Source organism: Edaphobacter modestus, from assembly GCF_004217555.1.
GTDB classification, from domain to species: Bacteria; Acidobacteriota; Terriglobia; order Terriglobales; family Acidobacteriaceae; genus Edaphobacter; species Edaphobacter modestus.
Genome location: NZ_SHKW01000008.1, coordinates 114367 through 229709 on the forward strand (window position 1 = coordinate 114367; position 115343 = coordinate 229709).

The following is a 115343-nucleotide window of genomic DNA, read 5'->3' on the forward strand; positions in this document are numbered from 1 at the left end:
ACTACAGAACTGCTTCCCTGATTAGCTCCAAAGTTCATGCCCGTTATCACAACGGATGTTCCAACGACGCCGGAGCCAGGCGAAAGGGAGGAAATTGCCGGTGCCCCGGCTGCAGGTTGTACGACTACTTCACTTATAGCAGAACTACCGCTTCCGGCAGTATTTGGGTCACCAGAATAACTGGCCGATATCGCGTGGGTTCCCGGCCCGAGGGCACTCGTTACAAATCTGCCCACTCCGCCGTTGCCATTGCGCGTAGACGAGTCCGTTTGGATGTAAGGCCCAAGTGTGGCTGACTGTTCAGTCTGGGCACCCCAAATGTAATATGTCCCGCCAAGGCCACGGAATTGGAGACCGCGCGGGCCGGTTGCGCACCCAGACAACCAGCTAGGAATTTCTGAGAATGTTTTCGAATATCTAGTCCATGTTGTGCTGAGTTGAATGCCAATTAGCGCGCAGTCATTGAGGCCAAGCTCCACATACTCTCCACCTGCGGCTCCTCGCATCCATGCACTCACTGTGTAAGATTGGCCTGTTGCAAGTCCGTCCGGAAACGTGCTGATTGCACCATTACTGGTTCCAGAAGGGCTTGCACAAAACCCTCCATCAACAACCCACTTTGTGGCTGTCGTTGTACCATCCGGAGCGACCAGATCGCCAGTATTGGCTGCGGCGTTCGATAGAGAGCCGCAGTAACCTCCCCACGTTGCAGGGTTACCAATTTGTTGTGAATACGGAACTAGATTCGTGGTCGAAACGACATCAACACTTCCACTGCCGATCGGTGAACCACCGTCGAGAAATGTGACCGTGCCGGTAGGATTTGCACCGCCCGTGCTGACCAGAGCGGAAAACGTTATGCTCTGGCCCACATTCGCCGGCGTTGCGTCAGTAGAGATTTGCGTAACTGTATTTGCTTTGTTAATGGTTAGCGTAGTGTTGGCGCTAACTGAATTGAAATTCCCGTCGCCGTTATAAATCGCCGTGACCGTGTGTAATCCCGAGCCATCGTAATTGAAACCTCCTGCCGAGGCTTGACCGCCACTCAGTGAAGGTGTCGACCATGTGTATCCGTTATCCTGGAATGAAACGGTGCCGGTAGCGCCACCCCCTACAGTTGCTGTGCAGTTCGACGTTTGCGGTCCGTATGTAATTGGATTTGGCGAACAGGAAACAGAAATAGGAGGAGTTGTTTTGTTTATTACTAATGTAGTTGAAGCCGAAGTTCCGTTGTAGTCGCCATCGCCTGAATAATTCGCAGAAAAGGTGTGGTTCCCTAGCGGTTGCCCGTTCCATCCAGTACAACTAACAGGACCAGGAGCGGCACCACTGCACCATGCATTTCCATCCCAATAGGTGGTGATGGTTCCAGAGCCCCCGGAAGTCCGCGCAGTACATGTAGACGTTTGGGGACCATATGAGATCGGATTCGGTGTGCACGAAACGATGATGTTCGGCGTCGATTTATTGATGGTTAAGACTGCCGAAGTTGATGCACTTCCGTAGTCGTTATCTCCTGAGTAAGTAACTCCGATCGTGTAGTTTCCTGCTCCCCAGCCCGCGAACCCACCTGCGTTGCCGTTGACACCCGTGGTCGTCCAGTATCCCCCGTTAATCGTCCACGTCAATGAGCCTGTACCTGCAGACTGCCACGCCACGCAATTCGTATTTTCACTTCCATACGAGATGGGATTGGGTGAACAACTTACCGACACTGATGGCACTGGTTTCGCTACGTGCACGTTCCAAGTAGTCGAAAACACTGCATTCGGATCCTGGGATGCCGGAATAAATGCCGTGACTACGTGATCTCCTGGAGGTAGAAGATGGTAAAAACCCGACTCGTCCCAATAGACAGAACAATAAGTGTAATAATTAACATTACCGTCCGCTGAGCAATAGGAACCTGCTGACTTGACTGTGTCGTAGCTAGAACTGGCAGGTGCCCCATCAACCGTCCAGTGGATGTTGCCATTTGGTGGGAATGTGCCTCCGGAACATGTGAGGCTGTTGTCCGGACCGCAAGGAGTCCCGTTGTCTGGAGCCCCATATCCGGAGAAGGCTGTTAGGCCTACCGGCGTGCCCGCGGAAACCCACACATCTTGCGCTAAAGCATGACTTGGCGCGACCTGAAGCAAGGCGAAAAAGAAAAAGCAGTTCAATAAGGCTTGCAAGTACCTTGGCATTGAATACTCCGCGGGACCAAGAAGATGGTTTTACTTCTGTGCTGTCGTTGCTTCTGTGCCGACACGAAACAGCGAGGCATCTGGCTCTTGCCGATGGATATCATCCAGGACGGTCACTACAGTGACTCCACTGGAGTCCGAGATGCTCGACTTTAGAGTTGCGTGCAATTCAGGGGAATACCAGAGCTCCGACGTGACTGTGCTGGCCTTCGTGTTCGGATCACTTGCAGGAACGCTGTATTGTGCGCGATGCACTAGAGCCTCAAGACCATTGAGCTTTGATATCTCACGACCTGCTGACGAGGTTGAGGCTCTCGCTGTGGAATTCTTCGAAGCCGAAATGCTTTGAAGTCTGGATGTGTCCATCGCTGTAACCGCGGCCTTCCCCTTGAAGGTCGCTTTGTTGGTCTTTGTGTCTTCGTTGAGGATCGAAACGAGTACGATTGGTCTACCGATAACACGATTAGGGCCAGATGAAGCTTCATGAATCTCTCGTCTGACGGTGCCGTCCGAACTCCTCGCGACAACGATCTGTTGCGTCGTCACATTAACAGTTCCATCAGCTGCGGTAGACGTCTTTGTAATCCACTCATTTGCAGAGAACGGAAGATCTCGAACCGTGGTTCCTCCCGATTGCGCGTAGCTAGCTTCCGAGAGGCCCAGAAAAAGTATGCCGGCGAGATAGATGGCCGTGCGCCGATGTTGTTTCACAGATTTTCCTTCCAATTCAATCGGTTGCTCATGGGTGACGACCTCGTAGGTATTCGTATGAGTTTGTTCGGACCGCTGGTAGTCACCGGTTCAAACACATCCTTGTCGACAGTGTTATGGATGTGTGACCGTCTGGCCAGTGATGCGAAGCCTATTGTCGTATGTTCTGGTCACATTGATAACAGGGCCGAGATTCATGTTTTGGATCGAACCCGCTGGACTATACGCCCCAACCGAGAGGAGAGTCGCTGGGTAGCTGGGATACTGCAGTCCATATAATGAGCTGCCGATCGACTGCAATCGACCAGCCGTATCATAAGTTTGACTCAGTTCAATAGGAGCAATTCCGTTGGAGTAATAGGTCAGATTTCCGGCAAGATCGTAGTGCATCGTGCTCGTAGTTGGAGTTCCCGACGAACACTTGCCGCGATGACATTGCTGCTCCTCTTTGATTCGACCCACAGCGTCGTACGTGACGATCGTATGCCGCGTTTCCGGGTTGTTCGGTGGCGAAGAAGGACAAGCCCCAGCTTGAGTCCATTCGGCACCGAGACGACCGGTACCATTGGTTGCTGTGTCGTATTGATAACAGGAGGAGCGCGTTGCTGCTGCGCCTCCCCCGGAATAAGTCGTGCTGATCAGCCGGTTCAGAGCATCATAGCCATAGGTGATCATTGCACCGCGCGCATCGGTCTTTGCTACGAGATTGCCGTTCGCATCATAACCGTTGATGCAGTTGCCGCCACTCCATATGCCATAACAGATGGTTCCCGTCTCGGGATTGGTAGATGTTTTGAGATGAGACAACAGATCATAAGAGAATAGACGAATCCTGCCACTTTGAGTGGCCACCACTAAATTGTCGGCAGCATTGTATGTATAGTAGGTCGTGAAACCACTCCCCGAAATGCCCATTCCGCATGGAGAATCCGAGCCACTGCCGGTCACCTCACACACTTGAACAACTTTACCCCCAAAATTTAGACGATAGAGCTTTATCTTCCCAGATTCATCTGTGAAGGAGTAGTCTCTGCCGTGATAAGAATGAAAGCTAGTGTCAGTTACACCATCGTGGATGAAGCTCTGCGTGTATGGTCTGCCATAGGAATCAAATCCATAGCTAACGCCATTACCAGAAGTCCGTTTGGGAGAGCTGAGCCCGCTGCTATAGTACGGATTTGTGACAAAGGATATGTTGCCAGCAGCATCATAAGTTGTATCTACTGTCCTCCATTGCCCGCTGCCTACTGCGCGCATTGATCTGCTCACGCGACCAAGGTCATCACTAACACTTATCTCATCTAGCCATCCGGCACCGGGTGTCGTCGTACCAGATGCGGGATCCCGCAGTCTGTTTATTTCAACGGTCCTCGCGCCATCGTCGTACGTGAAAAGAGTGGTGGCTCCATCCGCCGGACTGTAGCTCTGTGTCTCTCTACTGAAGTATGGGTCCGCATAGGTATATTGCGTAACATATCCATTCTCTGCCGTCTGCGACGCAAGCTGAGCAGTGTTGCATTCCCATGTTTGATGGGTCGAAATGCCAAGCGGCTTGTCGATCTTCGTTAAGAACGAATGATCGCAATCATCATAGGCAAATACCGTGTGGTTACTGTTTCCATCCCAAGATTCACTTACTAAACCATCGTCGTAGTATTTCTGAATCTGCTGTGTTGCCCAAGTTGATCCGCCGGACCATTTCTTTATCTGAGTAACGTTACCGCGGCGAGCAGGAACGGATGTAGTTAGACTTGCACTAGAGCTGCCGCTTGCAGCAACGCTGTAATCGTCGTGAGAGTATTGCGAGTCAGAAATAAGCGTTCCATGATCATAAAGTTTCTCCTCCGTCATGAAAATAGGCAAAGCACTCGTGTCATATGTAGCTGACCACTCACGATCGGGTGCACTTATATTGGAGTTTCCATAATTGTAAGTCTTAATATTACTTGTAAACCCGTACTCACCGCTAACGTACGAAATGGTATTCCATGAAGACCCGTCTTCTAAGTTTGTAACTTGGGATGACTTGATTACTGTCGCGATCGGCGAGATTCCATCCGATGTGCTAAACGAACTCTGAGCAGTGCAGAACGAAGGCGAATAGGCCGAACTGACGTATGCATAACAGGTTCTCGTGGATAGTCCTTTGCCTTCGCTAATGAATTCGATACCAGATTGATCAACACAATGAAGGACACTCGCACCGGTTGGATCGACGACTATCGTTTTCAAGAATCCTTTGCAAACATCGGTAGTAGTAGATGTCGTAGTTTGATACGTCCATTGACTAGTCCCGTCAACAGTGCGCGTCACGTTCGCTACCTGATATAGGTTTAATGGCAAACTCGTACTTGGCACTGAACTAGGGTCCGTGCAGTTGAAGCCTGCATTGCTGCCAGGATAGGTATAAGTGTGCGTCCCGCCTGTCGGCAGATTTACCGAATTAACCCTGCCATACACATCATAGTTAAATGTGTATGCTTTGCCGTTTGCGAGAGTGATGGAATCGACGAGGATATGGGGAAATGTCGCGCTTCCTGAAATACATGGCCACTGAAGCTGATGGTGAGAGCTCGCACTATCGAAATGTGCAGTTCCGGTGGCAGTCGGATAGGTGAACGTAGTAGTGATATGGCAGGAGGCCGTTTGCACGCAGGAAGCATCAGGATAATAAACTTCGCTAACGCTTGTAGGATCTACTGGGATATTTCCATTTCGATCATGGTTATCGCCTCCGTATACATTCCCATCCGGATCAGTGACAGTCATGCTTCCTAAGCCATACAACGTATCCGGCGCCGTGACCACGGTTAATGTCCATCCATCAGGATCTTCAGGCATGACTGTTATCGTTCGCGGTGATGTGGACGGATAACCATTGCAGACATAGCTCCTGTTGTCGTCTATACCCACTGGAAAGAAGTGCACTGTTCCGTTTAGATCTTCAAAGGAAATTGCGAAATAGAACGGATAAGAGGCAGGATTGGAATCGTCACCACATGCTACATAGGTTGCCTGGGGCTGAAGCCCATTCGGTGCCATTGGGCGCAAACCGCCGCCGGTTAGGTAGGGACACCGCCCATCAGGCGATGACTGACAAAAGACTACGTTCCACACAGGATTGTCATAGACGTACTTGACTGGGCGTTTAGGACCTCTGCCCTCTCTCGAATACAGGATTAAGGGAATGTTTATATTAAGAGTTCCGAGATTGATTTGATCAAGGCCGCCATGATCAAAGGCAGTGAGCGGCGGAAAGCCGGTCGCAGAACTCTGCGCGGACAAATGATCGAGACCAAACGTCCCAAATAGGGAGATCAGGAACAGCACGATATGTCTCGAGAGTTTGTGAGTTTCAACGTTAACGAAGTACATGATTGTATCCTGAGCAACCTATTGAATGGCCTCATTAGCCGCAGGCATATTTTCGATAATTTCGAAATTCACGATGTCAATGTGTGCGACCCGCACTCCCTGCTCCAGTCGATCTACTGAGAAGGGAATTAGGCCAAGTGATGTTTCTCGGTAATCAGCAAATCTGACTTCGGTGGGTACGAGCAACTGTCTGTGAGCAATGTCGCAATCGAGATTTGCGAGGCTTGGTTGTGCCGGATGAGCACGCAACTTCCCCGTTGAATCGCGACATACTTTCGGCACGATTGGGTTTGGACTTTCGGCTACGTGTTGATAACGGATGCCAATTAGACGCTGATTCGACATGTCCATGAACATTTCTTCTTTTTGAGATTGGTCCGAAATTTCAAGTTGAGAAACGTTGAGGGAGTTGCTTGCGGTATCATTGGATTTTCTCAAGGCATTAACCTGAATTGCAGTCGTTTCGGCAAAAGGCTGCGGACCAACGAGCTCGATAGTGAGCCTCTTATCTTGTGTGATTCGCGCTAGAGCATGAGCCGGAAAAAGCGCCGACCCGGAAAGTAAAACCGCTGAGCGCCCGCTCTCACCCGTTTTCAAATTACGCCATATATGCAAACCATTCCCATAAGTCTCACTGAAGGATTGGCCACCAACGTGTATATCCTCGCGCCAACGCATTTTGGGTGAGCTGTAGACATCGATTGTTCCAACTCGTTGCTCTCCTTGCAACAGAGTTATCTTTCCAGACAAATGAACGATACTGAGGTTTGTCTTCTCTTCCACGCCGGAAGTTAGCAACGAGATGGCTCTTGCATCCCTCGTCGCGTCAGGCAATAAACCTTGAGAAGAGAGAGCAGCATTTTGTGAATAAATATATGCTGTCGACAAAGGTAGAGATAGTAGTAAACCGACAACATTTTTAGCATTAAAATCCTGTAGCCTAGGCATAGACCCTCGTCGAATTGTTAGCCGGTTACTGCAAAGAAACTGCGCCCGTCGCCGCATGAAGGGTATAGATTGGAACGTTCTTTCTACAGTCGCACTCTCTGAAACTATGGCGGACAATGCGTCTGAGCCCAACGAAGTGTAAGCACAAGGATTTCCGACGCATTTTTGATTCAAAGGACTAACTAAGTGAGTTGAATTGATTGATCACGCCGACTTGATCGGTAGCCCTTTTTGCACAGGAGATGCTTTCGCATGACATTCCTTTGCAGCTATAGCAACACGATTGAATCGATCGGCAGAAGCACTAAAGAAAGCGTGGTCTGGTAGACGGACAGAGGGCAATGCAAAGCACGGAACGAGGGGTACAAGTCGCACGGGCATCTCCACAAGCGATTAAGTGATGAGCGCTTACCATAGCTCAGTCGGACTCTGAAGGACAAGTAAATTCAGCTGCTCATTTTTGGGGAAATTTAAAGTTCTTTCCCAAAATGGAATCGACAGGATCCAGATGGTCCGTTCGCCACTTTTGCTGGGAAACAATGGAAGCAAGGGTGTGTAGGCATCTCCCTTCTTCGGCGATACACGATCTAACTTGTTGCCTGCATACCGACTCATCGCAAAGAGAGTCGCTTTGAAGGTGTGAAATTCGCAAATAAACAACGACAAATGATCGCAGTTCAAGGTGACGTTGGAGAATTACATCTAATTTGCAGAAGTAATCATCGCTTTTGGGACTTAAGATATACTCCGGCTTGTCTAAGACGGAGCTTATGCCCACATCTCACATTTTTGTTATTGCCGTCCTCGTTCTTGCGTGTTCGACTTCTGCATCAGCGTCGGATCGACAAATTATCTTCGAGAACCCCGTCAAGGAGCAGGCGGTCAGTGCGAGGATTCGCGCTATGAGTATCTCAATTCATGCTGGCGCCCAGAATCAGGACACTTATCTCGCAGAGATCGTGAGCAAATCGGGAAAGCACCAATTCGCAAAACTCGTCGACGTGTATCCGTCGGATGAATCGCGAATCGACCTTCGCGTCCTCAAGAGTCTGCCTCTACTTAAGATGAAGGTAGTTAAAAAAAACTTCTGCGATGTCAAGGCGAACCAGATCTTCTTCTCAAACCAGAGCAGTTTCTTCGATGAGGAGATCAAGGGCGAAGTGGCTCGTGACTCATCAACCGTGCTTCCTTGCTATCAAATTGTTCGCAAGTCCATCCGGATAATCGAGAAAGGCAGTCTGCAGGCGTCTAGATAATCTCGGCGGCGATGTCGCATCACCTTCTCGATTAAGTCGGGAAGCTTTCACCGACAATTCTCGCGCAATGCAATACCTTTTTTCTTCATAGGCTGGTAAATGATGTCGATCAGAACCTTTGTCGTCGCCTAGCCCCTGAAACGGGGACTATCTGTTATGGAGCCTACGGAGCTTTCAAAAGCAGACCACGGGTGGCGTTAGTGGGCATCGTTTGACCTGTAGCTTTCAACTTTAGTTGGCGGACTGTTTCAGAGCTATTTGGCGTAATGTTTCAGGATTATTTGGCGTACACGGCGTCAGCTTGTGCCGATCACAAGACTGTCCCGCGCCGCTTCAACTACTTCATTGGAGACTAGGTCGTTAACATGGAGAACCCGTTCGATTTCGGTGAGGAGTCGAGTCAAGAGCCTGAAGTTTCCGCCGGTCATCCGTATGAGGCTGGCGACAACCTACGCGAATAGAACTGGGGAAATCGCGCTATGCGCTTCTCGATGCCGGGCATGCCGATCAGCACCATACCGGCGGTCCCCTCGTCGAAGATCGATCTCATTTGTTCGAGGCTGTTCATCTGGAGGCGATCGGCCTCGTCCACAAGGATCAAAGTAGTCGGGTCTGACACTGTTCTTTGGTGATTTCCACATTTCCATCCGCCTCGCGCGCATGTTGTTTTACCGCAGTGTTCAATGACAAACGCTGGATTTGCCGGGGCCGCAGGTCTGGGACGTTTGTTCTCCATGACGGCAGCAGAACTGACCATTGATCTTTGTTGGAGACGGCAGTAACCTCCATCCCCTTGACATTCGACCTGAGCGAGCCCTAGTCTTGGGTCGAATGACGACTCGAGAGCGAACACAACAACTGGAGCTGATGCAGGGGACGCTGGATCTGCTGATTTTGCAGACACTGGCGCCGGGACGGGCGCATGGACATGCGATTGCGCGAACAATTGAGCGGCGATCCGATGAGGTGCTGCAGGTGGGGCATGGATCACTGTATCCGGCGCTGCAGCGGCTGCTGCGGTCAGCGCTGATTGCGGCGGAGGATGGCGTCTCGGAGAACAATCGGAAAGCTCGGTTTTATCGGCTGACGGCCAAGGGGCGGAAGCAGCTGTATACGGAGACCTCAAAGTGGGAGAGGTTTTCGAGCGCGATGGCGCGTGTGCTTGCCCCTGTGGCGGAAGAGAAGTCATAGGGGTTTCGTCTCACCGAGATTCGGGTGCGGTGAGATCCTGCGAACCCACCTCAGCGCCTTCGGCGGGAAGATGGGGCGCCTGAACTGATGTTTGTGGAGGGGTTCGACGATGTTTGACTGGGGTCGGCGACGTAAGCAGTTGCTGGAGGAGATTGAAGAGCACATCGCGATGGAGACGCAGGACAACATGGATGCGGGCATGTCTGCGGACGAAGCGCGGCGTGCGGCGAGGACGAAGTTCGGCAATCCGATGACGGCAGCAGAGAACTCGCGCGAGGTTTGGGGTGGCGTGTGGATGGAGCGGCTGGCGCAGGACGTGCGTTATGCAGTTCGGCAGTTGCGGCGGAATCCGGGGTTCGCGTTGACGGCGGTTGCAGTCTTCGCGCTGGGACTGTTCGCAAGTTTATCGGCCGGAGACGGTGACGATGCGAGGCGCTAAGGGACTGGAGCAGGCTTCTGGAGCGCGGGTGAGCGATGGGTTCTTCCGTACGCTGGGCGTGGCACCGTGGCTGGGGCGGGACTTTCTGCCGGGCGAGGAAGAGGCCTCGGCGGAGCCGGTGGTGCTGCTGAGTTACGAGGCATGGCAAAAGCGGTTCGGGGGAGACAACCGAGTGGTTGGGCGTTCGACGACGATCAACGGGGAGTCATATCGGATCATCGGCGTGCTGCGGCGAAGGCACCGCGATCTATGCGTTTGTTGATGCGGCGCTGGTGAGACCTTTGCCGTATTACGATGCGGGGCGCCTGGTTGCGCTATATGACCGCATCCCGGTGGGCGATCGGTATCACCTCTCCTACCTGGATTACGAGGAGTGGAAACGGCGCAACCGGGTGTTCGGGTCTCTGGATGCCGTCCAGAAAGTACCGCACTCGGCATCTCAATACGCTTCAAATCGCGTGCGCTCATTCTTATCAAGCCCATCCCTTGACCATGACATTTCAAATGAGCGGGACCATGACATTTCTAATGGGCTCCTACACTGTCTGTTGCTGCAAAGTTCAAATGTCTATATCTCTGCAAAGTAGAAATGTCCGTCGTCGTCGTGCGGTGGGAATGTGGTAATCCCGCAGGGATTTCCAAGGACTGTGGGAAGGGTGGGAGACCGGACAGCTTCATCGTCCGGTCTTCCATGCTTTCCATCAGGCCGTCATTTCCACCGCTTCCGGGTCCGCCGGCAGCTCCGGTGGTCCGTAGATCTTCCGTCCTCGCTTACGATAGCCGATCTTCTCACTGTTGGTCTTTACCTTCGGAGCATACTTGAGATCCTGTTGCGCTTTGATGATCGCCAACGCATGCCCGAGGCGCTTGTTCTCAACGATGGCGGTATGGCTCACACGCTGATCCCTTGTCGAAGACCCGGTAGGGAAGCACCTGCCCCTTCCAGCGCACCTCCAGGCGCCCGTCGGCGAAGTCATAGAGGTCGACATACTCGCCGCCCAACTCCTCGGAAACAGCACTGCGATCCAGGATGAGCTGCTTGCGATCGTACGCCAGTGTCAACTGCTGACCAACGTGACGCTGTTCGCGGTGACAGAGGATGTCGCTCAGCCGGTCAGGACTAACGGTCAGCCGGCGATGCAGGTCGTCCGGCTTCGCGGCACGAACAGAGAACTTCTCGTTGAAGCGCTCTACAAACTCTGTCAGGAAGACGTTCCCAGCTCTCATATCGCAGATGTTGTCGAGTCGCAGCTCCTTCACCAAACGGTCCTGAAGGGTACGGTTGACTCGCTCCACGCGACCTTTAGCCTGGCTGGAGTTCGCACAAATGATCTCGATGTTCAGCTCGGCTAATGCACGGCCGAACTGCGTCATGCCGGGGCCGCCTTGCGCATCTCGGTTGATACGAAACACGGTGTGCTTGTCCGAGTAGAAGGCGACCGGGCAGCCGTGGGCGTCGAGATACCCGCGCAAGCAGTCGAAATAGGACGACGTGCTCTCACTCGGCACAAAGCGAAGCTGCATCAGCTTGCTTGTCGCATCGTCAATAAAAACCAGCAATGTGCATGGCTCGCCGCGGCCTTCAAACCAACGATGTTCGCTACCGTCGATCTGGATCAACTCGCCGTAGTTCTCACGTCGCAGGCGTGGCTGATGGAAGCTCCTGCGTTGCTTGCGCGACAGCCATAGCCCGTCCTCAACCATCCACTTGCGTAGCGTCTCACGCGAGACCTTGACGCCATCCTTCTCGAGCAGAACCTCTGTCGCCAGAGTGGGGCCAAAGTCGGCATAGCGCGACCGTACCAGTTCGATCACATACTCGCGAATCCCAGGGATAAGGTGGTTGTTCGATGTGCGACCACGAGCCTTGTGGATCAGCGCACCTCCTCCACCATCGCGATACGCTGTCAGCAGCCGCCGTGTCTGCCTGGTACTTAGTCCCAAAATTGCCGCGGCCGAAATCTCCGTGCGCCGCCGTGCCAAAACCTCAGAAAGAACCTCTATGCGTTGCAGCTCGCGTCCGCTCATCGTTACTAAGCCCAATCTCTTCCTCCCGAAGCTCACTTTCGGAAGGGTAGTTTGGACATTTCAACTTTGCAGAAACCGGACATTTCTACTTTGCGCGTACACTGTCACTATACGTAAGTTCCATTATCAGACATAGAATCAATGACTTACGGGGCTTAGCGACCAAACAACCATACCAATCAATTAACCGCAGTGCAAGCAGGCGCATATTGCGAAGATCGTAGTCCATCACACGACCGGATGATGCCTGCTTCATGCTATTCAAGAGATCGGGAGGAACGTGAAGCGCCCTTCAGTTCCTCAATGAGCCGCTCGAGCTCCTGATGCATGTGCGGACTGAGTTCCTGGAAAACAAATCCTGCTCCATGGCCGAAGCGCACCATGCGCAGACTAGCCGAGAGCCGCAGCATAACGGCGTTCGCCCGGAAGACCATCTCAACCGGAGCGCCGATCGAACATACGAATACGTGCCCTGGTCGAGATGAAACAGCCGGACAGGCTGATGTCCTGAACCCGGCCGCGAAACACCTGCGAGCCCTTCGCGACCAAGACCTCGGCATCGCCTTCAACGGCAAAGCGTTCATGACGCCGACGCTCCGCTCCCATTGCATTCGATTGGCCACAGTCCTTAGAGCCGAGGTTCAATGGGTTCTCACTATGCTCGTCCATGCTTCCTCTTCGATAGCGCCCCTCTCCTTCCAGAAGAGAAAAGGACCGCCGAATAGGTTATCGACGGTCCTTCCACATGTCTTGAGCTGCCTTTGCAACTCAGACGGTCATCACTTCTTATGTCGTGTGTCTCAAATGGCTCGCCGTGAATAGCGAAAAGGTCGTGGATCATGCAAAGCAGCGGGAAGGTTCGGAGCAGCTTAAAGGCTCCCGATGACACACTCCTCTGCGTATCGGTCAGCCGCTGAGGCCTAAAGTAGGCCCACATCAGGGTGAACTTTACCGCTGATCGGAATCTTGCATTTCGTACACTGGATCGAATAATTTCCCTCAGCGTCAATCGCGCGTGCAGGTATCTCCACCTCTGAAGGGCAAATGGGACACGTGGCTTTCTTTGTGCCAAGTCCTGGATCCGGTTCCATGATGAGCCTCCTTAGGAGGCCTACCCGCTTAGTTTCGCCGTCGTGTGTCGGGCGGTGGCACCAGCGATAGATATCTTCCGACCGGTTCCTTCTTCGGTCTCGGTGCGGGATTTCCCTCACTCAAGGTCACGCCCGCCAGCAGATCGATGTAGTCCCGTCTGATGTTGCTTGGGTCTAGAACCGCCATGCGATTCGTGGATGATGCCTTTGATTCGTGTGCACATATCGACAGCAATCAGAGCTGTCCCTGGCTTCTCTATATGCGATGATTGCGATACAGCACTCTTATCTAGGATCTTCTAATTGGGCAAGCCATTCGTAATTCGCGATCCGGTACACGGTTATCTTCGCGTAGCAGCGCATGAGCGCATCGTAGTTGACCATCCAGTTACGCAGCGACTGCGCAGAATTACTCAGACAGGGCTGGCTGAGTTGGTGTTCCCCGAGGCCCGGACGTCACGCTTCGTCCACAGTCTGGGTGCCATGCATCTGGCTTCGCGGTTCGTGATCTCTGCTCTGGAAAACGCTGATGACGATGTCGCGAAGGAATTTTTCGAAGAGCTTAAAAAAGCGATTGGCTTTGGCATAACGGTCAAAACTCAAGATCTCCTTGTTTTGCTCGAGATGGATCACTTAAAGAGCACTGGAGGATTGCTCGCAGGAAAAGGGGCTTTCAGGAATCCCTTGTTGCGCGACAATGAAACATACACCGGACTGCTCGGTTTAGCTGAGGCTGCGGTCCGTCTCGCAGCACTCTTCCATGACCTTGGTCATCTGCCATATAGCCACGATTTCGAGTTTGCTCTGAAGGCGTTTGTAGCGACCAGCGCAAGAAGTCCCGAAGCTGGTCAGCAGCCTAAGCTTTCTAAATTGACCACAGGAACTCCTCACGAGATCCTCGGCCATCGATTGGCCGACCTGGTGTTTCAGGGCTTGGCGGATCCGTCTTTGCCCGCCGGCGTGATAGCTGCATTTCAGTTGGCAAAAGATATTCTCGACGAAGAGCCTGAATACGGTTTCCCTGATCCTCAAGTTGGAGCTTTGGGATGGCTTCATTCGCTCGTTGATGGACAAGTTGATGTTGACAGGGCGGACTACCTCCTGCGCGATGCTCGCGCCTTGGGTTTCGAGTTTGCGGGCTACAATCTCGACCAGCTGATAGACAATCTCGTCCTTGTCAAACATCCGTCATTAGGTTTTATTACGGCCATCGACGAAAAGGGAATTGTTGCACTTGAGAGTTTCTGCCTCTCTCGCGCGCGAAGCAACCAGGTACTGACACGGCACCACAAGTCGGCGCAGATTGGGGCCGCTTTTCGATTGGCATCTGTGAACGCTTTGGGGACACCTGCTTCTCAATCGTTTCTCACGGAGCTGGAATCTATCCTTAACGAAACGTCTGATGGCGTGAAGGCCCGCGCTCTTCTAGAAGCCTTCTCGCGCCATGATGATCCTTGGTGGCTTGAGATCATGCGGGAGACGAAGCCATCCGAAGGTCAGGAACTGCTGGTTGCTTCACGCGCTGTGATTTTGAAACGCCAACCGAGTTTACTGAGCGTTTGGAAACGGAAGGGCGATCTGACAGACAAAGAGCGGAAAGAGATCAACGCTCTGGCTGCGCGCGAAACCGATGATCTTGAAGCATTTGAACGCGCAACCCGGAAGCTCCGAGAGGAGCAAAATATCCTCATCGCGATCCATCGTTTCAAGCCTTTTACGAAGACTGCCGATGGGTCCAGTGTTCTGATTGTTCGGACAAGGAACGGTCTCCGCCCCGCGTCCGAAATGTCCTCACTTCTACGGTCACTAGATGCCGCGTGGGTGGATGACGTGCATATGCATGCATTTACATGCGAAAAGAATAAAACGACTGCTGCCGATGTGATCTCGGCTATGAAAAAAGCTCTCGTGGGAGCCAAGAAGGGTCCTGCATCCAAGGCGAAGAGGGCGTCCGCTTCGAAAGCTAAAAAGGCGGTAGCATCCAAAAAGAGAGGTGCGCGTTCATGAGAGATTTGGGTCATAATGGAGATGTGAACATGCTTACGACGACTTCCATTTTCGAAACACTGGGCACGAAGCGTTTTGATTCGTATAAGAGCCTATTGTCGAACGTCGCCTCATTTTGGGAGATGCATGCTGGTCGGCTCCCATCTGAGATCGGTCCGAGGGATGTTGTGGCGAAAGCCGTGTCATTGCATTTGCTCAAGAAAAATGCGGACGGGTCGATTGTGATCATATCGCCGAAGCGAATGAGGAAGTCTGGTCATGGTTCGGCAAGGAAGAGAACTTCCGCCGGACGAGCAGCTGTCTAGATATTTTCTGCAGTTTCTGATTTGACGGCTTAAGCACGGCTGCCTTCTCCGTCTTCTTCCACGGAGAGGGTAAAAAAGTTTGCCCCCCGCTCATATAGGATAGAGTGCCATCCTGAGCTTCTGCTCGAACCTCCAGCTTGTGAGGCGTTAGCCGCACCCTCAGCCCTCCATACTCACCAGGCTGGTGTCACTAGCATTCATGACTGTACATAAGCTACGCTATCATACCTCGAATCAATAGCTTACGAATGATCTCACCAGTGGCGGTGGTGCTATTGTCGTTTTGAATTCCCCTAGGCGCCGATGTGTGTTGGTTCAGCGTGAAATGGAACTGATCCGCCGGAGCAAGCTTCAGTCAAGGAGCAACGCAGTTCTCCTCTTCGATTCTCTGGGTATCAGACCTGGGTGGCAGTAATGCGTAAGTATATGAATGAGCATGGGATGAATGTTCCGTAAGTAGTGAACAGGGGATTTTTGGAGCCGAAGGTCGTACTCTGCTTTTTCGCCTTATATTCGCCTACAATTTGAATATGAGCATGCACTTCACCCAGCAAGGGGCGGTCAAAAGAAAGTCCAACCGTAGCGTGCTGATGAACTATATGCTGCGTGACGGTTGGCAGATCAGCTTTCTTGAAGAGGACTGCAAGACTTCACTGCCGCGGCGGCTAGTCTTCCACGATCCCGGCAAAATCCTCGAAATGCAGATCCGATGGGGTGAGGAAAAGACCAACGAGGATGTCCAGCAAACGATGCGCGACATTGCCATCGGCCGGCCAGGAAGTATATGGCTAATTCTCACACTGGAGCAGTATTCCAAACTCACGGCTGTCAGTCCCGATGCGCCGAATCCCAGCGCGCACCCAAGCCGCGCTTTTGAACGTGTCACGAGGCCGTTCATCGAGCCTCACCTGAAAACCAATGTTGAAGTCGGCAAGGTCCTGGTCTTCGCGTTCACGGTCATCGACTGGTCCGAGATTTTCATCGATCATCGCCAACCTAGTGAACCGTTGCTCGAGACTCGACGCGGGCATAGAAAGAAATCAAATGCTCCGCAGCCTCGTTCGTTCTGCTTTCCATACCGATCCTGTAGGAGAGGTATAAAAGTAGGCTAGCGGTTAATGCGCCTATCCTAAGACCGCCAAGCGGGTGTGACGCATGTGACTTACTGTTATTCCAGGATGATCTTAGGAATTCACGAAAGCCAGCCTGGTCGGCCGGGCAGGCAAGAGTTTTTTCAACCATCCCATGAAAAAGTTCCTCTGGGGCGATTCTCTTCTTCTTTGCTAGATCCTCAAGAATATCCGCGAAATCAGGGGAGATGAGGACTGCTTCCCTGCTACGCTCTCGTGCCTTGATAGTGTTATTAGCAGCTTGCATGCTTTTGAAAATAGCACAACCTCCAGTGTGTTAATGACTTACAGAAACAACATAATGGAAGTGGGGTGGACGAACTTCACTATTCGTCCACTCCTAATACATTACGCAGCCTTCTTCTCCAACCGCGGTACTACCTCCATGTCCATCGCAATGAAGTAGAGCGTTTGGAAGGTGGGAATACTGCTTAGGTCTTTGATGTTGTAATGCTCCAAGATCGCATCCAACCGCGCAAGGTCCATGTCAGCCGAAGCTCGACGAACCTTAGCAATAAGGCCTACCGAGTAGCGAAGCTTTTCGAGCGCGACCTCCTCTTTGTTACCCTGCAATTCTCCGGTAGTGAACTTATCCGTTAAGAGTGCAATGATGTTTTCCGCCAGTGCACTACCAAGGAAGTTCTCTGCTTCCCTGTAGTCGACACGGAAGCGTCGCTCCTCATCGCTCATTTGTGTATTCTGCCTGCCCGCCGCGGGCCTCAGCACCTGGCCCTGTGCCGGGGTTGTCTTTTCACTTTGCTGGTTTGGTTGCTGTTGCGGCTGCGGTTGAGCCGAACGCTGGGCGCTGTTGGTGGATTTTGGCTGACGGTCCTCAGCCCGCAAAGCCCACGACGGAAGTACCGGGAGTTTGGTAGGTTTGTCGTATTCATCCAACGGAACCCAGAGAGCACTTCCAAGACTCTTGAGCTCGTAGAAGTATTCCCCAAGCCCAAACATTGAAGCGGCGCGCTTCTTTGCCTGTGCCTCCGCGCGGGTGTAGGCATTGTCATCGTCCGCCCACATCTCACCGATCGAGGCCTTTTTACTAATGCCGAAGATCTCAAGGGTGGCGGTCACACTGACCTTCCCTGTCGACACTGTCTGGCCAGATCGTATGCGGGTCAAACCTGTCGTCGTCTCAGTCGTGAGTAAAAACGACCAACCCGCTGGTCCGAAAACCTCATTGAGACGAGCACCGTACGCACGGGGATCGGCGTATGGAGCGACCATGCCCTTTTTGCCATCCTTCGACTTGTTTGTGACTCGCCACTGCACGTCCTTCAGGGCGAAGGGTTCTCTGAGCTTCTCGAGCAGTTGGTCAATCTTCTCCTGCGTATATTCGAATGCCATGAATTGGCTCCCTTCTCGGGTGGAAGATCAAAAGTTGATGTACGCCTCAGAACGGTATTGAATCCGCATCTGAGTCGTCGCTGTAGCTTGGCATCGAGGACTCATCGTCATGGCTTACTGCAGAATCGGGCGCTGAAGAAGCGCTGTCGTTCCGGTTGCCACTGGGGAGGAGATTGAGGCGGGATACAACGATCTGAGTCCGATATTGCTTCTGACCGGTCTGCTTGTCGTCCCAGGACCTGGTTTCGAGCTCGCCCTCCAGATAGAGAAGCGTTCCCTTCTTTACGTAGTCACGCACTAACTCCGCAACTCGTGCGAAGCCGACGATGTTGTGCCATTCGGTGCGCTCTGTGACCTTACCGTCGCGCTCTTTACGGCGCTTGCTTGTGGCCAGCGAAAAGTTCGCTGCGAGGGTGTTGCTGTTCGTGTTACGAATCTCGCGATTCTTTCCAACATATCCCATCAGAATGACTTTGTTTACGCCCTGTGCCATTGTCGGTATCTCCAGTAAGAGTGTTTGGCTCTATGGTTGTGGTCTGTAGACCGTGAAATGAAAAAGGACCGAATCTGTTCAGTCCAAGGTGGAGGATTTACTTCATTTCCTGTTAAGACCGACAGCTAAAGGAAGGGGGAACGGATGAACCGATCCCCACGGGGGCGAAACTTATGCCGCAATCGGAAGGCGTGGCTGAGCGGTAGTGTCCAGAATCTTTCGCACTTTCGATCTGAGTGATGCCTTTGGAAGGTTGTTGGGTTGGGGTTGTTTTGCTCTGGCCCCCATGGGGGCCAGAGCGAAAAGGTCAGGCGATGGCGACGATTTCGGCGAGCCGGTCCATCTGGAGGTAGCGTTTGGTTCCCCACCTGGTCGAGGCCACATGCCGGAGCCGAGCCGCCACCAGCATCAGCGCTGAGTTGCCGTCGGGGAAGGCACCGACCACGCGCGTTCTTCGCCGTATCTCGCGCATCAGCCGTTCCAATGGGTTGTTCGTGCGCAGACAGCGCCAGCGCTCCGGCGGCAGGCTGTAGTAACTCAGCGTCTCACCGATGCCGTTCTCGACGATCTCGGCGGCCTTGGCCAGCTTCATCGCAGCTTCTCAATGTCCAGTCGAGCTTTTTGCTGAGCCGCTTCCGCATCTTCCTGGGAGTGGATGGCCTTCAGCATCGAAGCCACCTCCTTGACCTTGCCAGTCGGCACCGCCGTCCAGACGTTGCGGTAGAAATGCACGACGCAGCGCTGCACTTCGCCTCGGGATAGAAGTCGCCGAGGTTCTCCACCAGCCCCAGGCACTTGTCCGACACGAACAGCTCGACGCCCTTCAGACAGCGGTAGAGCTGCTGTCTGCGCCTACATCCGGAACTCGACTTCTATCTCTATCTCGACACGCACAGGGTGATCTTTCAACAAGCCAGGCTTAAAGCGATACTGTTTCACAGTTTCAATCGCAGCTGTATCGAAAAGAGACGCGGTTTCACGATCGGTCTGTTTGGTGCGACTCTCAACCGCGGAACGAATCACACGAGCATCTCGTACGTGTCCGTCTGCGTCGACCACAATACGAAGCCTTGTCGAACCTTCAAGTCGGTGTTTGCGGGCTTCTTTCGGGTATTCAGGCTCTACAGAAAGAGTAAGCTCAGGAGCGGATACGACTCCCTTCTCAACGTGATACACACCATTGGAGTCTGGATTGGTTTTCGGAGCGTGAGCCCCTAGCGCCGGAGCTTCGGGAAGTGGCTGCGACCCTTGTTGCAGCACTAGCGAATAGGATAAAAACAGGATAGCGAGCAGAGACATCGTTCACTTCTCCAATAACAAGAGCATATCACTCGCCGCTTTCGATTCCACCCCACGAACGTCGCCAGTCCACTCGCTGAATAGGAACGTCCACGATGCTAAACACATAGAACCGTAATCGCCGCTTCCACGAAGCAGCTGAAGGAGACCTTCACCTATCTCCGGATCGGCCTCATCTTCGCGATAATGTAGCGCCCGGTGACCCGTCCTAGCTCTGCATCTATGCTGCGGGCTTCGGCCTCTTGAAGATAACGCTTATCGGAAGAGCAGACTAGCTTCACCACATTTTTGACCATGAAAGCATCACGGGAAAAGGGACCTTCTGTTGAGTTCTATATACAACCTCATCACCTTCGCATCCGAGTAGGTACAGGAAGCTACCAATCGTAGGTTCCGTCACAATGTCGTCACGGCGTGCGAGCATCGACCCAACAATGGGCTCCCAAGTCCCAGTTGCACTCTTAGCGTCTATTTGAAGTACATACAATCCTCGAGCTGCGCTTTGCCTCGGTCCAGGTCCAATTCGACTGGCGAAAACACGACCATCTTGCGTTAGGCCAAATCCAGTAAGTAGCGTGACATTATCATCTGGAGATTCCGATCTCGGTCTTATTTCCGTAGTCGTGAGAGCATTCGAGCCCAAATTGTAGCGATAAAGGTGTCCTCCAACTCCGTCGAACAAGACTATCTCATCATGGTCTCCACGCAAATAGATCTGGCTATCTCTTTTCCAAGCATTATGGAAATCGGTTTGCTGTGCTCTCTGTTTCAAATAGTTTCCGAGTAATTCGCCTTTCGCACTGTAGTGTCTTAAGACGCCAAGCTCCCGCTCTTGCATCGAGTTGGGCCGCTTGGCGGGAGCTGCTCCGGCTGCCCATATGGAGCCGTCCGGACCGAAACATATTTGCATTGCAACGTACTCTCCGGTATCAAGATACGTGAACTTACTCTGTCCGAGATCCCCGATCGCTATGAAATTGAGGACAGACTGTCCCGTGAGATGCGCCTGACCACTAGCGGCTAACCGCCGACCATCACTCACTGCAGCATATGATAGCCACACAGAGCTCGTATTCTCTGGCCATAACACAGCTTCATTGGAGACAAACTTACCGAGCGAATCATATACGAAGATATTCGAGACACCACTCTTCACGGTCACATGCTGCAGTTGAATTAGGTAACCATGATCAAAGTAGGCGGCCGATCGGGGACCAGTGATTGCGTCGGAGTATATTGCTGTCTTAGTCGGCGCGGCCAGGTTAAGATTTCCGGCCGTAGTTTGAGCCTTCGAATGTGTTGGCGACACAAATAGTGGCACGAGTAGAAGGCCCGCTCCAAAACAACGCAAAGTCCACATGTTTGTTTCTCCAATATTTAGATCAGTAGAATTTCAACGTCACCTAGCGATCGAGGTGATACATCGAGGCGCCCCTATGGAGACACATCTACTAGCGCTGGTTTGCCATTCTGGACGATGTAATAACGAAACTTCTCCTGGCCGATATAACAAAGGCCCGGCGCGGCAGCGAGCGAAGAAGGCATCCTAAAGAATTTAGGATCACCATAAGATGACGAATCGAGAAGAAGCCAAATCGATTCGACAGGAAAGGTTGTTTCGTTTTGGATCATGGGACGCTCGAAGCGCACAGCGATCCGCTTGTCTGATAGCTGAGCGCCTGACTCCACCGAGTCTGCCGAGGGCTTCACGATTCGCTCAGTCCTTTGCAGAATACCGTTTCCATCGTAAAACTGTAATCTCGAATTTGAAGCCTCGATGAAGACGTCTTGTGGACCAACCATTATCTGATCACCACGGCGATCGAGATATCTAAACTTGTTACCCTGCTGGTTACTCTTAATGGGCTTACCGCTTGAGTCTAGAAAGAAAATGAAAGGTAGGCCAGAATTATCGGCCTGCTCAATAGAGCCAGTGAACATCGATCTGCCATTCGACATTACTGCGAAAGAATCGACATGGAAAAATCCAGGCAGTTGGAGGCTGGTTTGCGCCATGTTGCCTCCCGATGGGGTGTAATGCAGCAATACATGCTTGTGCTCTTCTGAAAATAGAACAAACAAGTCGCCGTTTGAAGCAACGTAGTAGTGCCATTCGCCGTTCGCACCCAGAGTGCCCGGTAGTTCAATAGGAGTAACGTCCGATCCATCACTCGAAACGCGCAGGATGATTTGCTTCGAGTACGTTGAGCCCGTCACGTCGAAATAAACGTTGCCTTGCGAATCACATTGAGCCCCCGAAAATGAGAATGAAGGGGCCGCGATTGGGTAAGTACCCCGTACGGACAACGGCGCAGTTGGTGGAACTTGTGAAGAAACTCGCTGTGCGCTAACCTCAGAACCTATGCACACCAAGTAACCAAGAAAGCAGAACAATATGGCCGCTTTCATTCTCTCCTCCGCGGTTTCGACAGACGCGCGTTTTCCTGCCGCTTCACTAACAGTTGAACTTTCAACCAATCTTCGAATGGTTGCTTGGAACAGTCCGTTCGGGAGTCCGTATATCTGACCGACGATAAGTCGCCAGAATTGCTAATCGAAGACATATCGTGGTCGCTACGAGATCGACTTTAATTGCGGCGAGTGCTGACGCTGGTGCCAGACGTTGAGGTAACGGGCACTTGTTGAGGGCACAACCGTCGGGGACACAAGCGTCACCTGTCCATACAGAGCACCCCCCGTATGTGCCATCTAACTTGTAACAAGTCACATTGCGGCTGAGATCCTTACAACCGTTGTTGTAATTGGCAAACCCTACACATTGCGTTGTGTTTACGTATGCTCCCTCGCAACAGGTAATCGTATGTCGTGCTGCCCGATGGTTATGCGCACACTCTTGAGCGAAACAAGCTACTGCGGTTAAGAATATAGCCAGACTTAGAATCTTCTTCAATTAACGCCTCCGTTCCTAAGGGATCTAGCATTGTCGCTTACAGCACTTTGGCAATCTGAGCGATAGGCCCTTGTACACTATGAATCGATCTAACAATGTGGTCCTCCACTCTTCCGATGAGCCCCGCATCTAATAAACGATGGGCTGAGAAGATCCAGTGTCTGCAACAAGCATTTCGTCCTTCAACTGCAATGACTGTAGCTGATCGCTTTCCCGGGCGCGTTCCGATCCCGACGGCGAGATCACATCGCTTCTACCTAAATGACGAGCACCCTTTTTACTTGATCTCCCGACTAAGCCCATTTCAACCAATCTCGACCAGATGAAACGAACAGATGCCTCGACGGTCTCAGACGACGTATTCACAGTTATTTCAGGTGTATCTGGCGTCTCATATATGTCTGAGACTCCCGTGAAATTATCAATCTCCCCAATGAGCGCTTTGCGATAGAGACCCTTCACATCGCGAGCTACAAGTACATCCATCTCGCACTCGATGTATATCTCCACATATCGAGGCAGCTTCTCTCTCATTTCTTTTCTCAAGGATCTATATGGTGTGATGGCAGCTACCATGCTATCGACTCCGTGGCCGGCCATGTTGTAACAGATCTGCCCGAGGCGTCGGATGTTTTCCTCCCGATCGCGGCGAGCAAATCCGAGATCCGCGCATAAGTGCTTCCTAACCGCATCTCCGTCGAGCAAAGTAACTTTCCGACCAATCAAACTAAAGCGATTCTGAAGTATCTCGGAGATGGTCGTCTTACCTGAACCTGACATCCCAGTCAACCAAAGCGTAAATCCCCTAGCATCGGTGCGCATCGTCGTAGTTTCCCTCCACACCGTTCATCGAGGATATCGAGCGATCAAATAGCCACCGACGATAGGTCACAGCTGGGTTAATCACTTCTGCATCGGTGCGAACGTGACTTTTGTTACCAGTGCCTAACCTTTGCAAACAACAAACCACGGCAACCTTGGACGTCGACGATCTCGAGCAATGCATATCACCCCTAAAGGAGCCGATTGGAGACGTCGTATTCGAGATAGGGAGTTGGAGGATGGAATCAAACACACGCGACGGAAACGAGCAAACTATTACAAGAATGCGCGACGTTCGTGTAAGCATAACTTTCTCCCGGGACTATCCGAGCGACACGGGTTCTGATTTTGCAAAAATCAGGAGGCCGGGAGAATTTTCGCAAAGGTGACAGTGAACAAATCCTATAGGTCTAAGAGCGAGGTGAGTGTCCTACACCCTGGTTCATTCTGTCAAGTAAATTTTCATATGTCACTTTGTGAAACCGGACACATTCGGTATACCGATCCAAGCGATTCCAAGAGCGCCTAAGATTAGTAAGTTCTAATGCAAACGGTTCACATTCCCGTAAGGCTTCGGCGGAAGATCAGCTGTATGCCAGCAGTTCACTTATCAGCCTACTGCCGGGAGGAGTACTATACGCACTGTTCTTGATGAAGCTAGTTGTAGACGCAATAAGCTAGAGGGGAAATGACGAGTCTTTTTCGTGGGGACGAAAGAAAACTTCACCGACCGGACGCTGAGTTTTGGCTGCACAACCATATACCACCCTCGCCGCTGAATCCCAGACTTCGATTTCTCCGATGGATGCACACGGATTCAGAAGAAAACTTCAGATTGCGGGGTTCTGGTACATTCACCGAAGAAGATGTCGGTTATTCATTTAATGAGCTCGGTTATCGATGTGATGAGATCCTCACAAGTTCGGAAGCGAATAACGTCGTTTTCCTCGGAGATTCTCACACCTTCGGAGTCGGATTGCCTGTTGAGGTTCTTTGGACGAGCCGCGTGGCTAGGAAACTCGAGGAGCGATGGGACGTGCCTATCCGTCAAGTGAATCTCGGATGGGGAGGCACTGGCTCCGACTTCACTTCCATGTTGGTGCATCAGACTGTGGAGCTACTGAAGCCTCGTCTCGTTTGTATCCTCTGGTCATTCGTATGTAGACTGTCGTGGTTTCCTGAAGCCAACAGGCAGGTCTTCTTCCTTCCTCGACGTCTACCATTTCAAAGCATTGACGATCACAACGCCTACCTTCATCTAGCTACTGATTCCCATGGGTTCTACAACTACGTTCGCAATTTTCATTTCGTGAATGATCGTCTGCGTAGACTAGGAATTCCCTTTGTATGGGGACATTTAGAACAGTTTTCTCATGTCACACTGAGTAAATTCCTTCCCCTCGATGGTTTTGCAGGCTGCTGGCGAGCAATCGATTTGGCCCGTGACAACCTGCACGGCGGTCCTGATTCACATAGAGTATTTGCTGATCTTATTTACGAGCGGATAGCTCAGGTGGAAAACAATCGAACTTAAGTCGATCAGATCGCACGCATAAGCATTGATTCATCCAAAGCCGGCTCTGCAACTGAATTTAATGAGAAAGGTTCAACCAATATGATTGGCCCGCTGCTCTCATGGCTCCGCCGCTTTTGTCATACTTGGATTGTTAATACCAGACTTGCATGGCGGTTGCGGAAGAGGAAACGTGACGACCCTTTTATTTACTGATCACTATGACTATTTATGGAATCTCTGCAAATGAGCATGATGCCAGTCTGGCCATCATCGACGGTGAGGAAATTCTTTTTGCTGCGAATTCAGAACGCTACTCGAGGAAAAAGAATGACGCACACCTCAACGCGGGTTTGATAGCTGAGGCTCTATCGATCGCTCCTCCCGATCTTGTAGTTTGGTACGAGAAACCGTTGGCCAAGCGTATGCGAAGGATTTGGTCGGGCGAATATAGCAAGGCCATGCGAACTGATGGGAAATGTACCCTACGGCAGGTTGGCCTTGATATTGGCTTGCGGTATGTCACTCACCATGAAAGCCACGCTGCCGCGGGATATTTTACGAGCCCGTTCGATGATGCTCTGGTACTGGTCGTTGATGCGATTGGCGAGTGGGAGACGATTTCGGCTTGGGATGCCAGTGGAGATTCCATAAAGAAAATCTGGAGTCAACATTACCCACATAGTTTGGGTCTGCTTTACTCTGCCTTCACGCAACGCATCGGTCTCAAGCCAAACGAGGAAGAATACATCGTTATGGGAATGGCGGCGTACGGCACACCGATATATTCAGATCTGATATGGCGAGAATTCGTCATGGAATTCGACCCGCCTAACCTAGTTTTGTCAGAAAATGTTCATCGGGGGATTCAAGGATGGCATCCAGAATTTGAGAATCTTTTTGATATCTCGGCATCTATCCAAGCCGTCACGGAATTTGTACTGCTCTCCTTGGTTCGATATTTCTCGAGTCGGTCCACCTCCAAGAATCTAGTCTTGATGGGGGGATTGGCACTAAACTGCGTAGCCAATACGCGGATCGCCCAGAGCCGATGCTTCGAACGGATGTGGATCATGCCTAATCCTGGCGACGGAGGTTCTAGCATCGGCGCTGTGGCGGCATTCAACAAACGTCGGTTGAATTGGAGGACCCCATATCTAGGTCACGAGATTGAAGGTGATTTAGATATTGATCAGGCACTAACGGCTTTACTAAATCGAGAAATCATCGGGATCGCGAAAAGTCGTGCTGAGTTCGGACCGCGTGCACTCGGCAATCGATCTTTGTTGACCGATCCACGAGGATCTGATGCGAAAAATCGAGTGAACACCATCAAACAGAGGGAGCTCTTCCGTCCTTTCGCGCCAGTGATTATGTCGGAATTTGCAGCAGAGTATTTCGATATGCCAGTTCAGTCTAGCCCTTACATGCAATTTGTTGCTCCGGTTAAATCTCCAAACTTGATACCCGCAGTTACGCACATTGATGGGACTGCGAGAGTTCAGACTTTAAGTCGGGAGCAGAATCCATCTTTGTATGAATTACTTCACCGATTCTATAGAGTCACAGGCTGCCCACTCCTTCTGAATACCTCTCTCAATATTAGGACGGAGCCTCTTGTAAATAGCTGGATTGATGCACAGCGGTTCAGTACACGATGCGGTTGGAGTGCCCGGCTTGCTTTGTACCAGTGACTAAGAGACACACTGGAACGAGGAGAGCATATGGCACGAGGTAAGAGGTATCAGCCAGAGCAGGTGGTGAACCTGCTCCGTCAGATTGAAGTGGCAGTGGCGAACGGGAAGACGACAGCGCAGGCGTGCAAGGAAGCGGAAATCGTGGAGCAGACGTACTTCCGTTGGCGCAAGGAGTATGGCGGTCTGCAGGTGGATCAGGCGAAGCGGTTGAAGGAGCTTGAGCAGGAGAACGCGAAGCTGAAACGGTTGGTCGCTGAGTTGAGCCTGGACAAGCTTGTGTTGAAGGACATCGCCTCGGGAAACTTCTAAGCCCTGAACGACGGCGCAATGCGGTCAACCGTGCCTGCGAGCATGGAGTCAGTGAGCGGCATGCGTGCCTTCTGTTGGGGCAACCCAGGGGCACGCAGCGCTACCGGCCGACACAGCGTGAAGACGAGGATGCTCTGACTCGGGCCATTGTTACCCTTACCAGCCAGTATGGCCGCTATGGGTATCGCCGGATCACGGCGCTACTCCAGCGAGCCGGCTGGCAGGTCGGCAAGGACCGAGTCGAACGCATCTGGCGTCGTGAAGGGCTGAAGGTACCAAAGAAGCAGAAGGCGAGAGGGCGGTTATGGCTCAACGATGGCTCGTGTGTGCGGCTCAGGCCGACACACTCGAACCATGTCTGGAGCTACGACTTCGTGAGTGCGCGAACGCACGATGGCCGCAGTGTGCGCATCCTCAACCTGATCGACGAGCACAGCCGGGAGTGCCTGCTGATACGGGCCGAACGGCGCTGGAGTTCGGCCAAGGTCATCAGCGCTCTGGCTGACGTCATGGTCTGGAAAGGAGTTCCCGAGCACATACGTTCTGACAATGGGCCCGAGTTCGTGGCCAAAGACCTGCGCAAATGGCTGGCGAACACAGGAGCAAAGACACTGTATATCGAACCCGGCTCTCCCTGGGAGAACGGCTACTGTGAGAGCTTCAACTCGAAGCTGCGGGATGAGTTCCTCAACGGAGAGATCTTCTACTCCATCAAAGAGCTTCGCGTGCTGGCAGAACGCTGGCGCGTCCACTACAACACCGTCAGACCACACTCTTCGCTGGGATATACACCACCAGCTCCGGCGGCCCGGATGATCGCAACAAGCAAGGGGCATGGAGAAGTGGAAACCGCTACGCGCTTCCCACTTCTCCACACCCCAGACGGCGGCTATCTGAACTCAGAGATAAACGCGCTACACTAACTCCTCATTGGTACAAAACATCGGGCAAGCCACCCTGTCACGGGCCCCCCACGGCCTGCAATCTCTTATCGTGGGCTAGTCGCTGTCGCTGCGGCTTGCTGAAGCGTACCCCGGATAGGGGCGACGAAAGTGACGTAAAGAAGTGTGCCCGATGGGACGGTCACAACAAGACTCTGTGAAACTTGCAGCCGTTGTATTGCCTGATCCCCTGCATTTCCTATATTGCTCGCGATCTGTTCGCGCGCGAGAGTTGACTGAGTGATGGCACCGCTGTTGTTATTTCCAAAGAAACCAGCTCCCAAGGAGCCAACACTGGTAAGCGACGCCAACATAAATTGCTTCCCTGTGTTCTTGCCGGTAACATTACCCTTTATCTGGTGGAGATATTGGTCGAGGCCTACTGCATTAATCGGTGCCCGCGTCCCACTAGGTAAGTAAATCTCCGAGAAAGCCATGTTCACAAGGCCCGTCGAGCTAGCACCCATAATCTTCCCGATCACGCGACTGCCGGCAGGAATGATTACGGTTCCATTCTGCATACAGTCATATTCGATAACCGCAACTGCTGGAACTCCTCCTACCGTACTGACACTTGCTTCAAGATGAGCCGACACATGAAAGCCAGGCACGAGGCCGAAGTTCGTGATCGGCTCAATTCCTGCAGCATTGACGTTCGTCGCTGGGGACGACGTGACTTGGGCGGCGAAAATCATCGACGGCTTTGTCACTTCTTCCGCGTATGCCCTCGCCTGATCAGTTGCGGAAAGACCCGTTCCCACATATGGGGCTGGCTGATTGGACGTGGCAGACTGATACGTTGGAGGCTGAAAGGGCGGCACAGATCCGAGCTGTTGTCGGTTACCGCCCGGATAGTTGAGCGGTCCCGGTTTGCCTCTTGATTGGCTACCGTATCCAGATGCACCCGCGGCAAGGTTTCTCTGACCAGTACTACCCGTTTCAGACGGAAGTGGGTTGCCCTGGGTCTCGCCAGAACGACCCTTCGTATTTTCGATATCTGCTGCTGATGTCGTAGGCTCGGACGTAGGATCCGTAGACGTACTTGCCTTATCGCCTGGCGTGAAGCTGGCCGAACCCTTTGCGGTTGGTTTCGCAATAGCCCGACTAGGTTGTTGAGGTGGCTTTGGTCCCGGCTTGTCAGTGTGGGAGAGCATTAGCACACCGATGAGCGCAGCAGCCGCTAACGCACCTCCCATCAACAGCACGTTGTTCTTGTTTTCCCCAAGGTCCATTTTTCTCTTGGAGACAAAATACGATTGTGGCTTGCCGTCCTGACCTATACCGTCTTGGCCAATCGGAGGAACCACCTCTTCGGTAGGCATTACCTTCTGTTCTTCAATTACGGGCATTGTCATTATCCTTTTGTTCAATCAGTTCTGCGGACGACGGTGCGACGAACGGCAGAGGGTAGTAAACCGGTGTATCGATCGAGGCCGACGTTGCGATATGCAGAAGAAGGCTCTCTTTCGTTAGCTTCGAATCGGGTTTTGGGAAAGTGATCGATCCGTCGGATCTTGCACCAGGACTGAGCTTCGGGTTATCAAGCCGGTAATCGCTGCTCACGATCGGCTGAGCAAAGTTGCCCTTCTTCTTCGCTTCCTTTTTGCTGATCAATGGGTTGGTCAGCTCTATTTGTGGCGGCATAACGGTAATCCAGTGGTCGCTGATATTGAGCACAGAAAAGCTGACCGTCATGGTCTCCCCCTCCTGACGTACATCCCCGACCGCGATGGCGATGTTATTCGGCGCCAGGGCATTCGCCTTGATGAGCTTGGCGAGTTCTGGCGCAGTCATCCAATGAGGGGCACCAACCGCTCCCTGCATACCGACTGCAGTGTCCGCGTCCATAGGCTGGATCGCAGGGCGCGCACCCATAGCATTCTTCACAGTCAAATGCTGAGTTGAAGCTTCGGTAGGTGCTCCAACATCAGCGATACCTGCTGATTCAAAGAGGCTCTTAGGTCGGCGGTAATCGACGACAAAGTCGACGGGGTCAGGAGAGCCTCCATCACCCGATGAGATGAGACGAAGACTAATTGTCTCGCCGCCAACCAAGGCGATCAGAAGGTTGCTTTCAGCTGCTTGGTGCGTAGACGGTTTCACAAAGACCAGATCCGGCTCGCTATCCTTATGTTCGACCTCAAATAGCGTGGGCGCACCAACGGCCAAGGAACTGACATGTTGCGGCACATGGATCGCGGTTGTAAACAACGGTCTAAGATGAACGTCGCGAACTTCAACCTTACTTACCGGATTGAACGCGAGATGAGGCGTAACTGGCGTTTTGATCAAGGCATTCAGACCACTACCTGGAAAGGCAGTGACCAGAGCGGCGGGCGCAGTAGCCGGGGATAAGTGTAGCTCAGGCAAGACGCGAGGCGTGTTCTCTGCCAGGTTCTCGACCAACGGTTGCGGAGTTGTAGTTGCAGTCTGAGAGAGACCGCTCGAGACTGCCAGCGCAGTACCGAGAGCAATAATACTGGAACGAATCATGGGTTTACCCCTTGGGTGTTTTGGTGGCTGCTGCTCAACATCAACTCTTTGGAATAGTGCGCCTGGATCGCCCGTACGTAAGCCACGACGTCGGGATTGGCGTAGCGCAACCCTCGCTTCTGCGGATATGTTGACCCGCAGTAATAACTCGCCACTGCCAATCGCCAGTCCTTGAATGTGGCGATGAGATCCGCGAGGTAGTGAACTCCGGCTCCGATGTTCTCTGAGATATTGAACGGGTCTGTGACGCCATAGTGAGCTGCAGTAGCTGGCATCAACTGCATGAGACCCGCGGCGCCCTTAGCCGACACCGCTCTCGGTTTCCAGCCGGATTCCTGCGTAATGAACGCATACACCAACTGGCGAGGGACACCATAGTGGTCTGCATAAGCATCGGCGTAATAGACGATCTCTGCGGGATGTTCAGGTCTGCTCGTCGGTCTGCTCTCGGACACGATGGGAATGTTGACTGCATTGGGCACAACGCGGTCCGAATCCTGCGCAAACATCACACGCGAAAGGACGATACCCAGGCCAAGAATACTCAGTTGTTTCTTGGTCATGCCGCTGCTTCTCCGGCATCATCTTTGCTAATCCCTATCAGTTCTTCAGCGTTGAGGCGAGCCTTTGCGACAATGGATTTCAAGTTGTCCTTTACCATAAGTTTGTTGCGGTCCTTCATTGTTTTCCCGAAGAGTGGAAGAAGCATCTCGGTGTCTTCGGGAAGTATTGTTGTCTTACCCAACTGATAGAGCGCCATCGCTATATCGGTCATTTCAGAGATAGAGGGCGGCTTCTCGAGGGTGTAAGCGCGAAGAGCCTCTCCCAAACCCGCAATAAACGCGTGCAACTCTGGCGGAAGCGATGGCGTCTTCCGCGCCACGATCTCTGCTTCCAACACCGCTGAAGGGTGTCCGATCTCCATATAGAACGATCGGCGACGGAGTGCGAAACCCAGAGTGCGCTCGTTGTTGGAGGTTATGACCGTGAAAGGTGGTTGGGTCGCACGGATGGTTCCCATTCCGGGAATCGACATTTCCCATACCGAGAGCAATTCGAGGAGTAAAGCCTCGAAGGCGTAGTCTACTTTGTCCAGCTCGTCAACGAGAAGGACTACCCGTTCCGGGGATTCGAGGGCTTCCAGCAGAGGGCCTGCAGAAAAAAAATCCCTTCCCGAAATGGTTTGGCGAATTTCATCCCATGTGTGGGTCTGATTCTTGGCCTGGAGCAAGACGAACATCTCCTGCAGAGCGCGGTTATAGTCTCCGATAGCCTGCTTGTCCGTGATGCCTGAATAACACTGCAACCGAATGAACCGCAGCCTCTCCGCCATCGATATGCTGAGAGCCAGTTGAGTCTTGCCCGCACCTGCCGGACCTTCAAGCAGAAGCGGACGATTGAGGTTTGCCGCAAGATAAACGACTGTCGAATTCTCAGGAGTGGTCAAGTATCCGACATTCTTCAATGCGTTATGCGTCGTTTCAGGAGATTCAAAAATACTCATTTTCGGTCCTATATCAATCTGGTCGATTCGGATGTGCCTTTGTGACGATGACTACTTGATGTGGTAGGCGACCCCAACGGATATGATGTGAGGGCTCAAAGCGCCAGGAAATCCCTGAACGTGGCTTTGAAAGCCGAGCCACCGCTGATACTCATAATCGATTCTCACGTGGATCGTCGGACTCAGCAGGTAGTCTGTTCCGCCGCCAAAGGCTAGTTCATTGAACCTAAGGCTACCGATACCGTACGGGAAGGAGAATATTCCACGACCATACAGTAGCTTCCCGTACGGCACATATCGGCCAAGCTGCTTGTGAAACCGTGGGCCAACTTCGAGAGTCCTTTCATGTATGTATTGACCGAATACCTCGTGCTCCGCAAACTCGAAGCCGTACCGTACATGAGGGTCGATATCGATATATGCCCCAGCGCCCTTGTATAGCGATCCGTAGTAGATTGATGAGCCTCGGGGAATTCCGGGGTTCGCAAGCGAGAACAAGGCACCGACTTGGACATTCAGACGGCGTTCAGCCGCTGGTAATGCCGACTGAGCCGAGGCGAGCGGGGCGAGAAGCGCCAGGATAGAGGCTGCAACGAACGATTTTCCTAACAACAGATGTTCTCCTATCAACTCTGCTAATTCATCGGCAACAACAGAAAGGGTCCGATTTCTGGATTTTGGTGAACTTGCCCTGTGCGTTACTATACCTTATCGATGTTTACCCGAGACGCATTACTTTTGCTCCCCCTCCCTCCTAGCCTCCTATGGAGGTGCCGAACGGGTTCTACACCAACAGAAATGCAAAAGGGCCGAAACAGAACGATTCGCTCTATTTTGTCCGCCCCTGAGACCAGACTTTGTGGCTTTTGAAGCTGATCAGCGTTAAGGTGTGGTCGGTGAGGTAATTAATGAACTTTGAAACTCATATTGAAGCGCGAATTTCGAAGATCCAGACTGAGCTTTCTGCTTGTCATCGGGATCTCTCCTTGTGCATACAACCCGCGGAGTTCACGGAATTCACAAAGGAAGCGACTGCGAGACTGGGCGCAGCCTATGGAAAATTCTGCGCCTCGATCAAATGGAAAGTTACCCGGGACTGGGCTGCCGGCACAGACTCTCTCAAGATGGGTAACCAAACTAAGGAATACTTACGACGGAATGGTGCGTTTCGTCTAATCGCCGCTGTCGACGATGGAGCATTCGTCCGGTTTCCTGCCGAATCACGAGGTCCCAATTCTTCAATCGACTATCCCCGTCTCAAGATAGGACTCAAACGGACACGAGCAGTCCAGTCCTACCTTTCGCTCGATTTCGAAAATGAGTCACCGATTGCGATCTGCGAAGGGGATAGGGTCGAAACGATACGACAAATGGGAGCGAGGATTCCAAAATCCGGGAAGCCAGTTGAGATTACAGGGCATGTCAGAAAAGCCCTAATCGAACAAGCGACGGAACTCTCTTCCCTGCTCACCGAATTCGATAAAGTCGCTCTTGGGGTCCTACGCAGAGATCGCTTAAAGATGCAAATCGACAGCCTCCAGAAGCAAATACGCGCGTTGACGTCTACTAAGGTCGCGTTCAAGAGCGTACATCTGCCCATTTCACTTGTATCTGAGATTCTTGACCAGATCGTGCGTCTCGCTGGCCCATCCCACTCTGCGACCCCTCTTCTCGTCAAGGGACCCCCAGGCAACGGCAAGACTTTTCTCGCCCAGAAAATTGCGGAGGCTGGTTCGGTCACGTTTCATAAAGCGGGCGTAAATACTCTGAAGAAATCGAATCTCGGTGAGAGTGCCGTTGCAGTGCAGTCGCTGTGGGCGACGGTACGTGCCTCGACGCCATGCATTCTCTTCATTGACGAGTGCGACGCGATATTCGGAACGCGCGGATCCGCCAAAACCGACGCCATCTCTGAGGAGGTCACGAATGCGTTTCTAGCCGAATGGAGTGGCAAGGAGGAGGGTGTCTGGGTGGTCGGAGCCACCAATCGCCGCGACATCATTGACGACGCCATACTGTCGCGCTTCGGAATGGAACTGGAGGTGCCTAACCCGGATCACGAGTGTCGGGCAGCGATTCTTACGCAGGAACTGCGAATTGCCGGCCACCAGGGTCAGCTACCTGACAACGCCGCACGGTTGACTCAGGGAATGTCGGGTCGCGACCTTTCCACCTTGGCACACCGATTTGCCGGAAGAACACCGGCAGAGTTCCCTGCCATCATTCGACATATTCGCTCAGCAGCCAACCCAACCGTAGATGAAGATGCGACCTGGGACACCCTCGTGGTCAGTGATGACACGAAGTCCAGGCTTCAAACAACCTGCGCCCTCCTCAGAGATGCGGAAGGCTGGGCGAAGCGTGGCGTCACACTTCCTAGCGCGATTCTCTTAGAGGGTCCGGCCGGAACGGGCAAGACGCAATGCGCCCGCACAATTGCCAATGAGGGCGGTTTGGGATTTGTGAAGGCGACTCTCGCTGACCTGAAAGGTCAATTCCTTGGGCACGCTGCCGCAAACGTCCGCGATCTATTTGAAAAGGCTCGTGCTGTCTCGCCTTCGATCCTATTCATCGATGAGATCGACATTGTGACTCCGCGCCGCGATGGAGCTGGGTCTACCGATGCGCTAACACAGGAGATGGTAAGCCAGCTTCTGCAAGAGATGAACGGCATTGTCGCACAGCGCCGTCAAGTCTTCGTTTTAGCGGCGACCAACCATCCGGAAAAAATAGATCTCGCAATCCTCAGCAGGTTCACTGAACGCATCGATGTTCCGTTGCCTATTCTGGAAGACCGCATGAGGCTGATGAAATTGATGCTGGACAAGGCAAAGTCGAAGACGAATGCATCGTCTGATGACCTACTCATGCTTGGTCAGATATCCGAAGGCATGTCCCACCGTGACTTGAAGAATTGGTTTTCATTAGCTCAGCGCCGGGCTGTAGGCCGCGCCATCGCCGATCCCGACCTCTACAACCTTACGTTAGATGACCTGATGAGCACTATCCCTGAAGCCGCCAAGTGTAAGCCGCACCCGAAAAATTCCGTTCGTCCCAGTGTCCCAATTCGTTAGCACGAATTGGGACTTCACCATATCAACGCCTCATACAAGAGGCCTCACCGAAAGAAGCATTAATGACAGGGCCACTCCGCCGCGGTTCGCAACCTCAGAATAGGCAGTTTTTACACTTCGGCGTCCTCGACAATGGCAGCCAGTGTAGAGGCTCCATCTTCACCTCTGTAACCGCCAACGTAACGGTCGCCATCGCCATATGCCTGGTCAGCGCAGCCGCCAAGAAAACAATAGATACCCGGCATAAGCTTGAAGTGCTCAGCATGGCGCCACTCCCGAAGCCCATAGAGCTCATTAGGCCAAAGATCATTCCTCCCAAGCCGATAGCAACGCCCTCGGCCAAAGTGGATCCACCTCATATCAAAATACCGGAGGTCAAACTACCAGACATTCCCCAACCTCAACCATTCAAGATGGTGCAACAGCCACCCATTCTTCCAGCGCTCGCACAATTTGTTCAGCCTCCACCAGCGCCCAAGGTCGTCAATCTTTCCCAGCCCCAACCCGCTTCCGTGATAAACAACGCTCCGCATCCTACTCCCGTCTCGCTCGGCCAGCAGAATAATCCGGTCATTTCGTCAGATAATCCAGCGACAAACGCAATCAATCTCGGACAGCGCGGACTTGCAGGGATGAGTTCCAATACTGGGTTGGGCCCGAAAGCAACAGCAGTACATCTAGGCTCAGGCTCGACCTCCAGCCAGAATCTGAACGGCCACGACAAAGCCTCGAAAGCCGTCAATGGCGTCAAGCTCGGAGTTGGAATCGGTACTGGATCGACAAACGCACTCGCGCACGTCGCCGGCCCAGTCAATCTTGGCCAGTATGTTCCTCCACCCATGCCCAAATCATCCGGCCCAACCCCACAGCAAGCCAATGCTGCGCCAAAAGTGCTCTTCAAACCTCGACCCGAATACACTTCGGAGGCCATCAAGCTTCATATCGAAGGAACAATCTCCGTTCGGCTACGCGTCGCCGCTTCCGGTGCTGTTCAGGTTCTAAGCGTTATCAACGACCTCGGTCATGGTCTAGGCGATTCTGCAGTACGTGCAGTTCAGACTAGCCGCTTTCAACCTGCCCTTAACTCATCAGGCCATCCTATCGACTGGGAAGGCGTGGTAAACGTCGTATTCCAACTTGCCAACTAAAACTCTATCCAAGCAATTAACAAGTACCAGAATGACATCACGGTCATCGAAGGGGTTCTAATTATGATTCATCGGAAGCGTACCGCTACCGGATTGTTGCTGATGTTCTGCATCGCCTCCACCGTCTCATCACAGACGGTCCTTGGCTTCCCTCTGTTCGGTAAGAAGAAATCAGAAGACTATCAAACAACACGGAAACTAACTGCGAACCAGGTTGCTCTCGTGGACAAAGCGATTGCGAGCGAGAAAGCACTCGTAAAGACGGTCAGCGATCGGACGCCCCTCGTGGAGACTTACATCCAGCTCATGAAGCCCCAACCGGTCTTCGGTCAGGTTCCTAGCTCTGATCAACATTTCCTGGGGCGAGTCGACTTCGAGAAAGTCATCAGAGATGACGCGTACCAGATAAACCAGAAGACCTCCAAGGGGACCGTCAATGGAAAGGCTGGCTTCTTGAAACAGGCATTCTTCCTTCCAGCCGTCACCAGCAGCTCGCTGCACATGAATTTTAGCGAAGCCGGCTTCGTACAGATGCTTTTAATAGACTCCGCTAATTTTGACCGTCAGCACTACGTCTTTAGTTACGTACGAAATGAATTCCTCGGCAGCATTCCGACTGCGGTGTTTAGCGTAACCCCAATCCATAAGAAAAGATCAAAGGGCCGTTTTTTTGGTCGCATATGGGTGGAGAGCCATTCCGGTTCGATAGTACGTTTCAATGGGAAGTTCGACGGTTCGGAAACTGATCACCGCGATTACTATAACTTCGACAGTTGGCGTACAAACGTGCAGCCTAATCTATGGCTGCCTACGTCGATCTATGTCGAGGCGACTGATAGCCGAAGCGCAACACGAACACTTAGGTTCAAGGCGATCAGTAATGTTTGGGGTTACCAACTCATCGCTCCTTCTGGCGAAAACGAAAAAACGTCGCTTGACGTGGTTGGCGCTACAGATGTCAGTAATGATGGAATGGACCTCAGTCCACTTGGAGCGCAGAGGGAATGGGTCAATCAAGCTGAAAACAACATTATTGACCGTCTTTACCAAGCTGGACTAATTGACGCCCCCAGCGAGTTTGACAAGACACTTGAAGCGCTGGCTTCTAACATCCTGGCTTATAACGGCATTACACCTCCCCGCCCTGTTCGCTGCAGAACGCTTCTCACCGAGCCTCTCGAGTCGCTGGCTGTTGGCGACACTATTCTGATCTCCAAGGGCCTTCTCGATACGACTGGGGTCATCAGCCAAGATGGTGCGCAGCAAATGGGCAACATCAACGGAATACTCGCCTTCCAACTCGCTCATATCCTGCTATCGCATCGGCTCGACACTAAATTCGCCTTTAGCGACCGGACACTCTTTCCATCGACAGAAGTATTTAATCGGCTACCCATGCACCACACCGACGAAGATAATACGGCGGCGGCGAAGAAGGCGATGGAGCTGCAGAGCGCAAAAGAACTTGAAGGCGGGCAGCAATACTTCGGACTCTACCTCAAACAGTTGCAGCAGCAAGTGAAACAGCTGAAAGCGCTGAATGAGCCGCTGATCGGAGACGGACTCGTTAAGAGCGACCGTGATCCAACATTATGGATGGCAGCTTTAGTCACGAAGGCACCGAACCTAGACGCCAACGACCTGAAGCAGCAATCTGCAATGCCACTAAGCAGCTTCCTCCGCCACGATCCTTGGAGCGGTCAGCTTACAGTGAGGCACTCCGCCTACGAGCCTCTTCTCTCCCCTGCTGACAAGATGCCTTTTGATATCACTCCCGTTTACCTCAAACTCAACTACTACCAGGAGGCTGCACAAACGTCCGCATCAAACTGAAAAGGTTGCAGAAAAAGAGGACGGTTGGTGCATCCAACCGTCCTCTTTGCTTTTTGCTGTGTAAAGGTCAGCCTTTCTAACAACTCGAAGTGTAAGCTGGGACTGTGGAAAAGGAACTCGAAGGCACAACTGCAGCGAGCAGGTTGCAAAGCGTTTCGTTGAACGATTGGGTACGGATCCTCGAAATCCTCCGCGAAAAAATACCGCGCCAATCATTTGATACCTGGTTGAAGCCAACTCGTTTTATCGGATTCGAGGGTAAGTCTCTCCTCGTGAGGGTTCCCAGTGTAGATTTTCTCTACATAAAGGACCGCTACACAGATTTGCTACAGGAATCTCTGCTGCGCTTGAAACTTGATTGCGAAATCGTTTTTGTTCCTAGTGATAGCGAAGAAGCCAAGGAAAACGAGCGGCAGTCGCAGCCGACTCCTTCTTCGCCCAGATCTTCCAAGTCCAAACGGCCAGAGAGCGGTCCAGCAGAACTAAATCCTCAATATTCGTTTGATTCATTCGTCGTTGGCGACGGCAGTAAATTCGCTTTCACCGCTGCCCATGCCATTGTGGAGCGCCCTGGTTTAACGTACAACCCGCTATTCCTGTATGGCGGATCTGGAACCGGCAAGACCCACCTCCTTCACGCAATTGGCAACGAGTTTACGTGGAAGCATCCACGTGCCTCCGTTCTATATGCGACTGGGGAGAAGTTCGTTTCCGAGATGATTGAGTCCCTACGGGATAAGACGATGCGCGTCTTTCGGCAGAGAGTTCGTACCGTCGACGTTCTCTTGATGGACGATATCCAGTTTCTGAGTGGTAAAACTCGTTTACAAGAGGAGTTTTTGCACACGTTCGACGCACTCCTGCAACGTAAAAGGCAAGTCGTAATCGCCTGCGACCAATCACCAAGAGAATTGACTGGCCTAGATGAAAAACTCCATTCCCGTTTGGAAGCTGGGCTGGTTGCAGACCTGCAGGTTCCCAATTTTGAGACGAGAGTTGGAATACTTCACAAGAAAGCCGCGCAGGAAAAAATTACTCTCCCAACAGATGTAGCGTTGTTCATTGCGACACACGCACGCGCAAACACACGCGAGTTGGAGGGCGCCCTGACACGATTGATTGCCTGGTCGTCTTCGCAGGGCCTATCAGTAAACATTGAGACGGCACAAACCTGCCTCAAGCACCTGCTTGGTACAAGGGCTAAGATGCTCAAGATTGGTACGGTGGCGACCGCCGTGGCCAAACACTACCATCTCCCTGTGACAGCTCTGAAACAGGAGAAGTCTCGTTCTTTGGCCGAACCTCGTCATTTAGCTATGTACTTGGCACAGCAATTGACTCACGCCTCACTGTCGGAGATCGGCCGCTATTTCGGCGGCCGACATCACACGACAGTTCTGTACTCGATTCATAAAATTGAGAAGCTAATTAAGGTCGATCCAATTATGCGCGATACGGTAGAAGTACTGAGTACGTCACTCGGCCACAACTGAATCAGCGCTATCGTTTGTTGCATTGCTCATCACTGTGCGAGAACCATTGATTGATGGCAGATTTGCAGTCAACTCGTCGAACGCATCAGCGACTGAAATATCGTTCAGTTCGCAGTACTGCTGGAAACGATTCCATGCATTGACCCTTACCCGCATCGTGATCGGCAGAGATTTTGGGGCCCGCGGACCGCGGCGAGTCCTAAATACGTTCCGCTTTTCCTCGAAATTCTTGATGGAGAACCCGTGATCAGCGCTGACTTTCTCCATGTCTTGCAATGTGGCGCCATTGACCTCTCCCTTCATCGGCTCCTTCGGCTGAAATTCGCTGAGGCTCCCGAACGGATCTGTTTTATTCATGCTGCATCCTCCTTCTTCCCGAGAAGAACTTCAATGATCTCAGCTGTGAGGCTTTCAGCATTTTCCAACGCAGCAGGAAGACCATTCGTGTCTGAACTCGACAACTCGGGTAGCGAGAGCTTATATGCAAACATGTGGGAGAATGCGGTTCTTTCATTCAGGCTTGCCGAAAGCCCGGGAATTCCAGCGTTGGCAATGCTCTGTCGAATGTCCTTTTCTTCTCTCGTGACAATGATCGGACTTGTCCGGATAAAGAGAATGAAATGGGGAATAGTCCGCTTAAACAGTTTTTCTTGTGATCGGAGCAACGCAATGGCGCGCGTCGCAACTTCAGCATCGGCTGTCTTAGCTTGCATGGGAATCAGAACGAGATCAGCTCGTGACATCGCAGCAGCCATCTCTTGATTTGCTGTTCCTTGAACGTCAATGATGACAAATTGAACCTGCGTAGCCAGCCGATCAATTAGGTCAGTGAGATCCTCGCCCGGAGTAGGCGTCACCACCAAGTCCTTGTATTGACTTGCGCCCTGACCCCAACGGCCCAACGTCCTCTGAGGGTCTGCATCTATAATCCGCACGCTTGCCCCGCGGCTCGCGAGGGTCGTACCCACCACAATACAGCTTGTTGACTTGCCACTGCCGCCCTTTGGGTTTGCTGCGACTACTATTGGCATCCTGGTTACCTTTCTACCTGTGTTTACCCGTCGTTATGTACGACACAGTTATGTACTCCTCGCGGTGTACGACACTAATACGAACACGTGGTTGTATACGACACCACTATGTACACATAGCTGAGTACTACACGTTTAGGCGGACTTATTTGTGTCGTACTCCGCTTAGCACACGGTAAGTGTACGGCACAGTGGCGCACACTAGACGGTATACGACACAACGGGTACACCAAAAGTAACACCTACTCGTCCACATTCGTGTACTACACAGTGGCGCACACTGAGCCGTACACGACACAATAGATACACCTGGTTGTGCACTTACTGGTGCACTACGCGCGTACGACACGGTGTCGTACACGACACTTTCTAGAACACGGAAGTGCACAAGTAGGTGTCGGGCTCGTGCACCTATGTACACGATGCGTGTACTAGCCGAGACACTTCCAATTGCCAGCTCAGGGGGACTGGCAAAGTGAGAATAGGCAAGCGGCCGCCACCTCACTAAACAGATTGTTATCTGCCAGCCAAGCACACGCTGGGGCGCCAACTTTGCCAGTTGCTGTGAGGCTTTGTCTCACCATACTGCGCGAGTTCGACAATGAAAGGTCTCGCCCTTGTAGAGACGTGGACCTTCCGGCGACCTAAACGTACATAAATTTTCTTTGTTGAGAGGACCTCGGGGTAGAACATCACGGAGACTACAGAAGGGAAGGGAAGTGACTTGGCAGAAGGCAGAGCAATTCTACGAGCCGTCTAGACCGCTGCAGATCCCCTTGAGCCTGATAGTCCTTATTTGGATATTGAAAGGCCGTGCTCTAGGCCGGTACAGCCGCGCTGCGAACCGACTGTGCACCCCGGAGTCCAGACTTTCGGCGTGCGGGGCTTGTACAGGCCCTTCCCGGCCCACACACACGGGGACACTTCAAGAAACGGAACGCAACGTACGCGCCTCTCGGGAGTTTGCATTTGCAGCAGGGTCTACTGGCAAATGGGAGGCACGCGGGCGCGCGGTCACAATGGCAGAATTTTGGACGTGCGGATGTGCGGGAGTAGCGGCTGGCTGCCCGGGCAGTCCAACCTGCGACCCGCAACCCGAACCTAACGGCGACGATCGAGCAGAGCTACAACGAGCTGCGCGGCGGTGAGCAGTACTCCAACGGCGCTGACCAGTACTCCAACGGCGCTGAGCAAAACGGCAACAATCTCCATGACCTCGGCCCCCCCTTTCAAATGGCCTTACTAAGGGGGGCCAAAGTCCGACTTTGGTTCGTTGCCGAGGTCGCCCGGACTCGCTAGCGGAACACCGCTGCATAGTCCGCAGGGTTTTCGAGCATCATTTCACCTCAGTGAGGCCGTACTTCTGCATCGATTCTTCGAGGCCGGTTCGAACGATCTCGTCGTCGATACCGGCGAGCAGCTGATTGGCGGTGTTATCGACCCGGTCCTGAAAGCTGACGCTGGCCACCCACATGGAGACGTAAAGCGACTTGACCCCGACGACCCCAATCTTCAGATTCTCCCTCTGGTCAAAGGTCAGGGTTGCCGCCACCGCGCTCGGCTTCATGCTCACTGGACGGTCATAACCGGGATAGTGGAGACGCGAATGGTCCAGAAGTGTTTCTTGCCATCGGTCGGCGGCTGGCCGAGGGTGTAGCGCGGGCTCTTGGCGATGGCATCACGCAGGGCGCTGCAGTACAACTTGCCAATCTGATCTGCGTCGTTGGCCTGGCACTCGACGTCGATGTTGGGCTTGTCCAGGGCGTGTGCCTGGGTGGCGGTTGCGGCCAGGGAAGCGGCCAGGGCGATTGCGAGTCTTACCTTCATGGAAGGTCTCCTCCTTCGGGGAGGTGCTAGGGGAGGTTTATGATTTGTTTATCGGCCTTAGGCAGCATTAGCAGCAGCCTTGGCGACTTCATGGGGACACTTCAAGAAACGGAACGCATCGTACGCTAAGGCGAATTAAGTTCACCGAAGCCTTTCGTAATCAGCAAGATCTAAGTAGAGAATGCGCCGTTCTTGGATAGGGCACAATTCATTCAACAAGAGCACGCAGTTGAATACCGAAGAAACAATAAAGATCTTGGGATCTCCACAGCTCTCCACACGATTCCACAGACATTCACGACAGTTCCTGTATTGATCCTCGCCTTTTCCAGTATCGAAAGGCGTTGCTTCCTGTATTGGTTGTCGACACTTCCGGTATTGAGCGCGTTCGCAATTAAGGTAGCAAGAGAGATCAAGAGAGATTCAAGAGAGATTCAGGATAGTAGTTCGGTCTGCGGATGCACGAAGAACACGCAAGCGGACTTCCGGATATCCAGTGAGGCTCAAAGTGGATACCCAAAGTGCCGATTTTTTCAAGATCTCTACCGTTTAGCGACTGGAAAGTTTTCTACTCACAATCAATACCTAAAGTGCCGATAATACGTACCTATTTTTCAGGAACTTAGCTCACAAAGCGTGAGTAGAACTTTTATGAAAAAGTCTCTACAAGGTGGACACGAGAAACGATCGATTCGGAATTCAGCACTCATGGTCTAGATTAGGGCATAAATAGCTGACGAATAAGTACTTATCGCTACTCGTAGGACGACAGGAATATCGTCAGTTCCGGTATCGAATTGACGTGAGACGTCAGTTCCGGTATCGAATGAGCCTGCATAGCAGATAAGGCTTCGTCACTTCCGGTATTGAATGACCCGAGGCGTTGAATATCGTCAGTTCCGGTATCGAATGGTCCTGCATAGCAGATAAGGCTTCGTCACTTCCGGTATTGAATGACCCGAGGCGTTGAATATCGTCAGTTCCGGTATCGAATGGTCCTGCATAGCAGATAAGGCTTCGTCACTTCCGGTATTGAATGACCCGAGGCGTTGAATATCGTCAGTTCCGGTATCGAATGGTCCTGCATAGCAGATATAGTCTTCGTCACTTCCGGTATCGAATGACCCGAGGCGTTGAATATCGTCAGTTCCGGTATCGAATGGAGCCTGCATATCAGATATAGGCTTCGTCAGTTCCGGTATCGAATGCTCCGGCTGTTTGAATATCGTCAGTTCCTGTATCGAATGGGCTAAACCAATGTCTACCTTTAGATACTGCATTTGCTCGCTGTACGATTGTCAGGTCACAACAAATTTGGCAGATCGAATGGCCTGCGCAGCTGGGTTAATAATGTTGATTCATCGGTAAATATAATACCCAAAGTGCCGAACGACGCTACGCATTTTCAAAGACTTACAGACAGGAGGGAAATTGGGATCCTCCTGTCCGAGAGTAATTATGAGTCGAACGTGTGATTCGGTTCAGCGGGTAGATGGAGCTTTGGCGCCTTTTCATTTTCTTGATTGAAGTAGACCAAGTCCTTGGGAGGCCCAATACGAAGGCCGTTCCGATTAGATTCTCCAGCTTTAGCCTTGCCGCTGCGCCGGCTGACAACTTCTGCGCGCAACTGGGACCATCCAGCTTGCTTCAAGAACTCAATTGCCTTACGTAGTTCCGCTAGAACACGACCATCGTTGGTATCAGTTGTCCCGAGTTGTTCACGGAGATCGGATATTGGGATGAACGTATCTGTATTCGCAGCGTATGCTCGCCAACAAAGCCACATCACCAGATCTAGGGTCTTCGGTTTCCGAAGGAGTTTCTTGATGAGAACAGCAGGTATTGGGACATGATGTTCTACGAAATCATGAAAGAAATCTGGACCAATTTCGAAGCCGATTGGCCGCGAGTCAGACGAAGACATTTCTGATCCATCGCCGTTATTGGCTCTGAGGCTTTTATTGGAAGACTTCGCCCATCCAGGGGTTCGCGACGAGCGTACGATCGGCAAAACCAGAGTTTCCTTCTCTCCATCCGGTTTCTCGCGCACAATCGAGATAGCGCAGGCGGTGATACGATTCATTCTCTCTTTGAGGAGAGCGTATTGGTTTCCACCAACATTCTTCCCCATAAGATCGAGGAACTGAGAAGCTGCAGTCCACTCCACGAAACGGGCGCCGTCCAGCAAACGAGCACGCTCCCTCATTCGTTTATCGCGTTCATCTTCGCTGAGGTCATCAGTAATTCGCAGCGATTTATCGTCACGGATCCGCTTCTGAATCTTTCTCCGCTCAGAGAGGGCACGATCGACAAGAAAGTAGAGCGGCCCACGGTCTTGCCCGTAGGGAATGGGCACACCCTTCTCAGTAGACGCAAACGTGACCTTGAGCATTGATCCGTCGGCTAGGCGAGCCTTCCTCTGCCACTGCGTATCCGCTACTTCCTCGTAGGGCAGTCCGCAAAGAATCAAGGCCTGCGCCACCAACCAAATCTCGGTCATTCGCCCATTTTCGCGAACGTCACGGATATCTCGGGCATTGTGGAAGAGAGCAAGTTGCGATCGCTGTTCCTCCGCAGGTCGATCCCTTGGCTTCTTGACTTGAGTGTGGTCTTTGGTCAAATACAGTCTCCTCTGCCTGGTGTTAATGTTACGCCTAGCTCTAGACATCGCTCCGAGTTTAGAGTGTATGTGTACATACAGAACTCCGAGAGGCTCCTTTAGTCACTCTTTTTGGTAGCGCCAACGGGGTTCGGCAAACGAAGATGTAGGACATGCGCCTTCTAATCTTTTTAGTTGCTGGACTTGTGTGTAGCGTTGCTGCGGCTCAATCCACCCACCCCTCTCTGGCAGACCGTATTGACGTCAGCCGGACGATCATCGCTAAATTGGATCGCGCTGCGCAGAACGACCCGCCCCCTAACTTTGCGTCAGAAATCTTGGTGCAAGCACACAAGGATGCAACAACGTTCATAGGTCTAGCGGACATGCTTTCTACTTCAATCCGTGAAGGGAAGTCGGCTGGCGCGTCCTCTATGGTGAATCTCTATTTCCGGTTCACTGATCTGTACGACCAGTACGATCTGTTCGCTAACGCGACGTCAGGACCAAGGCAGATTGATTTACAAAAGGTGCGCTCCGTCGATATGGCCAAAGAATTCTACGAAACAAAGACAGTCCTCCAGTTTGCCGCACTCGGTGAGGTGATTAGAACGGAGGGCGAACTGCAAGCCTGCCACTCTCGACAGTCGCGTTAGTCGTTGCTAGGCCAGAAATCAGCCGCTTGTCAGGACTCAAAGGTTCGCCAGGTAGCTCCGACGCTGCAGATCGCCGCTATTGGCGCGCCTCTGCGCATCACAGGCTGTTCGCTGGACGGTTGCCGAAAGTAGCAACAGAGTGAGGAAAAATTCGGGGTTTTTCACAGCCCAGGATGGGCTAATCTCCTGCACCACCCAGCACCCCCGCCTTATTCCGGAAACCGGAATTAACGATTCCGCTAGACGACGCGGCGATCATCGGGACGAGAGTTTGGTCCATATTCGACTCAACCAAGACGGATTCAAACTGCGCAGGTAGACCGTTCTTTGGGCTGCCTGCTTCACTGCGCGTAAGCTCGCCTTTTGGCGCAGCATTTCAGCGCCCCCCGGTACGGCAGCTTCAAGTGATTGACTCAGACCTCCGATTAGCCCCTCCAAAACGGGATGCAGACGCACACCAATAGGGTCGCCTTCGGGGTCTAGCCACTTATCAGAAATTCCCTCCAGTTCCACCATGTAGGCATTGATTTGTGCTGTCCCCATTTGGTCGTTGGCGTACACCTCTTTCACGATTTCGACGACGCGCCACAGTTCCGATGCGGTTGGGCAATTTGGGGCCGCGCGCCCCAGCTCGGATTCCCGTTGCTCCGCCCACTGAGCAGACTCAGCAAAGAACTCAATCGCAGACGTCGAACTGTCCTCTGATTTCATGCGCTCAATTCTACGTTGGGTGTTTTCGCCAGAGGCCCGCAGGAGCAACGCGCCGGAGGCGCAGGAAGCTTCGGCAAGGTATCTCACCCCCACCGAATTGCCACGGCGCGCACCTTGGGCCGTTGCGCAGTACGCAAAGTGACGTCTTGCAAGGGATGGGGTGGCAGTTGCGCCGTCGTGATGTCGCAATGAACCTAGACGACTGTCTGGGCACTCTTTCTATGCGTCTGGACCGGTCACTCATAGGGAAACTTTTGCAGGATGATGAGCGGAACATCCAATCTCAAAAGCGACAGCTTCAGGGAAAGTTCTATGCTCTTCTGGGAGTTGTAAAGCATCAGTTCTCGATTGTTTTGTTCATTTGCCAACTCACAGGAATAGTCGTAGGCCATACATCTCTTGCGGAGCCAGAGATACCTAACTGTGATAATGAGTGTCTTCATCGGTCCCTTGATCGTTTTGGCTACAGGCACCCGCAGTTGCGGCAGTTCGGCAGCGCCAGGTAGATCGTCTGATACGCCGTGTCGTAGGCTTCGTTGGTCTGCAGCTGCGGATGGGTCGCGTCGAACCCGGCCAGCGCACTAACCCGCTTCTTGAAGCCGCTCCTGTGCCAAACGGTGTTCGCGCAGAAGGACTCTGCAGCCGGGTCATCATGGACGGCTTTGGCCTCGTCAAACAACGCCTGCACTCGCGGCTCAAGGTCGCATATCTGTTGGAAGGAAAGATGGCTCATAGAAACAGGGTAGCCGGATACTAACCGGCTGACATTAAAATTCAATTCGTCGGACGGCTGTAAGGACTCAAAGGTTCCTTAGCCGTTCTGACAGAGCCCGCCTACGCCCCGCTGATCAGCTTGAATCCGTCTGCGATTAGATCTTCCTCCTCACCAAAAAAGGGCAGATCGACCTTCTCCTTGGGCGACATGACCGCTCGGTCTAACGCCTCATCGGCGGCCTTTGCCATCGGCCGCCCGACCCAGCGCAGGAATTTGTTTCTGGACTCGAAGTCCTGTTGGTACAGCTTCGTCACACCCTGACCCCAGACGCGGATGCGCTGAATGTCCCGGTCTTTCCCCATGTCGAAGTGAACGACTCTAACCGACATATGGAAGTTCTGGAATTCGGGGGCAGGTTGGGCTTTGAGGCTCGGAGCGTCCTTGTTGAACGATACGACTTTTGCCATGGTGCTGATGTTACAGCCTTTTCGGTTGCGGTTCGTACTATTCCACCGCCAGGCGTCACCGACTACAGGAGCTGGATAAGACCTACAGGACTTAACACAAAGGCGACAGTGCCGTAATAGGATACGGTTGAAGCAGCACGATAAGTGATTTGTTTTCAATACCTGCTGTGGCTTTGCGCACACTGCTATCCGTTTCTGGAACTAGCCCCTCAATCGGCCGCTATTTTCTCGGCTGTACATACGGAACTCCGATATGGAGCGCCATTGGATACGGCGGCCCGTTGCTCACGCTCAGCCAAATCTTGGAACATGGCCCTGAGCTCGTCGTCGATCCGCTCGCTGTGCCGGCGCGGCGGGTCCATCCGCTGGGCAGCAGTTTCTAGATCGTTTTGCAGCGCCATCGCCAGGAGGAGCAGCCTTTCGACAAGCATCTCTGAGTTGGCACCCAAAATCTCGATCCTGCCCGGCTCGAGCGTCACTTCTGGCGGTAGGTCTCTAACCATAATCGTCCGGAGATCATCAGGAACCTTGATTTGGAGACCCTTCACCTTCGGCACAGGCTCATAGGTGTCCAGTCGAGTTTTGTGAGCGAGATGGAGATCGTCCGCGTTGATCATGGCCTCCAGATAGGCCAGCAGGGAAGAGCGGGAGACAACATGCTTGCCCCCGAGGTCTTGCACGTCACCTACAGCCTTCACGATGGTCTGGGCCGATCCGCGGGAGACACAGAAGGCCCACTCTACGTTCGCGCGGGTCCAGGTCTCGATCTTGGAGTTCCGGACGGTAGAGAGGATCGTGTGTATGTCATGCCGCCACTTGATCTTTCTAGGCAAGTTTTTAGTCCTTTCTGTCCAATTTCATCCTCCCGCTTTGTTAGCCGACCTGCAAAGTATCGAAATAGAGGCCCCATATAATTACCATCGATAATGAATACTTACCGTTCCTTATGTGCTAAAGTGCCTGATATTGAGTAAGTCAAAGGAAAGGATGTCGGTTGGAGTGGCAGGAGCGATATTTCGAAAAAGAAGGCCAAAAAGAGAGGTACTGGGGGCTGTCCAAATCCTCATCGATCGCTTGTAGGGCATCCTAGCGAGGCAAATTGTTAGGGTTTGAGGTCCCAAACAGGGTAATGAACCGTTCTGGAGGAGCTGCGATCTGGTCGATCAAATCCTTATGTACAGGGAAACGCTGGCCGGCACCGTTCTCTATGAGCACGCAGCCGGGAACAGTGGACTCGTCAGCGACGACGGTATGGAGGTTGAAGTCAGGATGGCCGGGGTAGTACTCCTGGTCGGCCGGACCGCTGGTGTACCAACACCCTACTCTTGTTTGGTTGGGACTTATTGTGAGGTGGGAATATCGAGCGGTCATCGAGTTCTCCTAAATGTCGACGCAATGTAGTCGAAAGCCTGTAGATGCCCGGTATCTTCGGCTATCAGGTGTTCATGGATTAATTGGAGGGAATTCATCCTGCGCCGAGGTGGCGGGGTGAGGGCAGGGAGGAACGGAATTGCGTATGTACAGCCGGATTAATGCAGCAGGGGATGGAGAGAATCTTATCGACGACGACGTGGAAGTCTTCGAAGCGTCTCTCGATGAGTTGGAACGTGAGGCCCTGGAGAGATCTTTGGCACGAAATACCAACCGGGCCTACGAGGGCGACTGGAAGGATTTCACGGACTGGTGTGTGGGCCGTTCTGCCAATCCGCTGCCGGCAGATGCAAGGACGTTGAAACACTACATGCTGGATCGGAGCCAGTCGCTTTCTAAGGCGACGTTAGAACGGCGCATTGCCTCGATCTCCAGATATCACAAGGAAGGTGGGCATGTCAGTCCCACGACCGACTACGGTTTTCGCAAAGTCATGTCAGGAATTAGGAAGAAGAAGATAGAACCGCAACGGGCCAAGCACGCCCTATTAGATGAGGACCTGATTGACATATTGAAAGAAATCGACGGTGACACCAACATCGGACTACGCGATCGAGCACTGCTCCTGGTTGGCTTTGGTGCGGCCCTGCGGCGCTCAGAGATTGTTGCCCTCGATAGGGAGGACATCCGGTTTACACGCGAGGGAGTAGCTATCAACATTCGTCAGTCAAAAACTGACCAGGAGGCCAAGGGCATAGAGATCGGCATTGTGCGCGGCCGTAAGCCTGATTCCTGCGCGGTGACGCAGCTCGAGCTCTGGCTTGCAAAGCTCAACATCGAGAGCGGACCAATCTTCCGGCGCATTCGGAAGAACGGTGTCATCCTTACCGACAGGCTCTCCGATCAAGCAGTGGCTGCGATCGTCAAGCGTTATGTTGGTCACGCAGGCCTCTCGCCACAAGACTTCAGTGGGCATTCGCTTCGAGCCGGCCTTGCAACCTCAGCCGCAAACGCGGGCCACTCGTATGGCAACATCATGGCGCAGACCAGGCATAAATCGGAGAAGATGGTGCGTATATACGTGCGAAAGGCTTCCATCTTCCGGGATAATGTCACCGCTTCACTGAAGCTCTAAAGTGGGACAGGATCTATTGCTGCTGTGTATTCCTAAGTCTATTGCCTTATGTAACTATTCGGCTCATACGTTATCTTGCTCGGAATAGGTGAAACCATTGAATGATATTAAAGAGATTCTGAACGCAATGGACGGGCTCATAGCCCGCTTGGTTCAGGCAAGAGCGTTATTGACTGAGCTGGTGCCCTCGGAGGGAATTCAGGGACTCCGTAGAGCGGCCAAAACTCCGTTGCTGGCATCGGTAACTGCAATGAGCGGAGCCAAGTCGGCCAGGATAAGGAGAGGCCGTGGTCCAATGAGCCAAGAGGCTCGTGAACGGATGGCCGCGGCACAGAGGGCTCGTTGGGCAAAGACTAAGAAATTAGAGGCGACGCAGTCGAGTGCCGGTGCCAAGCCTACCGCGAAGGCAAAGAAGCAAAGAACACAGTAGCGAAGAAATCCGCAGCCAAGGAAGCCTAGGTGCCGGTTGGATCCATCGTCTTCCTCATGCTTGATCGCATTCAATTATCCTAGCTCCGCGTCTGGATATCGCGGCGGGATCATGGGTAACTCATTGATCGATATAAGGTTGCGTCATTGACGTCTCTATGCCGTTGAATCACACGTTTAGAAGTCGCTGACCTTCAGTTTCAGGTAGTGATGGTGGCCTTCTGCGTGATGATGGTGGCCTTCTCTGCAAAGGATGGGTATGAATCCTAAACCGGATCGAACAGCCGCCGCCGGCCTTTTCAGGGCCTTTTGTTGATCGCTCTAACCACCTGAAATCAGCGGGTGTTATTGATGAGGAACAATTTAGGACCCTGATAAAGTGGGATAAAGGAGGCGATTTTGGTACGTTTTAATATCTGTGGTGTGCGCTATTGTACCTGCCCCCCGGTGACCGCCGTTATTTCTCTAACCTCAACTCGCGATTCGATAAGCTCCGTAGGGGCCGGGGCTGTTGTGCCGACATCTCTAGGTGCGGTTTCGTTGATAAAAAAGGCCAATTTGTTATGTTAGGCGGATCGGGCGGATACACTGACGACGCCGGAGTTGATTGTGTTCTCGCGCACCGAGTACTCCCCAGCAGCACCATACACGACGCGCGATACGGGATCCAGGCCTCTCAACAAGAGAGACTCCGCAAGTCTTGTGCACCTAAGATAGAAAAGTAGCTGGTGGAGATGTGTACTTTTGCTCGCGGTTTACCAGCGCGTGGCGAAGGTTGGATTCGAAACTATAAGGTCCCATGCGGTTGAAGCGAGGTAGAACCGGCGCGTGCTTTCTAACTTTGGAAAGAAATCACCCTGGTGGAGGGCTTGTCATGTCCAGGGAAGAGTTCGAATCAGATTGGATCGGTTGAGAAAATGAAGGCAGAGCTGACGTCTCTCTAGATAGAGGCCATCGTGCCACCCACGGTCCAACCGGGTGCCACGGTCCCGCAGGCATTCGCGGCAGGTGTAAACGGCATCAAGAGCCGAACCCGGCCCATAATCGGTTCAAGAACTTCACATCTGCCGCCATCACAAGCATCAGTTAGCCTTGAGTCAACTACGGCTCAAAGACCAGGCTGCGCCAGCGATCTGGAATGCAGTGCTTTGCTGCTTAGCTATTAGAAGCGTCGCTTCTTCGCTATCACCTAATACACTTTTGCTATTTGCAACAGAGCCCGAAATCAAACAGTGAATCTTTCTGAGACGTGCAGCTGCCTTTACCGTGGCAGCGCAAGCGCATCGAGCACCACAGATTTTGTCAGAAGTTCTGGCAACACATGTGGACTGGTATCGGCGCTCGCCTGATACAGCACGTAAGTGGGTACGCCACTACGACGGAGCTCGGTCAATATAGTGGTTATCTGCGGATCATATTGCGTCCAGTCGGCCTTCAGCAGAGTCATGTGGCGCGCGGCAAACTCGTCCTGAACTTCCTTTGACCGCAACACGAGCCTCTCGTTGACCTGGCAGCTCAAGCACCATGCTGCCGTAAAGTCGATGAAGACAGGATGGCCAGTTGCGCGAGCCTGCTCTAGTGCTTGCTTAGAATAAGGCTGCCACTCCGCAACGATATCCTTGGGTCGGTGTAAAGGTAGATAAAGTCCGAGAAGGGCGATGAGTGTCGCGGCGATCGTGCCCTTCCTTTGCGCCGGCCATTTGCCAAGGCACCAACCTGCGATTGCAAGTGCAAGAAAGCATGCCAGGAGCATGGAGATGCGATAGACACTAAGCGTTGCATTGGTGCCGGAGATGAAGAGCCGTCCGTACACATATGTCAGCCAGATTACCGTCAAGAAAAAGACCGCGGCGGTCGCCTGTTTGAAGGTCTCCATCCACGCGCCAGGACGAGGAAGAAGGCGCGAGAGTTGTGGTTGAAAGCTGAGCAAGAGATATGGCGCAGCCAAACCAAGGGCAAGCGCACTGAAGATGGCGAACGTCATTGTAGGAGACTGAGTCAATGCAAAGCCGATTGCCACTCCCATCAGAGGTCCCGTGCACGGGGTCGCGACCACGGTTGCAAGAACGCCCGTGAAGAAAGTGCCCGCAAATCCTGACTTTTGTGCAAGTCCGCCGCCGGCGCTCGTCAACGAAAGTCCAATGTCGAACTGACCTGCCAGAGAGAGGGAAAAAAAGAAGAGTCCACTTGCGAGCAGAACCACGAAGACAGGCGATTGCAGCTGAAATCCCCAGCCTGCCTGGCTGCCGCCCGCCCTCAATACAAGAAGCGTCGCAACAATCGCCCAGAACGACACAAGGATGCCGGCGGTGTAAATCGCGCCATGTGCGCGCAATTGGCGGCGCTCCTCGCCCGATACAGAAACCAGGGCGAGCCCTTTCAGAAAGAGCACGGGGAAGACACAGGGCATCAGATTCAGGATTACCCCGCCCACAAACGCCAAAGCGATTGCTCCTATTGCAGTGAGCGGAGTTCCCTGTCGAGTGGAAGAGTTTTCCTTGTTCTTGATGGGAACTTCACCAGGCGCGACCGCGGCTTGAACCTCAAACGCCGTTCCGTTTCCGAGCGTTACAATTCCGTGCAACCGGTCTGGCAATGTGGTCAGATCTTCTGCACGCTTCAGCCGAATGCTCACTCCATCAGGAAGCGGTTCTGAGACCTGATTCGCCGCATTAACAATTTGACCGGAGTCGTACGGATAGAATTCGGCGTGTGATTGCGATATGCCTGTTGCCAGAACGACGACCATGTCCTGCTTCCCAGCAATCACCTTTGCATTCATACCTGCCGGCAGCTGCTTCGGGATGGAAGCCACTGCCTGAGATAACACAGCATTTCTGGTCGCCTGCGCGCCCGGACCAACAGTGACGTCAAGCCCAAGTTGCGCTTTACCGGGCACGCAAATTTCACGACACACAAGCCAGCGCACACTGGCGCCCAGATGAGCAGGACGGGGTTTTACGTTGGAAGCGGCATTGATCTGAATAGGAAAGATGACGCTGTTCTCATACCCGAAATCAGTGAGAGGCCCGAGCGGCAATCTAGTTGGCGCAGGAAATTGCATAGCACCGGCTGTGATTCCATCGGGAAGGTCCCACGTGACGCGGGGAGGTTGACCAGAATCGCCTGCATTAATCCAATAGACATGCCAATGATCTTCTGGAGTCAAATGAAGGCCGGCCTGAAGTAAGCCTCCTGGAGCAATCGTTTGACTATCGAAGACCAGCTCAACAGTGATATGCGGCGCATGCACCGGTCCCGGCCCGCCATCGCTTACCGAAGGCATCTGTGCGGTTGACAAAGCGGAGAGACCCAACACAGAGGGAAAAACCAGAATGACCCATGCGAAGATGCGTGTTCTCATGGTTAGCGATTGAATCACGCAGAAGATGCATATGGGAAGCCTATTTTCACGCGATCACCGATTTTATTGTAACTTCGTAGTAAATCTGCGAGCGGAAAGGAACACCCTGCATATCGGAAATTTTAATGATTTGAGCGTAGATCAAACAAATTGCAGTAGACTGCCGGATCCCAATAAGGGATGAATCAAGAGCGGCACTGCAGGATTGAACCTAGGCCGCCAGCAATATAGTTGGTGCTGCGAGACAGCCCCTTACGCAGTATCGTCAGGAACGCGCTCCGGCCGCCTTCTCATAGCTCAGGCCAGACGCTATGGCTGCCGTCGTCTGTGAGGAACAGGCTGCCGTCCTTCCGTCTCTGACCGCTACACACTTCTACACCCCACTAGGTTCTAATCGATCGATCTAGGTAGCACCTTCGCTGAGGATCAAAGCGGCGGCTGCGCGCAAGCGAGTGTTGTTGCCATTATCCGTGCAGCGAATAATTGGTATTGTTGCAATCGACTTGCGACGCAATTCCGTTTCGACGATCGGCCCGATAAGATTCCACTGAACAGCTAGGTCACCTACGACAACAATCTCTCGCGGCGCGAGTCCTGAAAGAAGTATTCGCATGCCCCTACCCAAATGGATCGCGCTGCGGGTTAAAGATTTCAAGGCATTGGCCTCCTTTTTGTCGGCACGGTTAAGCAACTGCTCAAATGTCTGCGCAGCATTCCGTCCAGCAAGTTCACGATGATAGCGGAGACTCGCTGTATTTGAGGCTAGCGTCTCCCAGCAGCCACGGTTGCCGCATGCACAAAGCTTTCCACCCTCGGTTTGAAGTTGTACGTGGCCAAATTCTCCGGCCATTCCCTGATAGCCCCGCAGAATTTTTCCATTCACATAGATACTGATCGCTATACCCTCAGAGACATTTACGATGACCAGTCCGTCGTTGGCATCGCTATTGCCTAGCCATATCTCCGCCAGTGCGCAGGCGTTCGCAACGTTATCCATTCGGACCGGCAAACCTGTTACGGATTCGAGTTCCGCCTGAAGGTTCTCTACCGGCCACTTCAGTCGTGGGGCGAATATAGTGCTGCTGGAACGGGGATTAATTCGCCCAGGAAGACAAATACCTATTCCCACAAATGATTTTTCTTCATGCTCCGCTATAAGCGCATTGATGGAGTTGCATATAGATGCAACAGCTTTGCGCGGATGCCGAGGTGGAACGATTATCTTTTGTGTTCTGATTTTTCCGGAAAGATCGACCACGGCAGCGGTGATTCGCTCTGGATGAATATCGAGCGCAATGACGCTACGCCGCTCATCGAGTTGAATGAGTATAGGCCTACGCCCCCTTGGGCTTTGGCTAGCTGGCCCCTCAAATAACCATCCCTGGCTTATTAAGCCTTCAACAATGAGTGAGACGGTGCTAGCCTGCAAATTACTCTTACGCGCCAGGTCGGCCCGAGATATCGGCTGGGATGTGCGAACGAGATTGAAGATGAAATTCCGATTGATCTCCCTTGGCGTTCGATTTGTAGCAGGCTGCCTCTTCTCTCCCGCTCGATCTGTGGATACATGTTTTCGCATACTAAGCATACTAACCAGCTGTTTCAGTTCAAGCCCTTTAAAACTCATGGAGCCATACCGCGACTTCAATGAAGTTCCGACCTCAAATTCAGAATCGGGGTATTTTAGCGGGAAACTGGATGACTTCAGTATCTCCTGACTGGGAAAACGGACAATTTCGACGTCGCCTTATTTTCTTCTTGCCTTTTCTAGCAACTCCGAATTAAAGTGACCCGCGCTACAAGAACAACGGATTTTAATCCTTGAGTTCTGAATAGACCGAAGCGTCTATGTCTCGCGGAAGTCAGATGTCTGTTCGCAGCAGTACGAGTTTGGAGACTAACAGTGAAAATTTTGCGAGTACAAGTACATCGTGCAACGTTGTTTTTGCTAATAATTATTGGGGTTTTACTTCCACAAATCGCTTTCTCCCAACTATTGCAAGGCACACTCAATGGCACTGTTACCGATACTGGACACGCATCAATTCCAGAGGCGACAGTGACGGTAGTCAACGATGCAACATCCGTCACACGTACTACAACAACGGGGGGAGGCGGAGACTTCTCCATCGTGACGTTGCAACCCGGGACTTACACCCTCACCGTATCGGCCTCAGGTTTTCAAGGCTATAAACAAACCGGCGTGGTGGTGAAGGCAAATGAGGTAGCTCATATTGACGTCGGACTTTCAGTCGGTGGCGTAACTCAGAGCATTACCGTTTCGTCACAGGCGGCAGCTCTTCAGACGGACCGTTCCGATGTGCACACTGATATAAGCGCAAATCAGCTCAGCAGTCTCCCTCTTGCGCTAGGGCGGAACTATCAGTTGGCTCTCGCCGTCGTAACCCCTGGCGTTTCACCGCCCCAAAGCAGCGGCTCGTTCAGTGCGAATCCAAGTCGCGCAGTCGGCTATTCGGTTAATGGCGTCAGCGCTGTTACCAATACAACACGCATCGACGGTACCAGTTCTACAGACTACAACGCTCCGGACAAACCGATGTATAGCCCTGCGTTAGAAGCTATCGAGAACATCAATGTAGTAACAAACTCGCCCGACGCAGAACAGGGGATAGCTGGCGGTGCTGCCGTCAATTTGACAACCAAGACCGGCACGGGGCAGTTACATGGCTCGATCTTCGAATACCATACCGATCAGCATTTGCTGGCTTATTCGTGGATCGGCAACAGCACACAACCCAAGCCAAAGTACATCAACAACCAGTTTGGCGGCACAATCGGTGGCCCCCTTAAAAAGGATAAACTGTTTTATTTTCTGAGCTATCAGGGGACGTACGTCACTATCGGCACCACTCTCTTTGCACAAAATCCTACAGCGGCGATGAAAGCAGGGGATCTCTCGGCATCACCTACCCCTATCTATGATCCGGCAACGGGGAATCCGGATGGATCTGGTAGAACTCCTTTTCCTGGAAATAGAATTCCTACGGCGCGTATAGACCCAGGTGTTCTAGCTGTTCTGAACTTTGCGCCGCTACCAGATCCAAATACCCCAGGCACGGGAACCTTGGGGCTCGCACAGAACTATCGCAGCACAGGCAATAGCAGCTCTAAACAAGATCAGTTTGATACCAAACTGTTTTATAACGTGAACAGTAAACTCAGTACTTTTGTTCGATTCGGCCTTAATAAAGTGAGCTGGATTAATCCGCAGCAGTACGGCATGCTTGGCGGACCCGCGTATAGCCCTTCGAATACTGCCACCGGCACCGGCGTTGGAATGATTTACAGCGGCACAATTTCGGCAACGTATATCTTCACGCCTCATCTTATTGTCGATGCCAATTACGGCTATACACGCAATAATGCTGATGGAACACAGCAGTTACTCGACCAGAATCTTGGCTACACACTGCTTGGCATTCCAGGACTTCAGAGCAGCAATAAAGCTGAATGGGGGCTGCCCGTGCTTGCGATTGATGGTTTCGGGGGGACGGCTGCAAATCTGCCGGAAGCGACAATCGGTCCGGCCAACAACTTCCAGCCGCAATTTCTTAGAAATGCCGAAAAGGAGTACGTAGGCAATCTCACCTTTGTCAAAGGCTCCCATAATATTCGCGGAGGCCTTGATTTTACGCAGCAGCATGAAACCGAAATAGTGGAACAAGCCACGTTTTGCAACTACTGCGCAGGCTCCGGTGGCTTCCAATTTTCACAGGGAGCAACCCAACTGAAAGGTGGCCCTGCAGGCAACGACTATAACGCCTTTGCCTCATTCTTGCTAGGTCTCCCCTCAAATGCCGGTAAGGTCACCCTCATCCCTCCGCAATATCGTGAATTTGCCCACATATTGGGAGCCTACGTACGTGATCAATGGCAGGTTAACCGAAAGCTTTCGCTCACCTTTGGAACACGTTGGACTTATTATCCTTTTGCTGATCGAGGTGATCGCGGCATGGAATATCTGGATGCAGCGTCAAATCGCATGATCATCTGCGGACTCAACGGCATACCTAAAAACTGCGGCATTACAAAGAACGATAAGCGCTTTGAGCCGCGCGTCGGCGCCGCTTACAAAATAAACGATACGACTGTAGTGCGCGGAGGATTCGGATTGAGCACCGATCCTACAAACATCGGCGGAGTTCTGGGAAATCGGCAAAACTATCCCGACATCGTTGCATCAACTCTAACGGCACCAAATAGCTTTTCTTATGCCACGACGCTTCGTACGGGATTGCCACCGGTTGTCGCCCCCGACTATTCATCGGGCAGCGTGGCTGTACCGAAGACCGCTGGCGTTTTCACCGTCGACAACAATACATTTGTACGTGGCTATATTGAATCGTTCAACGTGACTCTTGAGCAACAGATGAAAGGAGATTGGCTTACTTCTATTGCATATGTCGGCACACGATCGATCAATCCAATTTCGACGATTAATGCGAATTGGTCGCCTATTGGAACAGGTTCTGCTGGCCAGGTCCTAAACGTACTCTCCGGCCGTACAGGCAGCACCAATACGATCGGCACCTTCGGAAATAGCAAGTATGACGCTCTACAGATGCGTGCGTCTCATGCCTTTGCTCGTGGGTATGGGGTAACTGCTACGTATACCTTCGCTAAGGGCATAGGCTACACATCTCAAGTGGCCATTCCCAGCTTCTATTACTTGAATCGCGGTAATCTCTCCAGTCTTGCAAGACATACGGTGGGAGTTGCGCTAACGCTCTCTAGTCCTTTTGGCAAAAATGGCAAGTTCCTGCATAACGGAATTGGCGATATCCTCCTTCGAGGATGGCAGTTCCAGGCAATTTCTACACTACGTAGCGGCACGCCGTTCACTGTAACTGCCTCCAATACAACCTTAAATGCGATCGGGTCAAATCAATTTGCTGATTGCATAGGGCCACTGCGTAAGCTCCGGAGTGTCAATCAGTGGTACGACAAATCTGCTTTTGCCAATCCAACACCGGGAAGATTCGGTACGTGCCCGACAAATAATTTGTGGGGTCCCGGCTTAATCAACGTAGACACCGGCTTGGCACGCACATTTCACCTATATGAGCGATTCAATCTGGAGGCACGGGGCCAACTGTTCAATACCTCTAACACACCTCATCATGCTAATCCGACCAGCAGTCTTACCAGCAGTGCATTCATGCAGGCCAGAGGAATAGCCAACTCTGGAAGAGATGGCATCGATCAAAGAACTGCACAATTCAGTCTAAGGCTAAGTTTCTGACATCGAGGCTGAGCTTTCGCTATTCAGCTCGCATCGCTAGTTGATTTGTGTGTACTTCATTGCGCAATACACGCAATTCGCGAAGATCAACAAACCGGGAGCTTCTATAAAGGGGTCTACCAATGAAGCATAGAGATTGCTCGCAGCGAAAAACCATATCGAGCCACACACGCATCTGGATTCTGGTCGCATTCTGCGTGCTGGCGGTTCTAAATGCTCCGATCCATCTGTTGGGGCAAGACGACAGTGTTCATACTGGAGCCGATGTTCCGCCAGTTCTGAAAATTGGAGCGCATGCTCCAGACTTCACGTTGCCCGGCGTAGATGGTAAGACCCACAGCCTGAAAGATTATTCGGCCAGTAAGGTTCTGGTTGTGATCTTCAGTTGTGATCATTGCCCGGTTGCGCAGATGTACGAGCATCGCATCAAGCAACTGACGTCCGACTACAAGACTCGCAACGTTGCCGTAGTTGTGATCATGGGTAACGATCCGAAAGCAGTTCACTTCAGTGAAGAGGGATATACAGACGTAGGTGATTCGTTTGCGGACATGAAAATTCGGTCAGCGTACCGTAATTTCAACTACCCGTATCTTTATGACGGTGATACTCAGGCTGTAGCTCTAAAGTATGGCCCAACAGCAACACCGCACGCATTCGTCTTTGATCAGCAGCGAGTCCTGCAGTATGAGGGGCGGTTGGATAATAACGCGCGCGAACAGCTTGCTACAAAACATGAGACACGCGACGCCATTGATGCCTTACTTGCGGATACTCCTGTTCACGTGCAAAGTACCCCGGCTGTAGGCTGCTCGACGAAGTGGGCTTACAAGGAAAAAGGGGCAGCCAGCGAGATTGCCGCTGGCGACCAGAAGCCAGTTACTGTAGAGGCCGTTTCAGCCGGTGAGTTGAAAGCCCTACGTACCAATCAGGGCACAGGCAAACTCCTTCTTGTCAATTTCTGGGCAACATGGTGTGCGCCATGCATAGAAGAATTCCCGGAACTTCAGAAGATGGTACGAATGTATGCGAAACGCAAATTGGATATTGTGACGGTGAGCCTGAACAGTCCGGACGAAAAGGGCTTTGTGCTTGATTTTCTCCAGAAGCAACATGCCATCAATCGCAACCTTCAGTTCAGCGGTAACGATTCCGCAGATGCGGTGGCTGCATTTGGTCCTGACTGGAAGGGCGGAATGCCCTATACCGTTTTGATCGACACCAGGGGAAATGTTCTCTTCAAAACGCAGGGAGGAATGGATCCGTTAGCAGTGAAGCGCGCACTTCTGAAGAATCTTCCTGATGATAAATACAACGGCCAACAAGCCTATTGGCAGAGCAGCTTCTGACCGGCTAGGGGGGCGGATCACAGCCAAAATCTGCTTCCGCATTACACAACAGGTTTTTATGGAAAGGAAACGAATGGGTATCTCGAATGTGTCTGCAGCAATGTCAAGATCCGCGCGAACAACCTTGACAGCCTTGCTGGTCGCCGGCGCGCTCTGTGCCAGATCTAACTCCAGCTTCGCACAAAGCACACCCCAGCGTCCCAAAATTCTTGGTCTCGCGCATATTGCTCTCTTCGCGCATGACATGGATCAATCGCGTAAGTTCTACTCAGAATTTCTTGGGTTTGAAGAGGTCTACCCTCTGAAGAATCCAGACGGCTCACTTTCCATGTCCTTCTTCAAGGTCAACGATCATCAATACATCGAGCTGTCGCCTGAAAAGCAGCCAGACACCGATCGTCTGAGCCATATCTCATTCGAGACCGACAACATCGAAGCACTTCGCGCCTATCTAGCCTCCAAAGGTGTGAAGGTGCCGGATCAGGCGAAGCCGGTACGAGTTGGCAACCTTGCCTTCAACATCACCGATCCGGCGGGACATACCGTGGAGATGGTGCAGTACATGCCGGAGGGTGAAACGGAAAAGAATTACGGTAAACACCTGGGTCCAAACCGGATCTCAACTCACATGACCCATGTCGGCATCATCGTGAGCGACTTGGAACCTGAGTATAAATTTTATACCGAGGTACTTGGCTTCAAGGAGACATGGCGAGGAAGCTCGAATGGAACGGTGCTTTCGTGGATCAATCTGAAGGCGCCGGACAGCGATGATTATGTCGAATTAATGCTGAATAAGCCCGAGCCTGCGCCGACAAAGCGCGGCACTGCGCATCACCTGTGTCTCGTAGTCCCGAATGTCAACCAGGCCGTTGCAAAGTTGAAGGCGACTTCCTACATGAAGGTCTATAGCAAAGACATCGACATTCACTTGGGTAAGAACCGTAAGCAGCAGGCTAATCTCTTCGACCCGGACGGAACGCGGACTGAAGTCATGGAGCCCACGACGATCGATGGCAAGCCCACGCCGCCATCGAGCGCGCCGCCACCGCAGTAACCATAAATGGTTCTTACAGGAGTGGGCCGCGACCCTCTAGGGGAGTAGCGGCTCGCAGTACTTCGTGGTATCAAGCTTCCATATTGGTCAGGGAAACGGGGAAATTCCATTGCCACTCACGACAGATCGCAGACAGTTTCTTCTTCGCTCTGGGGCTGCGTTCGCGCTGTCCGGTTCTGTCGGCATGCCTTCCGCGGCTCAGGCAGCCCCGGCCAATGGGAGATCGGCACGCCTGATGCCAGGGCTTTGTGCTTTTTCATTCGGCCCGCTCTTCACGAGTGGGGAACTTAGCCTTGAAGCCTTTTTCGACCGCGCAATTGAGCTCAAAGCTCAGGCGGTCGACATCACAACGTATTACCTCAAAAATGACGATCGGTTGTATCTGACCCACCTACGAAACCTTGCGTTCCGAAATGGAGTGCCAATCGCAGGCGCCGCATGCAGGGCCAGCCTGCTTCGTCTAGGGAGTGAAACACAGGAGAGCTCGCTCGCAGAGATGAAAAAGTGGATCGATGTTGCAGAGGCGCTGGGGGCGCCTCACCTGCGTGTCTTTCCTGGAAAGGCGCCTGCCGGGGCATCGAAGGCTGAAAGCATCAACACCTTGGTGGAAGCATTTAAGCGGGCAGCAGATTATGCAGGGTCGAAGGGAATCATCCTCGGCATGGAAAATCAAAATGGCCTGGCTGACAACTCAGAGACCTGCTTGGAAATTATCGGGCGGGTAAATTCGCCGTTTGCAGGTCTCACGCTGGATATCACTCACTTTGTCCGCACCGCTTCGCGCGATTATTACAGTCAGATCGCTGCATGTATCCCTATCGCGACGCAGACGCATCTTCGAAATGGGAACTTCGACGACGGAAGTCCAGTTGACTTAGAACGTATCGGACGCATCTTCGCGGAAGCAGGGTACCGGGGCTATATGTCTGCTGAATATGAAAGTGGCGGGCGAAGCAGAATCCAGATTATGACGGATGTTCCAATTCTCATGGCTGAAATCCGACGTTTGTGCGGTACCTATTCCAACGTGTAAGAAAGCGAGCCAGCGATGGAAACACGGTATAGAAGAAGACAGGTTCTGCAGATGTCGGCCAAAGCCATTGCAGGCTGCATGGTAGCTCGCATCGCCGGGGCGGAGACCTCCGCCCTGAAATCTGATCACGGCTTTACTTCGCTCTTTGACGGAAAAACGCTTAATGGTTGGACGTCTAAGGCGCGCCTCGCCAACCAGCCGTCGCTCGGTGTCTGGAGGGTGGAAGACAGCGCCATCGTGGGCGGCCAAGATCGTGCAGGTGTCGGTTCGTATCTCGTATCTGATCGCACCTTCAGCGATTTCGAGTTGGAGATTGAAGCGCGGCCAGACTGGCCTGCAGACACCGGAATCTATGTTCGCGCGAACGAACAGGGAGCAACAGGTTTTCAAGTGAATCTTGACTATCGCCCTCACGGATCGATAGGAGGCTACTTCGGCAATGGATTTGGAAGCTTTCACGCATATGAGTACGGCTTTACGGCAGAGCGAGACGCAAGCGGGCATGTGACGCGACTGATTCCCGGAAAACCGCAACAACCCAATGATGCGGGACACCTGGTGAAACCTGATTACATGGTTTCCGCCGAAGATCTGCTGAAGGTGTGGAAGCTTAACGATTGGAACCGGTTCCGCATCCGTTCTGTGGGTGCGGTGCCCACGCTCACTACATGGGTTAACGACTTGAAGGTGTCGGAATTGGTGACGTCAAAGATGGTCGCCTCGGACTGGAATCCCAACAAAGTCGTGGATATGGTAGGACGCGCGGGTCATATCTCGCTTGAAGTGCATAACAACGCCCCCGGAGATTGGCTCGGCAACGATCGGTGGGCCCCGGGGGCACTCTGCAGGTGGCGCTCTATCCGCGTCCGTGAACTTTGATGTGAGCTAACGGGCGGCAGGCAAGCGCGAATGCACGGCGCAGTATCGTACGGTTCACCAGGTATCAAGGAATGGGATACAAGGATAAGAGATGGGTGATGGACATCGTAGTCTGGAAGCGCAGGAAAGAGGCGAATCCACATACGGCCTGGAGGAAGAGTTCCGGCCGCCAGGGCGGATGACGCAGTATCGGTGGAAGATATGTGCACTTCTCTTCTTCGCAACCACGTTGAACTACATGGACCGGCAGGTGCTTGCATTGCTGAAGCCTACGTTGCAGGATCCCGTAAACGGCATCGGCCTCACCGAAGTTCAGTTTGCTGCAATCGTATCTTTATTCTCTGCCGCCTATGCCATCGGATTACTGCTAGCCGGCCGCTTCATTGACCGGGTGGGAACCCGGATTGGATATGCGTGTGCCCTGACGTTGTGGACCGTAGCTTCCGCGAGCCATTCGTTGCTCGGTTACACAGCAGTGACGGCTTACCTTCATTCAGCCGCGGTGTTTTTGGCGGAAGTATTGCGGCACCTTCCAGGAGGAACATCTGCAGGTTGGCTTACTTCCATAAGCCAACTTTCAGGAGGCGTCATCGGGTTCGCCCTTGTGCGGTTCATATTAGGGCTGGGCGAAGCAGGCAATTTCCCAGCCGCCATTAAGGCCGTAGCGGAGTGGTTTCCACGCAAAGAGCGTGCGCTTGCAACTGGAATCTTCAATTCAGGTACAAACATCGGCGCGACCATTGCGCCATTCGCGGTCGGATTCTTGCTCTATCGATTGGGATGGCGCTATTCCTTCCTCACAACCAGCGTCTTTGCGGTCATCTGGCTGATACTCTGGCTCACCGTCTACAGCAGCCCCGCGCAAAAGACCGGAGTTTCTCCAGCCGAGTTGGCCTATATCAATCAGGATGTGGGAAAAGAGATCGAGGCGAAAGTCCCATGGTCGATGTTGCTGCCGCATCGGCAGACATGGGCCTTTCTGGTCGGCAAGGTATTTACTGATCCCATCTGGTGGTTCTATCTCTACTGGTTACCGGGTTTCTTACACGCAAGATTTGGACTCTCGCTAACTTCCATGGGCTTGCCGCTGCTGGTCATCTATAACTTCTGCACGGTTGGCAGTATTGCAGGAGGGTGGCTGCCAGCGCGCCTCATCGGGAAGGGGTGGACGGTAAATCGTGCACGGAAGACCTCAATGTTGCTTTATGCGTTGCTTATCACTCCGATCACTATGATCGGGCACGCCCATTCCGTGGCCTCCGCAGTGGCTCTCATCAGTCTGGCAACAGCAGCACATCAAGCATGGTCTGCCAACCTCTTCACCCTTGCCTCCGATATGTTCCCGCGCAGGGCAGTGGCCTCGATCGTTGGCATTGGTGCCTGTGGCGGCTCAGTATCGATGATGTTCTTTGGACTTTTCATCGGTTTCATACTTACGTTAACCCGCGGCAACTATGCGCCGGTATTTGCTCTTGCGGGCCTGGCATACCTGGTGGCGATCGCAGCCATCCACTTACTTGTTCCACGGCTTGAAATCGTTTCGCTGGACGCCTGAATCACCAGTTATTAGAAATCCCATTTGAGCGGAACAATTCACGAATACACACGTTATAGAGGGGAATAATGAAATGAGTTCAAACCTAACACGTCGTAGCTTTGTCGCTGCTGCTGGCGCCTTCACCGCAGCATCCGCTCTTCCAGGTATGGCTTCAGGCCAACGCCTTCGGTATCTCCGCTATGGCTACGCAGCTATGACATGGGGAGACAACGAACGTCAGGCAATAGAGGATATTGCTGCGGTGGGATATCCCGGCATCCAGTTCCGTGCCAACGCAGTGAAGGATTTCACCGCGACTGAGCTGAAAGACCTGTTGGCAAAGCACAACCTTAGGTTTGTGGCGCTTTCAAGCGGCACCATCTCATTGGAGCAACCCGAAGGTCCCCAGATCGAAGCTCACATGGTCAATGCGAAGTTTGCGAAGGCAGCAGGTGCCGAGTATCTGCAGATTCTTGACGTGCTAAAGGGACATCCGCGAACCGCAACGCCAGACGAATGTAAGCGGCTCGGCAAGATGTTGAACAACCTTGGAAAACAGACTGCAGACATCGGTCTGCTACTCGGGTATCACAATCACCTGAACACGTTGAGTGAAATGCCCGGAAATCTTGAACAGATTATGGACTATAGCGACCCGGCGTACGTGAAGCTTGAGCTTGATACGGCGCATATCACTGCAGGAGGTGGGGATCCAGGCAAAGAGATACGGAAGTATCGTGACCGCTTACTTTTCATGCATCTCAAAGATGTCCGTCCTATTCCGCTGAAGCCGGGCGCGAATTATCCGTTTCAATTCGTTGAACTCGGCAAGGGAACTGTCGACTTCGCAGGAACATTTGCCGCATTGGATGCCATCAACTACAAGGGATGGGCCGTTGTGGAGTTGGATCGAGAACCCGACGACAGCAAGACGCCTAAGGAATCCGCGCAAATCAGTAGGGATTTCTTAGTACAGAAAATGGGCGTAAAGGTCTAGGCGTAGCATTTGGTTGCAAGCAAGGAAAGTGCGACGGGAAACGTCGCGCTTTCCTGCGCATCTGGCCCGCTGCATCTTTCGGCTAAAATTCCGCCCGAATAGTGACAGGCTGTTCCTTTCGGCAGGAATCGTACAGGCCGGTCACTACCTGCAGGGCGCGGAAACCGTCCATCCCTGAGCACATGGGTTCTCGTCCTTCGCTACATGCTTGCGCGAAGTCCTGGAATTGGCGCTCGAAAGGGACAATCGAAATCGCCATCGGGTCCGATGCTCCGGACGAGGCCTTTGACATTAGCGGTGGCGGGTCTCCAATGTCGTTTTCCACGTCCCAGGTCGTCAGCTTGTCGCCAGTGATGATGGCGGTGCCTTTGGTTCCGTGTAGCTCGAGACGTTCCGGATATCCGGGCCACAGTGACGTGGAGGCTTCCATTACTCCAATCGCCCCGTTTGCGTACCGGAACGTTCCCACCAGCATATCTTCCGACTCAATCGAGTGCGTGGCACCTAATTTCCATTCGCCAAAGACTCGCGCCACAGGTCCGACAAGATGGAGCAGCAGATCCACCTGATGGATCGCTTGATTGATGAGCGTGCCGCCCCCCTCTCCTGCCCAGCTTCCTTTAATCGGACGGCTGTAATATTCGTCAGACCGATGCCACTTCACATATGCATCGGCCTGTAGCACCCTTCCAAGCCGGCCGTCTGCAAGTGCCTGCTTTAGAAACAAGACAGAGTCGTCAAAGCGGTGCTGGCTCACGACGCCTAACGGTATATGAGCTTTCTCTGCCTGCGTCACCATCGCTCGCGCGGTCTGAAGATCAACCGACATAGGCTTTTGCATGAGCAAAGGTTTGCTATATCTGGCACAAAGCCCCAGTATCTCCATGCGAACACTCGGAAGAGTACAGAGATCCACATAATCCACATCCGGCCGGCGACAAAGTTCTTCATTGCTGCCCACAAATTCCGCACCTGTCGAGATCGCGAATTCCTCGCCTCGCAACCTTCCGCTGTTAGCACATGCAACAATGGGAAATCCAATGTTGCGATAGGCCTGTGCGTGCTTCACCGCAATTGCTCCTGTTCCGATAATGCCCACGCGCATGCAAAGGCTCCTTCTAAGTGACTGTCGTCTTACGCATCCGGCCGGTCTTGTCGAGGCCGTGGTTCGGTTCAAGGGGAAACCCGTCTCACTGCCTTTACTCCAATCGATGCCAGTGATCTTTCCGTTTCAACTTGATCAGTCTCTTGCTTACGTAGCATCGAAGAGTTCAACCCTGGAATTGCGATCAGAATCGTCGAGCGAACGGTTTGTCACGTTGCACCATAGTCAATGATCTTCTCATATTTCGGATTGTTCTTCTTATGCAGGCGCTTCCACTCGAAGAAGCGGTCTGCCGGAACGATGCAGCGACGATTCTCAAAGGAATTCCTCCAAAGACCAGGCTTTGAGAAGCGCGTATTGAACGTGAGTCGCTTAGGAAAGGTAAAGCCCCAATACATCAGCTCGATGTCGCGCTCGCCTTCGTCATTCGAAAAGTCGACGGGCTGCATTGGTTCCAGGCGTGATGTCGTCATTGGCCATGAAGTCGATATCATCGAGGCTGGCTTTCACATGAAAGGCGTCGGCGATCTTCTGCTTGTCGGAGCGTCCTTCCGTAGCGGCCGCACATTACTCGTTGGTCTCGTCGATCTTGGTTGTTGAGTTTCGGTCAAGGTCCGCTCGGCGTTTCGCGATGTATTCCTCGGAAAAATCCCGCTTGCTGAACATGTCGGCGATCTGGTCCCAGTCCTTGAAGCTGCCAATGATCTCACCAAAATTATCTGTCACTTCAAAACCGTGACCGGTCTTCGTGATGATTGCTGTTTCCAGTTCGTCCACTTTTTGTTCCTCACATCAGTTGATGACAGGCGAGTCGACTTCGTTGCACTTGTAAATTTGGCGGGTCGGCTTCCGCATTACGTCTTTCGAGGCCTGCTCAGCTTTCACTCACGTTTCGGTGTCGCGAGCGTCGCATGAAGCACATGTCTATACCAACAGTGCGTTATCCCTAGGGAAACTTTCTGCCGTGACGTATCCAAAACTTCCGCCGTCGGGTTGACGAAGTCGCAGAGCAATTCGATCCAGCAAGGGTTTGAACCGAAGACCGGACAGCAGAAACCACAGGATGTGAGGTTGGGCTTGTCCCTTTGAAGACAATCCTGCCCGAAATTACCATTTGGGGCAGGGTTGGGAACGTCTATTCAATCTCCAATGATAAGTGTCTTCCCGACGGGATGGATATTTATTGCTGCGTTCACATATTTCGCCCATATACCACCGCTACACGCTTGGATTTCTTGAAATACAAGAACCAAATGATCGAACCCACAAGCATTCTTAGACCTCCGGGGTCCGAAGTAGAACCGCTCGAAGTGGAATCACTGGTCGAGCTAATGAGCTCACCGATAACGAGCAGCGCGCCAATACAGAACTGAATTGCTAAGAGTACCTTCGTCAGGCGTAATGCCTGAGGTTTAGCCTTCCAGAGGTTAACTCCTGTGAATACAGAGAAAATCGCAAGGCAAATATCAATGAGTGAATAGCCGGACGGATGGGACAAAGAGGAAATCACAACTATTGCAGGGGAGACGATTGTGGTGATGAAGCAAAACCAGAGAAGCCAGCCACCGACTCCATTTAGATTTGGGTACTCATTCCGAATGGCGTCCACCGCGAAATCAAGTGGCGGTTCCGGTGATTGGCTGGTTACTGCTGGATGCATCGGAATTGCGCTTGTGACCTGAGTAGCCTGTTGAGCTGCGACAGCAGCAGTCGGCGAGGCGATGAGCTCTTTGCCGCAATTGAAGCAAAACACACCAGCATCGGGATTTTGGGAGCTGCAGCCCACACAATACATGTCTAACCTCTCAGATCGGCAAAGAGAAATGTATTAATCTTTGCTGGCCCGAGTGAGATGACATCGCTGTGAGCCAACGGTCGACTGGCACGAATCAATTCTTGCTCTGAATCGGATGATGGCTGATCCAACCGTTCTCCGTTCAGGTATGTGCCGCATGTGCTACCTCTGTCAATTAGCCAGTAATCATGGCGTTCGATTCCTTCACGTCGATAAACGGCACAATGAACTCGCGACACCTCGCGGGGCAGTAGCCCGACGGCATCGTTGACAAAGACATCGACCGGCTTATCCAAAATCGGTTCCAAAGGAGTCGCCAGCCGACCAATGATGATTTCGTCGCTTCTGAGCGGGACAATCGCTTGAGAATATGGACCTGCGCCTAAGAGGTAAACGCCGGTATCGAGGGTAGATAGCACCTGCCTGATTTTCCGTATTCGATCCGAACGCCCCTCTACTGTGAACAGAGCGACGTCCTGCAGGCGACCTGTAACCGCGAGGTCGTCGAGCATGCTAGCGAGTTGCTTTTGATTCTTCACGTCTTCCAATGGTCGGCGTTCTATCTTGCTCGGAGGGTGCTGCCACCGTATCCGACGGTCTGTACATCACGAGGCAACAGTGCGTTTAGTTGACGGCAGGCAACCCTGAGAGCCTCCGTATCTCCACTTGCGATCGCACGATCAGCATGGATTAGCCAACGATCAGCTTGTGTCTCATCTAGCATCTTCGATTTTTCACCGGCCAGGTATTCACGGTATCCCAACCAGTAGTCAGGTGTTCGCAGCCAAAGTTCAATTCGTTGCGCTGATAGCGCATCAATTGCTTTACGCAGAATGTCGGGGTCAGCTACGAGCGCAAGTTCGGTTTTTCGCTTCAGATCGATAAACTTGGCCCGATCTTCATTAGTGCCGACCTCTTCGAGAAGCGCCTGCGTCCAGCGCAGTTCGTCCTGAGCTTCCTGTTGCATTTTGGGTGCTGTCAGGATTACTTCGATTCGCCGCCTGGCTCGACGAAGAGCAACCAGTTGTTCCTCACAGCTCTTCAGATCCGCATCTGTTCCTCCATGCTGCAACAAATTCTCAATTCCTTGAACTACTTCCTGGCGATTCATCGACTCAAGCTCAATCAATGCTGGCTTGCTCTTGACCGCTTCCGCGAGTTCCTGACTCTCATTGAGAGCATTCCGCTCTGTTGTAAACTCCTGCTCCAGCTCCGCTATCGGAAGCGTCGGCTTAACAAGCCCATCTAGGCTGAAGTCCCTTTCGAGGTCAAGAACCGGGATGTACACACTCGCTTTGATCGTTCGTGAATCGTCGATAGCCAACCGTATCTCCACCCCAGAGTCAGCAGGGATATCGCGATCAATCTCCGAACCAGTTAGGCTGAACTCACCAATCTTGCGATTCTCGTCAGCAGCATCGGTTGCTTCCCCCTCTATGATAGGGATCCGTAGTGCATCGTCGCCATTACCGCGTCTAATCAGGCCTATCGTCACATGCTTCGCCGTGGCTTTCGCGGGTAGCGGCGTCCCCTTAACGAACAGAACGTGTACTCGATTGCCAGCTTCGGCGATGCCTATATTGTGTGTCAGTGGCGGTTTCGTAATTGTCAGGCCAACGGTGTACGTAAACAAGGTCGGCGTAACGGGACAGGCCCTGCCACTCTGGTCAAAAAGTTCAATGTGGTATTCATTTGCGCCGCCTAACTGAGCCAGCAGGAAACCACTGAACGTGCCTGCTTCATCTAGGGGAATCTTTCCGCTGTCCCAGGGCGGCGTACCCCTTGGATTAGCAAAACGAATCGTATACCCGCTGAGCGGTTTCTTCGATAGAGCAGTAACTGTTCCACCCACGAGCGGTTCAAGATCGCTTCCGATGGGATCGTATGACAATGCGACTGTATATGTTCCGTTTGCAGTGGCAGTGGAACGCCTTGCAGGTAGCCGCCTGCCCCCAGCAAAAATCGCAGCCCCCTGGGCTACAACAGTTAGGGGATCGGCCGAAAAATCCACCTGAATTCCTAAGCCTTCCTTCGGGTCGGCGAGAATCTCTCGAAGGAAGGGCGTGTACGTTGGACCTCCGACAAGGATTGTCCGTTCGATATGAGACGCCGATAGTTTTGCCTCTCCCAAGACGCGCCTACACATATCAATTGAACGATAGAGAAGAGGACGGAGAACTGACTCCACCTCAGCCCTGGTCAACAGATAGTCCAGCTCCACGGGTCTCCCGTTGTCATCGTTACATACGGAGTCTTCCTGGATTGACTCTGCCTTTTCCTTTGAAACGGCAATCTTGGCAGCCTCCGCCCACCCCTTCAACTTTGCGAATGCCCGAATCCACTTTTCGTTACCGCGACGAAAATCTGTGAGCGTATATTTTCTAGTCAGATGTGGGACGAGGAAGTTGTCAACCAAAGCCCAATCAAGGTCGCCGCCGCCGAGGTAGTTGTCGCCGCCATGGTTTACTACCTGTATCTCTCCATCGCGCACATGAATGACCGCTGCGTCGAACGTCCCTCCGCCAAAGTCATAGACTAGCCAAAACGCATTCTTCTGTGTTTCCCGAAATCCGTAGGCCAAAGCAGCAGCAATCGGCTCTTGCAACAATGGACTTGATACAAATCCTGCGAGGGATGCTGCGCGCTTCGTAGCTTCAGAAGCTGGAAGGTCGAAAGAAGCCGGTACGGTAATGACGGCAGCTTCTAAGTCTTCACCCTTCTGTTTCTTTACTTCATCGCGAAGCGCCTTTAAAACCTCAGCGGATAGCTGCTCTGCATTCATGCGGGTTCCGCTACGAGTGAAGTCCTTACTTTGAGTTGTTCCCATCCAACGCTTGAATGCTCCAACTGCGTCGCCGGGGTAGGACACCAGCCGATCCTTGGCGCTTCTTCCTGTGCGGATGCTCCCATCCTTCTCAACGGAAACTGCCGATGGTGTATAGGGCCAACCTTCGTTGTTGCGAATAATCATGGCCCCAGTGCTTTCAAGCACAGAAATGCAGCTATTCGTCGTGCCTAGATCGATTCCGTAGTCAATCGTCATCCGTTCCATTGATCTCTACCTCGGGAGAATTTTCGGAGTTGCCACAATCACTTGACCCATCTGTATTCGCTGACCCTGGAGATAAACCGTAGGCCGGATGGTTTCAGCCACAATCTCTCGGTCTATACCTGGGGTTGGCTGGAATGCTAAGACTTCAAGTGATTGGCCAGAGTCATACGGCTGGTTGTAGTGATCCTGAATTCTTAAACTAACCTGCTCTAAGGAGTCCCAGAGGCGCTCCACATGACGCGCTATCTTGGCCAGGTGAGGCTTTGGTTCTCCCGTAACAGAGTCAACGCTGCCCCTCCGCAGATTCCATGCGGAGTTAGCAAGATCAAGGAAGAAGTTTTCGGGTACATTCAAGAGACGTGTAGCGACCACGCCTTCCGCTCCGAGCGGGGAGAGCGGTTGGGCACCTCGGAACACATTGGCAGACCTGAAATCTTTCATTGGGTTTTCACCATCTCGTTGAGCTTATCAATCTTCATATTTGTCTCTCCTAGTAAATCTTCATAATCACTGTGGAGGGTGTGGCCGTGTGAGATGTCTGCATTGAAACTGGCAACATTCCGATTATGCCGATTCCTAAGGCGTTCGTATTCGTCACGGTCAATCTCGACCCCGGCACTATCATCGCTCTCCATGCGCTCTAAGGCAGCCTTATCAGCATCAATCTTGCTTTTGTAGTCGTCCATCTCAGAATTGAGGGTCTGTATCTCATCCTCAAGGCTCCTCAAGCGCATTCGGGATTGTGCGATATCGTCCCGCAGACTAGTGACACCGGCATGATCCGATCTCACAATGGGACCTTCAACCCTTGGAGACTCTGGAATCGACACAGGCGTAACCGGTGGATTCGAGTCAGTCGTGCTTCCCGATGCAGGAGAGCGTTCACTTGTATTGCCAGCATCGCCGCCTCCCAACAGAACCAAAATCACAACAACGAGAATGGCAACCGCCATACCGACAGCCACTTTGCCGAGCTTAGGTAGCTTGCGCCACGCGCGACCTATTGCATAGCCCCGTCGAACCGCGTTGGAGTCGCTTTGAGGTGCGCTGGCCTGCCGATTGTCGGAACGCGAGGAAGATTTGCTCCGAGCTTCAGCGGACGCGCCAGGGCGCCACTGTGCCGAAGCTGCCGCTAAGTGCCGCTCCACTACTCCGATATCCTCCGCCAGTTTGGCTCGAAGTTCCTTTCCGTGAGCAATTGCTAGGCAATCTTCAAAGAGAGGAAGTGCCACAGCCCATGCGTGGGTTTTGTTCACGTAGTCTATGAGGCAACCTCGAATCGTACTTGCGACTTCATCGTGAGCATCATTTCGACGGTGGTCGTTAATCCCGACGAGGCAGTTGAGGGTCTTTAGGATTGATGCCTTTGCGGTACGCAACCCCTCGACAACCTGCGCTCCCTGCTCGGGGGCAGAGTCCACCTTCGAGGTCGCCTGTCGGCAGATTAGGGTCAAATGTTCCAGTAGAGGGGTGAGCGCACGGTAAAGAGCCTTGTCTGCTTGATCCGTTCCGAAGCCGGATGAATACATTAGCTGCCGTTGTCGCGCGGCCTCCGCGTATTCACCCTTTTCCCCAGCCTTCACGGCACTCTGAGCGTTGATGTAGAGCAGGGCTTCTGGCAGAGTTGCCCATATACCGTGAGCAAGCTCCGGTGTTAGGCGCGGATCGTTCATTTCTCCAATGCGCCGAATGTAGTGATCCCAGAAACGACTATTGGTCACCACAGCGTTCCAATGACGAAATGCAACGCTCCAAAGGCCTGAAGCCGAAATACTTTGCCCAGAGGGGTAGAACTCTCAACTTCTAATGCCCTCAAGTGATTAATACAGCCAGATTATGGGCAGCTACACCTCGGGGATCATCTCCATCAGCCCGCCGTCTCCATTCAGCTAAAGCCAGATTTGAGTCGTTCGCTTCGAGTGAGGCGAATGCGCTATCCGCCACGCCATCCGCCCAAAACCAGAAGAAATCCTGTAGCAGCCTTTGCGCGGGGTCCTTTATATGAGAAAAGGCGGATTCAAGGTCGTCATCGCTTGGGTCAACAACAGTCGGAATCAAACACTTTGGCTTCCACGCACGACGTAAGCTCTTGCTCATCCCAAACTCTTGGTAGGCACGCTTGATTTCACGAGTTGTTGCGGTAACTTGTAGCCCCGTGAGACGAAAGGCATTGAACTGATACAGTTTTGAGTTCGCGACGGCAATCAAGGGAGCGTAGGGAGAGGCCTGAGCGTGACCCGTAGGCTCGACTTCATTCGCTCTGGGTGGGTTATCGGATGATCGTTCAGTTGATCGAGGAGAAGAGGAGGTAGTGAACTCGTTTTCTGGAGCGGTAGCGGTATCTTCGAAACCAATTGCAGCTTGAACATATGCCAAAAGATCAGCACTGGGTCTCTTCGTTGTGAACGCAGCGCAATCGATTCCATCGCGCACCAGACCGCTAAGAAGATCCTGAAAGTCTACGTCTCCGGCAAGATCAGTCAAGAAAAGAACCTTGCAACCGGTCGCTGTGAAGATGTGACTCGCCGCTTCGAGGCCTGATAACCCTGGCATGATCGGATCAATGATAAGCAGAGCAGGCTCTCTCTTTGCAGCCTGAATAGCTTCGTCTGAAGTGTAGGCGAGCGACACGTTGTAGCCGCTGCGCCTTAGAGAAGACGCGACATCATTGGCTGCTCTCCGGTCGTGATTGGCAATAAGGATTTCACGATTTGTCATTTCAACTCGCCTCACATCGAAATGCCACGACGCCACAACCTCAATCTTGCTTCATATTTTCGACTCAGTTCCGGAGACTCCTTGAGCGCTTTCTCCATTAGGCTGACGGCTTCACTAAGTCTTTCTGGGTCCTGCGCGACTGCTATCGAGCGCAGAGCCAGTTGCCGCCCCAAGTGTTCTCTCGCTTGAGGTGTGGTTCCAAGAACTCCCTTCGAAGTGTTCCCGTGGCTAGCGGTATCGCTCTTAGCTTTCTCCATTCGTTTGGCGTCAGGTCGCCATGCCTCAAGGGCATTAAGGAATTCCATAGCCGAGCGATACCGTTGCTTTGGGTCGACTCTTAACGCTTTGAGAACAACCTGATCCAATGCAGAGTCGCAGAGCGCATTCCATCGGCTGGGCGGTGGTGGTGGACTGCTGAATGTGTCAGACGTCCCATGTGATCGCCCCTCTTCGAGATCGTATGGCAAGCGGTCGGTCAACAGTAGATAGAGAGTGGTTCCTATAGCCCAAACGTCTCCAGTCAAGGAGTCACCCTGCGGGTCCTGAAGTGCTTCGGGTGCTTTGAAAGAAACGGTACCTCGTGATGTGGCCATGAGCGTCAGTGGATTGACGTTCTTTGCTAATCCAAAGTCGGAAATCCTCGCCCGAATTCCGGTGGTTTCGTGACCGATCAAGATGTTCTGTGGTTTGATGTCTCGATGAATAATGGGCGGATTGTGTGAGTGTGCGACCGCGATCCCTTTGCAAACTTGGCGCATCACTTCAATGGCCTCCCGCAACGGCATAAATTGTGCGCCGAACGAACGCCAGTATTGGGAGAGACTGCCTCCGGCGATGTACTCCATCGTGAAGAAGCCGAAGGTGTCCCCTATCAGACTTGCCGTATTAGCGTCATACACCCGAACGATATTAGGATGATTGATCTTGGACAGAAGGACGGCTTCTCCGAGCATCGCGGAAACTTCGTCTGGCGACCAGCCAGGCGCCTTGAAAAACTTCATCGCCTGTCGCCCCAGAAATCTGTGCTTGACCCGATACACTTCGGCGAATGCTCCCTCACCGAGAAAGGCCTCGACCTCATATGTATCGTTTATGCAAAGTCCATCCGTTAGCAAAGCCATATTTGTACGAGGGAACTCCTGGCAGAATGTTCCTAATTTCCACAGACCACAGTTAGGCGTTGTCCAAAACCAAGATTCTTCAGTGTCAAATCGATTATCAACAGTATAGCCGTCGGCAACACCGCATAGACGTGCGCCCGAATCAACGCAGCCCAACTTGCTGTGCGCAGTCCCTGTCTATCCAGCCCGAGACAAAAGACGCTTTGCGCCTAGTGCACGGAGGTTTCCTCCCAGGCTGCAGCGGATGTTGCCAGCTTTCGTCTCCCACCTCGGAGGGCCCGTTTCGAGACTGTTACGAAACTTTATGCTCGAACTCGGTTCATCGTTGCTACAACTTCCGATTTATTGACGATTTGGCTGGTATCTTGTCGGCCGCCGTAGGGTGCATAAACCGGCGAAGGTCTTCGATATCGTTTGTGATGGTGTAGGGAGCTACTCGTCTGCAGCGGATTCAAGCTTGTGGTTCCAGAACGCATCCCGTCCGAACATACGCACGTCGTGTTCCATGGCCTCGAAGGTTCCGGAGTTGAGGAATCGTTCAGGATTGAACCGAATATCCGCTACAAGCTTTTCCTGTTGCGCCGCGGAGATCTTCCGATAGGACTGCGAGTGATGCTTTGCTCGCTCCATCCAATAGTCAAAGATTCCTCGTGGAAGCTCGTATTGTCGCGGCCCCACCGTTCCGCCGTTCGCGGTGATCTTGGTACCTTGCCAACGCTCAACGAATTCGATCATCCCGAAGAGAGCGAACGGACCAATCTTGGCAAAGGTGAAAGCGCTGGACTCGGAGTTCGCGAGATCGACATCAACGCTTCGCATGAAGTAGCGATTGACGTTCGGCTGGAATTGCCGACCTTTAGGAGCCCTCCCAATAGCACCTAAAAGTACCAGTCGCTGCTCGAATCGGCCGGGATGCGCTACTTCGTCAAGTAGGAATTGTGCCCATCGTGCGAGGGCCTGTGTACTTTCACGCTTCTGTGCTTCGCTGAAATGAACGATCAGGTCTCGCTGAATTGCGTAGGTGAGGATACGCCAGGATATCGATACGCAGAACTTCAGGAACCAGTCGGCGTACTCGACCTCCGCGACATTCTGCCTCTGCATCGGATAGAAAATTGAATTCGCAAATTGTCTCTCTAAACGTGAAAACCGCTGCTCACATTCTTCGCATAGAAGTGGAACCTTCAGGCCATCTTGGGCACGTACCTTCGGGTTAGTCCCCGACCTCAGGAAGCCGGTCGCTGAGGTCTCACGCAGCCAGCGAAAGACAAATGCGGGAATGATGTGACTCGCCCGAAGGGATGCTTCTTTCTTACAGAGACCACACACTGGCATGGAAATAGTCTAAAGAAAGTGGCAATTCCAGTGGAATTTTAAAACTCGACGGGATCGTCCGGAACTTCAACCTCCCGTAAAGGGAGTTCTGGGAGGGTTCATCTCCGGCCGCAAGAATCCGCATACCATCTGTGCTCGCCGACTTACACTATTGGAAATGCCATCGAAGGCCGGGAAGAAAGCTGCACGAAAATCTGCGAGGAAAGCTGCGCGGAAGAATTCGAAATCGACGCTCCTCGCTAAGGGAGGAGGTGCCGGGCCCGCTGCGGGAGTGACGTTCCAGGGAGGGGTTGCCGCTCTGTTGGCGGCGAGCGGGCTGGGAGAAAGGCACGTTGACGAGCGGCTGGAGCTCGGTCAGGAATCAGTTGTCGAAATCCGGCTTGAGACGGAAGCTCCCATCGACGATCTCCTTGTCATGACGAGTGCGCCTGGTCGGCTCTTCTTTCAGGTGAAGACAAACCTCAGTCTCGCCAAAGCCAAATCGGGTGAGATGGCCAAAACCGTCGGGCAGTTCGTCCGACAGTGGCGGCTTTGCAGCGAAGCTAAGCGGACCAACGGCTGGGACTATCCTCTCGATAAGAACTGTGACCGGCTCGTGATCGCGGTCGGTCCTGAAACACCGGGCACGGTCGCCATCCATTTAGGAAAAGCGCTTCTCCGGCGCCGCGAAGGCGCAAAGCCGAGTAAGACGCCCCAGGCCCAGAAAGACGCCCTGCACGATTTCACCGTATTGTTGAAGGCGGCGTGGAAAAACATCTACAAGACCGCGGCAGCAAAGCATGACATTGACGACATTCTGGACCTGATCGTCGTCCTGAAACTCGACTTCCACGGCGCCGATCTTGAGCTGGGACGGGAATTCCTTAGAGGCAGCCTGGTCCAGCCTCAGACGGTCAAATCCTCCTTCAAGTCGCTTGCCATAGAATGCCAGGACCGGATGGTGCGGAGCACCGGGTTCACGGTTATGGAGATTCGACGGGTTCTTGAGCGCGGCGGCATCAGGCTGCTCGCGCCCGAGGACTATCGCAAGGACATAGCCGCCATCCAGAAGAAGAGTCTCGAGGCGCAGGAAAATCTGAGCCTTTCGACCATGCTGAAGACGGACGATGGCAGCCTGATTCCTATCCCGAGGGAGGTGTCGAAGGTAGCGAAGGCTGCGGCGACGGAAGGATCATTCCTGCTCATCGGCGAGCCGGGTGCCGGCAAGACGGGAGTGCTTACCGATCTAGCAAAGCAACTCGCTTCCGACGGTCACGAAATAGTGGTGTTCTCTGTCGATAAGCCAGGGTCGGGCGGACTGAAGGATGATTTGGGTCTATCGCATTCGGTGCGGGAGGTCCTGGAGAACTGGCCGGGACCCGCTCCTGCCTATTTATTGATTGACGGTCTCGATGCGGCGCGAGGAGGATCGTCCGAGGCAGACTACCGGAATCTCATTGGCACCGTACTCAAGTTGCCGGGCGACCGCTGGAGGGTGATTGCCTCGGTCCGCTCATTCGATCTGAGAGCCGGTCAGCAATACAGGGCTCTCTTCAACGGGACACCGCCGAATGCAGATTTCGCCGTCACGGGGACGGACCTCGCTAATGTTCGCCACGTCGACGTCCGACAATGGTCAGAATCGGAGTTCGAACAGCTGCTGAAGAAAGCGCCCAAACTCCGCAAGGCCATCGACGCAGGCGGCTCACGGCTCCGGGAAATCGCTCTCGTTCCGTTCAACACACAACTCCTCGCGGACGTCGTAGGGCTCGGCGTTCAGGATGCAGAGCTCGGCTCGATCCGAAACCAGACTGAGCTGCTCAGATTCTATTGGCAGCGTCGCGTCGGGTCCTTTGGGGCTGAGGGTAGAGCCTGCCTGACATCGGCGCTTACTGCGATGGAGAAAGAGCATAGCCTGGAGGCGGATTCAGGTCCTCTCGAGCTGGCTCACGCCGGAACCTTCGATGGTCTCCAGCAGGCGGGAATCCTGGTGTCTCGAAGGAACGGAAGGCTGATCACATTCCGCCACAACATACTCTTCGACTACGCCGCCAGCCGCCTCTATCTCGATCCGTTCAAGCCCGAGAAACTGAAGGAAAAGTCCCTGCGGAACAGGGGTGTGGGGCTGCTTCTCGGCCCAGCGTTGCAATACGCTTTGCAGGAGCTCTGGGAGGACGAATCAGAGCAGCCGGATCACAATATTTTCTGGGACCTGGTGCTTCTTATGTCCGGAGACCGTTCCATCGATCCGATGTTTCGGAGCATCATTGCACAGAGAGCGTGCGAACTGACGGGGTCGGTTGCTGACATTCGCCAGTTGGCAAACAAGATCACGGACACACGAGCTTCGTCGGAGGTCCTGTCCTCGATTGCAGGCGCTCTCACGATCCTGCTGGAGGACAACCCCGAAAAGGTAGACTCTGCCCCCTGGGCTTTTCTCATCGAGAAAGTGAGCACGATGGGAAGCCTGTCCGCCCCGGTGGGCTATCTGGTCGAAAAACTGCTCAAGGCGAACATCACAACCGAATCATTCCGTGCGATCGGGAAAGCGGCGCGGAATCTCCTTGAACGTGGCTTCTCAGCTGCGGACTCGGAGGCAAACCGGAATTTTGTACGTTTCAGCGTCGCATCGGTGGCGAGCACGTACGCGTCGGATCCGCAGGCGTCCAGCACGCTTCTTGAAAGAGTATTTGACAAGAACCGTCTGAAGAAGTTCGCCTATCTCGAAGTCCCCATGGTGGCGCTGAAGATCGCAACCATCGCCAAGGTTGACAGCGACTTTGCTGTGTACCTCTACGGCCAAATCTTCGCTCACCATGTTGATTCCCAGAAACAGAAACTGCTCTCTGGAGGCCGCATCCTTCCGATGAGCGGCAGTGAGTCCGACGTGTACGGTACGGCGAAATATGCTTTGGTTCAACACTTCGCGGACTTTTTGAAAGATGACCCCAAGGCCGCTATGGAAGCGCTCATCGGAGTCATGGAGGGATACGTCTCCACGACCCATCCGAAGGCAAAGAACGTAAAGCAGCGGACACTCGTAATCGGTAACGCGACGATCCAGTTCGCCGAAGACGGCAGCTTCGGTTGGGTCTGGGAGATAGACACGACTCATCCCGAGAGCACCGGAATGATCTTCCAGCAGCATATTGCCAAGCTGCGACAGGCGGATAAGGAGGAAGCGGAGAAGATCGTTTCCGTCCTTTTTGAAAAGAACCGTCTTGCCATCCTCTGGGCTCGCCTCTTGATGGTTGCCACAGAACGTCCGGAGGTCTATTCAGAACTGCTCTGGGATTTGGCGACGAATGAGCAGATCCTGTTGTCCTTGGATACCAGAAAGGACGCGATCGACGCGATTGCAGCCTTTTATCCTCTGCGCACGGTGGCGGAGAAGCAGACATTCGAGGAGAACGCCTTGCTTCATGGTTCGGCGGATTCCGGGTACCAGTCGGTCCGCCGGAGAAGTCTCGAAACTCTCTTCCAGACGATCGGTGAGCAGAACCTCGTGACCGAACAGGCACGGGAATTTGCGGTCCCAGCTCCGAATGTGCCACTTGCGGTGAACGCTCGCCCTTTCTCCATCTCTGGGGGCGTCATGCCATATGGCTTATCGGAGCGGCTCCTCGACAGTGGCGTTGACCTTGAGGCGCCACAGCACTCCGGACTCTTCGCTCTTGCTCAGCAAGTCAACGAGTCCCTCGAGCTATCAACAGGACTAGGTCAAGGAATCAAAGATGTATCCCATGCTGCAAGCGAATTGCGACAACTGGCGGAGGCGATTCGCGATGCCGAGCACGCGCAGGCGCACGAAAATGTCCTGAGGACATCTCGCGACGTGCTCAGTAACGGAACGCGCGCCGTCCTCGATTTTGCCCAGAGAACCAAGGCTGAAATCCCCGACGAAGCCTTGGCTACCCTTCGCGAGATTGCATTGAGCCTTTCCCAGTCCACTGATTCGAAATCAGGGCCGATGCTCCGAGCCAATGCAGTGACGCAATTATTCATCCTGTGCCAGCAGTCTGGCGCAGACGCTGCGGTGAAGCGGGTCGCTGCGCTTGCCTCGGATCCAGAGCCCAGCGTAAGGCAGGCCATCACACGGGATCTTGCAACCCTCCTCAACTTCTTTCCTGCAAAGATGTGGAAGCTTGCGGAGGGCTTCATCCAACATGAGCAGGATCCATTGGTTCTCGGTCAGTTGGTAGCCGCATTCCTCGCAGGGCTTCGCAATGTCGACCCCAAGCGAATCGAATCCATGTCGCTGAAGATCCAGGATCGTTTCCCCTATCAACTCGTAAACAAAGGAAAGGACTCGAGAGCTCCGCTTTGGAAGCACAGCGCAAAGGTGATGGCCGGACTCTACGTATGGAACGACAGGAAGAAATCCGGTGACCGGCTCTTCGACTGGGCTGCCAGTCCGCAGATCTACGAGGACCAGATTAGAAACGCTCTCTACGAGGTTCGCAAGGCTGTCTGCCAGGGCTACGATGCCTGTACTCCCGAACTACAGGCTGCACGCCAGCGCATACAGAGGCTACTGGGCGCCGTTGTTCAGCATTCTGCAGCTGCCCTTGAGCAGCATTACTCGCTCGGTGCAACGTCTCAGAAGGCAAAGCTTGGGGATGGTCGCCGCTACGCGAAATGTCTCGAGTATGCCTGCATGTCGCTTTATTTCGGTTCAGGAGCATTCCATGAGAGGAACCCCGGCCACGACTCTCCGATCCTGACCGATGCCGGTAAACAGCGCTACGTAAACGACGTTCAGCAGATGCTTCGACGTCTCGGGGATATCTCCATCCCGTCAACCATCTACCAGCTGGTAAAGCTCCTAGATTTCCTTCTCCCCGGCGAACCCGCATTGTGTTTTGACCTGTTCACCCATGCGCTGCGGGAGAGTGGCAGAAAACATGGCTTTCAGGGTGAGCAATTGGGAGTGGATGTCCTTGTGCGAATCGTCAGTCGCTCCCTCGCAGACTTCGACTACATCTTTCTCAACAAAACCCGGCGAGAGGACCTTGTTACCTGCCTCGATATCTTTATCGACGCTGGCTGGCCTGCGGCCTTGCGGCTCCTTTATCGTTTGCCGGATTCGTTCAGGTGAAGTTTTGCCGGGGCGCTATGGTATCGATCCGGGCTGGTGATTTGTGCCTCTGACTGGCGAAGGACATCGAGCGCAGAGATCAGAAAAAGATACTGTGAACTGCGATGCTCGCAATGTTCTTCCGATGTCGTCTCGGCGGACGACGGTGTCATTTCAACACCTGCGCTGAGCTTTGGACATACCGAATTCAAACTGTAGTAAAGAGCCCGACCTCGATCATTTCTCGCAAGCGAGCAAGCTACTTTCAGGTTGGGCGCAAATGCGCATCGAAACTTTCATCCTATTCGGAATTTACTTTCATTGTAAGAGGAACTCGCCTCATAAGTTCTTGAATCCAAAAAAGCGAAACCTTCACTTTAACCGTCACACGATTGTTTGTTGCCAAACCAAATGAAGAGGGGAGGCAGCAAGGCGGCTTTCCTCCCCTCTTTTTGTTTATTCACTGATCCGAGCGATGAAGTTTTTTGTTCTCGACTAGGCAGGAATTTCCGCAAATCTTTTTGCGTGCGCCTCTTTGCGTAAGCGTTCCTTCTCGATCTCCGATTCGCGGTGCTTTTCGAGGAGCTCGAGTAACTGACCATTGGGTGATTCAAGTATGTGGATCGCCATTCTCAGAAAAATCCGGATGACGTTCGTATACTTCAGCTTCCACCGCTGGCAGACTTCTTTCAATCGAAAATACTCAGGCAGAGGCTGCTTAAACGTAACGCATTGCAGAGGACGCTTATCGGTTGGGCTATTCATATCCCTGATGATTGCGAGCATCACTGCTTCTTCATGATCAGTAGGTTGAGCTTGGTTCAAAGAGAAGGGTTCGGCTTCGGAAAGTAACGTAATTTGATCCAACACTACTCAACCCACCTTTGCTTTATATTCGCCTACCGGATTTGACTGTATCACATGCGAAATAGCAAAGAAAGACCAGACGTAGTTGAACTGTCTGGTCTTTTATAGATAAGGATCGACGTTGTATGTAGAGGATGGATGATGATGACGATCTACTCCACAGTTATGTTGACTTGCTTACTGTGCTGGATGGCGCCAGAAACACCGGTAAGGGTCACGTGATAAGTTCCTTTGGGTGTAATTGGCTTCCAACCAGATTGAGTTCCTGTCGTACCGCAACCGGTAAGCAACAGGAGCCCCAGGCATGCAGTTACGACGCCCGCCCCGAACTTTCGTTTGCGACGTGAGTTGAAGGCGAATCCGACCATAAAGAGAGCCGAGATCGCGGTGAATTGACCAGGATAGGCAGTAATGGTCAGTTGCGGGCTTGGCCCTCCGGCTCCATGGCCATTCAGCGAAACGGTTTGAGATTCTGATGGGAAGCTGCAACCTAAAGATGTCGGAGCGGAACACGTAAACCTGACCGTACCTGCGAACCCGTTGATCGGAGTAACCGCAATGTTCGAGGTCAATGTCTGACCTTGCTTGATGGACATAGCCGAGGCCGTAAAGGCAAAATCAGGAGCGAGCACCGTACCGCTTCCCGAATCAGGAGCGAGCACCGTACCGTTTCCGGAAGCCGTTTGCCGTAGATAATTAGAATCTCCGGAGTAGGCTGCACTGATCGTATATGTCCCGATAGGAGGCACCGAAGACCAGGAGGCGGCTCCTGACGCAACGTCGGCGAGCCCAGTCAGCGGATGTGATCCGTCCGACGGTGTGAGTGTGAAGGCAATTGAACCGGTTGGGGCAACAGCCCCCGCACCGACAAGTTGAACATCAAAACGCACACTCATCCCTGAATTAACCGATGGTTGCGACACAGCCAATTTCTCGATCGGGGTCGCCTGCAACACTACCTGTGTGAATTTGACAGGTTGCGACCAGGCTGTATTAAACGCGAGCGATAGGGAAATCGCCGCTAAGAATCTCAATGAAGCTTTCATTTTCATGCAATCGCCTCGTATAAAAGACGTATCGGAGGCCTGCGAAATTTCTACAGGCCTCCGAGGTTCTTACTGGTAGTTGGAATCGCCGTTATAGGTGAACTCCAAATTGTGAGTTCCACCCGTCAGATTTGGGATTGTCAACTTACCTTGGCCTGACGCGCCAAGCGTGATCGTGCCGAGTGTAGTCGCGCCTTCCGTAACCGTAACGGTTCCAGTCGGAACTGCTCCAGGACCAGATGCCGCCACGCTGAAGTCGATCGGTTGACCGTACGTTGATGGGTTGGGACTGCTTGACACACTAAGGGTCGCAGCTACAGTACTGACCGATTGTGCGATTGCCGGCGATGTTGCAGCGACGAAATTCCCGTCTCCTGCATAATGCGCAGTGATTGAGTGCATTCCTGCGGAGAGAAGATTCGTCGAGTAGGTTGCATTTCCCGACGTGTCAAGTGTTCCGGTTCCAAGCACAGTAGCTCCGTCGAGGAACGTTACGGTACCTGTTGGCGTCGTATTTGGCCCGCTCACGTTCGCCGTGAAAGTCACTGACTGCCCGTAGGTAGAGGAGGGTCGTGAACTGGTTACGGATACGGACGGGGAGCTCTTATCAAAGACCAGGGCTTGGTTGAGAGTACCAGTGCTTCCCAAGTAGTTGGAATCGCCTGAATAGCTCACATTGATCGGGTGGGTGCCACCCAGGAGGGCTGCGGTTGAATAGGTCGCAACACCGCCCTGGCCGCTAGCCGATGCTCCGGTCGTCATAACATAGATTCCCGCAGTAGCTGCCTGTTCGAGTTGGACTCCGAAGAAATCAATACTTTCGGGACCTTGATTTGCCATCCGGATAGACAGCACCGCATTCGGGTTCGCACCCGCAGGAAGCGTCATCGGCAGGACGAACCGTTGCCAGCCATTGGTTGTTGTAACGGTAGCTGTCTGCAAATTCCTGTCGCTGCCGTCCGTCAAATTGATCGTCACCTGCGCGCCCGCGCTAGACTGCGCCCAAAAGGACACCGCCATCGGCTGGCCAGCGAAAGTACCGTTCGCCGGCAGTTTCAAGCCAGAGTAACCAGCTCTAGTAGTGTCTGGGAAAGTGATAGTTGTAGCTGAGGTGGCGGCACCGTCAGGGCCTGCCGTACCGCTGCCAACTATAGGGGCTGTGGCTGAGCTATCAGAAGTCCAGTGCGTGAAATCAGCAGAATATGCCAACAGGTTTGTCGCGTTCGAAACTGTAACAGCGGCGGTACCGAGAGTTGTAGCGCCATCCATGAAAGTCACGGTTCCCGTTGGCGCGTACATTCCAGTATTCACAAGCGCGGTGAAAGTGACGCTCGACCCTACCGCCAATCCTGTCATCGGGTTAGCCGTTAGTAATGCGATCGTCGGGGCTTGGTTTACCACCTCAGAGGTGGCAGATGTCGTCGCAGTTTGGAAGTTGGCGTCGCCACTGTATACGCCCGTGATCGGATGGGTGGCGGCGACGAGCGACGTGGTAGAGAAAACTGCTGTAGTATCCGTGACCGGAACACTACCTAAGCTTGTAGCTCCATCCATGAAATTAATAGATCCAGTTGCACCGACTGGCACGGAAGCAGTGAATGTCACTTCGTTCTGGTAGATGCTCGGATTCAAATTGGATGTTAACGTTACAGGGGAAAATCCGCCTGTTCCCGGCAACACAGGCGAAACGGTTAGTGAAAGATTGCCCGATGTTGCGGCAGTGAAATTGCTATCGCCGCTGTAATGCGCAGCCAGCGTGTGGTTGCCGCCCGCGAGTGAACTAAGCGTCAGCGTCGAGATCGCCGACGCTACTGGCTGCGGGCTCCCGATTGCGGTGCCATCGTCGAACCATTGCACGGTTCCAGTCGCCGTGGACGCCAGAGGAGCGGTCAATGTCGCAGTCAGCGTGACCGGTTGCCCATACGTGGTGGCGAGAGTAGAGGATGTTGCGGTAACGGTTGGGACGGCAGGATTCACCGTTTGGGTCAGATTTGCGTTTGTGGCCTGGGACCAAACTACTGCCGGGATCAAAGACAGGCACAATATATGCCGAGCTTTACTCAAGAGTCGCTTCAAGAAGCCACCTTATTCATTGACTTGGTGTCGGAATTAGTGCCTAGGGAGAAGCTCCACTAACAGCCGGTGCACCAGAGGGAACGTATTTGCGTAACTATACCATATCAATGGCAGGGTTACTTTGGACACGTTTTTCCTTAAAAGTCGGCCTCAAAAGTAATGCATTAGTGTAATAATTCCGGTACAGCGCCCGACAGTTGCTATAGAGATCTCGGCGCTAATAGGAGAAAGCTTTTAAATGGCTTCACTGATTTCTGTTTCAACCCAGTCTGCTGTGGTTCCTTGTAAACGGGAAGACATTGAACAAACGCTTCATGAACGTATGGCGATAATTGGGCCCTATCTGGAAGCATTAGAAAAGGTCAAATCATCTTTCAAACCAAGCAGCTCCGATCGCCAGACATTCGATGTGCTGTATCGTTTGGTGCAAATGACCGAGATCAGCCAGATTAAGCATGCTGAAAGGGTCTCCGACTTCCATTTGAGACGGGCACCTCTCATTCTTGCCGAGTTGGAAGGCCAACGATAAGAGTCTCTTGCGTCGCGGCAAGCCAAGCAGGCATACTTGCTAAATCTCTGTCGTTGAGTGAAAATTTAATGTACTCAATGCATCGTGATTTCAATTCAGTGATCACGGCGATAAAACATGCCTAAAAAAAAAACCGACGATCCTGCTGTCTACATTTACTCAAGTAACAATGAGCTTCAGAGGATTCTGAAGACCTTACAGGAAAACAGCCGTCTAACGTATAGACAACTACTTCGGCAAATGATCGAAGAAGTGTCTGCGTCGGACAAGTTGCGAGAAAAAGTGGCTGCCTACTATAGACAGTTCGGTCCTGACTGGGAAACCCCAGGCCCTCGGACTATCATCCGAATCAGCCAGGATGAAAACACGATCGCGCTGGCCTCAGTCTTAGCGTTTGAGCTTTGCGGCACTGGTAGTGTCGCCAAACTGGCACGTCTCCTCGTTCGGTTCTATGCGACCGAACGCAAGATGGAATTACAGCCTACTCCCACTCACAAGAAATTGACGCCAAGACGCGACTTAAAAAAGAAGGTGGCCGTTTCCAATATCGTGCCGATTCGGTCGAAGGGAACGCAGGGTATTGGCGGCGAGCCGAAAATCGCGATGAGCTTTAATCTCGACATCGAAACGGACGAACTGTTAAGACAATTGATGCAGGTCCACCACAAGAAGGGCAACCATTTGGTGAGCTTTCTCGCCGAGAAGTACGCTGCTGACGAGAAGCACATCAAGGCCATTCGCAAGTCCGTTGTGGAGGAAAGCGAAGACGGGACAAAGAGAGCGGTGTTGAAGAGAATCAATTTGACCGAGATCGCCGATTCGTTGATCACGCACTTGAGCTTCGCTTCGATCGGAAGTTCGAATAAGAGTGCGATGATCCGAGCCCTAATTCGCCTCGAGGCTGCAGCTCAAAAATTGAGAATTGCGAGTGCGCCAAAGTTGCGGTCGATTCAGTAGACACTGATCTATACCATATCGATCTACGCGGTGTATACTCGTCTGCATGTCGACGAGTTTGCGACCACCTGACCCAAATGTCAGCCCTACGGTACAAGCACCAGAACGACAGGCCCTTAAAAGGCCATTGGCACGGTCCAGTTCGTACCCGCGTAGATCGGATCCTTTCCGCTGCTCTCATTGCGGCACCAGCCACACGCTTCGGGCGTTCCCGAGCGTCTATGCTAATGGTTCGTCTATCTCACGGTACCGCAAGGGTCTGTTCATCAAGACAGGATGGGCGGAAACTAGGCGCCAGAGTTACCTGGCCGAAAAATGCACTCCTCCGAAGAAATGGCGGATCTTCTGGCGCGCCAGCTGGCTTTCGATGGCATTTGCACTCACGTTCTATGGACGAGGAGTGTTCCTCCCTTTCGTAAACATTGGGTATGACATCTCTGTGATCGGAGCGGTGCTTGCGCTGAGCGGCATCTTTCTAGTTGTCGACGCTGTTCGCTGGAACCAAATGAAGTATCCTCTGCGACACGAGGAATGGATGAACAGCTACTTCTGCGTCAAATGCAGCAGGGTCACAATAATAGAAGCCGTGTAGCCCACAACGCACCCATCAGCTGCGATACGAACCATAGATAGGTGTGTCTATGAAGTCGAGTGAATGCGACGAAGGTTTTCGAGGACGACTTCGTGATCGCGAGGGAAGTCGGTTTCGGTATAGACGCGCAGGGCCGCCTCGTAACAGGCGATCGCCTGCCGCAGGTTCGCCTCCCGATTGCCGCTCGGCAGAACGCTCCAGGCACTGCCCAGATTGTTCTGCGTCGTCGCCCAGGCCTGCGGGAAGTCGGTTTCGGTATAGGCGCGCAGGGCGGCCTCGTAACAGGCGATCGCCTGCCGCAGGTTCGCCTCCCGATTGCCGCTCGGCAGATTGCTCCAGGCATTGCCCAGATCGATCTGCGTCGTCGCCCAGTCCTGCGGGAAGTCGGTTTCGGTACGGACGCGAAGGGCGGCCTCATAACAGGCGATTGCCTGCCTCAGGTTCGATTCCCGATTGCCGCTCGGCAGACTGCTCCGCGCAATGCCGAGATTGTTCTGCGTCATCGCCCAGGCCTGCGGGAAATCGGTTTCGGCATACACGCGCAGGGCGGCCTCGTAACAGGCGATCGCCTGCCGCAGGTTCGATTCCCAATTGCCGCTCGGCAGACCGCTCCAGGCAATGCCCAGATTGTTCTGCGTAAACGCCCAGGCCTGCGGGAAATCGGTTTCGGCATAGACGCGCAGGGCGGCCTCGTAACAGGCGATCGCCTGCCGCAGGTTCGATTCCCGATTGCCGCTCGGCAGACCGCTCCAGGCAATGCCCAGATTGTTCTGCGTCATCGCCCAGGCTTGCGGGAAGTCGGTTTCGGTACGGACGCGCAGGGCCGTCTCGTAACAAGTGATCGCCTGCCGCAGATTCGATTCCCGATTGCCGCTCGGCAGACCGCTCCATGCATGGCCCAGATTATTCTGCGTCGCCGCCCAGTCCTGCGGGAAGTCGGTTTCGCTATAGACGCGCAGGGCCGCCTCGTAACAGGCGATCGCCTGCCGCAGGTTCGATTCCCGATTGCCGCTCGGCAGACCGCTCCAGGCAATGCCCAGATTGTTCTGCGTAAACGCCCAGGCCTGCGGGAAGTCGGTTTCGGTATAGACGCGCAGGGCCGCCTCGTAACAGGCGATCGCCTGCCGCAGGTTCGATTCCCGATTGCCCAGCGATGCCTGCTGTAATTCCATGCCAAAATAGAGAAGCGCCTGTGCCTCATCGGGAGACAATCTCGGTTGCTCCAGCAAACTGACAGGCTCCCACCAGCGGAGCAGTTCGAAGTGCTCCCGCATTCTTGGCGGAATCGCAATACGTGCAGCCTCGGCTAGCTTCGTCCATGTCCTCAGCGCATTGGATGGTTCTAGACAATAATCGTGATACCAGGCCAAGGCTGCCTTCTCATCTATCGGCGCTTGGGATGCTCTCCGCCATAGCTCGCGCCACAGTTGGTGATTACGTACTCTCCGCTCCTGAGCTAACGGTTGGTTTTCCAACGCCCATCGCATCTGCGCTCTCACCGCAAACCAGCCCAGTCGCCCCGCCACCGGATCGACAAAGCTATACCCGGGAAGCACACCCCAGGCCGCATCCTGTGCGGCGCTGCGTTCTCTTGAATAGGCAGATCGGGCGCCAGCTTCGTCAAACGACGGAGTCATGGCAAGCTGTTCGATCCACCAACGCTCCGCGTCGGAATCCAAGGATCTGAGAAAGCGATCTGCCAGCGCGCGCCAGTCTTGTGGACGGAACGAGAGCGTTTCAGCGTCGGGTTCGTGACCGCTACGACGCTCGGCAGCGACAATATCTGCGCAGAGGCCCAGACTGAGACAGTGATATCCATAACCGTACGAATCGTATGCCGTCTGGAGAATTGCAGTCTGCAGATGGGCGTCTTCGATTTCGGACAGCGCCAGGAATCGGCGCGCATCGGTCTCGGCCAAGCCACCAACCAAATGCTGCTCCAGGCAGTCAGCCCAACACGGATCTGCCTCCTCCCAAGTCAATTTGTTCTGCCCCGCAATCACCGTAAGTGCGAAATCGAAGTTTGCGGCCAGGTCGCGAATCCACTGCTCCCGGAGGTGCTTCTGGACACTGTTCTGCAGTCCCGAACCCACCGCCTCGTACGTGTCGAAAAAAAGCACCGCCCGGGCGGCCCGGTTGAAATGAACTGGCAGATTCGCATCCATGTCCTCTGTCAGGTAATTCAGAAGCTCGTCTCCGATTTCCTGGCTTGTCCGGGAGTGCAGCGCCAGCGCAAACTCACTGCCGAGCTGTGTGGATATAAATTCACCGAGCGGCAGATCCTTGATCCGGCCCCAAAGGGTCTTGCTCAATCGATCGACTAACATCTTCGCACCCGGAAGCTGCGCGCCCGGTATGATTTCCTTGGCAATCTCGGCCGCCAATTCCATGGCGAGTCCAATGCCCTCGGCATACATCGAGGGTTCCTTGCCCAGGTCTTGCTTATAGCGCATCATGCCGAGGGCAAGATCGAAATGAGGTGCCGGCTTTCCGAGTTGCTGGCGGACTTGTTGAAGAGCCAATGACGAGTCCAGGAGAAATTGCTGGCCTCTTCCTACAGCAAAATCGAGGAACGTTACCGGAACATCGCGTGGTATTTCTTCCCGCAGTTTTTTTAATAGCCAGGTTTTGCCGGCTCCACCGACGCCGTAGAACATCAAGACCGGCAATTCGCCAACGGAATGGATAAGAGCGTGAAACTTGGCGCGAAGATCGTCGCGATCCGTAAATCGGGCGATGTCGGGCGATAATTGCGGCGCTTTACGGTAGCCGGTGCGTGCCATACATTTTCTGTCTCCTCTCCGAGGGGGGCCCACCAGATTAGGGCAAAGCAAAAGGAGCGCGCTGTCGGAATTGAGGAGATGGCCGGAGGGAGCACGAAGAGCGCTGGACCTCGTCGCTGTGCCAGTTGTACGCGAATAATACTCCGGATTTCAGAAGAACGTGAAATTTTTATTGGAGGGCTGCCCTGTCCTCGCGCTCCTGGCGAAAGGAGTAGTAGGGTCACTACGAGGAAGGTCTTCATCGGTTACTTGCCTCATATAAAGGAATTGCCCAAAGGTCTGCCCAGTCTTGAGCGGAGACGTGCTGGACAGAGGGGATGATCGTGCCGGATGCCCAGTACAAGTTCGAGGGGGCAAGAAGCATGTCAGGATTTCGCGATAGCGTTTGGAGAGCGGGCCAAACAAGGAGCTGTTCTACGCTCTGACCGCTCTGACTCTGTTCGGAGACCAATCCACGCCACTTCGTCCACGCTTCCGTCATGCTCCCTCTCATCTCACAACACTGCTCCCTCACGCAGCACCAAGCAAGATGTGGTTTGCATACCGCTCACCTTCTTCTTACACGTTCGTACGTCTCGGAGCAGCGCAGGTCCCTCGAATAGACTTTTGAGACGGCCTCCATTCGGCCGTGGAATAGCGTAGCCGCCTGCATTCACAATGCAGCGAAATTTCTGCACTAAATTACAATTTTGGGACTTTGCATGGTCGGAGAACAATGAAGAGATCTTTTACCTTATTCCTCTTTCCAGTCATTCTTTTGTTGAGCCATGCAGCCATGGGGCAATCCAACACCGGTGACCTGGCCCTGCAACTTACCGAAGCGTCCCAACATGGGAACGCTGAGGTGGTGAAGCTGCTAATAGCTCAATGCGCCAACGTAGAAGGCGACAACGGCGGTGGCGACACGCCACTGAGAGTGGCCGCCCAATATGGTCATGCCGAGGTGGTAAAGCTGCTCCTGGCTAAGGGCGCAAATGTGGAAGCCAGGAGTTCTTCCGGTAGTACCGCATTAATCCAGGCAGTAAATGGTGTAGCGGCGGATATAAAAGAGGAAACCGCCGGCCGAGTCGAGACTGTCAAGCTCTTGTTAGCCAAGGGTGCCAATGTAGAAGCGAAGCAGGCTAGTGGCTACACGGCGCTGATTCTGGCGGCACACGATTACGACACCGTCGAAATCCTGAAACTGTTATTGGCCAAGGGAGCCAATATTGAGGCTAAGAACGATATCGGAATGACCGCGCTCATGGCGGCAGCAGACAAGAACAATACCGAGGCGGAGAAGTTGCTTTTAGCCAAGGGCGCCAACATCGAGGCCAGAGATCAGGATGGCAGCACGGCGCTGATGTATGCCGTCAGTAAGGAGCATACCGATTCAGTGGAACTGCTCCTGTCCAAAGGAGGAAACCTCGAGGCCAAAGATAATAACGGCCAGACGGCGCTGTTCCGGGCGGCGATGGACGATGATTCTCACGGAGACTTAGGACCTGGCGACTATGTTGAAGTCACAAAGCTGCTGCTAGCCAAGGGTGCCAATGTCGATGCTAAGGACAAGAATGGCAGGACAGCGCTACAGATGGCGACCCGGTCATACAAGCAGTATGTAGTGAAGCTGTTAAAGGCAAAGAGTTCAAACTAAAATCCTTGGTTGAGCTGCTGGATATGCTGGCGATATCAGCCTTGCATCCAACGCCGCGCGAGTAATTCAGCTGTGAGGGGAACATCGCTGGGAGTCTGAAAGGAGCCTCTCGCCTTGATAGCTGATTCACGTTGTCTCAAAGACTGTTCGTAACGAATCTGCTCTGCCGGCACAACAATCGGGCTGGTCGGAATGTTGCCTCCTAAGGCCAATGTACCTGACTTCACAGGAGGTTTGTGTATCAAGGGCTTCTCCCGGGATTGTTGAGTTGTACGAAAACGAGCTACCGGTTTGGTCCCTGACGTAACGCTCTTTTCGATTCTTTGAATTGTGGGTTCGATTGGTGCCATTGCGTTACGCTTGTGGCCGTAAACCGCGGTCAGAGACGCACTGCGATCCTCTGTAGGTGCTACTGACATTCTTTCCGCGGACGGCTTTCGAACTTTGGATTTTGACGTTTTCCTGTGTGCATCGCCTCTCTTCGCAGACTTTGATTGAGCCGTTCGGTTAGGAGTTGGAGTCACCAACTTCCGTCGGGAGCGGGGTAGGTTAAGTTCGGCCAAAATGCGCCGAACCTTGAGGAGGCGCTCCACATAGGCGTCAATTAAAGAAATGATATTCGCGTATTGCATTAGTAAGTATCAGTCTATCCCGATACGAACGAAGCACCACGCTTCATTCTTGCAACTTCCCGTTTTGACCCGTCATCCGTCAGGGATATGGCCCAGATACGCTGGAGCTCTCAAACTTTTGAGGAATTCGGGAGCAGAGCCGATAATGAAAGTATCTGAGTCATTTGTAGTCATTCTCTCTTTCATGCCTGTGAAGATCGTTACTCTTTTACAACTCTTTCTCTTTGCGGTGTCTCTTGGCCTGTCTGTGATGGCCGCCTTGACGTTCACGCGTCGGCGCCAGGCACCGCAATCAGGCTTGTTGGTCCTGGCGATGTGCGCCGAAGCTTTTTACTGCTTCGGATACGCGCAGGAGATGGCGCAGACCACGCTAGCCGGAGCCATCTTCTGGCTCCGTGTGGAATACATCGGCATTCCGTGGATCCCAGCGCTATGGGTTCTGATTGGACGCCGGCACTTCGGCCTGCGAGGCCGCGCAGCGCTTTTGTCGATCATTCCCGTGATCGTGGCCTTTGCCGAATGGACCAACGGCATGCACGGTCTATATGACCGCTCGATGATGCTTGTGCAGCGCGGTCCTTTCTGGGTGGTCGAAGTGCATAGAGGCCCCATTGCGTGGCTGAATCTTGCCTTTCTTTATGGCTCCCTTTTTTACGGAACGGTGCTTTGCCTCTCTCGCATTCGCGCTTGTTCGGGCCTCGGCCGGTTGCAATCGATTTTTTTTGCCTCTTCCTGCGTGCCGCCTCTCATCGGCTACCTAATATATTTTGTGGGCTGGAGTCCTTGGGGACTCGACCTGGCACCGCTGGCACTGTGCCTCACAGTCGCGCTCGTTTACGTTGCGGTATTCCGGCTGGAGTGGTTCCACCTTGTCCCGACGGTTCGCTCGCTTGTGTTCAGGAGCATCCGCGATTCCGTGCTTGCGATTGATCTGCGGCATCGTCTGGTGGATTTCAACCCTGCGGCATGCGTACTTTTCCCGTGGCTCTCCGAATCCTGCCTTGGGCAGGAACTCTCCAGCGTATTTCCCGAACGCTCGGGCTTCTTGGAGGAATTCAGCACTTCGGACAGTGTGCGAGAGCTGACTCTGCCGGTGAATGGCGAAGAACAGCATTTCGAGATGCGCGTCTTCCCGCTGAACTGGGGGACGCAACAATTAGGCTGGGCTGTGATCGTGTCGAATATCACGGCCCAGATTGAGCTTGTGCGGCGGTTGCAGCATCATGCCGTAACCGACTCCCTAACTGAGATCGCAAACCGCCGCGCCTTCGATGCCGCTCTGGAGCGCGAGTGTGTGCGCGCGTCACGCTATCACTCACACTTTGCCCTCTTGCTCATTGATGTGGATCATTTCAAGACAATCAATGATGGTTCAGGTCACGCCATGGGAGATCAGGTATTGCACTTGGTAGCCCGCCGCATCACCCAATGTGTGCGCTCCACTGACCTGCCTGGCCGCTACGGCGGCGATGAATTCGCAATTCTGCTGCCCGAAACAGGTCTGCATGAAGCCTCGAAACTGGCTGATCGTATTCGAGACGAAGTGGGGATCCCAGCGGCTGAGATGGGAGAACAACGGGTACGGGTCACTGTTAGCGTAGGTCTTACGGTATACACGCCCGATGATCCTGCCGATCCCAGAGAATTGCTGGAGCAGGCAGATCAAGCCCTCTATTCTGCCAAATCCGATGGGCGCAACCGCGTCCGGCTGTGGAGGGGCCTCTCTACCCGTGCGAACACGCCACGGTAAAACTGAGGACTTGGACGAATGAAGCTTAGTGAAGCAAGAATCAAAGCCAAAGAAATCTACGGTGAAACTGGCTACGCGGTCTTACGCGGGGCTAACAAGAAACTTTGCGTCATTGGTTTCGTCGACAGAACCGGAAGCAGACTAGGTATCAACGTCGATTTAGCGAGTGCGGCAAGTTTCGAGGAGGCATTTCTTGCCGCGCCTCCATCCACGGCTGTCTATTTCCTCAAAAGGACAGCTGAGATTCAAACAGAGTTTTTGGCTGCCGCCGCTGCGCTTGAGGCCACTCTCGGTTTCAAGATCGATAGACGTAAGGATCTCAGAAATCTCACTGTAGAGGACTTGCGTAATCGCCAGAAAGCGCCCGAAGAGATCAGGATATAGCGAGCGTCGTGTGTCCAACGAACATTACCTTGGTTCTCACGTAGGGATCATTGAGCCGAAGATTCGGTGCAAACTAAAAACTTCTCGCCTTCGTGGCATTGAGAAATGTTCCTGCCAGGCGAAGTCAAAAGAGTCGTGTCTTCGTAAGCTCATCTGCGGATTCGAGCACGAAAACGAAGCATATGAATCCGGCGCCACAAAGATCGCCGGGCTCGATGAAGTGGGCAGAGGGCAGCCGAGATTGACCGCACCAACATAGCAACTGCGACCGAGATGGCGATGTACCGCCAGGTTGATTGCTTCCCACAAGAATACGTTTCTTTTTATGCGGGTGACCCGCATCACCATCTACTTCATTCGTGCCGAGCGACGCCGCTGTTTCCTCGTACCGACGACTTCCTTTATGCGAATGCCGTGAACGAGCAACATGAGTTTCTTTTTAAGCCTATATTCCGAGGTCGTACCCCCTTTGTATCTTCTACAACCAGCTTACGGTTCTTGTCCCGATATACGAAGTCAGCACGATAGTAGGCGGCCCTCTCTCCGACCTGCTTTCGGGATAACCTCATAGCTGACCTGGTATCGCAACTCTGAGATCTCTCCGAGCTGCTCCAGCCATTGAAGGTCAATGGCGCGTTTGGCTTCATCCGCCGAGTCGAAGGTTCTCCCGTTCGCCTCGGTCTTCTCGGCGTTGTACTTGTTCCGTTTGCTGGCTTCCTCCGGACCAGAGCCCCCGATGTAGCGGGTCCAAGCGACTCTCTCAGCATTCTTTGACAAACGACCCACTGACATCTCCTTTCTTAAAGAGAAATGGCTGGCGCGAAGCCAGCCAGGGGAGTTCCGGAGCGGAATTTAGCTCCGGAGATAGGCGACGTCGCGGCGATGACGGAGCACGCAAGCCTCTCGCTCAGTCAGGCCGACGAACTCCACTGGAGCAAAGCTGATTTCATCGGGATAAAAAGAGAACAGTCTCCGCTCCTCTCCGTCAGTGAACACAGCAAAGACCTCGGGCATCGAATCGAAGGGGCCTTTCGGCATGGGCGTGATCCGCGCTGACTTTATAGTTGGTTCTGGCATCAATCCGTCCTTTGTAGTGGTTGCGTTCTTGGGCTAGTGGTTTGGAAAGCTCAATTGCAGACCCTGGCCAGCAGTGTCCTCGGTGTACAACTCCGTCGAAGGTTTTGTCTTTCGTTAGAGACGGAGGGCTAGGCCGGTTGTCTCAGCGATGATCCGGCGGTCTATATACCTACGTACCGTTGTCGATACCTCCTGCTTCAGGCAATCTTTTCCTAAGCAACACAGACCTGGGAGAGGGGCTGTAGAGAGCGCGCCTGACGATACAGGCACTTCTCTACAGCCCCCATTTTTTTGGGTGGGGAACATCGGCTTCAGGTCTGCCGATGCCGCGGGCCCCTTCGTGCAGAGGAGGAACTTCACTTACAAATAGGGTCTGTTGTGACACTCTTACCTCATTTCTGTCCAAAAAAGAAAGGCTAGGGTTACCTAGCCTTTGTGTAAATCACAGCCCGAGCCCACGTGCTGCGGCTCGATGCCTCACACATTTATTGGTAATTCGTGTCCCCGCTGTAAACACCTTTGATGTTGTGTATATTTGCGGGCAAATTAGCGGTCGAGTAGGTGCCCTTGCCGGTGGCATCCAAACTTATCGTTGTAAGCAGCATGCCGCCGTCATAAAGAACAATTGAGCCAGAAGGAATTGATCCGCCTACGCCAGTGAGTTGAACATTGAATGCAATTCGGTCTCCGTAGGACGACGGATCCTGTGTTGAAGTGAGGGTGATCCCCGGTGTCGCCTTGGTAACTAACAACGAGGTTGTGACCGTCTGGGAGCTATAGTCCGCAGTGTCCGATGGGCTGAACGTGGCGGAGAGGGTTTGCGTGCCTGCAGCAAGCACTGTGCCCGAGGCGGGCGAGTAGACGAACGTACCGGCAAGACCTCCAGAGGTCGCATTGAGCTGCGCCCCCGAAAGGGCCGTGCCGTAAATGATCGAGCTTGGCGTTGCCCAGCTCAGTGTCGGCGTGGCCTTGTTCACCGTCAGACTTATTGTCGTTGTCGCTCCGTTGTAGTTCGCGGAATCAGTAGGAATGAAGGTCACACCAAGAGTCTGTGTGCCAGCGCCCAACACCGTGCCCGCAGCGGGCGAGTAGACGAACGTGCCGGCAACACCGCCAGAGGTCGCGTTGAGCTGCGCCCCCGAGAGTGCCGTCCCGTAAGTGATTGCACTTGGCGTTGCCCAGCTAAGTGTCGGCGATGCCTTGTTCACCGTTAGGCTGAGTGTCGTTGTCGCCCCGTTGTAGGTAGCGGGATCGTCAGGAATGAAGTTCACACTAAGAGTCTGTGTGCCAACTCCCAACACCGTGCCCGCAGCGGGCGAGTAGACAAATGTACCGGCAATACCTCCAGAGGTCGCATTGAGTTGCGTCCCCGAAAGTGCCATGCCGTAAGTGATCGCGCTTGGCGTTGCCCAGCTCAGTGTCGGTGCGGCCTTGTTGACGGTCAGGCTCACCGTCGCTGTCGCTCCGTTGTAGCTCACGGAATCGTCAGGAATGAAGTTCACACTAAGAGTCTGTGTTCCAGCGCCCAACACCGTGCCCGCAGCGGGCGTGTAGACGAAGGTACCGGGAATACCTCTAGTGGTAGCGTTGAGCTGCGTTCCCGAGAGTGCCGTGCCGTAAGTGATTGCGCTTGGCGATGCCCAGGTAATAGCCGGTGTTGCCTTGATCACTGTTACAACGATCGGCTGGGATATCGACGAATAATCGTTTGGGTCTCCTTCATAGTTTGCGACGATTGAATTATTGCCAACCGGAAGCAATAACGTTGTCAGTGTCGCAAGTCCGCCCTGGCCGGTGGTTGGGGTGCTGTAGGTTGCTACGTAGGGACCAACAAGTGTTGATTGTTCAACCTGTGCGCCCCAAACATAGAAAACGTCGTTTGGGGTCCAATCAACAACTTGGAACCCACGGCCAGCATCTGCGACGCCCTGTGGGATGTTTTGCAAGGTAACACTATAGCGATGCCAAGACGTAGTAAGCGCCGCTCCACCACCCGCGTTGTCATTCAGTCCGAACCCGACAACTTCTCCCCCCTTCGAACCGCGCATCCACACGCTAATTGTGTACGTTTGTCCAGCGGTCAGCCCCGCTGCGATAGTATCTATAGCGCCCACCGCTCCGCCGCTTCCACAGCCGGGCGCTCCCGGAATCGTGAACTTGGTTGCGGTCGTGGTTCCATCGGGGGCAGAGAAGTCCGATGTATTGAGCACGATGCTTGACGAGTCGCCACAGTATCCACTCCATGATGTACCGCCGACCTGTTGTGAGTACGGAATAAGGTTCGTTGCGCTGACAGAAGTCAGATTGCCGCTTCCAATCTCCACACCATTGCTTTTGAAGGTCACTGTTCCGGTGGGGGCATTTCCACCCGTATCCACAAGTGCGGACAATGTCGTGCTATCGGCATAGGGGTAAGCGTTGTTGGACGTAGTCAGTTCGGTAACCGTCGAGGAGATAGCAGGAATTACGACCTGCGTCACCGAACTGCTTGAGGCTGCAAAGTTGCCTTGTGCCGCAAAAGAGCAACCGATGACATGCGTTCCAACAGGAAGGCCCGTTCCGCCCCAAGCGACTCCACCAGGTACTGTCGAGCTGGTCACAAAATTCCCGTTATCTGTATAGGTGATCGTCCCGGTCGGCGTGCCTCCCGGCGATGTCACCGTGCAAGGCCAGGAAACGTTTTGACCTTCCTTGGTGGGGGTAAGAGTGCTCGTTATCGTCGTCGTCGTTGGCGCTTGCAGGATCGTCCAGATCTGCGGAGCAGTTGACACGGCATTGTTGTTTGCATCTCCAAGATAGTTGACCTGAAACGTATGATCCCCCGCAGGATTTGTACCAAGGCCTGTTGCTGCTGAGGCATTGCCTCCGCCATCGAGAGGAATAGTTGTCCACTCTGCTCCGTCATAACGGAAGTCAACAAACCCACAAGAGGTATTGCAGCCGACGTGAACCGATACGGTAGTGGCCTGTAGGCCGAAAGTAATCGGATTGGGCGAAACACTGAACGAAACGCTTGGCGTCGTTTTGTTAATTGTCACAACCGTGCTACCGCTGGCACCGTTGTAGTTGGCGTCACCAGACGAGTTTGCGATGACGGCATAGTTTCCCGCTGGTTGGCCGTTAAAGCCGCTCAGGGAGAAATTGCCGCCTCCATCGAACGAGCCGCTGCCCCACAAACTGCCAAGGCCATTCCAATACATTGTTACTGGCCCGCCGCCACCTGACGTGTGTGCTGTGCAGGTTGTGGACTGGGATCCATACGAGATCGGGTTGGGCGAACAGGCGACCGTAACTGTCGGAGTCGCCTTGTTGATCGTGAGAACTGTCGAGCTGGACGTCCCGTTGTAGGTACTATCGCCTGAGGACGTGACTCCGATGGTATGATTCCCGGCGGGGTAGTTGTTGAATCCTCCCCCTGATACGTTGCCAGCGCCGTCCACATTACCCGTGAACCAGGGATTGCCGTCAATTGTGAAAGCGATCGTCCCACCACCGCCGGATACGTGTGCACTGCAATTGGAAGTCTGAGGCCCATACGTGATCGGGTTCGGTGAGCAAGATACGCTCAGCGTCGGTGTGAGTTTTCCCGTTACGATGAAAGGGGCAGCACCTGAACCGGCATTTGTGTATTGGTATTGCTGGCCAATGGAATCTGTGTAAACGTACCCATCGGATACGTAAGAGAACGAGACGTTATGATTCCCGGGACCAATCGAACTAGTTGAATAGCTCAGGTTAACGTATATGGGGTTAAAGCACGTATCCGTGCCGTGACCTGAACCGTCGTCTGCGCCACATTCAAGCGGAGGTCCTAAATTGAGGACTGGTACAGCCTGACCGACCACACTTCCATCGATCACAACATAGTAGGTTCCGCTCGGTACAACTCCATTTGGGCAATTGTATGGAAAAATGCAGTTATTGGATGTCAGCGTGCTTTGAACTACACCAGTAATCTGGAAGTTACTGCCAATTGGCGCGTTATTCGGCGTAATTGTGGGTGAGCCGACCCCAGGTGAGGCGGTAGTAAGCCCGACTCTCAAAAGATGCGCACCAGGAACGAGCGTAGCTCCTTGATGCCTCGCTAGTTTAAGCAGCGCGTTTTCCACATTAGCATGTGGAAGTGTGGCACTGCCACTCAGCTCACCAGACCTCATAGGTAGATGGATGGTCACAGTGCGATCCGATCGCACAAAGCCATTGGCACTCTTGTAAGCTACCGTGATAGGTACAGGACCACCTTGACTGTGGATCACGAGTGAGGCAGTTCCATTGTACAGATTTGATGTTGAGACAATGTTTCGGTTGATGCCAACAGCAACTACGCCCTCTGGTACGGATACTCCCACTATCGGGTGAACCTCGATTTGCAAGGTGATATCAAAACCAGAATCGGTAATCTTGACGTCAGGTCTGAAGGACAATGACGTTGCGTATGGATTCCTGAGTATTTGGATCTGCGACGTACTAGAACCAGAACACATTTGTGCGATAAGGATGTCCTGCGACCGTACAGAAGGGTCTGAATAGACACGCGCGGGAACTGCTCGTTGGACAACGCAACCGGTTGTTGGCCTTACAAGAAACCGATCCCTCATGGTCCCGGTATTGTCACTGTTGCCAAACCAGGTGATCGACGCGTCCGAGGAGATTAATAATCCAGAATGGCCATCAGCGAAAACATCTCCTTTAGACATATCTGCACCAGCAAAGCTAACAGCATCGAGCTTCACTTGATCATCTTTACCCCAGAGGATCGAATTGTGCTGTGTACCTTTGTCGTCGCGCCAGCTATATGCGATGTCCGGCTTGTTATCTCCGTCATAATCCGCGGCAGCTATTGCCTCGGTGGCTACACTCAGTCCTTGCAGCAAATTGAACGTGACCTTGCCGTTCTCATTGAACGTACCAATGTATGTCTTTCCAGTTTCAGCGTTTGCTGGGCACGAAACGATCAGCTTTTCATTGTGATGTCCATCGATATCAGCATGATCGAGGACACACTCTGGCCCTACTTCGATGTTCGAGGGCAGTTCAACGATGTCCTGAGTAACGCCGGATCGAAACTGGTTAGGGTTCAGCATGTATAGGGCGCTTCTGGCACCGCCATCCGCATCAGCCAACATGATGACCAATAACTTTCCACCCCCATTGGGGTCGATAGCTGTTATATCGTGCACGTTTGAGTGCAACTTTGTGGCATTGGGGACGAATCCATCTTTATGATCCCCAAGAAGCAACCACAAATCTGAGTGATTGACGACAAGTGTATCGGGCGATTTATCACCATCAACATCAGCCACCAAGAGGCGCTTAGTGTCCCCGGCCCCTACGCTGTAGCTGCGATCATCAGTTTTCCATTCCTGAGCATTGACTGCACTCGCATGCAACCCAAAGCAACTTCCCACGACGATGCCCCAACCAGCAAGCACTCTGATTGATTTCAATGGTTTGCCCCCCCCATAGCTAAATACTATTGCGGACTATACCATATCAATTGACTAAAACCCGAATTGTTAGTTGGGTAGGTAGGCGTGGAGGCGGGCAGAGATCTGATGTTGCTTTCCGTTGCCAAAGGACGAATGCATTGATAATAAAAGTGGGCCGTCTCTACGAGAGACGGCCCAGGAGCCGACGTAACCAGCAGTTTTCCAACTCACCAGTACGTCATAGCAGAGATGATAAATGCGTTGCTTGGATTTTGGGCTAAGAGCGACACCAATTCTTAGCCGCGTTCCCATTTTGGATCATGAGGAAGGGAGCTAGAAGCTTGATGCAACGCTGGTTCTAGTCTCTCTCATCATGGCAGAAGCAGCCTTCTCCACTCGTTCTTCGTCGTGACTTTTCAGCATTATGTGAGCCAGTTCGTGCGCGATAACGTGCTCGGTCAGGTTCTCGTGCGTTTTGGTGAATGGATGAATAACTGCAAATCCTCGCACATAGGTTACTTGCGTTTGCAGGTCCGTCGTCGCTAGGATCTCGCCTTTGACGCCGACCTGTCCAATATGATTCAGGACGCGGTTCCATGCAGGTTCATCGCATGCGATGATCCAAGTCCATTTGGTGGGATGTTGGTAGCCATCGATAATCGGCGCAACTACAGCCCTCTCCTGCGTACAATCGGCCGGAGGCACGTTGTTTTCGGCGAACGTAGAGTAAAACTTAATAGTGTTCTGTGCGTGGGCTTCCGTGTAAGAAATAGTCAGCATCAATGGTACCAACGCATGGAAAATGAAGAATCTAGTATGGTGTTTCATGAAATCTCCTTCGAGGGGATAGTCGAGGCCCAATGAATGTCTGGCGTCGTTGAAGTTCACAGGAGTGGGGAGGCGAGAGGATGTCCGAGCAGCACAGGCCAAGAATTTGGCTAAACCGAACCGAGTGTTCCCGAGCATGTCTCGGGCGCGGCCCTTTGTACTGCCACAAAGCGGAAACTATTGCCACTTGTCTTTCATCGGCACAAAGCAGAGACCGTTGAATCAGTCGTTAGTTCGCACAGACTTCCGGCGATTTGAACGATAAAAAAAGGAAAAAGGGCCGCACCATATGGGTGCAGCCTCAGTAAAATCAATCGTTTTATAGTGGTTAGTGGTTTAGGTTATGGAACATGTAGTTTCATTTTCGTGTGACTTATTTTCGGACACACTAGTTGTCAACTCATCAGTACCAAGTTCCACCAGCATCTGCACGGGTTCCGCTTCGTTCCCCGTATCGCGACTTGTGTGTACACCAAGCTGTACACTCCAAGAGGCGAACTGCCTAAAGCGCCTGAAGCCTATGATCGGCGGAACACTCAATTGACGTAATAGATAGAGAACGGGCGAAGCTGCCGTCACGTTCCGAATACCAGCAACGTCGTAGCGGAAGCGTTGAAACTCGGCCGAAAGGCTATAGGTTCAGACAGGTCCCTAGAATATTTGGAAGGCGCACTAATTCGCGGCGTTAAAAGTTCACGCCATTTGGAGCACAATTCGAGCAACCATCCCACCCAACGGTCTGGCGGAAAATTTCCGTAAGCTTTCGGGGAGAGCAGAGGATAGGGAGGCGAGCAACATAGGAGCGATATGCTGCCGCGTTCAATGATACCTATAGCATCTTCGACATTCGCCCAAAGCAGGGCACCGTCGTCCGATATTGCGAAGGCCACAATCTTGCCTTGCACGATGTTGCCGAGCTTTGAGTTCGCAGCGGTGGAAGACCGTCTCTGTGTAGGGTTCTTTGCTGTGTAAGACGTGGTACACGACGCGTGCGAGCTTATGCGCCGTTGCTGTAATGGTCTGCGCAGTGCCAAGCCTGGCTCGCATTCTGCGGAAAAACGCACCGAAGTAGTCCTTGGCACGGGAGAGTGATTTGGCACCGTGCCGGAGCACGATGGCTACTCGGTTCTTCACCTTCCGTGTCTTGGTGGAGAGCACTTTACCGCCGCTGATTCGTTTATCCGGACAGAGCCCAAGCCAGGAGGCAAAAGCGGAGGCATTGCGGAATCGACTGACCGGGTCCGACCTCGGTGAGGACCACTTGTGCGGCGATGGCACTCACTGCCGGGATATCGTGGGATCGACGCCAGCGATGCGGTACAGTTCACTGTGAAGATCGAATAAGGGATCATTTCCCATCCGCTGATAGGCGGTACGTTTGGTGCGCTTTGGTATCAGGGCAGGATGCTCCGTGGCGTTCGGCAAAGTGTGCATAAGCCGTGCTATCTCGTCATCCAGTTCGGCGATGAGCTTCTGGTAGTGGCGATAGCCATCCAGCGACTGCTTCAAGGTGAACAGGTGCTCAGGCCGGTAGTCTCCTACGAGTGCCTGCGCGACTGTCTCGCGAGGGCTCTTCACCCGAATGTTACAGCGGTGCGCCAGGCACAAGGGATCACGGTTGCCTGCGAGGATCGCATCCAGGATGGCCAGCCCACTGGCACCCGTGATGTCGCTCAACACATGATGGATCTGCAGGTTCATCAGGCTGAGAGACTTCTGTATGTGCTGCGTGTGTTCGGCGGCCATCTGGAGCAGGCTGCCGCGGTGTCGCCAGAGAGTGCGCACCGCACAGATGTCTTCCGGTGGGCGGAAGCTGGCCTTCAACAGTCCTACCGAGTGCAGATACTGAATCCACTCACAGTCGGACACATCACTCTTGCGGCCGGGGACGGTCTTCAGCGAATGCGCGTTGACCAGATAGACCTTGAAGCCACTCTCTTCCAGAATCTGAAACAGTGGGATCCAGTACACCCCGGTGGACTCCATTGCTACCGTCCGGATGCGACAACACTGCAGCCATTCGGCCAGGGCGTAAAGATCGCAGGTGAAGCTGCTGAACCTGCGCGTTGCTTGCTCATCACGGTCGGGTGGAACGGCTACGTAAATCTCCTCGGCTCCAATATCGATTCCAGCTGCATCGGGCTCCAGAATCGCTGAGCGGCGCTCTCGCTTCTCTCCTCGCTTTCCCATGGTCGCCTCCTTATAGCCGGAGAGTGCGGCCCGAGGTGCGATTCCTTCCAGTCTCCTCATCGAGATCGCTGCCCTCTTCTGCAGACGTCATCACTGGACTGTCCGCTACCTCAGACCCACGCTTTGCGACGGGCTCGGAAAGCACCAATGTCGGTTTCGGGCCGTAGCTTGCCGCCATCTCCAGCACCTATATCTTCGCTCAGAACCATGTTCCCTATGTCACTGTCTGGGCAAAGCCCAGTCTCCCGCTTTGCAGGCAGTTCGACGCACAGTAACGTTCTGTGGTCTTCGCCCAGTTCCTTCGGGATGACTTGGGCATAGGTATACTCCAACCGACTCCAGATGCACGCATCACAGAAACTCGCCCCTAGAGCAGCTATTGATGGGGGCGGACACCATGCCCCCGTCTTCACTCTTCGTGAGCAAGTGCGCGATGCGAGACAGGCTCGCGGTGGTGACAATCATCATCACCACCGCTGCGAGCATACTATTCGGTGAATTTGAGGTTGGCGGGCCGCGTTTGGTTGGACGCTGAACCAGTTGTTGGCACCTCATTGCCGACTATCTCGAAGGTCGCGTCATTCATCCAGACCTCGCCGGTTCCTGTAAGCAGAATGCCAAACGAGATAGAGGTCGCGTCCTGGGGAACATCGAGGACAACATCACATGTCTTCCACGTCTGGTTGCCCTTAATCGGCCGATTCTGCATATTGTCAAAAGCGACTGAGGTGCTCCCTTTGTCGACTCTCATCCAGACACCGGACCAGTCGGAAACGTCCTGTGAGCGGACCCAGGCGCGTAAACGAACACGTTTTCCGGCATAGTCATTTGCGCTGATCGTTTGCATCAGTGTGCCAAACCCACCCGTAGCCGGTACAGCCGACTTCAGGAATGCGCTTGGCAGGCCATTTTCCACCATAGCCTGGTCTACGCCAGTTTGATAATTGGCTGGCTTAGAGCCGGCCATGAACCAACCGTTCGGGGCGTGGCTGACCGGAACTGTTGATTGCGCCTGTACAAGCTTCAGACTAAAACTGGTGCTAAGAGCGCAGGTTGCAAAGACAAGGAAGCATCCGAAGATAGCAGAACCAACCGCACGAAGACGAGGGTGTTGCGTTTCAAGTAAGTTCATAATCAGTCTCTCCAGAACTTCCCCGCCGAAGAATCCCGAATGAATTAGGAGGCTAGCCCCACTTTTTGTGGTGTGTCAATTAGAACTTTAGAATATAAATCTCACACTGTTCTTATCTTGTACGGCAAATATCCGTAGAAACGGCGTTTTCGCCAAGTTCACCCGACCCAGAGACGCGCCAACGCGAACTTGGTCAAAACGCGACTTTTCTGGCAGTTCGGTTTCACCTTTCCGACAGGCCGGTTACACGGCAACTTGGCGAAGACATAGACCGATGTGAATAGTTCGATGAGCGCATTGCCCTGAATGCGCCAGTCGAGATTTGAATGGCCTGGCTCAACGCAAGGCCAGAAAAAGCGGCAGTGCGAGACAATGAGTCATGAGCATTTTTGCCCAGCAAGACGCGGTAGCGGAACCTCTCTCTGTTTTTGGACCTCGCAACGGATACAGTACCCAGATTGGTTTCCTTGTGTCGCAGCTCAACTGGATGCGCGCAGTGGTTCTCTCGCGTTTGCAGAATCTGTCGGTTGAAGAACTCGATTGGCTGCCGCATCCGGATGCGAACTCGATTGGTCCTTTGCTGATGCATCTCGCCGCCGCCGATGTCTACTACGGTTTGAACACCTTCGATGGTGTCCCTTGGGGCCGCTTCTCCTATGAAGCTCGCAAGAAGTGGGGGGTGGCGATCAACCTTGGTCAGACTGCGCGAGTCCGCTATAAGGGCTTTGATCTGCAGTACTACATATCGCATCTGTCCGAGGCACGGGAACATACCCTGTCGGAGTTGAGCAAGCGAGACGACGAATGGCTCATGGCGATTGACCCCTCCTGGAGCTGGGGAGCTACTAATAACCTTTGCAAATGGTTTTATGTGTGCGAACACGAGTCTCACCATCTGGGCCAGATTGATCTCATTTTGAAGCAGCTACCAGGACGGCAGAGTCTCGACAGGCGTAGTTTGCACAAAGGCCAGTCGTCGCGTACCGCACTCGGCGTGGCGTTGCGACGCGCGACTCATCAGGTCTATGACGCAAGCCCCTTGGTATTGAATGACCCTGTTGCCGTGCCGCTGCTGGGGAGCAGGTACGCGAAAGTCCTGGCTGACTCGGAAGAAGATTTGTATGAGGACTCGTCCCGGATGATGCGAGCGTGGTTGGTAGCCCGCAGCCGCTTCGCTGAAGACCATCTCGCACGCGCGGTGGAAGGCGGTGTTCACCAGTATGTCCTTTTGGGAGCGGGTCTTGACACATTCGGCTTCAGGAATCCGCACGCGGGGCTCGAGGTCTACGAGGTTGACCATCCTGCGACGCAGTCCTGGAAGAAAGAGCTGGCTGAAGCGAGTGGAGTTGTGGTCCCGAAGTCTCTTCACTTTGTGGCAGCTGACTTCGAAACGCAGAAGCTTTCCGAACGGCTGGAAGAGGCAGGGCTAGATGCCAATGTGCCGACGGTTTTCGCGATGCTCGGGGTGGTTATGTATCTGACTACTGATGCCTTCGGAGAGACGCTCAAGTACATTGCTGGCTTTCCAGAGGGGAGTGGTGTGATCTTTGACTACGCGGTGCCGCGCGACATGCTTCCACCAGAAGAGATCGATGCCCGGGATGAGCTTGCCAGCCGTGTCGAAAGTATCGGCGAACCGTTTCGGTTGTTTTTTGGTCCCGATGAAGTCAGGGACGTGCTTGGCGCTTTTGAGTCGATAGAGGACGTGGACGATAAGGAGCTAAATCGCCTCTATTTCGCAGGCCGAACCGATCAGCTCAACCTCAAAGGGAGGTCCGGGCACATGATCGCTGCTTTCCGAGGCTCTTCGTTGCTACCGTGAACGCTCTTCTCTTCTTTCATCATGCTGGCCGCACCGAGGGCACTCAACGCGAGCCACATGGCCGTAAAGTCGCCTTCTCGGACAAGTGAAAACGGGGCGGTCTCAACCGGTCGGTGCAACACCATCTGATATGAATTCATTTTCTAAAGGGGGTGTTTATGGCACAAGGAAAACGGGACAGGCTTTCCACTGAGCAGCGGATCGACATGTGGCGCCGCTGGAAGTCGGGCGAGTCGTTGCATGACATTGGACGTGCCTTCGGTAAGGGGCATGGTTCTATTCGGTTCCTATTGACGCAGCGTGGCGGGATAGTTCCTGCTGCTCGTCGGCGCTCGTTGCGAACGCTCACGCTGGCCGAGCGGGAAGACATCTCACGTGGAATTGCATCCGGTTCGTCGATTCGGGAGATAGCCCATGGGTTGCAACGGCCTGTGTCGACAGTGAGCCGGGAGGTGGCGCGTCATGGCGGGCGGCCACTCTATCGAGCCAGTGAAGCCGATCGTCAGGCCTGGGAGTCGGCTCTGCGACCCAAGGTGTGCCTTCTTGCCATCGACGAGAAGTTGCGGACCATCGTGGCCAGTAAACTGATCCAGGACTGGTCGCCGGAACAGGTTTCGAAATGGCTGAAGGTCCACTATCCCAGCAACGAGAGCATGCATGTGTCCCACGAAACTATCTACCGCAGCTTATTCATCCAGGCCAGGGGAGTGCTGAAAAAAGAGCTGGTTCAGCACCTCAGGTCCAAGCGGCTTATACGTCGCTCACGACACTCGCGGGCTGCGGGACAGTCTCGAGGTCAGATCGTCGATGCCATCTCTATTCGCGAAAGACCTGCGGAGGTTGAAGACCGCGCTATTCCCGGTCATTGGGAGGGCGATCTGCTCGCAGGCAGCAAAAACAGTCATATCGCAACCCTGGTGGAACGACATTCGCGTTTTGCCATGCTCATCAAAGTGCCCAGCAAAGACACAGCGACGGTCGTCGCCGCGCTGAGTAAGCACGTGCGTAAACTGCCCGCGACCCTGCGGCGCTCGTTGACCTGGGACCGAGGGCACGAGATGGCCAAACACAAGTGCTTCACGGTGGACACGAATGTGAAAGTCTACTTCTGTGATCCGCAGAGTCCCTGGCAGCGCGGCACCAATGAAAATACCAACGGCTTGCTGAGACAGTACTTCCCTAAGAAAACCGACTTGTCCGTCTACTCTCAAGCCGATCTCAACAAGGTAGCTCTGCGCCTCAATCAACGCCCGCGAAAAACCTTGGGCTTTGAAACCCCGGCGAGTAAACTCCAAGCCAGTGTTGCATCGACCGGTGAGCCCACCTCGTTTTGGGGGAAGTTCGGCGACGCGTATCGGCATTGAGCGAAGGACTACTTCCGAGTTGGCGACAAAACGTCCCACAACACAGAGAGACCCGATTCCAACTCAATGAACGCGTTCTCCTGTTCTCTTCAAATTAGAATGAAAAATACTTCGAAGCTGTTTCAGGAAGTTTCATTTATGCCTTGTACGGCCTTGCTCTGGAAGAGACGGTTCAAAGTATTGTGTGTTGCGGTCTGCCTTCTGGTCGAAGTTGCTAACGAGAAGATAATTGCGCAAAGCCCAGTCCACTCCATCCATACGATAGTGACCCCCCTCGTTGGTGAGGACGTTGCGCGGCCATGTGAGTACGACATGGTAAATCCATCATCAGTCAAGAAAATTCGTGCCGTCTTCGTGGTTTTTGAGCGTGGACCAGGCAGCGTGCGGTTCTACAACGACCCCGATATTCAAACGTTTGCGGACAAGCATGAACTTGCGATGATGATGCCCCGACACTGCTCGTCAAAGGTCTATGAAGACATGGACATTGACCCCTCAAACGGCCTCGGACGGGGCCTATTTGCAGCCTTGGATCAATTTTCAATTCAGACAGATCATCCTGAACTAAGAACGAGCCCAGTAATTCTGCTTGGCTTTTCTGGCGCCGGCGCATTTGCTGCCCGGCTCGTTGGTTTCGCGCCCCAGCGAATTGCGGCAGCTGTTCTCTCCCATGCTGGCCAAAATCATTCGTTGGGTTTGAACACACTTCAGCTTAGCGACGCTAGCCTTACGGTTCCTGAACTCGTCATAGTGGGCGGCAAAGATCAAACTGTAGGGACGGAGCTTTCATACGCTTACTTTTCTCGATATTGGAGGCTTGGAGCTCCTTGGCTCTTCGCCACGCAAAACGATGCCGGACATTGTTGCACGTCTGATGCGAAAGATTTGATCCTTGCTTGGCTGGATGCCATTCTAAGGAAGCGCCTGCATCAGGTAAGCGGCAGTCTTGCCACTATCCATAGGACGAACGGCTACTACGCTTTCTTCCGAAAGGATCCAACTGAGATCCGGGACAGCGGAAAACTCATCACCTCGAACGCGCGAAATCTAACATTTCAGCGAAGTGATAGCGCGACACAAAACAACGCAGAGGCGGCCGGGTATCTACCGTCAAGAAAGACTGCGTCTGAATGGCTGAGCTTTGCCGATCGGCCCGCCCAACTGAACGCATCACCCACGGGACCTAAGCCTTGATCTGCCCCAGTATCTACAGCGTCTTCGCCCGAAGGAACGACTACGAAACCTTGAGAGAAACCGATTGAAAACGCATCTCTCAAAAAGACTAAGGTTTAGCGCGTGAATCCGACCGAGCTAACCACATCGATCTGATCAGTCCAGATGCCGCCGCTGTACCCTTTGGGAAGCTTTTTCAAATCCGCACCGTCGTTCAGGCCTTTAGTCCCACCGGCCTTGTAGGAGTCCACGGCAAAAACACTTGTGCCGGCGGCATGCATGCGCCATAGAAATCTGTCTGGCCAGCCCCACAGCCACGGCGCAATATTTACTGGCACAAAGATCACGCTGTTCCTGCATGAATTGGGCACATGACCCATCTCACCCAGCGCGATGTATCGCACGAAACAAGTCTTGATCGATTTAGGAGACATTGTCTTCATTGCAGGCAAAGTCCTTCGGAGAGCCTCAATGGGTCGATCTCCCCCTGTCACGGCGAGCCATTGCAACTCGTCTCGAGGCATCGTGAGCAAAGTTCTTGCCAGGGCCTCACCTTCCTTCGGATCATTGCTTTTGATGTGAAGAATGAAGTGCCTATTAGGAAAACCGGTAAGAACTTCCTCCAGCGAAGGCATGAGACCGATCCCTTTGCCACGCAGAGGATATGTCTTTCCGTGGTCAGCGGTGTAGCCGTGGCCAACGTCCAGGGATTGTAGATAGGCGAGCGTTTGATCGCGTGTCACCCCGTGCCCGTTGGTCCGACAATCGAGAGTCCAGTCATGGAACACCGCCCACTTACCGTCAGATGTTGGGTGTACGTCGAAGTCGACGAAATCGGCGCCTTCTCGAAAAGCCTCGGCTATAGCGGGAAGAGTGTCTTCAATGTAGTCATTGTGGGGAGGCAGAATACGGGTCGCGGTGCATGTATCATCACTCACGCCATCGTGGGAGTAATCCTGATGGACTCCCCGGTGGGCAAGCAGTGTGGGATGCGCAGCGAAGCGCTTAACCAGCAGAGACGAGTTCGCCACCCAGACAACAGCAATTACGACCGCCGCAAGAATAAGACGCGGAGACCCCCATCGCATATACTCACCTCAGCAATCTAAATGAGTAACTCCTCAGATAGACTGTGCATCATTTATATGAGTAAATCCTCAGATAGGTCAAGCCCGGAGCGTCGAACACCGCAAAGACAGCATGGCGAGCGACGAGTCATCACATTGCTCGACGCGGCGGATGCCGTGATCGCTCAACACGGTTACGGAGGCACCACGATGACCTTGATTGCCGAACACGCTGGATCTGCCATCGGCACTGTATACCAGTACTTCTCGGATAAAGATGCAGTTGTTTATGCACTGAGTGCTCGCTACGCCGACGAGATGGCCTCGCTGTGGCCTCCGCTGGCCGAGCGGTTGCGCACGCTCGATCTTGATTCATTTGTCACCACACTCATGCAAGCCCTCGTACGATTCATGACGGAGCGGCCTGCGTATGTGCACCTCATAGCTGCTCCGAAGCAATATAAACGCGATGAAGGAACCCGCTTCCGTTTGCGGGAGAGCTTCGCTGCGCTGCTACGAGACAGGGACCCTCAGTTGTCGCGCACTGAAGCACTTCTTGTAACAGGCGTCGCGCTACGGATCATCATGAGTGTTGTTCAGGAATATGCGCGCGCGAAACGAAGCGATCGGGACAGAATCGTCGAGGAGTTTAGCTTTGCACTGAAAGCCTATCTGACGCAGCGTATTCGCAGACCCATCGGTCCGCAAAAGTAAACGCGCTTCTGCTCATCGATCCGCCTTTCTCCCGAAAAGTCCGCTTTTGACCAAGTTCGCGTTGGCGCGTCTCTGGGCCGGGTGAACTTAACTTCCCTAAGAAAACCGACTTATCCGGTTACTCGCAAGCCGATCTCAACAAGGTAGCTCTGCGCCTAAATCAACGCCCCCGAAAGACCTTGGGCTTTGAAACCCCGGCGAGTAAACTTCAAGCCAGTGTTGCATCGACCGGTTGAGCTCGCAGAGGTTTTCGGCAACTTCCCTTTTGGGCGGTTCGGATCAATTTTCCGGATAGCCGGTTACACGGAACTTTCGAGCGTTGTAAGCAGTCACGGCCGGGGGTAGTTTGTAGAGCCTGCACCGGCAATCGAGAAGGCGGTTTATTGCATTTATTGTGACATAAATGCAATTCGATTGCAGGTTGATAGCGGCTATCTATTTCGCGGAAAACGAGCGAATATTTCACTTTATTTTGGCAACCTAGAATGATGATGAATTTTGCGGAGCGTTGTTGACAGTCTTTTAGTTCGAATCCACAGCCCAGTAACTTGTTCTCGCCGACACGAGCATCTCCGGATGATGTGCCAGCGAAACCTTGATCGTATGCAGTCCCGGCTCCGTTGAAGTCGGAGTAAAGTTGAGAATATAACTGTTGCGAATATGATTGCTCAGGACATTTATATCGCTCTCCAATTCGCCGCGGCCATCGAAGCTCATTGACTCCCCACCCGAAAGATCGGCCACCTCCGCCGACAGATTCTTCTGCATCGCCCCAAAAATCAACCTCAAAGGCGCATCAAGCTTGAAATATCCCTGGGTAGGCCTCGCTGGATCGTTGTAACGCTTGAACGAACCATCAGAAGGAACTACCGAGATCGGCGGATTCACATGCGGATTCTTGAAAGCCAGCTTCGCCTCCGTCTTCTGCGCGGAAAAAGTAACGCTATAGACCGCGGTGTTCGTCTCTCCTAGATTCCGCACAATCTCCTTCATCGGCGTCTTGCTGCCATCATCACGTTCCTGGCTGATCAGCAAAATAGCCCTGCGATTATTAACAGGCTCTTTCTTCAGCAAATTGAGAGCATACGTAATCCCATCGAAGATTGCTGCGCCACGATCTCCCGGATCCGGCTTATCGATCGCCTCCTTCCACTGGGCAACATCCGACGTAAATGGAGATGCCGCCTCCGGTTGGCTATCAAAATTAACAATCGACACTCGATTTGGCGCTCCTCCAAGCAGCGAAGCCAGGAGCGGCTCAAGATTCGCATAACTGGCAAACTGCCCTCGTGCCACACCGCCCGTCTGCAATAGGACCACAAGCGACAGTGGCCGTTTCGTCTCTTCTTCCAGCGTCACCTTTTGCGGAACTCCGTTGTCCGTCAGAACAAAATCCTCCGCCTTCAGCGAAAACACCGTCTCTTTGCCGGTCGTCTGCACCAGCGTCGGTACAATTACCAGCGTACTCGTGGTGTGCAGCGTTGTCTGCGCAATAGCTGCCGCCGCAAACGCCGCGACCAGAATGCCGGATTGAAAGACGGTTTTCATCTAGGTTCTAAGGTTAGACGAGTCCGCGCCCCTCGTGGCCTCGGAGAGACGTGATTTACGGCCTGAAAACAGAGCTTAGCTTCGTCCAAAGACTTTACCTCGATATGGCGCGATAACCTGCAGGTCTGGCTTCAGGAGTGAGTCTGCCGTGCTCTTCTTCCAGGCCAACAGCCTTGTCTGAGGTGACGCCATGATGATCGCGTAAAGCTTGAGTTATTTCGGGGTAGAGGGGCGAATCTTTGCGGACTAGCCAACACTCGCGATCGCCCTCGCCATAGTGCCAGTGCTTTCGCTGTCTATAAAACTCCGATCCATACGATGTAAGCCAGAGCTCGTAATGGTTCGCGTGCGCACCAATGGTGAGGTTACGAGTCAAATGTGGCCAAGAGCGCTCGGCATAGTTGGGCGACCACGAGGGCAACACGAGACAACTTTCCGGTCGGTCGGGATGAAAGACGACCAGGTCCGGTCTGATCCGTCCAACATCTGAGCTTTGCAGGGGCCGGTGGGCGAACTCGGGTGTATTGAGCCCCCACGCGTCGTAGGTGGTCCAGCTTGAGAAATATGGGATGAAACCAGCCTCAGAAGTGAGAATTGTTCCATGCCGGGTAGCGTGGCTTAACTCTTCCGCGATGCTCTTAACTTCTCCGAACTGCTCATCCCGAAAGGTCCTTACCTCTCTGGACAATGGCAACATAAGAAGCACTGACCAAGCCAAGCATCCGACCCTGAAAACAAGTACTTTGTGTTCTCCAAGCGCCGCCCAATTCGCAGCGATGATTATCGCCGTTGCCAGTGGCAAGTAGAAAAAGAACCGGGCCGCGACATTTTGATCCAGTCTCATTGCCCAATAGAAAAAGGTTGGAACGGCGACGAGCGGAACTATAAGCCAAAGATGCCGCGCTTCGGCACGAAGGATGATTGGCGCGAGCATGACTATAGCGAACAAGAGGTAGATCAAGCTCTGGTGCAGGGAATGAGGGACGAATAGCCCTAGAACCCGATGGGTGTCAGCCTTGACCAGAAATGGAAGAGGAAATAGTTCCCCGAAATATATCCACCGCCACGAAAAGTAGATAATCCCCGGAGCAGCAAACAATGCCCCTATCGTAGCGGCATTCTTCCATCGCAGCGGTCCACGAACAATGAGGTAGGCGAGCAACGGGATCGTGAATACCACAGCATCCGGGCGGAAGAGGCAGAATACGAAAGCAGTCAACGACGCTCGCTCTAGCTGGCCTCTCATCACAAAAAGCACGAAAGTCGAGAGCAGAACGGCGTCTGGCAACACCGCGAAGCCAGAGGCTGCAGCAAGAATCTGAGGCATCAAGGCAATCGATCCCACGATCGCCAGCAGCCGCAAAAGCGAGACTTGCACCTCAGCGATCTTCAACAGGGTTACGGCCAGCAAGATCAGGGACAAAACATTCATGCCCGCAGAGAACCATAAGGGTGGGATATGAAGGCGAATGCCTGCAGCGACCAATAACATCCAACCAAAATCCGTCGCGCCCTCAACATGTGGTCCATTGGCCAGGAACGTGATTGATCCATACTCCGCGAGGTTTCTGCTGTATTGAAACAAGATGATTGCGTCT

The 115343-nt window shown here is 53.2% G+C and carries 88 protein-coding genes and 3 pseudogenes (2 of these 91 only partly in view); 36 read left to right on the top strand and 55 right to left on the bottom strand.

Annotated features, from left to right (window positions below; translation table 11 throughout):
* The 4 genes from BDD14_RS34085 to BDD14_RS31030 form a co-directional block, all read right to left on the bottom strand.
* Window positions 1-2186 carry the 5' portion of an RHS repeat domain-containing protein gene (locus tag BDD14_RS34085; RefSeq protein ID WP_130425442.1) on the bottom strand. Its footprint begins 1795 nt before the window's first position, so the window shows 2186 of its 3981 coding nt (coding positions 1-2186); its start codon is at window positions 2184-2186; the stop codon falls past the left edge of the window.
* 30 nt (window positions 2187-2216) lie between these two features.
* A complete protein-coding gene (locus BDD14_RS31020; RefSeq protein WP_130425444.1) occupies window positions 2217-2897 on the bottom strand; it encodes a hypothetical protein in 681 nt (226 codons plus the stop codon).
* Window positions 2898-3011: 114 nt separating this feature from the next.
* On the bottom strand, window positions 3012-6272 hold the full coding sequence (locus BDD14_RS31025; protein WP_130425446.1) for an RHS repeat protein: 3261 nt from the start codon (window positions 6270-6272) through the stop codon (window positions 3012-3014).
* A gap of 18 nt (window positions 6273-6290) precedes the next feature.
* A complete protein-coding gene (locus tag BDD14_RS31030) occupies window positions 6291-7220 on the bottom strand; it encodes a hypothetical protein (protein WP_130425448.1) in 930 nt (309 codons plus the stop codon).
* 902 nt (window positions 7221-8122) lie between these two features.
* On the opposite strand from BDD14_RS31030, the gene BDD14_RS31035 reads away from it, so the two are divergent.
* Window positions 8123-8476 carry a hypothetical protein gene (locus BDD14_RS31035; RefSeq protein WP_130425450.1) on the top strand — a complete coding sequence of 118 codons (354 nt, stop codon included), beginning with the start codon at window positions 8123-8125 and terminating at the stop codon, window positions 8474-8476.
* Between the two features lie 424 nt (window positions 8477-8900).
* Here BDD14_RS31035 and BDD14_RS32700 read toward each other — a convergent pair whose 3' ends face one another.
* A complete protein-coding gene (locus BDD14_RS32700; RefSeq protein ID WP_207231952.1) occupies window positions 8901-9095 on the bottom strand; it encodes an AAA family ATPase in 195 nt (64 codons plus the stop codon).
* Between the two features lie 248 nt (window positions 9096-9343).
* On the opposite strand from BDD14_RS32700, the gene BDD14_RS31050 reads away from it, so the two are divergent.
* From BDD14_RS31050 to BDD14_RS31060, 3 genes are all read left to right on the top strand, one after another.
* Window positions 9344-9667 carry a PadR family transcriptional regulator gene (locus BDD14_RS31050; RefSeq protein WP_242618412.1) on the top strand — a complete coding sequence of 108 codons (324 nt, stop codon included), beginning with the start codon at window positions 9344-9346 and terminating at the stop codon, window positions 9665-9667.
* 109 nt (window positions 9668-9776) lie between these two features.
* Complete coding sequence (locus BDD14_RS31055; RefSeq protein ID WP_130425454.1) at window positions 9777-10106, top strand: permease prefix domain 1-containing protein; 330 nt, start codon at window positions 9777-9779, stop codon at window positions 10104-10106.
* The gene (locus BDD14_RS31060) at window positions 10093-10368 is read left to right on the top strand and encodes an ABC transporter permease (protein ID WP_130425456.1); all 276 of its coding nucleotides are present in this window, start codon (window positions 10093-10095) and stop codon (window positions 10366-10368) included. The genes BDD14_RS31055 and BDD14_RS31060 overlap by 14 nt, the downstream gene beginning before the upstream one ends.
* A gap of 439 nt (window positions 10369-10807) precedes the next feature.
* On the opposite strand, the pseudogene BDD14_RS31065 reads toward BDD14_RS31060, so the two are convergent.
* Both BDD14_RS31065 and BDD14_RS31070 read right to left on the bottom strand, forming a co-directional pair.
* Window positions 10808-12149: pseudogene (locus BDD14_RS31065) on the bottom strand (ISNCY family transposase).
* Between the two features lie 420 nt (window positions 12150-12569).
* Window positions 12570-12803 (bottom strand): PilZ domain-containing protein, encoded by a 234-nt coding sequence (locus BDD14_RS31070; protein ID WP_130425458.1) that lies wholly within the window; start codon window positions 12801-12803, stop codon window positions 12570-12572.
* Window positions 12804-13528: 725 nt separating this feature from the next.
* Here BDD14_RS31070 and BDD14_RS31075 point away from each other — a divergent pair.
* Window positions 13529-15232, top strand: coding sequence for an HD domain-containing protein (locus tag BDD14_RS31075; RefSeq protein WP_130425460.1), 1704 nt, complete (start codon window positions 13529-13531; stop codon window positions 15230-15232).
* An 841-nt stretch (window positions 15233-16073) separates the two neighbouring features.
* Complete coding sequence (locus tag BDD14_RS31080; protein WP_130425462.1) at window positions 16074-16649, top strand: hypothetical protein; 576 nt, start codon at window positions 16074-16076, stop codon at window positions 16647-16649.
* Window positions 16650-17015: 366 nt separating this feature from the next.
* Here the strand turns inward: BDD14_RS31080 and BDD14_RS31085 are convergent, their stop codons facing one another.
* From BDD14_RS31085 to cysC, 6 genes and pseudogenes are all read right to left on the bottom strand, one after another.
* Entirely contained in the window at window positions 17016-18017 is a 1002-nt protein-coding gene (locus BDD14_RS31085) for a Rad52/Rad22 family DNA repair protein (protein WP_130425464.1), read from the bottom strand.
* A 46-nt stretch (window positions 18018-18063) separates the two neighbouring features.
* Window positions 18064-18510 (bottom strand): single-stranded DNA-binding protein, encoded by a 447-nt coding sequence (locus BDD14_RS31090; RefSeq protein WP_130425466.1) that lies wholly within the window; start codon window positions 18508-18510, stop codon window positions 18064-18066.
* 307 nt (window positions 18511-18817) lie between these two features.
* Window positions 18818-19343, bottom strand: a pseudogene (locus tag BDD14_RS33585) (transposase); the annotation flags it as partial.
* A gap of 19 nt (window positions 19344-19362) precedes the next feature.
* Window positions 19363-19809: an energy transducer TonB gene (locus BDD14_RS31105; RefSeq protein ID WP_130425472.1), complete on the bottom strand. Its 447-nt coding sequence runs from the start codon at window positions 19807-19809 to the stop codon at window positions 19363-19365.
* A gap of 1434 nt (window positions 19810-21243) precedes the next feature.
* The gene (locus tag BDD14_RS31110; protein WP_130425474.1) at window positions 21244-22218 is read right to left on the bottom strand and encodes a hypothetical protein; all 975 of its coding nucleotides are present in this window, start codon (window positions 22216-22218) and stop codon (window positions 21244-21246) included.
* Window positions 22219-22849: 631 nt separating this feature from the next.
* Complete coding sequence (cysC, locus tag BDD14_RS31115; RefSeq protein ID WP_130425476.1) at window positions 22850-23542, bottom strand: adenylyl-sulfate kinase; 693 nt, start codon at window positions 23540-23542, stop codon at window positions 22850-22852.
* A 688-nt stretch (window positions 23543-24230) separates the two neighbouring features.
* Here cysC and BDD14_RS31120 point away from each other — a divergent pair.
* From BDD14_RS31120 to BDD14_RS31130, 3 genes are all read left to right on the top strand, one after another.
* Window positions 24231-25076, top strand: a complete 846-nt coding sequence (locus BDD14_RS31120) for an SGNH/GDSL hydrolase family protein (RefSeq protein WP_130425478.1) — start codon at window positions 24231-24233, stop codon at window positions 25074-25076.
* 200 nt (window positions 25077-25276) lie between these two features.
* Window positions 25277-26749, top strand: coding sequence for a carbamoyltransferase family protein (locus BDD14_RS31125; RefSeq protein WP_130425480.1), 1473 nt, complete (start codon window positions 25277-25279; stop codon window positions 26747-26749).
* Window positions 26750-26779: 30 nt separating this feature from the next.
* Window positions 26780-27984, top strand: a protein-coding gene (locus BDD14_RS31130) for an IS3 family transposase (protein WP_130420958.1) whose coding sequence is annotated in 2 segments (ribosomal slippage) — window positions 26780-27047 and window positions 27047-27984 — 1206 coding nt in all. Because the reading frame shifts where the segments join, the coding sequence is not laid out codon by codon here.
* A 65-nt stretch (window positions 27985-28049) separates the two neighbouring features.
* On the opposite strand, the gene BDD14_RS31135 is transcribed toward BDD14_RS31130, so the two are convergent.
* The 5 genes from BDD14_RS31135 to BDD14_RS31155 all read right to left on the bottom strand — a co-directional run bounded on the left by BDD14_RS31135 (window position 28050) and on the right by BDD14_RS31155 (window position 32611).
* Complete coding sequence (locus tag BDD14_RS31135) at window positions 28050-29351, bottom strand: TrbI/VirB10 family protein (protein ID WP_165420464.1); 1302 nt, start codon at window positions 29349-29351, stop codon at window positions 28050-28052.
* On the bottom strand, window positions 29338-30294 hold the full coding sequence (locus BDD14_RS31140; protein WP_130425484.1) for a hypothetical protein: 957 nt from the start codon (window positions 30292-30294) through the stop codon (window positions 29338-29340). The genes BDD14_RS31135 and BDD14_RS31140 overlap by 14 nt, the downstream gene beginning before the upstream one ends.
* A 197-nt stretch (window positions 30295-30491) precedes the next feature.
* Window positions 30492-31058: a lytic transglycosylase domain-containing protein gene (locus BDD14_RS31145; RefSeq protein ID WP_130425486.1), complete on the bottom strand. Its 567-nt coding sequence runs from the start codon at window positions 31056-31058 to the stop codon at window positions 30492-30494.
* Entirely contained in the window at window positions 31055-31999 is a 945-nt protein-coding gene (locus BDD14_RS31150; protein WP_130425488.1) for an AAA family ATPase, read from the bottom strand. Before BDD14_RS31150 ends, BDD14_RS31145 begins: the two co-directional genes overlap by 4 nt.
* Before the next feature lie 51 nt (window positions 32000-32050).
* Window positions 32051-32611, bottom strand: a complete 561-nt coding sequence (locus BDD14_RS31155; protein WP_130425490.1) for a hypothetical protein — start codon at window positions 32609-32611, stop codon at window positions 32051-32053.
* A gap of 908 nt (window positions 32612-33519) precedes the next feature.
* Between BDD14_RS31155 and BDD14_RS31160 the strand changes: the two genes are divergently transcribed.
* From BDD14_RS31160 to dnaA, 4 genes are all read left to right on the top strand, one after another.
* Window positions 33520-35073, top strand: coding sequence for an AAA family ATPase (locus BDD14_RS31160; protein ID WP_165420465.1), 1554 nt, complete (start codon window positions 33520-33522; stop codon window positions 35071-35073).
* Window positions 35074-35135: 62 nt separating this feature from the next.
* Complete coding sequence (locus tag BDD14_RS31165; RefSeq protein ID WP_130425494.1) at window positions 35136-36221, top strand: energy transducer TonB; 1086 nt, start codon at window positions 35136-35138, stop codon at window positions 36219-36221.
* A gap of 63 nt (window positions 36222-36284) precedes the next feature.
* Window positions 36285-38054: a hypothetical protein gene (locus BDD14_RS31170; RefSeq protein WP_130425496.1), complete on the top strand. Its 1770-nt coding sequence runs from the start codon at window positions 36285-36287 to the stop codon at window positions 38052-38054.
* Between the two features lie 104 nt (window positions 38055-38158).
* Entirely contained in the window at window positions 38159-39547 is a 1389-nt protein-coding gene (gene dnaA / locus BDD14_RS31175) for a chromosomal replication initiator protein DnaA (RefSeq protein WP_130425498.1), read from the top strand.
* Here dnaA and BDD14_RS31180 read toward each other — a convergent pair.
* The 6 genes from BDD14_RS31180 to BDD14_RS31205 all read right to left on the bottom strand — a co-directional run bounded on the left by BDD14_RS31180 (window position 39530) and on the right by BDD14_RS31205 (window position 44905).
* A complete protein-coding gene (locus BDD14_RS31180) occupies window positions 39530-39904 on the bottom strand; it encodes a hypothetical protein (protein ID WP_130425500.1) in 375 nt (124 codons plus the stop codon). The two genes, dnaA and BDD14_RS31180, sit on opposite strands and share 18 nt — an antisense overlap.
* Entirely contained in the window at window positions 39901-40578 is a 678-nt protein-coding gene (locus tag BDD14_RS31185) for a division plane positioning ATPase MipZ (RefSeq protein WP_130425502.1), read from the bottom strand. Before BDD14_RS31185 ends, BDD14_RS31180 begins: the two co-directional genes overlap by 4 nt.
* A gap of 1336 nt (window positions 40579-41914) precedes the next feature.
* Window positions 41915-42151, bottom strand: a complete 237-nt coding sequence (locus BDD14_RS31190; RefSeq protein WP_130425504.1) for a hypothetical protein — start codon at window positions 42149-42151, stop codon at window positions 41915-41917.
* The gene (locus tag BDD14_RS31195) at window positions 42148-42405 is read right to left on the bottom strand and encodes a hypothetical protein (protein WP_130425506.1); all 258 of its coding nucleotides are present in this window, start codon (window positions 42403-42405) and stop codon (window positions 42148-42150) included. The genes BDD14_RS31190 and BDD14_RS31195 overlap by 4 nt, the downstream gene beginning before the upstream one ends.
* Before the next feature lie 893 nt (window positions 42406-43298).
* Window positions 43299-43685: a hypothetical protein gene (locus BDD14_RS31200; RefSeq protein ID WP_130425508.1), complete on the bottom strand. Its 387-nt coding sequence runs from the start codon at window positions 43683-43685 to the stop codon at window positions 43299-43301.
* 176 nt (window positions 43686-43861) lie between these two features.
* Complete coding sequence (locus BDD14_RS31205; RefSeq protein ID WP_165420466.1) at window positions 43862-44905, bottom strand: replication protein RepA; 1044 nt, start codon at window positions 44903-44905, stop codon at window positions 43862-43864.
* A gap of 272 nt (window positions 44906-45177) precedes the next feature.
* Here BDD14_RS31205 and BDD14_RS31210 point away from each other — a divergent pair, with 272 nt between their 5' ends.
* Window positions 45178-45660, top strand: a complete 483-nt coding sequence (locus BDD14_RS31210) for a hypothetical protein (RefSeq protein ID WP_130425512.1) — start codon at window positions 45178-45180, stop codon at window positions 45658-45660.
* A 255-nt stretch (window positions 45661-45915) separates the two neighbouring features.
* Here the strand turns inward: BDD14_RS31210 and BDD14_RS31215 are convergent, their stop codons facing one another.
* The 6 genes from BDD14_RS31215 to BDD14_RS31240 form a co-directional block, all read right to left on the bottom strand.
* Window positions 45916-46371, bottom strand: coding sequence for a hypothetical protein (locus tag BDD14_RS31215; protein WP_130425514.1), 456 nt, complete (start codon window positions 46369-46371; stop codon window positions 45916-45918).
* A gap of 236 nt (window positions 46372-46607) precedes the next feature.
* Window positions 46608-46763, bottom strand: coding sequence for a hypothetical protein (locus tag BDD14_RS31220; RefSeq protein ID WP_165420467.1), 156 nt, complete (start codon window positions 46761-46763; stop codon window positions 46608-46610).
* Between the two features lie 71 nt (window positions 46764-46834).
* Window positions 46835-47104: a hypothetical protein gene (locus BDD14_RS31225; RefSeq protein WP_130425518.1), complete on the bottom strand. Its 270-nt coding sequence runs from the start codon at window positions 47102-47104 to the stop codon at window positions 46835-46837.
* Between the two features lie 101 nt (window positions 47105-47205).
* Entirely contained in the window at window positions 47206-47553 is a 348-nt protein-coding gene (locus BDD14_RS31230; RefSeq protein WP_130425520.1) for a hypothetical protein, read from the bottom strand.
* Between the two features lie 209 nt (window positions 47554-47762).
* Window positions 47763-48386, bottom strand: coding sequence for a hypothetical protein (locus tag BDD14_RS31235; RefSeq protein WP_130425522.1), 624 nt, complete (start codon window positions 48384-48386; stop codon window positions 47763-47765).
* Between the two features lie 253 nt (window positions 48387-48639).
* The gene (locus tag BDD14_RS31240; protein ID WP_130425524.1) at window positions 48640-48924 is read right to left on the bottom strand and encodes a hypothetical protein; all 285 of its coding nucleotides are present in this window, start codon (window positions 48922-48924) and stop codon (window positions 48640-48642) included.
* Between the two features lie 145 nt (window positions 48925-49069).
* Between BDD14_RS31240 and BDD14_RS31245 the strand changes: the two genes are divergently transcribed.
* The gene (locus tag BDD14_RS31245) at window positions 49070-50059 is read left to right on the top strand and encodes a site-specific integrase (RefSeq protein WP_130425526.1); all 990 of its coding nucleotides are present in this window, start codon (window positions 49070-49072) and stop codon (window positions 50057-50059) included.
* A 1690-nt stretch (window positions 50060-51749) separates the two neighbouring features.
* Here BDD14_RS31245 and BDD14_RS31250 read toward each other — a convergent pair.
* Window positions 51750-53852 carry a protein-disulfide reductase DsbD family protein gene (locus tag BDD14_RS31250; RefSeq protein WP_130425528.1) on the bottom strand — a complete coding sequence of 701 codons (2103 nt, stop codon included), beginning with the start codon at window positions 53850-53852 and terminating at the stop codon, window positions 51750-51752.
* A 403-nt stretch (window positions 53853-54255) separates the two neighbouring features.
* Complete coding sequence (locus tag BDD14_RS31255) at window positions 54256-55479, bottom strand: ROK family transcriptional regulator (RefSeq protein ID WP_242618413.1); 1224 nt, start codon at window positions 55477-55479, stop codon at window positions 54256-54258.
* A 276-nt stretch (window positions 55480-55755) separates the two neighbouring features.
* On the opposite strand from BDD14_RS31255, the gene BDD14_RS31260 reads away from it, so the two are divergent.
* The 7 genes from BDD14_RS31260 (at window position 55756) to BDD14_RS31290 (ending at window position 65967) form a co-directional block, all read left to right on the top strand.
* Complete coding sequence (locus BDD14_RS31260) at window positions 55756-59115, top strand: TonB-dependent receptor (protein ID WP_165420468.1); 3360 nt, start codon at window positions 55756-55758, stop codon at window positions 59113-59115.
* Between the two features lie 122 nt (window positions 59116-59237).
* Window positions 59238-60464 (top strand): redoxin domain-containing protein, encoded by a 1227-nt coding sequence (locus BDD14_RS31265; protein WP_130425532.1) that lies wholly within the window; start codon window positions 59238-59240, stop codon window positions 60462-60464.
* A gap of 124 nt (window positions 60465-60588) precedes the next feature.
* Window positions 60589-61521, top strand: coding sequence for a VOC family protein (locus BDD14_RS31270; protein WP_165420469.1), 933 nt, complete (start codon window positions 60589-60591; stop codon window positions 61519-61521).
* 235 nt (window positions 61522-61756) lie between these two features.
* A complete protein-coding gene (locus BDD14_RS31275) occupies window positions 61757-62554 on the top strand; it encodes a sugar phosphate isomerase/epimerase family protein (RefSeq protein WP_242618418.1) in 798 nt (265 codons plus the stop codon).
* 51 nt (window positions 62555-62605) lie between these two features.
* Window positions 62606-63433, top strand: a complete 828-nt coding sequence (locus BDD14_RS31280) for a 3-keto-disaccharide hydrolase (protein ID WP_165420470.1) — start codon at window positions 62606-62608, stop codon at window positions 63431-63433.
* 91 nt (window positions 63434-63524) lie between these two features.
* Entirely contained in the window at window positions 63525-64988 is a 1464-nt protein-coding gene (locus BDD14_RS31285) for an MFS transporter (RefSeq protein ID WP_207231953.1), read from the top strand.
* A gap of 73 nt (window positions 64989-65061) precedes the next feature.
* Window positions 65062-65967 (top strand): sugar phosphate isomerase/epimerase family protein, encoded by a 906-nt coding sequence (locus BDD14_RS31290; protein ID WP_130425540.1) that lies wholly within the window; start codon window positions 65062-65064, stop codon window positions 65965-65967.
* Between the two features lie 82 nt (window positions 65968-66049).
* On the opposite strand, the gene BDD14_RS31295 is transcribed toward BDD14_RS31290, so the two are convergent.
* The 10 genes from BDD14_RS31295 to BDD14_RS31340 all read right to left on the bottom strand — a co-directional run bounded on the left by BDD14_RS31295 (window position 66050) and on the right by BDD14_RS31340 (window position 76862).
* Window positions 66050-67072: a Gfo/Idh/MocA family protein gene (locus BDD14_RS31295; protein WP_130425542.1), complete on the bottom strand. Its 1023-nt coding sequence runs from the start codon at window positions 67070-67072 to the stop codon at window positions 66050-66052.
* Window positions 67073-67281: 209 nt separating this feature from the next.
* Complete coding sequence (locus BDD14_RS31300) at window positions 67282-67521, bottom strand: SOS response-associated peptidase family protein (protein ID WP_165420471.1); 240 nt, start codon at window positions 67519-67521, stop codon at window positions 67282-67284.
* A 118-nt stretch (window positions 67522-67639) separates the two neighbouring features.
* Complete coding sequence (locus tag BDD14_RS31305; protein WP_130425546.1) at window positions 67640-67849, bottom strand: hypothetical protein; 210 nt, start codon at window positions 67847-67849, stop codon at window positions 67640-67642.
* Between the two features lie 415 nt (window positions 67850-68264).
* Entirely contained in the window at window positions 68265-68867 is a 603-nt protein-coding gene (locus BDD14_RS31310; protein ID WP_165420472.1) for a hypothetical protein, read from the bottom strand.
* 2 nt (window positions 68868-68869) lie between these two features.
* Window positions 68870-69406: an FHA domain-containing protein gene (locus BDD14_RS31315; RefSeq protein ID WP_130425550.1), complete on the bottom strand. Its 537-nt coding sequence runs from the start codon at window positions 69404-69406 to the stop codon at window positions 68870-68872.
* Window positions 69407-69426: 20 nt separating this feature from the next.
* Window positions 69427-71919, bottom strand: a complete 2493-nt coding sequence (locus BDD14_RS31320; RefSeq protein WP_130425552.1) for an Hsp70 family protein — start codon at window positions 71917-71919, stop codon at window positions 69427-69429.
* Window positions 71920-72356: 437 nt separating this feature from the next.
* Window positions 72357-73592 carry a hypothetical protein gene (locus tag BDD14_RS31325; protein ID WP_165420473.1) on the bottom strand — a complete coding sequence of 412 codons (1236 nt, stop codon included), beginning with the start codon at window positions 73590-73592 and terminating at the stop codon, window positions 72357-72359.
* Window positions 73593-73731: 139 nt separating this feature from the next.
* Window positions 73732-74637 (bottom strand): response regulator, encoded by a 906-nt coding sequence (locus BDD14_RS31330; RefSeq protein ID WP_130425556.1) that lies wholly within the window; start codon window positions 74635-74637, stop codon window positions 73732-73734.
* Window positions 74638-74648: 11 nt separating this feature from the next.
* Window positions 74649-75758, bottom strand: a complete 1110-nt coding sequence (locus tag BDD14_RS31335) for a serine/threonine-protein kinase (RefSeq protein ID WP_130425622.1) — start codon at window positions 75756-75758, stop codon at window positions 74649-74651.
* A gap of 432 nt (window positions 75759-76190) precedes the next feature.
* Window positions 76191-76862: a hypothetical protein gene (locus BDD14_RS31340; protein ID WP_130425558.1), complete on the bottom strand. Its 672-nt coding sequence runs from the start codon at window positions 76860-76862 to the stop codon at window positions 76191-76193.
* A 532-nt stretch (window positions 76863-77394) separates the two neighbouring features.
* Between BDD14_RS31340 and BDD14_RS31345 the strand changes: the two genes are divergently transcribed.
* Complete coding sequence (locus BDD14_RS31345; RefSeq protein WP_165420474.1) at window positions 77395-82170, top strand: NACHT domain-containing protein; 4776 nt, start codon at window positions 77395-77397, stop codon at window positions 82168-82170.
* A gap of 474 nt (window positions 82171-82644) precedes the next feature.
* Here BDD14_RS31345 and BDD14_RS31350 read toward each other — a convergent pair whose 3' ends face one another.
* The 3 genes from BDD14_RS31350 to BDD14_RS31360 form a co-directional block, all read right to left on the bottom strand.
* Window positions 82645-83019 (bottom strand): hypothetical protein, encoded by a 375-nt coding sequence (locus BDD14_RS31350; RefSeq protein WP_130425562.1) that lies wholly within the window; start codon window positions 83017-83019, stop codon window positions 82645-82647.
* A 149-nt stretch (window positions 83020-83168) separates the two neighbouring features.
* Complete coding sequence (locus BDD14_RS31355) at window positions 83169-84068, bottom strand: Ig-like domain-containing protein (protein WP_130425564.1); 900 nt, start codon at window positions 84066-84068, stop codon at window positions 83169-83171.
* A 63-nt stretch (window positions 84069-84131) separates the two neighbouring features.
* Window positions 84132-86039 carry an Ig-like domain-containing protein gene (locus BDD14_RS31360; protein WP_165420476.1) on the bottom strand — a complete coding sequence of 636 codons (1908 nt, stop codon included), beginning with the start codon at window positions 86037-86039 and terminating at the stop codon, window positions 84132-84134.
* Between the two features lie 337 nt (window positions 86040-86376).
* On the opposite strand from BDD14_RS31360, the gene BDD14_RS31365 reads away from it, so the two are divergent.
* The 3 genes from BDD14_RS31365 (at window position 86377) to BDD14_RS31375 (ending at window position 88216) form a co-directional block, all read left to right on the top strand.
* Window positions 86377-86667, top strand: coding sequence for a hypothetical protein (locus BDD14_RS31365; protein ID WP_130425568.1), 291 nt, complete (start codon window positions 86377-86379; stop codon window positions 86665-86667).
* 117 nt (window positions 86668-86784) lie between these two features.
* Window positions 86785-87624 (top strand): hypothetical protein, encoded by an 840-nt coding sequence (locus BDD14_RS31370; RefSeq protein WP_130425570.1) that lies wholly within the window; start codon window positions 86785-86787, stop codon window positions 87622-87624.
* A 367-nt stretch (window positions 87625-87991) separates the two neighbouring features.
* A complete protein-coding gene (locus BDD14_RS31375) occupies window positions 87992-88216 on the top strand; it encodes a hypothetical protein (protein WP_130425572.1) in 225 nt (74 codons plus the stop codon).
* 47 nt (window positions 88217-88263) lie between these two features.
* Here the strand turns inward: BDD14_RS31375 and BDD14_RS31380 are convergent, their stop codons facing one another.
* Window positions 88264-90999, bottom strand: a complete 2736-nt coding sequence (locus tag BDD14_RS31380; protein WP_130425574.1) for a tetratricopeptide repeat protein — start codon at window positions 90997-90999, stop codon at window positions 88264-88266.
* Window positions 91000-91714: 715 nt separating this feature from the next.
* Here BDD14_RS31380 and BDD14_RS31385 point away from each other — a divergent pair.
* From BDD14_RS31385 to BDD14_RS31395, 3 genes are all read left to right on the top strand, one after another.
* Entirely contained in the window at window positions 91715-92635 is a 921-nt protein-coding gene (locus BDD14_RS31385; protein WP_130425576.1) for an ankyrin repeat domain-containing protein, read from the top strand.
* Window positions 92636-93412: 777 nt separating this feature from the next.
* Window positions 93413-95017: a histidine kinase N-terminal 7TM domain-containing diguanylate cyclase gene (locus BDD14_RS31390; RefSeq protein ID WP_165420477.1), complete on the top strand. Its 1605-nt coding sequence runs from the start codon at window positions 93413-93415 to the stop codon at window positions 95015-95017.
* Window positions 95018-95035: 18 nt separating this feature from the next.
* Window positions 95036-95401 (top strand): hypothetical protein, encoded by a 366-nt coding sequence (locus BDD14_RS31395; RefSeq protein WP_130425580.1) that lies wholly within the window; start codon window positions 95036-95038, stop codon window positions 95399-95401.
* A 516-nt stretch (window positions 95402-95917) separates the two neighbouring features.
* Here BDD14_RS31395 and BDD14_RS32705 read toward each other — a convergent pair.
* Window positions 95918-96187: a DUF1064 domain-containing protein gene (locus BDD14_RS32705; protein WP_207231955.1), complete on the bottom strand. Its 270-nt coding sequence runs from the start codon at window positions 96185-96187 to the stop codon at window positions 95918-95920.
* Between the two features lie 24 nt (window positions 96188-96211).
* Between BDD14_RS32705 and BDD14_RS31405 the strand changes: the two genes are divergently transcribed.
* A complete protein-coding gene (locus tag BDD14_RS31405) occupies window positions 96212-96457 on the top strand; it encodes a hypothetical protein (RefSeq protein ID WP_130425582.1) in 246 nt (81 codons plus the stop codon).
* A 506-nt stretch (window positions 96458-96963) separates the two neighbouring features.
* On the opposite strand, the gene BDD14_RS32245 is transcribed toward BDD14_RS31405, so the two are convergent.
* Complete coding sequence (locus BDD14_RS32245; RefSeq protein WP_165420478.1) at window positions 96964-99918, bottom strand: beta strand repeat-containing protein; 2955 nt, start codon at window positions 99916-99918, stop codon at window positions 96964-96966.
* Between the two features lie 1224 nt (window positions 99919-101142).
* Between BDD14_RS32245 and BDD14_RS32250 the strand changes: the two genes are divergently transcribed.
* Window positions 101143-101568 (top strand): hypothetical protein, encoded by a 426-nt coding sequence (locus BDD14_RS32250; RefSeq protein WP_165420479.1) that lies wholly within the window; start codon window positions 101143-101145, stop codon window positions 101566-101568.
* Between the two features lie 672 nt (window positions 101569-102240).
* Here the strand turns inward: BDD14_RS32250 and BDD14_RS31415 are convergent.
* The 4 genes from BDD14_RS31415 to BDD14_RS31430 all read right to left on the bottom strand — a co-directional run bounded on the left by BDD14_RS31415 (window position 102241) and on the right by BDD14_RS31430 (window position 106057).
* Window positions 102241-102735, bottom strand: coding sequence for a hypothetical protein (locus BDD14_RS31415; RefSeq protein ID WP_130425586.1), 495 nt, complete (start codon window positions 102733-102735; stop codon window positions 102241-102243).
* 819 nt (window positions 102736-103554) lie between these two features.
* Window positions 103555-104013 carry a transposase gene (locus BDD14_RS34980; RefSeq protein ID WP_130425588.1) on the bottom strand — a complete coding sequence of 153 codons (459 nt, stop codon included), beginning with the start codon at window positions 104011-104013 and terminating at the stop codon, window positions 103555-103557.
* Window positions 104014-104985 carry an IS110 family RNA-guided transposase gene (locus BDD14_RS31425; RefSeq protein ID WP_130425590.1) on the bottom strand — a complete coding sequence of 324 codons (972 nt, stop codon included), beginning with the start codon at window positions 104983-104985 and terminating at the stop codon, window positions 104014-104016. It abuts the gene before it with no gap.
* Between the two features lie 427 nt (window positions 104986-105412).
* Window positions 105413-106057: a hypothetical protein gene (locus BDD14_RS31430; RefSeq protein WP_130425592.1), complete on the bottom strand. Its 645-nt coding sequence runs from the start codon at window positions 106055-106057 to the stop codon at window positions 105413-105415.
* A gap of 379 nt (window positions 106058-106436) precedes the next feature.
* On the opposite strand from BDD14_RS31430, the gene BDD14_RS33590 reads away from it, so the two are divergent.
* The 3 genes from BDD14_RS33590 (at window position 106437) to BDD14_RS31450 (ending at window position 110437) form a co-directional block, all read left to right on the top strand.
* Window positions 106437-107879, top strand: coding sequence for an SAM-dependent methyltransferase (locus tag BDD14_RS33590; RefSeq protein WP_242618414.1), 1443 nt, complete (start codon window positions 106437-106439; stop codon window positions 107877-107879).
* Between the two features lie 158 nt (window positions 107880-108037).
* Window positions 108038-109243, top strand: a complete 1206-nt coding sequence (locus BDD14_RS31445; protein ID WP_130425594.1) for an IS30 family transposase — start codon at window positions 108038-108040, stop codon at window positions 109241-109243.
* Window positions 109244-109342: 99 nt separating this feature from the next.
* Window positions 109343-110437 (top strand): alpha/beta hydrolase family protein, encoded by a 1095-nt coding sequence (locus BDD14_RS31450; RefSeq protein WP_130425596.1) that lies wholly within the window; start codon window positions 109343-109345, stop codon window positions 110435-110437.
* Window positions 110438-110532: 95 nt separating this feature from the next.
* On the opposite strand, the gene BDD14_RS31455 is transcribed toward BDD14_RS31450, so the two are convergent.
* The gene (locus BDD14_RS31455; RefSeq protein WP_130425598.1) at window positions 110533-111504 is read right to left on the bottom strand and encodes a glycerophosphodiester phosphodiesterase family protein; all 972 of its coding nucleotides are present in this window, start codon (window positions 111502-111504) and stop codon (window positions 110533-110535) included.
* 57 nt (window positions 111505-111561) lie between these two features.
* On the opposite strand from BDD14_RS31455, the gene BDD14_RS31460 reads away from it, so the two are divergent.
* Together BDD14_RS31460 and BDD14_RS31465 are read left to right on the top strand one after the other, a co-directional pair.
* A complete protein-coding gene (locus BDD14_RS31460) occupies window positions 111562-112197 on the top strand; it encodes a TetR/AcrR family transcriptional regulator (RefSeq protein ID WP_278045566.1) in 636 nt (211 codons plus the stop codon).
* Window positions 112198-112247: 50 nt separating this feature from the next.
* Window positions 112248-112433, top strand: a pseudogene (locus BDD14_RS31465) (IS30 family transposase); the annotation flags it as partial.
* A gap of 286 nt (window positions 112434-112719) precedes the next feature.
* Here BDD14_RS31465 and BDD14_RS31470 read toward each other — a convergent pair.
* Window positions 112720-113745, bottom strand: coding sequence for a VWA domain-containing protein (locus BDD14_RS31470; protein ID WP_130425602.1), 1026 nt, complete (start codon window positions 113743-113745; stop codon window positions 112720-112722).
* A gap of 94 nt (window positions 113746-113839) precedes the next feature.
* Window positions 113840-115343, bottom strand: partial view of a hypothetical protein gene (locus tag BDD14_RS31475; RefSeq protein WP_165420481.1) — the 3' portion only. The gene runs 164 nt beyond the window's last position; the window shows 1504 of its 1668 coding nt (coding positions 165-1668); its start codon lies off the right edge, out of view; it ends in the stop codon at window positions 113840-113842.

Excerpts from the sequence above, each read along its gene's own strand:
- BDD14_RS31280 (WP_165420470.1), top strand. The coding sequence starts at position 62,606 with ATGTCGGCCAAAGCCATTGCAGGCTGCATGGTAGCTCGCATCGCCGGG.
- BDD14_RS31200 (WP_130425508.1), bottom strand. The coding sequence starts at position 43,685 with ATGCAGTATCTAAAGGTAGACATTGGTTTAGCCCATTCGATACAGGAA.
- BDD14_RS31205 (WP_165420466.1), bottom strand. The coding sequence starts at position 44,905 with ATGACCGAGATTTGGTTGGTGGCGCAGGCCTTGATTCTTTGCGGACTG.
- BDD14_RS31185 (WP_130425502.1), bottom strand. The coding sequence starts at position 40,578 with ATGCCAATAGTAGTCGCAGCAAACCCAAAGGGCGGCAGTGGCAAGTCA.
- BDD14_RS31335 (WP_130425622.1), bottom strand. The coding sequence starts at position 75,758 with ATGGCTTTGCTAACGGATGGACTTTGCATAAACGATACATATGAGGTC.
- BDD14_RS31215 (WP_130425514.1), bottom strand. The coding sequence starts at position 46,371 with ATGAAATCAGAGGACAGTTCGACGTCTGCGATTGAGTTCTTTGCTGAG.
- BDD14_RS31080 (WP_130425462.1), top strand. The coding sequence starts at position 16,074 with ATGCACTTCACCCAGCAAGGGGCGGTCAAAAGAAAGTCCAACCGTAGC.
- BDD14_RS31030 (WP_130425448.1), bottom strand. The coding sequence starts at position 7,220 with ATGCCTAGGCTACAGGATTTTAATGCTAAAAATGTTGTCGGTTTACTA.
- BDD14_RS31240 (WP_130425524.1), bottom strand. The coding sequence starts at position 48,924 with ATGACCGCTCGATATTCCCACCTCACAATAAGTCCCAACCAAACAAGA.
- BDD14_RS31425 (WP_130425590.1), bottom strand. The coding sequence starts at position 104,985 with ATGAGGAGACTGGAAGGAATCGCACCTCGGGCCGCACTCTCCGGCTAT.
- BDD14_RS31245 (WP_130425526.1), top strand. The coding sequence starts at position 49,070 with ATGTACAGCCGGATTAATGCAGCAGGGGATGGAGAGAATCTTATCGAC.
- BDD14_RS31460 (WP_278045566.1), top strand. The coding sequence starts at position 111,562 with ATGAGTAAATCCTCAGATAGGTCAAGCCCGGAGCGTCGAACACCGCAA.
- BDD14_RS33590 (WP_242618414.1), top strand. The coding sequence starts at position 106,437 with ATGAGCATTTTTGCCCAGCAAGACGCGGTAGCGGAACCTCTCTCTGTT.
- BDD14_RS31165 (WP_130425494.1), top strand. The coding sequence starts at position 35,136 with ATGACAGGGCCACTCCGCCGCGGTTCGCAACCTCAGAATAGGCAGTTT.
- BDD14_RS31320 (WP_130425552.1), bottom strand. The coding sequence starts at position 71,919 with ATGGAACGGATGACGATTGACTACGGAATCGATCTAGGCACGACGAAT.
- BDD14_RS31380 (WP_130425574.1), bottom strand. The coding sequence starts at position 90,999 with ATGGCACGCACCGGCTACCGTAAAGCGCCGCAATTATCGCCCGACATC.
- BDD14_RS31145 (WP_130425486.1), bottom strand. The coding sequence starts at position 31,058 with ATGACCAAGAAACAACTGAGTATTCTTGGCCTGGGTATCGTCCTTTCG.
- BDD14_RS31250 (WP_130425528.1), bottom strand. The coding sequence starts at position 53,852 with ATGAGAACACGCATCTTCGCATGGGTCATTCTGGTTTTTCCCTCTGTG.
- BDD14_RS31365 (WP_130425568.1), top strand. The coding sequence starts at position 86,377 with ATGGCTTCACTGATTTCTGTTTCAACCCAGTCTGCTGTGGTTCCTTGT.
- BDD14_RS31150 (WP_130425488.1), bottom strand. The coding sequence starts at position 31,999 with ATGAGTATTTTTGAATCTCCTGAAACGACGCATAACGCATTGAAGAAT.
- BDD14_RS31430 (WP_130425592.1), bottom strand. The coding sequence starts at position 106,057 with ATGAACTTACTTGAAACGCAACACCCTCGTCTTCGTGCGGTTGGTTCT.
- BDD14_RS31195 (WP_130425506.1), bottom strand. The coding sequence starts at position 42,405 with ATGAAGGTAAGACTCGCAATCGCCCTGGCCGCTTCCCTGGCCGCAACC.
- BDD14_RS31265 (WP_130425532.1), top strand. The coding sequence starts at position 59,238 with ATGAAGCATAGAGATTGCTCGCAGCGAAAAACCATATCGAGCCACACA.
- BDD14_RS31300 (WP_165420471.1), bottom strand. The coding sequence starts at position 67,521 with ATGCAGCCCGTCGACTTTTCGAATGACGAAGGCGAGCGCGACATCGAG.
- BDD14_RS31170 (WP_130425496.1), top strand. The coding sequence starts at position 36,285 with ATGATTCATCGGAAGCGTACCGCTACCGGATTGTTGCTGATGTTCTGC.
- BDD14_RS31285 (WP_207231953.1), top strand. The coding sequence starts at position 63,525 with ATGGGTGATGGACATCGTAGTCTGGAAGCGCAGGAAAGAGGCGAATCC.
- BDD14_RS31290 (WP_130425540.1), top strand. The coding sequence starts at position 65,062 with ATGAGTTCAAACCTAACACGTCGTAGCTTTGTCGCTGCTGCTGGCGCC.
- BDD14_RS31295 (WP_130425542.1), bottom strand. The coding sequence starts at position 67,072 with ATGCGCGTGGGCATTATCGGAACAGGAGCAATTGCGGTGAAGCACGCA.
- BDD14_RS31455 (WP_130425598.1), bottom strand. The coding sequence starts at position 111,504 with ATGCGATGGGGGTCTCCGCGTCTTATTCTTGCGGCGGTCGTAATTGCT.
- BDD14_RS31325 (WP_165420473.1), bottom strand. The coding sequence starts at position 73,592 with ATGAACGATCCGCGCCTAACACCGGAGCTTGCTCACGGTATATGGGCA.
- BDD14_RS31405 (WP_130425582.1), top strand. The coding sequence starts at position 96,212 with ATGGCTGGCGCGAAGCCAGCCAGGGGAGTTCCGGAGCGGAATTTAGCT.
- BDD14_RS31355 (WP_130425564.1), bottom strand. The coding sequence starts at position 84,068 with ATGAAAATGAAAGCTTCATTGAGATTCTTAGCGGCGATTTCCCTATCG.
- BDD14_RS31210 (WP_130425512.1), top strand. The coding sequence starts at position 45,178 with ATGCGCCTTCTAATCTTTTTAGTTGCTGGACTTGTGTGTAGCGTTGCT.
- BDD14_RS31395 (WP_130425580.1), top strand. The coding sequence starts at position 95,036 with ATGAAGCTTAGTGAAGCAAGAATCAAAGCCAAAGAAATCTACGGTGAA.
- BDD14_RS31275 (WP_242618418.1), top strand. The coding sequence starts at position 61,757 with ATGCCAGGGCTTTGTGCTTTTTCATTCGGCCCGCTCTTCACGAGTGGG.
- BDD14_RS31120 (WP_130425478.1), top strand. The coding sequence starts at position 24,231 with ATGACGAGTCTTTTTCGTGGGGACGAAAGAAAACTTCACCGACCGGAC.
- BDD14_RS31160 (WP_165420465.1), top strand. The coding sequence starts at position 33,520 with ATGCAAATCGACAGCCTCCAGAAGCAAATACGCGCGTTGACGTCTACT.
- BDD14_RS31220 (WP_165420467.1), bottom strand. The coding sequence starts at position 46,763 with ATGGCCTACGACTATTCCTGTGAGTTGGCAAATGAACAAAACAATCGA.
- BDD14_RS31415 (WP_130425586.1), bottom strand. The coding sequence starts at position 102,735 with ATGAAACACCATACTAGATTCTTCATTTTCCATGCGTTGGTACCATTG.
- BDD14_RS31060 (WP_130425456.1), top strand. The coding sequence starts at position 10,093 with ATGCGAGGCGCTAAGGGACTGGAGCAGGCTTCTGGAGCGCGGGTGAGC.
- BDD14_RS31445 (WP_130425594.1), top strand. The coding sequence starts at position 108,038 with ATGGCACAAGGAAAACGGGACAGGCTTTCCACTGAGCAGCGGATCGAC.
- BDD14_RS31085 (WP_130425464.1), bottom strand. The coding sequence starts at position 18,017 with ATGGCATTCGAATATACGCAGGAGAAGATTGACCAACTGCTCGAGAAG.
- BDD14_RS31230 (WP_130425520.1), bottom strand. The coding sequence starts at position 47,553 with ATGGCAAAAGTCGTATCGTTCAACAAGGACGCTCCGAGCCTCAAAGCC.
- BDD14_RS31180 (WP_130425500.1), bottom strand. The coding sequence starts at position 39,904 with ATGAATAAAACAGATCCGTTCGGGAGCCTCAGCGAATTTCAGCCGAAG.
- BDD14_RS31035 (WP_130425450.1), top strand. The coding sequence starts at position 8,123 with ATGAGTATCTCAATTCATGCTGGCGCCCAGAATCAGGACACTTATCTC.
- BDD14_RS31070 (WP_130425458.1), bottom strand. The coding sequence starts at position 12,803 with ATGGACGAGCATAGTGAGAACCCATTGAACCTCGGCTCTAAGGACTGT.
- BDD14_RS31025 (WP_130425446.1), bottom strand. The coding sequence starts at position 6,272 with ATGTACTTCGTTAACGTTGAAACTCACAAACTCTCGAGACATATCGTG.
- BDD14_RS31470 (WP_130425602.1), bottom strand. The coding sequence starts at position 113,745 with ATGAAAACCGTCTTTCAATCCGGCATTCTGGTCGCGGCGTTTGCGGCG.
- BDD14_RS31135 (WP_165420464.1), bottom strand. The coding sequence starts at position 29,351 with ATGCCCGTAATTGAAGAACAGAAGGTAATGCCTACCGAAGAGGTGGTT.
- BDD14_RS31225 (WP_130425518.1), bottom strand. The coding sequence starts at position 47,104 with ATGAGCCATCTTTCCTTCCAACAGATATGCGACCTTGAGCCGCGAGTG.
- BDD14_RS31310 (WP_165420472.1), bottom strand. The coding sequence starts at position 68,867 with ATGTATTGTGTGGGCTGCAGCTCCCAAAATCCCGATGCTGGTGTGTTT.
- BDD14_RS31110 (WP_130425474.1), bottom strand. The coding sequence starts at position 22,218 with ATGAAAGCGGCCATATTGTTCTGCTTTCTTGGTTACTTGGTGTGCATA.
- BDD14_RS31125 (WP_130425480.1), top strand. The coding sequence starts at position 25,277 with ATGACTATTTATGGAATCTCTGCAAATGAGCATGATGCCAGTCTGGCC.
- BDD14_RS31375 (WP_130425572.1), top strand. The coding sequence starts at position 87,992 with ATGGCATTTGCACTCACGTTCTATGGACGAGGAGTGTTCCTCCCTTTC.
- BDD14_RS31450 (WP_130425596.1), top strand. The coding sequence starts at position 109,343 with ATGAAAAATACTTCGAAGCTGTTTCAGGAAGTTTCATTTATGCCTTGT.
- BDD14_RS31105 (WP_130425472.1), bottom strand. The coding sequence starts at position 19,809 with ATGTCTCTGCTCGCTATCCTGTTTTTATCCTATTCGCTAGTGCTGCAA.
- BDD14_RS31255 (WP_242618413.1), bottom strand. The coding sequence starts at position 55,479 with ATGAGTTTTAAAGGGCTTGAACTGAAACAGCTGGTTAGTATGCTTAGT.
- BDD14_RS31330 (WP_130425556.1), bottom strand. The coding sequence starts at position 74,637 with ATGACAAATCGTGAAATCCTTATTGCCAATCACGACCGGAGAGCAGCC.
- BDD14_RS32250 (WP_165420479.1), top strand. The coding sequence starts at position 101,143 with ATGGCCATCAGCGAAAACATCTCCTTTAGACATATCTGCACCAGCAAA.
- BDD14_RS31050 (WP_242618412.1), top strand. The coding sequence starts at position 9,344 with ATGCAGGGGACGCTGGATCTGCTGATTTTGCAGACACTGGCGCCGGGA.
- BDD14_RS31370 (WP_130425570.1), top strand. The coding sequence starts at position 86,785 with ATGCCTAAAAAAAAAACCGACGATCCTGCTGTCTACATTTACTCAAGT.
- BDD14_RS31055 (WP_130425454.1), top strand. The coding sequence starts at position 9,777 with ATGTTTGACTGGGGTCGGCGACGTAAGCAGTTGCTGGAGGAGATTGAA.
- cysC (WP_130425476.1), bottom strand. The coding sequence starts at position 23,542 with ATGCGCACCGATGCTAGGGGATTTACGCTTTGGTTGACTGGGATGTCA.
- BDD14_RS31090 (WP_130425466.1), bottom strand. The coding sequence starts at position 18,510 with ATGGCACAGGGCGTAAACAAAGTCATTCTGATGGGATATGTTGGAAAG.
- BDD14_RS31340 (WP_130425558.1), bottom strand. The coding sequence starts at position 76,862 with ATGCAGAGGCAGAATGTCGCGGAGGTCGAGTACGCCGACTGGTTCCTG.
- BDD14_RS31385 (WP_130425576.1), top strand. The coding sequence starts at position 91,715 with ATGAAGAGATCTTTTACCTTATTCCTCTTTCCAGTCATTCTTTTGTTG.
- BDD14_RS31390 (WP_165420477.1), top strand. The coding sequence starts at position 93,413 with ATGAAAGTATCTGAGTCATTTGTAGTCATTCTCTCTTTCATGCCTGTG.